The following is a 107,177-nucleotide window of genomic DNA, read 5'->3' as shown; positions in this document are numbered from 1 at the left end:
GGGCTGGGCGTGTACGGGCGGGGCCGTGCGTTGCGCTGCTGGGTCGCGGTGAGGTTCGGGCCGTAGCCGAGGTCGGCGAGGACCTGATCGATGTGGTTGGTCATGGGTCAGTGCTCCTTCGAGTTGAATGCGCGGTCGTAGAGGTTCTCCTCACCGTCGACGTCTCCGGCGTGACCGACCTGGTCGACGGGGACCAGGCCGGAGGGCAGGGCCTCGAGGTCTTCGAGGGTGCCGGGCTCGTCGATCTGCAGCGCCTTGAGCCAGCCTGCGCGGCGCGCGGGACCGAACTTGCCGGCCTTGATCGCGTCGTTGACCAAAGCCTCGTGCCTCTGCTTGCGCAGTTCGGCCTGCGCTTTGCGGCCAGCTTCGGCCTCGGCCCTCAGTTGGGCGGCTTCACCGCGGGCGGCGGCCAGGTCTGCGGAGTCCTTGCGGAGCTGGGCGAGGACATCGGAGTCGACGAGCTCGGCGCCGTCGGGGATGTTCCGGTGCTCCCTGCTGGTGGTGTCGGTCATGGTCAGTTCTCCTTGGAGGTGGGGCGGGTGAGGTGGTTGCGGAGGTCAGCGGGACTGAATCCAGCGGCGGTGATCGCCGCGTCGTCGGTGAAGTCCCGGATGGGTACCAGGTCCAGCACGTACGCGGCATCGAGCCACTTCTCGATGGGTGGGACTGCGGGCGGCGGGGTCGGGGCGGATGTCAGAGACGGCCGTACCGGGTTGCTGATGCCCCAGGAGTGGTGCGGGGCGTTGCGGCCTTCGGCGACTTCGAGCACTTCGGCCATCGCGATTCGCAGTCGGGTGATCCGTTCGAGGGTGTGGATCGCGTTGCTGGCCCGGAAGTCGGACCACAGTCGGATCTTGTCGGGGTCCATGTCGACGAGCTGCTCGGGCTTGACGGTCGCGGGGACTCCCGCATCTCGCACACGGCGGGCCTCGGCCACGGCCGTGTTCCAGACGGGGCGGAGGGCGTCGAGGTAGTCGTCGGCCTCAGCTGCCATCCGCTCGGCCATCTCCTGGTCGGCCCGCTTTCGCAGCTCGGCGAGGATGTTGCCGGTGCCGCTGCGGGCGGCCTGGTGCGTGGCGACGAGCTGCGCGTGTTCGATGATTCCCGTCGGGGTCATGTCGAGCACCGATGCGGGTGCGGGCACGCCGTGGTCGCGGGCTGCGTGGAGCTCTCGGTAGTGCGCGGCGCCGGTGACCGTCACGCCTTCCGCCTCGAGCGCGGTGACGAGTCCGAGCACGTCGTGGTGGTGAATGGTCGGCAGGTGACGCTTCACGAGGCGGACGGGCTGGTCGGGCTCGGCGTAGGTGCGGGCCGGTGCGGCCGGGGCATCGATCGGCACCATGATCTTCTCGACCAGGCCGACGGCGACGAGGTGGTCGAGGTTTCCGTACCGCTCGGGGTGGGGGATCGGCCGGCCGACAGGGGCGTCGAGCTTCTCCTCGCGGATGGTGCTGCCCTTCCCGTCTGCGACGGCGGGGCCCTTCAGTAGCACGCCTTCGCGCTTGACGATGTAGACGGGGCGGTGAGTGGTGGTCATGCTGTTTCCTTTCGGTGGTCCTCGGCGGATGCCGGGGAGTTCTTGGCCGCTTCGAGCTGGTGCTCGAGCGCGGTGATGACGACGCCGCGGACGCGGGCGAGGTTCCGCCACTCGGCGAGGGTGCGGTGGTTCCCGTCGGGGTCGCGCTCTCGCCGCAGCGTCACGGCGTGGTCTTGGAGCTCGCGGATGACGTGGTGCAGGTGCTTGTCGGCGATGAACACGGAGTGCGGTCCGACGCGGAGGCGGACGCCTCGGGCGAGGCCGGGCCCCCACGTGTCGAGCTCGGTGCTGGGGTAGCGGGGTGTCCTCACCGGGTCGCCGCCTTCCTGGTCTTCGGGGTGGGCTTCTTGCGGGTGTGCTTCTTCTTGGTGGTGGCCTTCCTGGTGGGTTTCGGTGTGCGGTCTGAGGGGGTGAGTCCGCCCCATGTGCCGGTCCGTTCGCCGGCGGTGAGGGCGTAGGCGGCGCAGGCGACCATGGCGGGGCAGTCGAGGCATCGGGCCGCGGCTTGCTGCTGCTGGGTTGCGGTGCCGGTCCAGTGGTCGCGGTCGGGGCCGGCGCAGGGGGGTGGTTCCTGGTGGGCGGCGAGGGTGTCGTGCAGCTGCTCCCACTCGTCGCGGGCATGGTCGGGAACGCCGATGGTGAGGGTCATCGGTTCCCCCGTCGGGTGCGGCGGGCTGCAGCGCGACGCTCGGCACGGTTCCGGGCCCGCCTGGCGAGGACGGGGCAGCCGCGGTCGTGGGCGATGCGGAGCGTGGTCACGGCCTTGTGGTCGGGGTCGGGGTGGATCGTGTAGTCGGCGTTGCAGGACGGGCAGGCGCGGCCAGCGGAGGCGAGCTGCTCGAGGATGTACACGGTCGGGTTCAAAGGGGTGGTCATGCGACACCGCCTTCGCAGCTGGTGTGGACCGTGGCGGTGGTGTCGGTGAGGGGGTCTCCACAGCTCTCGCAGAGGGTGGGTGACCCTCTTCCCTGCGAGGGTGACCCGACCGGCTCCCCTATAGGGAGGGGGGAGCCGGGGTCACGTGGGGCCGATACTTGGGTGACCCGGGGTGACCCCGAGGGTGGGGTCACCGTGTGGCCTGGTATTTCGGTGGAGGTGACCCGGGGTGCGGGGTCACCCTGTGGAGGTGACCCCGAGGGGGTGGTTTCAGGGGTGCCGGGGTCACCTTCGGGGTCACCCTGCCGGGCCTTGCGTCGGCGGAGAGCTTCGCGCAGCAGATCGTTCCTGAAACCGCCGTGTCCGTTGTCGCGCAGCAGGGGGCCGGCGAGCTTGAATCCGATGCCGGGATCGGCTCCGAGCTCGTCGAGTTTCCGGATGATGTGGGAGACGGGATCGGCCGCAGGATCGAGGGGGGATGCGGGTTCGTGGCGCAGCGGGGCGGTGAGGATGTTCAGGACGAGCCGGTCGGGGCCGTTGCCGGTCCGGGTCAGTTTCCGCACGAGGGTGCGGGTCTGTCGGCGTTCGTCGTAGGTGAGTTGCCATGAGGCGTCCACGTCGCCGTTCTTGGCGCTGCTGCCGCGTTCGCCGCGGTCGGCGTCTTTACCGGCGTGGTCGAGTCGGATCACGGCGACTTCGCGGGCTTTGAGGGGTGCCAGGGCGAGGCGGTAGATGTTCAGCCAGGTGTCGGCGTCGTTCTCGGGGCCGTCGATGTACCGGGAGACGGTGTCGATGATGACGAGGTCGGGGTGGTGCTGGTCGACGAGTGCGAGCAGTTCGGCGGCGCCGCGGGTGGTGTCCAGGGGGGCGAGGGGTGGGAAGGACAGGTAGATCAGGTCGTGGAGCTGGTCGGGGTCGGCGTCCATGTCGTGCAGTCGCTTCCGCAGGTCCTTCCGGGTGTTCTCGGCGTCGAGGTAGAGCACCCGGATCGGTGGTGCCGGGGGTCCTCCGAGGGTGCGGTGGCCGGTGGTGGCGCGGGTGAGCAGGTCGAGGATCAGCAGGGATTTCCCGGCCTTGGGGGCTGAGTAGAGGGACACGGATTGGCCGCGTTCGGCGAGGGGCCACAGCACCCATTCCTCGGCTGGTGGGGGCCCGTCGAGTACGTCTGTCCAGTCGAGGGGTGCGAACCGGTCGAGGGTCGGCGTTGGGCGCTGGTCCGAGTCACCGGGGGTCCCCGGTGAGTAGGAGCCTGGTCGGGATCGTTTCGGGGGTGATGCCGAACTCTGCTGCGAGGGATTGGGGGCGAGGTTCGGGGCGCGTGGCGGGCCGGTCCCCGACCTGTTGCACCGCGCTGTCCCAGTGGTGAGCGAACCGGGTTTCGTGGCCGGCGGGGGCGGCGGCGAGGTAGTCGGCTCGGGCCTGCGCACGCGGGTAGATGCCGGGGTCTGTGTTGGACAGCTCGAGCAGCCTGCAGGCGCGTGCGTGCAGCGCGCCGGTTTCCCACGTGTTGCCGTGCCGGTCGACGGCACCTTCAGGCATGGTCGCGGTGTCGGTGAGGTCCTGCAGGGCCCCGGTGATCGCGGCGGTGAGCCACGGGTCATCGCCTGTCGGCGGCGCGGGGGGAGTTACGGCTGTGGGCTCGGCTTGCTGTGCCCGCGGGGCGGTGAGGTAGGCGTGGAGTGCCGGCGGGACGGGGGCGGGCGCCCGGTCGTCGACGACCGTGTAGACCGTCCCGGTGGCGGCGTGGATGCTGCCGGGGCCGACGACGTAGCCGGCGCCGCGCACGTCGACGTCGAGGCCGTCGGCTCGGAACGGGGAGGCGTTGCCGTAGCGGTGGTCGCCGGCGTCGTAGTAGAGGTGGCGACCCTTCCCGGTGGTGACGGTGAACGTCGGCGGGAGCGGCCCGTGCTGTGCTTCCCACCGGTCGAGCGTGCCGGGGGTGTCCTCGTCGAGGATGAGCAGCCCGGATGCGTCTGCGACGATGCCGTAGTTCGGTGAGGCGTCGCCGGTCCACCATTGCGTGATCGTGGCGGTGTCGTGGGTGTCGCGGCCGCGCCAGGGGCCTGCGGGGGTCTTCCCGGCGGGCTCGAGGCGGATGAGGCGCCATCCTCGGCGGGCGGCTTCGAGTGCTCCCGCAAGGGGTGTAAGCGTCGGCGTAATCGTCATCGCGCACCCCCGTTCTCGAGGGTGCTGGTGGGGATGAGGCGGACGAACTCGAGGCTGGCGGCGTGGCCGCGCGCTTCGGCGCGCTGGGCGGCTTTCGCGGCCGCGTCGAGGGTGAGGTAGACACGGCGGCTGATGCGGCCGTGCCCGGTCTTGAGGATGAGGACGTAGGCGGGGAGCGCGTCGAGCACCTCGGTGCGGGTGAGATGCGGTGTCCGGAGGTGCCCGGTATCCTGGGGGTGCGTCGCCACAACGCTTTCGGGAGCCGTCTCAGCCGCCGGGCTGGGGCGGTTTTCTCGTGCCTGGGTCACGCGGCGTCACCGCCTCGGCGGCGGGCCTGTGCGGACTTCAGGGCGAGGCGCTTGTAGTGGGCGCGGCGCAGGTTCTCGGCGCGGGCGGGGTCGCCGTCGGCTTCGGCGAGGAACTTCGCGTCGAGTGCTGCCCGTGCGGGCGCGGTTCGCTTGGCACGGTCGGGGGTGTTCGCCCAGGACTGGTGGGCGGCGATGGAGCCGATGAGCTTGCGCTCTGCAGGGGTGGCGGTCATCGGCGCTCACCACCGGTGGTGGCGCTGATGGGCCGTGCAGACGCTTGGAGGTCTCGCACGTCAATGCGGACGGCGCGGGGACCGATTCGGTAGGCGCGCAGTTCGCCGCGGCGGATTCGCCGGCGGATGGTCTCGGGGTGAACGTGGAGGTAGTCAGCGGCCTCGGCTGGGGTCAGCAGGGTTTGTGGTGCATCGGTGCGCACGGGGAGCTCCTGGCAGATACTTGCTCTGCCGCGGCTCCGTGGGTCGAGGACTGGTCCGGTCCCGGCCTTCCCACGTGATGCGGTTGGATGCCTTCAGATTCGCTGGGCTTTCGTTTCCCCCGCTTAGCGGCCGGACTCGGCTACGGGGCTACCTTCGGTTCCAGACTACACGGGTGCTGTTGCATTGCGTAGCCCTGAATCGTGGTGTGTGGTCAGAACTCGCCCAGGTTGAGGCGGCGGGCTTCGTCGGCTGCTCGCGCTTCGGATTGGGCCTTCGTATAGCGCACCAGCATGTCGGGGCGGGTCCAGCCGGCCCCAGCCATGAGTCCGTTCTCGGAACCGCCGGCGGCGAGCCAGCGATGAGCGGCGGTGTGGCGCAACAGGTGCGGGTGGAACCGGTCGATCCCGGCGGCGACGGCGCGCTCGCGCAGGGCCTTGTGGAGTCCGTCGTAGGAGAACGGCTTGCCGCGGTCTCCGAGCCATAGCGCGTCGGTGTCTGCGAGGCGATGGGTGCGGCGGGTGCGGACGTACCTGTCGATGGCCTGGCCGGTGTTCGGGCCGAACGGGACGGTGCGGCCCTTGCCGCCCTTGCCGCGGACGATGACGGCGCGGCCTTCGATCAGGTCCACGCCGGAGACGGTCAGGGCGGCGGTCTCCCCCGCCCTGGCGCCGGTCTCGAGCATGAACCGGACGATGGCGGTATCGCGGCGGGCGCGGAACTGGTCACCGGTCGCGCAGGACTTCAGTAGTGCCCGTATCTCGTCCTCGGTGAGCGGTTCGACCACCTTGGAGTCGAGCTTGGCGGACTTGAGCCCGATCAAGCGGTCCTCGGGTATCTCGCCCTCGTCGGCCAGCCATGCGGAGTACCGCTTCAGGGACAGCTGCCGGGCACGGACGGTGGCGGGTTCGCGGCCGAGGTCGAGCAGGTGGGCGGAGAACGCGTTGACGGTGGCGCGGTCCAGGTGCGGGGGGACGCCGGTGTCTTCGGCCCAGTCGGCGAACTGTCGCAGCCCATCGGTGTACTGCTTGATCGTCGCCGGAGACTTCCGAGCGGCGCGCAGCGCGACGATCCACGAGTCGATGAGGCTCATGGTCTCGTACGGGTCGGGCGTCGTCATGCCCTGATCCTACCCCGACACACCGACATTGATATCTGGACTAGGAGCGCTGTGCTGTGCGATACTGAGCGGGCCAGGCACCAAATACAGTGCCTGACCTGCTCAAACGCTAGACCCGCTCCGAAACCTCAGTCGAGGTAGTCGCGCAGCACCTGCGAGCGCGAGGGGTGGCGCAGCTTGGACATGGTCTTGGACTCGATCTGGCGGATCCGCTCCCGGGTCACGCCGTAGACCTTGCCGATCTCGTCCAGGGTCTTGGGCTGGCCGTCCTCGAGGCCGAAGCGCATGGAGACCACGCCTGCCTCCCGCTCGGACAGGGTGTCCAGCACGGAGTGCAGCTGCTCCTGCAGCAGGGTGAAGCTCACCGCGTCAGCCGGGACGACGGCCTCGGAGTCCTCGATGAGGTCGCCGAACTCGCTGTCGCCGTCCTCACCCAGCGGGGTGTGCAGGGAGATCGGCTCGCGGCCGTACTTCTGGACCTCGACGACCTTCTCGGGGGTCATGTCGAGCTCCTTGGCGAGCTCCTCCGGGGTGGGTTCCCGGCCCAGGTCCTGCAGCATTTGCCGCTGCACACGGGCCAGCTTGTTGATGACCTCGACCATGTGCACGGGGATGCGGATGGTGCGGGCCTGGTCCGCCATGGCGCGGGTGATGGCCTGGCGGATCCACCACGTGGCGTAGGTGGAGAACTTGTAGCCCTTGGTGTAGTCGAACTTCTCGACAGCGCGGATCAGACCCAGGTTGCCCTCCTGGATCAGGTCCAGGAACAGCATGCCGCGGCCGGTGTAGCGCTTGGCCAGGGACACCACCAGGCGCAGGTTCGCCTCCAGCAGGTGGTCCTTGGCGGCGCGGCCGTCCTCGGCGATGATCGTCATCTCACGGCCAGCCTTCGTGAGGCGGCCGTCCCTGCCCGTGAGGGACTCGTCGTTCTTCAGCTTCTGCTCCGCGTAGAGGCCCGCCTCGATGCGCTCGGCCAGCTCCACCTCCTGCGCGGCGTTCAACAGTGCGACCTTGCCGATCTGCTTGAGGTAGTCCTTGACCGGATCGGCCGTGGCGCCGGCGGTGACGACCTGCTGGGCCGGGGAGTCGTCCTCCGCAGCGGAGAACACGAAACCGCCGGACTCCTCGACCGACTCGTCACCGGAGGCGGCGTCCTTCTCGGCCTCGGCGTCCTCACCCTCGGTGGCCGGGTCCTCGCCCTCGATTTTCTCCTCGTCCTTGTCCTCCTTGGCCGCGGCCGTCTTCTTCCTGGCGGCGGTCCGGGACTTGGCGGGGGCCTTCTTGGCCGGGGCCTCGGTCTCTGCGGGGGCGTCGGAGCCGTCCTCGGTGCCTTCGGCGACGTCGGCTGCGGTCTCCTCGGCGGCCTTCCCCTTGGCGGCCCTGGAGCTCCGACGGCTGGCGGTGGCCGCCTTCGCGGTGCCGCCGGTGGACTTCTTGGATGCCGACGTGCGGGCACGGGTGCCCGCGGCCGCCTTCTCGGTCTCGTCGATCGGGGCGTCAGCGGTCTCAGCGGTCTTGGAGGAGGTCACAGAGTTCCTTCTTCCGATGGCGCACCCAGTGGTGCGCCGTTCAGCTCGGGCGATCAGTCGTCTCAGCGCGGCCTGCGGATGCCGCGCCCGTGCCGCGTTCCCGGATCCTTTTCCGGTTTCACGGCGCGCAAAGGCGCGATGCCGTCAAGCCATGGAAGTATAACGCCTCGTGAGCGGCGTTATTCCCGGATGTCCGCGGCAGCTGTCGGATCGTCCTTGACCGCGAGAACCGGACAGGAGGCCCCCAGGACGACGCGACGTGCGGAGGCTCCCAGGTTGAGCTTGCCGATCGGTGACTTGCGGTGCAGCCCGATCACCACCAGCGTGGCCTCGATCTCTGCGGAGAGATCCAGCAGGAACTCACCGACGTCCCTCGTGTCACAGCTGCGCACGGTGATCTCCGGCAGGTCGAGGCCCGTGGCGCGGCAGTCCGCGAGCACGGTCTGCTCAGAGGCGACTGCCGGTCCCGTCTCCGGATCGTTGTACAGGTGAGAGGCGACCACCAGGTCCTCGCCGACCCGCACCGCATGTCTGAGAGCGGCGTGGAGCGCCGCTCTGCCCTGGCCGGACGGTGAGTACCCGACGACGATGGTCATTGTGCCCCTCCTCGCCGTGGCGCCAGGCGGCCACGGGCTGCGACGTATCGGGTCAGACTAACGGGCCAGCAGTTCGACGATCCACCGATCCAGGTGCGGGTGTGCCAGAAGGAACGCGTCATGGCCGATCGGTGAGGAGGCGCAGTGCATGACCGCCCCGTCGATGTGCTGGGCGGTCTCGGCGACGAGTGGTCGGGGGAACAGCCGGTCCGTCGTGATCGCGACCACCAGGGTGCGGGCACGCACCCGGCCGAGCGCCTTCGCCAGTCCCCCGCGGCCCCTGCCCACGTCGTGGGTGTTCATGGAGCGCACGAGGGTCAGATAGGAGTTCGCATCGAAGCGTCGCGCCAGCTTGGTCGCGTGATGGTCCAGGTAGCTGGTGACCTGATGGCGGCCGTCGCCGTGCAGGGGGTCCTCCTCCCCCTGGGCGCGGTTCGCGAAGCGTGCTTCCAGCTCCTCGGCGGTGCGGTAGATGGTGTGGGCGATGCGGCGTGCGATCCCGAGGCCACGATGGGGGCCTTCACCCGGGCCCAGGTGGTAGTAGTCCCCGCCGTGGAAGCCGGGGTCCGCTTCGATGGCGGCGATCTGGGCGCTGTTCCAGGCGATCTGGTCGGCGCTGGCCCGGGCGGCGCTGGCGATCACGGCGAGCCGCTGGACCTCCTGCGGATGGCAGACCGCCCATTCCAGTGCACGCATCCCGCCCATGGAACCGCCGATGACCAGCGCCCAGCGGTCGATGCCGAGCTGGTCGCGCAGGGCGCGCTCGGCCGAGACCTGGTCCCGCACGGTCACCCGGGGGAAGCGCGAGCCCCAGGGGCGACCATCGGCAGCATCTGAACTGGGTCCCGTGCTCCCTTGGCACCCGCCCAGCACGTTCGGGGCGATGACGAAGTAGCGATCGGTGTCGATCGGGCGGCCGGGCCCGACCATCTGTTCCCACCAGCCCCCGCTGGGATGCCCTGGACCGACCGCGCCGCGGACGTGGGAGTCACCGGTCAGGGCGTGCAGGACCAGCACCGCATTGCTGCCGTCGGCGTCGAGCTGCCCCCAGGTCTCGTACGCCATCTGCACGTCATCCAGCAGCGCGCCGCTCTCCAGGCGGAGCGGGCCGACGGAGGCGAACCGCCGATCCCCGGCCCCGTGCTCGGGCCGCCAGGCCCCGCTGGCGGGGAGGAGGACTGCGGCCGCGTCCGCCTGCTCGTGGGAGGGCTGGGGCCGAGTGCGAGGGGACAGGGCGCTGAGTGCGGTCATCGGCGTGGGCTCCTCCCTCTGGGCTCACTCCTCCGGCCACCACGCCGGGGGAATCGGGGTGTCGATCATCGTTGCGAGCAAGGGTGCCAGAGTCGATGCCGGATCGCGCCGCAGCAGATCGTCCACCAGGTCCCCGGCGGCGGCGAAGCGGTGGTTCCACCACGACAGTAGGGTCAGCACTGCCGTGATGCCCCGCCACGCGTCCCGCGCCACCGCGGCGCTGGCGGGATCGGCCCCGTCCATCGCGCCCGTGGCCGCATCACGCAGTAGTTCGAGGCTGTGATACCAGTCCCCACCTGCGCAGACGTCTGCATGCGGTCGACGCGACGGGTCACTGGTGAGCTCCTGCAGCAGCTCCTCCCGATCGACAGATCGGCGCGAGCCCCGATCCACGCACACGGCGAGGAGCTCCCAATGGACGGCGTCAACGGCGAGCGCCGAGAGCATCGCGCAGAGCTGTTCACAGTCCGTCACGAAGCGGCCGCTCCCGGTGCCACCGGCCTGCCCGGCTGCCGCCAGCCGAGACACCGACTCCCGGGCCCGGGCGAACAGATCGGCGGCCTCGGCCGGCTCACCGCTGGCCGGGTGCAGTGCCAGCTGCGCGCCCAGGGCGCGAAGGGCCTCACGCTCGGCTCGTCCTCGGCGGAGGTTGCGACCCTCCAGCACGGCCTCCATCGCTGCTCGGGTGCGATCGAAGGGCAGCAGCTCTTCGGCGGGCGAGACCCAGACCTCCCCGGGGGCATCACCCTCACCCGCAACGAGCAGTACCTGGCGGACGCTGCCGTCACCCAGCACCCACATCGGGTGCACGGGGAACGGATCAGGCAGCATCCGCGCAGCGACGTCCAGGACCATCGGTGCCAGGACCCCCGCCCAGTCGTCGATCTCGTGGGCATCCACCGGTTCGGTGCCGTCACCGGCGATCAGCAGGGCCAGCGCGCCGGTGCATCCCCGCTCCCTCATCAGGGTGAGGTGGTTCTCGAGGTGCTCCCGGCCGGCCGGCTCGCTCATCTCGCGCACGGGTGAGCAGGTCAGGACGGGGCGGGTGCCGTGCCCGGCATGGCCCACCATCAGCAGGCAGTCACGAGGAACGGCGCCGAAGCTGAGCCGCGCGGCGGCCAGCAGCTCAGCGGGGTCATCGGCGCGGATGACCCGTGGTGACTCGGGGCAGGACGGGGTCTCGGTCGTCATGCCTGAAGCCTCCCGAGGACCACGAACCGCGGCCACCGCCCTTGCGTTCCTGGGGACATCCGGACGATGGGGAGGAACCTGGCGCCGTAGGAGCGCCGTAGGAGCCTCGCACCCGCGGCACAGGCAGCTCGTGACAGGATCGGGGATCAGCGAAGGAAGGACCCCCATGACTGCTCCTGCCCGTTCCGGCTCCACCCCCGACCTGCACGCTCTCGACCAACGCCTGGTCCAGGAGGTGCAGGCGGTGCACCGCGCGCTGATCCGGGATCGGCGCGGGGAGCTCGGCAGGATCGCCCCGGAGGCGCTGACGCTGGTGGACTCGCTGGAGCGCTACCTGGCCGGCGGGAAGATGCTGCGGCCCCGCTTCTGCTTCTTCGGCGGGCTGGCGGCGCTGCCCGAGCCGCCCACCGACGAACAGGTCGCGGGCCTCGCCCTCAGCGGCGCCGCCATCGAACTGGTGCAGGCGGCCGCCCTCATGCACGACGACGTGATCGACCACTCCCCCACCCGTCGCGGCAGACCGGCCCTGCACGTCGAGCAGTCCGCAGCTCATCGGCACCGGTCCCTGGCCGGCTCCTCCGACGAGTTCGGGGTGGCGGTCGCGATCGTGCTCGGCGATCTCACCCTCAGCTGGGCCGAGCAGCTGTTCTCGCAGGCCCTCGACTCGAGCGAGGCCGCCGGGCGCGCCCGCGCGGAGTTCGACGCGCTGCGCACCGAGGTGATGTGCGGCCAGTACCTGGACATCCTGCACCAGGCCGGGGGGCTGGGCACCGGAAGGGGGACGACGGGCACCGGGCAGGCCGGGGTCGATGCCGTGGCGGACCGGGAGGAATCGGGCCCGGAGGCGGCGGCGCTGGAGGTGATCCGGTGGAAGACGGTCCCGTACACGGTGCTGCGCCCCGTGCGGATGGGAGCTGCGCTGATGGGGGCCGATGATCAGCTGCTGGGCCTGCTCTCCCGCTGGTCCATCGAGGTGGGGACCGCGTTCCAGCTGCGGGACGACCTGCTGAGCGTGGTCGGGGACGAGGATCAGACCGGCAAGCCCACCGGCGGGGACATCGTCGAGGGCAAGCGGACCGTGCTGCTGGCCCGCACCGTTGCGCATGCCGACGAGGACGAGCTCGCACTGCTCGAGCGCACCATCGGGAACCCTGCCGCGCACCCGGAAGACGTCCGGGCCGTGCACGCACTGATGGTGGACAGCGGGGCGGTCGCCTCGGTTGCGCAGGACGTGCGGCAGCGGGCCGGTGCCGCCAGGGCCCTGCTCGAGGGCACCGACGCCCTCGGGGAACTGGGACGGGCCGGCCTGCTCACCCTGGCCGCGCAGGCCACCGACACCGACTCGCTGCCGCGCTGAGCCTCGATCAGGAGGCGCGGCCCACCGGCGTCAGAAGGCCATCGCCTGGGCTCGCCGGCGCACTTCCCCGCGCTGGCCGCGCCGGAGATGGTCGATGGGTCGACCCGGCAGGGTGTCGTCCTCGGTGAAGAGCCACCGCAGCAGCTCCTCGTCCTCGAATCCGCCGTCGCGCAGAACGGTGATGGTTCCGGCGAGGTGCGGGGCCACTTGGCCGTCGAGCAGCATGTCGGCCGGCACCGAGCGGACCACGGGGTCGCCGCGGCGCACGGCCACCAGTTCGCCGTCGTCGATCAGGCGGCGCACTTTGGACACCTCGATGTCGAGGATGCGGGCGACGTCCGGCAGGGAGAGCCATTCAGGGATCAGGTCATCGAGCTCGTTCACGCCCCCAGGGTGCCATGCCCGTGCCGCATCGTGCGCGCGGGAGCCGTCGCGCGTGCGGGAGCCGCTGTGTCCGGGTCGACTCGCGCGCGCGTGTGTCGCTGCTCCGTTACCACAGACCTGCGCCCTACAGTGACAGCGTGAGTGCGCCGACTTCCCCCGGCCTCGACCTGCTCCTGGACGGACGCTACCGGGTCGAGGACCTCATCGCGCGCGGTGGCATGGCGACCGTGCACCGCGGGCACGATCAGCGACTGGACCGCGTGGTCGCGCTGAAGATCATGCACCCCCACCTCGCGATGGACGAGGACTTCCGCCGCCGGTTCGCCCGCGAGGCCCGTGCAGCCGCGCGCCTGGCGCATCGCAACGTGGTCGGCGTCTTCGACCAGGGCGAGGACGGAGACCGCATCTACCTGGCGATGGAGCTGGTGGAGGGACAGACTCCGCGCGCCCGTCTGGGGCGGCCGGAGGGGATGAGCGTGCGCGAGACCCTCGATGTGACCGCGCAGGTGCTGGAGGCCCTGGCCGCCGCTCACGAAGCAGGGATCGTTCACCGCGACATCAAGCCCGAGAACGTGCTGATCGACCCCGAGGGCGTGGTGAAGGTGGCCGACTTCGGCCTGGCCCGCGCGGTGGGCACCGCTCAGTCCTCCGCCAGCGCCACCCTGCTGGGCACCGTCGCCTACATCAGTCCTGAGGTGGTCACCCGCGGCCACTGCGATGAGCGCAGCGATCTGTACTCCCTCGGGGTGATGGTGTTCGAGATGCTGACGGGGCTGCAGCCCTTCCGCGGTGAGCAGCCCGTGCACATCGCCTTCCAGCACGTCCACGAGGACATCCCGGCTCCCTCATCGCTGGCTACCGCGATCCCCTCCGCACTCGACTCCCTCGTCACCTGGGCTGCCGCCCGCAACGTGCAGCAGCGCCCGGCCGCGGCCGGGGACCTCCTGCGAGCGGTGCGCGAGCTGCAGCGCACGCTGCCCCCCGGGGTCCTCGACGCCCGCCCGGAGCCGCGGGAGCTCGACTCCACCGGGGAGGTTCCCCGGCTGACGGTCCCGCTCACGGACGTCGTCTCCCAGATCAGCTCCGAGGCGCGCAGCTTCCCCAGCGAGATGCGCACGCAGCCGACGAGCGAGCACGGCACAGCAGGGCATCCCGCTGATCCGGAGGGCACCGATGGGGCAGTCCCTGCTGAGCCACCCGGCCCGGGCGAAGGCACGGGCCCGGAGGATCTCCCTCCGCGCGTCGTCGCCCTTCCACTGCCGCGGACCCGCCGCGGACGGCACCTTCCCCACAGCACCCGCCGACGCTCCCGCCCGGTGACCGCACTGGCCTCGCTGCTGCTGGCGGGGGTCCTGGGATTGGGCGGCTGGGCAGGCGTGGACTGGTACGCCACCGACGGGCCGGGCGGGGACCGCTCCGTGCCGGTGCTGGCCGGCACCCAGCTCTCCGACGCGGAGGCTGCGCTGGCCTCGGCGGATCTCTCCACCCGCACCGAGGAGCGCTTCAGCGACACCGTGCCTGCCGGCCACGTGATCAGCTCCTCCCCCTCGACCGGCACCATCGTCAAGCGCGGCACCGATGTGCAGGTGATCGTCTCCAAGGGGCAGCAGACCTTCCCGGTCCCTTCTCTGGAGGGCATGGGGGTCGAGGAAGCACGCCAGGCCGTCGAGGAGCAGGGCCTCACGCTGGTGGAGGACGAGCCGTCCTACTCGGAGACCGTCCCCCAGGGCCACGTGATCTCTCAGTCCTCCGAGGCTGAGGCACTGCCTGCCGGTGGCGAGGTCCATGTGGTCCTCTCGCAGGGGCGCGAGCCGATCACGGTACCGGACCAGAGGGGCCGCGGCGGGTCCGATGCACGCGCCGCCCTGGAGGCCGCCGGGGTCGAGGTCTCCAGCGCCCAGGCGCACTCGGGGTCGGTGCCGAAGGGCGCCGTGATCTCCCAGGACCCGGCCTCGGGAACCCTGCACCGCGGTGACACGGTGCGGATCGTCACCTCGCTGGGGCCGGAGATGGTGACCGTGCCGGACGTCTTTCGCCAGAGCGAGGCCGATGCCAAGGCCACCCTGGAGGCAGCCGGCTTCACGGTCTCCGTGCAGCACGACCGCGGCGAACCCGTGTTCGGCCTGGTCTATGAGCAGTCCGCGGCCGCCGGCAGCGAACTCGCCAAGGGTTCCACCGTCACCATCACGGTGTTCTGACGCCCCGGCCCGTCCGGGGCCGGGGCGATGCCCCCCAGGGGGCAGACGGCATCAGCGGCGAGCCAGCATCTCTGCGACCAGGAACGCCAGCTCGAGGGACTGCTGGTGGTTCAGGCGCGGATCCACGAGGGTCTCGTAGCGGCGCTCCAGGCCGGCCTCGTCGATCTCACCGGTGCCGCCCAGGACCTCTGTGACGTCATCGCCCGTCAGCTCCATGTGGAGACCGGCCGGGACGGTGCCGGCGGCCTCGTGCACCTCGAAGAAGCCGACCACCTCGTCGAGGATGTCCTCGAAGCGCCGGGTCTTGTACCCGTTGGAGGAGGTGATGGTGTTGCCGTGCATCGGATCGGTGACCCAGGCCACCTGGGCACCGGAATTCCGCACTCCCTCCACGAGGGCGGGCAGGCGGTCCCGGATCTTCCCGGCCCCCATGCGGGTGATGAACGTGAGGCGGCCGGGCTCCCGCTCGGGATCGAGCTTGTCGATCAGCCGCAGGGCGTCGTCCACCGTCGCGGTGGGGCCCAGCTTCACGCCGATGGGGTTGCGCAGGCGGGACATGAAGTCCACATGGGCGCCGTCGATGTCTCGGGTGCGCTCGCCGATCCACAGGAAGTGGCCGGAGCAGCCGTAGATCTCGCCGGTGCGCGAGTCGATGCGCGAGAGCGCCTCCTCGTAGTCCAGCAGCAGCGCCTCGTGGGAGGCGTAGAACTCGACCACCTTGAGCGCGTCGAAGTCCGCGCCGATCGCGGCCATGAAGCGGATCGCCTTGTCGATCTGCGCGGCCAGGCGCTCGTAGCGGTCGTACCCGGGGCCCGAGGTGAACCCCTGGTTCCAGGAGTGCACCTCGCGGAGGTCCGCGAAGCCGCCGCCGGTGAAGGCACGCAGCAGGTTCAGCGTGGTCGCGCTGGAGGTGTACATCCTCCACAGGCGGTGGGGGTCCGGGCGCCGCGCCTCCGGGGTGAAGGCGTAGTCGTTGACGGCATCGCCGCGGTAGGTGGGCAGGGTGAGACCATCGCGCGTCTCGACGTCGGAGGAGCGGGGCTTGGCGAACTGCCCGGCCATCCGGCCCATCTTCACCACCGGCACGGAGGCCCCGTAGGTGAGCACAGCGGACATCTGCAGGATGGTGCGGATCTTGTTGCGGATCCTGTCGGCCGTGGAGTCGGCGAAGGTCTCGGCACAGTCCCCGCCGGCCAGCAGGAAGGCCTCCCCTCGGGCGGCCGAGGCGACCCGATCGCGCAGCACGTCCACCTCACCTGCGAACACCAGCGGGGGCGCGGAGCGCAGGGGGTCGAACACCTGCGCGCGCTCGGACTCCTCCGGCCACACCGGCTGTTGCACCCGCGGATACTCGCGCCACGCCCCGAGGGCCTCGAGACCGGCGTCGGCCGAGGACAGCGAGAAGGAGTGGGCGCGGGCAGGAGCGTCGGGGCTGAAGTGTCTCACCCGGCCAGGATAGGCGGTGACGGGGGGATTCCCGGACGCGTCCAGGGTGCGGGACCCCCCGACGGGCCGACCGGATCAGGTGGGGCGGTCGACCTCCGCTCTCAGGCGGCGCTTCACGTCGGAGGCGTACTCATCGACGTACTCCTGGCCCGAGAGCTCCTGGACCCGCTCCCGGATCACCTCGGTGACCGCGCGCAGCAGGCGTCCCTCCTCAAGGCCATCGAAGGCCTCGGCGAGTGCCGCCACGTCGATGGGCTCCCCCATCACCACCTTCATCTGCGGGCGGCGGTGGGGGAACATCTTCCTGCCGCGATGCGCCTCGAAGGTGTCCACCATCGCCACCGGCACCACCGGCGCCCCGGTCGCAAGGGCGAAGCGCGCGGTGCCGGTCTTGAACCTGTGGAGGCGTCCATCGGGGCTCCGGCTGCCCTCGGGATAGATGCCCAGCACCTTGCCCTCGCCGAGCACCGTCAGCCCGGCCTCGATCGCGGAGCGCGAGGCCGCGCCGCCGGAACGGTCCACCGGCATCACGTGCAGGCCCCGCAGCACCAGTGCGAACACCTGGTTCAGCGGTGACCCGCCCTTGAAGATGTCGGACTTGCCCAGGAAGTGCACCGCGCGGGAGACCTGCATCGGCATCACCACGGTGTCCGCGTAGGAGACATGGTTCGAGGCGAGGATCACCGGGCCCTTCCGCGGGATCCGCTCCTCGCCGGTGATGGTGGGATTCCAGATCAGCCTGACCAGGATCCCGACGACCACTTTGGCGAAGGCGTAGAACACGAGCTCTCCTGGGGGTGCGCTGTGACAGCGCTGGACGGTGATGTGCCTGGGCGGCGCTAGTGCGACCATGGAGCCATGGAGTTCAGCGAACTGTCTCGTCCATGGCGCGCGCGAGGTCACTCTAACCTGCGCGGCGCGCTGCTCCTCTGCCACGGCTTCACGGGCTCGCCGCAGTCCATGCGGCCCTGGGGCGAGGATCACGCCGGGCGCGGGTGGGAGGTGGAGCTGCCGCTGCTGCCCGGTCACGCCACCGACTGGCGGGAGCTGGCGCGGACACGGTGGCAGGACTGGTACGGACATGTCCGTGGCGTCGCCGAGGAGCTCTCCGCCGAGCACGGCCCCATCGCCGTGGGCGGTCTGAGCATGGGCGGCGCCCTCTCACTGCTGCTGGCCGCAGATCCCGGTCTGCGCGGCCGCATAGCCGCGCTGGTGCTGGTGAATCCGGGACTGAGCCTGCCGCCCGTGGCAGCGCTGTCCGGCCTGATCGCCCCGTTCGTGCCCACGCTGCCGGGGATCGCCTCGGACATCGCCGCCCCGGGGGTGAGCGAGGAGGGGTACGACAGGCTCCCGATGCGGGCCGTGGGCGAGCTGCGGGGACTTTTCTCCCAGGTCCGGCGCTCCTTGGACGCGGTCGACGTCCCGGTGCTCCTGGCCACCTCGCGGGAGGACCACACCGTGCCCGCACGGGACAGCCGCGCGATCGCCGCGGGCGTACGAGGCCCGGTGGAGCGGCTCCCCCTGCTGCGCAGCCACCACGTGGCCACTCTGGACCACGACGCCCCTCTGCTGTTCGACACCTCGGCACGATTCCTGGACCAGCACGTGCCCGAGCCGAAGGGACGGCCGGTATGAGCGGCGGCCCGCAGGACTCCCGCAGCGAGGATCCGCGCGACGTCGATCTGGAGTTCGCCCGCCTTCTCGAGGCCGAAGGCGTGCTGCTGCCGCCCGGGCAGGCACCGCGGGAGCCGGCGGCCCGCGGTGAGGACCGGCACCACCCCCACAGCCCCGACTCCCCCTCCGAGCCGCCCTCCGAGGATGACCGCGCCAAGGCCAGGGCTGCGCACCCCTCCCGCGGTCGAGGTCCGAGGCCGCCACGCGAGCTGGAGGACGAGGAGGACATCGACGCGCTCGCCCCGGACGCGTGGATGGGCGACTTCGTCCCTCCGGACCCGGACCTGCCGGAGCCGACACCACGCGCCCTGTGGTCCTGGACCGCCCTCATCGGTGGGCTCGTGGCCCTGCTGGTGGTGGCGGTGGTGCCGGCCCTGCCCCCATGGATCGGAGGTCTCGGTGGCCTGGTGGCCCTCGGCGGGGTGATCGCCCTGCTGCTGCGCGCGCCGACGCACCGCGAGGGCGACGGTATCCAGATCTAGCAGCTGCGGACCGAGCCCGCCTCGCCCCAGGCACCCCGGGAGGGCACAGGCGGCTCAGCGAGCGAGGTCGGCCGCCCCCACGATCCCGGCTCGATTGCCCATCCGGGCCTGCTCGAACGGTGCGACGGTGCGGTGCATCCGCGCGGTCAGGTTCGCCGCATAGGCCTCGCGGGCGGGGTCCAGCAGCAGGTCGCTGGCTGCGCTCACACCACCTCCGACGACGATCACCTCGGGATCCAGCAGCGCCGCGATCGAGGCCAGCCCCTCGCCCAGCCAGCCGCCGATCTCGGCGATCAGCTCCCGGGCACCGGGGTCCCCCTGCTGGGCCAGCCGGGTGATCAGGGGGCCGTCGATCTCCTTCTTCGCCCCGCCGGCCGCCTGCACGAGCGGCCCCATGAGCGGGTCACCGGTGGCGGCGCGCCGCTTCGCGGTGCGCACCAGGGCGGTGCCGGCCGTGTACTGCTCGAGGCAGCCGCGGCGACCGCAGCCGCACCACTGTCCCTGCGGCACAGCCGTCATGTGCGCGATCTCCCCGGCGAAGCCCCCACTGCCCCGCACCAGCTGCCCGTTCATGACGATCGCCCCGCCCAGGCCGGTCCCCACGGTGACCATCAGCATGTTCTCGGCCTCGGTGGCCGCACCGAAGCGGAACTCCGCCCAGCCGGCGGCGTTGGCATCGTTCTCCACCACCACCGGGAGCGAGACCAGGCGCTCGAGCTCCTCGGCCAGGCTCCGGTGCCTCCACGCCAGGTTGGCGGCGAACACGACGGTGCGACGATCCGCCCCGACGAAACCGGCAGCCCCCACGCCGATGCCCACCACATCGTGCTCGGAGCGCAGCTCGGCCACCGCATCAGCGACTCCGGCCTCGATCAGCTCGGGGTCGGTGGCGGGGGTGCTGCGAGTGGTCGCGGCGATGATGGTGCCGTCCTCGTCCACGACGCCCGCCGCGATCTTGGTGCCGCCGATGTCCACTCCGATGGAGAGCATGAATCCTCTTCCCCGACGCGCCGCGTCCCGGCACGTCCGATCCGTGTTGTCGGGGTCCATCGTAGGACGCACTGACGTAGACTTCCCCAGACCCCACCAGCGCTTCCGGGCGGGTGCCCGGCGCCCAGGAGCCGCGTCCGATCCGGATCGAAGGAGATTCGATGAAGCAGTTCGGCACCGCCGCCCAGCACACCAGCCGTGAGGACGAGAACACCACCGACCTCCTGCTCGGTCGACTGCAGTCCGATCCACGCACCCCGATCTTCGAACTCGCCGACGGCTCCGGCACCTACCGCCCTCTGTCCGTCGGTGACTTCGTGGCGGAGGTCAAGGCGGTGGCCAAGGGCCTGATCGCCTCCGGCGTCGGCTCCGGTGACGTGGTCGCGATCATGTCGCGCACCCGCTACGAGTGGGTGCTGGTGGACTGGGCGGTCTGGTTCGCCGGCGGCGTCAGCGTCCCCATCTACGAGACCTCCTCCCCCAGCCAGATCCAGTGGATCGCCTCGGATGCAGGGGCCCGCTTCGCCGTGGTGGAGGCCAGGCGCCACTGCGAGGACATGGAGTCCGTGCGCGGTGAGCTGCCCGCCCTGGAGCGCATCGGCGTGCTCGAGGACGGCATCATCGAGGAGCTCAAGCAGCGCGGGAAGGACGTCAGCGACGACGAGCTGGAGGCGCGCCGCACCTCCCGGCGCCTGGAGGACGTCGCGACCATCATCTACACCTCGGGCACCACCGGTCGCCCCAAGGGCGCCGAGCTCACCCACGCGAACTTCGTGGACACCGCCCGCAGCGCGCTGAACCTGCTGGGCGAGCACGTGCTGCCCCCCGGTTCACGAATGTTGATGTTCCTGCCGATCGCGCACGTGTTCGCTCGCCTGCTCGTGGTGGTGGCCGCCTCCTGGCCGGTCACCACTGCCTTCACCCCGGACACCAAGAACCTGATGGAGGACCTGGCGAAGTTCAAGCCCACCTTCCTGCTCGCGGTCCCCCGCGTGTTCGAGAAGGTCTACAACAGCGCCGAGGCCAAGGCCATCGCCGGCGGCAAGGGCAAGATCTTCTCCGCCGGTGCCGATACGGCGATCGCCTATTCCAAGGCCCTCTCCGCCGGGAAGGTCCCGCTGACCCTCAAGCTCAAGCATGCCGCTTTCGACAAGCTGCTGTACGCCAAGCTGCGCGGCGCCATGGGCGGGGACGTCTCCTGGTCCGTCTCGGGAGGAGCCCCGCTCGGGGCGCGTCTGGCGCACTTCTTCCGCGGCATCGGGGTGACCGTGCTGGAGGGCTACGGGCTCACCGAGACCACAGCTCCGGTGTGCGTGAACCTGCCGTGGTCGGTCAAGCCCGGCACCGTGGGCCCGCCCCTGCCCGGTTCCGCCGTGGCGATCGACGACGACGGTGAGATCCTGGTCAAGGGCGTGATGGTCTTCAAGGGCTACCACAACAACCCCGAGGGGACCGCGGAGGCCATGCGTGACGGCTGGTTCCGCACCGGTGACATCGGTTCCCTGGACGAGGACGGCTCACTGACCATCACCGGCCGCTCCAAGGAGGTCATCGTCACCGCGGGCGGCAAGAACGTCTCCCCCGCCCAGCTGGAGGACCAGCTGCGCTCCCACCCGCTGGTCAGCCAGTGCGTGGTGATCGGCGACCAGAAGCCCTTCGTCGCCGCGATCATCACGCTGGACCCGGAGATGCTGCCCACCTGGCTGAAGAACAACGGCCTGCCGGAGATGAGCATCGAGGAGGCCGGTCGCAACGAGAAGGTGCACGCCGAGCTGCAGCAGGTGGTGGACAAGGCCAACCAGTCGGTCTCGCGAGCGGAGTCGATCCGCACCTTCGAGATCATCGACACGGACTTCACCGAGGAGAACGGGTACCTCACCCCCTCGATGAAGCTCAAGCGCAATGTGGTGGTCAAGGACTTCGCCGATGTGATCGAGAAGATCTACTCCGGGCCCAAGCCCTCGAACTGAGCAGCGTCGCTTCGCCGCTGTCGCGCGAGGCCCCGCCACCCGTCTTCGGGTGTCGGGGCCTCGTCGTAGTCTGCAGGACATGTCCACCCGCCGTCCGCCGCGCCAGCAGCTGAGCTTCGACGATCTGGGCACCCCGCTGGCGGAGGCCACCTTGGTGGTGGTGGACCTGGAGACCACCGGGACGAACCCCACCGAGGACGCCATCACGGAGATCGGCGCGGTGAAGGTGCGCGGCGGCGAGGTGCTCGGTGAGTTCCGCACCTTCGTGGATCCGCAGCGACCGATCCCTGCCTACATCGCCTCGCTCACCGGCATCTCGGACGCCACCGTCGCCGGCGCCCCGCACATCGGTACGGTGCTGCCGATGTTCCTGGACTTCGTGGGGGACGCGGCGCTGGTGGCGCACAACGCCCGCTTCGACATCGGCTTCCTCGCAGCGCACGCCTCCCGGCACCACGTGCCCTGGCCGGGGCCGCCGGTGCTGGACACACTGGCGCTGGCGCGCACCGTGTACCGACGGGACGAGGTGCGCGACCACCGCCTGTCCACCCTGGCCGCCCACGTCGGCGCTGCCGTCCAGCCCGATCACCGGGCACTGTCCGATGCCCGCGCCACGGTGGACGTGCTGCACGCGATCATCGCCCGCCTCGGCGCCCAGGGAGCCACCACGCTGGAGGATCTGGCCTCTGCCCACAGGCGCGCCACCCCGGTCCAGCTGCGCAAGAAGCACCTGGCGGCCGCGGTGCCACCGGTGCCCGGGGTGTACGAGTTCCTGGACGCGCACGGCCAGGTGCTCTACGTGGGCACCTCCCGGAACCTGCGAAGCCGGGTGCGCACCTACTTCACCGCCGCCGAGACCCGCCGCCGGGTGCTGGACATGCTGCCCCGCGCGGAATCGATCCGCACCATCGAGTGCACGACCCCGACGGAGGCGGCGGTGCGGGAGCTGCGCATCATCGGCGCCACCAAGCCTCCGTCGAACCGCCGCGGGCTCACCCCCGAGAAGGCCCTGTGGTTGCGCCTCGGCTCCGGCAGGGAGGGCCTGCGCGCGGCACGCCTGGCCCGGGACGAGGCCGACGGATCCGCGCAGATCGGCCCGCTGGCCTCCCGTCACGACCTGGAGCCGCTCAAGGGCCTGCTCACCGATGCGGTGCTCGGACGGGCCGCGAGCTTCGAGGGATCGTCCCGGGACGCCGGCCTCAGCGACCAGGGGCACAGGGCGCGGATCCGACGCGCGATGCTGGAGGATCCCGGGGAGGTGCTCGACCACGCGGCGGTCCGCATGCGCACCCACGTCAACGCCGGGCGCTACGAGGACGCCGAGCGCATCCGCCAGCTCACCCTCGCCTATCTCCGGGCCGCCCGTCGGGCCTCCCGGCTGAGGGCGCTGGCCGCGGTGCCGCTGCTGATCGCCGCCCGGCCCGTCACCGAGGGAGTGATCGGGGGCAGGGGGTGGGAGCTGCTCGCGGTCAGGCATGGACGGTTCTCCGGCACCACCCTGGTCCCGCTGCGTGCCGATCCGCTGGCGGCGGCGCGCTCGTTGGCACTGACGGGTCTCGGGGAGGCGGAGCTGGCCGCTCCCCTGTGCCAGGGGCACCACCAGGAGGCCGAGATCCTGCTGGCCTGGCTCGAGGAGGAGGCGGTGCGAACGGTGCTGGTGGAGGGCACCTGGGGGGTGCCGGCCCGCGCCCGCTTCGACCCGGGGCATCTCACCGAGCGCTTCGCCCGGACCGCCGGCGCCTCGGGGGCATAGGCTCACCGGTGAACACCCACCGGCCCAGGTCCGCAGGAGGATCCATGATCACCGCCATCGCCTCGATCATCGTCGAGTCCCACCGCATCCCCGAGGGCGCCCAGGCCATCGTCGACATCGAAGGCGTGGAGCAGGTCTACTCGGTCACCGGGGACGTGGACCTGATCGTGGTGGTGCGGGTGCGCCGCCACGAGGACCTCGCCGAAGTCATCGCCGACCGCCTCAGCAAGGTGGAGGGCGTGCTGGACACCACCACCAACATCGCGTTCAAGACCTACTCCAAGCGCGACCTGGATGCGGCCTTCGACCTGGGCCTGGACGGCTGAGAGGGGCTCAGCTCCCCTGCGACACGGCCTGCGAGGCGCGGGCCCAGCGATCCAGCAGATCGGCCGGCCGGCCCGAGTCCAGCGCCTCCTGCACCTCCGCGAAGGAATCGCAGAAGCGCTCCTCGAACCCATCCGCGGCCGGCTGGTCGATCCCGTCGTAGGCCAGCACGCCCGCGGCGGCGTTCAGCAGCACCGCGTCGCGCACCGGTCCCATGCGGCCCGCCCGCGAGCCGGCGAAGAGGTCCCGCGCCACCTGAGCGTTCTCCTCCGCGGTGCCGCCGCGCAGGGAGTCATGGTCGGCGCGCTCCACACCCAGCAGGGCCTGCGGGTCCAGCACGTGCTCGCGCACCTGCCCACCACGCACCTCCCACACGTCCGAGGGCGCGGTGACGGTGAGCTCGTCCAGGCCGTCATGACCGCGGAACACCAGGGCGCTGGTGCCGCGCGAGGCGAACACTCCGGCCACCGTGGGTGCCACCGTGGCATCGGCCACGCCCACCGCGCTGGCGCGCGGCCGAGCGGGGTTGGTGATCGGGCCCAGGATGTTCATCACGGTGGGGATGCCCAGACCCTTGCGGGCCTCTGCGGCGAAGCGCATCGACGGATGGAACACCTGGGCGAACAGGAAGGTCATCCCGATGCTGCGCACCAGCTCCTCGACCACGGGCACAGGCAGGTCCAGGCGCACGCCGAGCGCCTCGAGCACGTCGGCGGAGCCCGAGCGCGAGGTCGATGCCCGGTTGCCGTGCTTGACCACGGTGCGCCCCGTCGAGGCGATGATCATCGAGGCCATCGTCGAGATGTTCACGGTCTGGGCGAGGTCGCCGCCCGTGCCGACGATGTCGATCGCACGCTCAGGGGCATCGACCGGGCGGGCATGGGATGTCATCGCATCGGCCAGAGCCCCCAGCTCGGTGCTGGTCACGCCCTTGGCCTGGAGCGCCACCAGGAAGCCGGCCAGCTGCACGGGCGAGGAGTCACCGCTCATGACCTCGTCCATCGCCCAGGTCGCCTCGGCGTGCGTGAGCTCCTCGCCCCGCACCAGGCGCGCGGTGATACGGGACCAGCTCGGGGTGCTCTCGTGGTTCATGGCCCGATCATCCCACCGTCGCGGTCAGGCGCGTCGGCCGGGATCACGGATCGGTCACGACGCTCACACAGGGCCACCACCTGCACATCAGTCGCGTGTCCAGGTTCGTGACGCGACGTCAGGGGAGCTATGCTGACATGGTTCGCCCGGGCGCCATGCCCCGCGGTGGGTCCGGAGGTCGTGAACCGGTCCCGCTGAATCTGACGACACGACATAATGGTGACGTGACTACTGCGACCCTGACTGAGCGCCCCGCCCCCGCCGCTCCGGCGGTGGGCCGCCCCAACCCGACCCAGATCGGGACGTTCGTCTGGCTCGCCAGCGAGCTGATGTTCTTCGGCGGCCTCTTCGCGATGTACTTCACACTCCGGTCGATGGTGCCGGACGTCTTCGCCGCCGGGCAGGCCAACTTCACACACGGCTTCGCCCTGCTGAACACCTCGATCCTGGTCGCCAGCTCCGTCACCTGCCAGATCGGCGTGTACATGGCCGAGGGCCGCCTGCCCAGCGGCCGGGTCTTCGAGCCCCGCAAGCGCCGCACCGGCTCGATCTTCAACATCGCCGGCTGGGGAATGATCGAGTGGTTCACCCTCACCTACATCATGGGCGCGATCTTCGTCTCCGGTCAGGCCTTCGAGTACGCAGAGCTGGTCCACCACGGCGTGACCATCTCGTCCTCCCCGTTCGGCTCGGTGTTCTACCTCGCCACCGGCTTCCACGGCATCCACGTCATCGGCGGTCTGATGGCCTTCCTGATGGTGCTGGCGCGCGCCTTCGCGGCGCAGCGATTCACCCAACACGAGCAGGTCTCCGCGATCTGCGTGTCCTACTACTGGCACTTCGTGGACGTGGTGTGGATCGTCCTGTTCGCGATCGTCTACCTGATCGACCCGATCATGTCGCGCATGCCCGGCCACGCCATCCCGGTCGACTTCAACTGGTCGATCTTCTGATCGAGCACCCGCTGCTCCCCGGTACGTCCCCCGTCCCCGCCCGCCCCTCCACGAATCGAGGTCCGAACCGTGAAGGCACTCGCCGCACGTCGCCATCACCCGATGGCATTGCTCGTGATACTGCTGCTGGCGCTGGTTGCCACGGGTGGGCTCTATGCCGCCTTCCAGCCGCGCGTCGCGCAGGCCGAGTCCTACTCGCAGGAGGACATCGCTGCGGGTGAGGCCCTGTTCCTGGCGAACTGCGCCACCTGCCACGGTCGCAATGCCGAGGGCCAGACGGATCCCGACGGTCAGACTGTCGGCCCCTCGCTGATCGGCGTGGGTGCCGCCGCCGTGGACTTCCAGGTGGGCACCGGTCGCATGCCGATGCAGCGCTCCGGTGCGCAGGCGGCCCGCAAGCCCCCGCAGATGAACGAGGAGCAGACCCGCCAGCTCGCCGCCTACGTGGCCTCCCTGGCCCCGGGCCCGAGCGTCCCGGCCGAGGAGTACCTCTCCGGCGGCGACCCGGTCAACGGCGGCGAGATCTTCCGCATCAACTGCGCCATGTGCCACAACGCGGCCGGTGCCGGTGGCGCCCTGACCCGTGGCAAGTACGCCCCGCCCGTGCTGGGCCTGGAACCCAAGCACGTGTACGAGGCGATGGAGACCGGCCCGCAGAACATGCCCGTCTTCAACGACGCCAGCCTGACCGCCGAGGACAAGCGCGACGTGATCGCCTACCTCGATCAGCTCGAGGATGTCGGCTCCCCCGGCGGCATCTCCCTGGGCTCACTCGGTCCGGTGACCGAGGGCCTGTACGCATGGACCATCATCCTCACCCTGCTGACCGGCTGTGCCGTGTGGCTGGGGGCGAAGGCGAAGTGAGCACGCACGTGAACGACAACATCGACGGAACCCGTCCTGCCCGCGGTGTCAGCGCCATCGCCCCGCGCGAAAACGGCGGGTTCCCCAACCCCGGCCTGCCCCCGCACCAGCACCGTCGCGCGGACGTGGACCCCAGGGCCGAGAAGCGCGCCGAGCGCCTGGTGGCGGTGATGTTCCTGCTGTCGGTGCTGGGCACCGCGCTGTTCATCGCGGCGTACTTCCTGGTCACACCGCAGCCCGACAGTCCGAACCTGTTCGCCGAGCCCGGTACCCCCCGCGCCCTGTGGTGGTCCAACCTGATGATCGGCCTTGGCCTGGCGATCGCCGTGTTCTTCATCGGCGCTGCTGCTGTGCACTGGGCCAAGACCCTGATGCCCGATGACGAGGTGGTCGAGGAGCGGCACCCGATCCGCAGCACCGACGAGTCCCGCGACGCCGCGGTGGGCATCATCCGCGATGGCCTGGACGAGTCCGGTATCGGCCGCCGTCCGCTGATCGTCACCTCGATGGTGGCGGCGCTGGCGGCCCTGCCGATCGCTGTGCTCGCCCCGCTGTCCACCCTGGGTCCGATGCCGGGAAACAAGCTGCACCACACCTTCTGGAAGTCGGGGATGCGCTTGGCCCGGGACCACGACGGCACCCCCATCAAGGCCTCGGACGTCGCGATGAACTCGATCTTCCACGTGATGCCGGAGGACCTCACCTCCGAGACCCCGCACTTCCTGGAGGAGCGCGCCAAGGCGGCCGCGGTCATCGTGCGCATCGACCCGAAGCTCGGCAAGAACGAGGAGAGCCTGGCGAACGGGTACGAGGGCATTCTCGCCTTCTCCAAGATCTGCACCCACGTGGGATGCCCGGTGGCGCTGTACGAGCAGCAGACGCACCACATGCTGTGCCCCTGCCACCAGTCCACCTTCGACGTCACCGACGCCGCCAAGGTCATCTTCGGCCCGGCCCACCGGCCGCTCCCCCAGCTCCCGATCGAGGTCGATGCCGAGGGCTACCTGGTGGCCCGCGGCGACTTCCCCGAGCCGATCGGTCCCAGTTTCTGGGACATCCACAAGGACAAGTGATCACGTGTCGACCACGACTCCCGCATCCCAGAAGCAGGCCCCGAAGCAGGGGCGCGCGATGAAGCTCGGTGCCGTCGGCGGTGACTGGCTGGACCAGCGCGTCTCCGGCGGCGGTTTCATCAAGTTCTTCGCCCGGAAGATCTTCCCCGACCACTGGTCGTTCATGTTCGGCGAGGTGGCTCTGTACAGCTTCGTCATCCTGCTGATCACCGGCACCTTCCTGACCATGTTCTTCGACCCCTCCATGGAGGAGGTTATCTACAACGGCCCGTACGAGGCGCTGCAGGGCGCGCACATGTCCCGCGCCTTCGAGTCCACGCTGGAGATCTCCTTCGAGGTCACCGGTGGTCTGCTGTTCCGGCAGATGCACCACTGGGCGGCCCTGGTGTTCATGGTCGCGATCTACGTGCACATGTTCCGCGTGTTCTTCACCGGGGCCTTCCGCAAGCCGCGTGAGCTGAACTGGCTGATCGGCTTCACCCTGATGATCCTCGGGATGGTGGCCGGGTTCTCCGGCTACTCCCTCCCGGATGACGTCTTGTCCGGGAACGGCCTGCGCATCGCGGACGGCCTGGCGAAGTCCATCCCGGTGATCGGCACCTACATCTCGTTCCTGCTGTTCGGAGGCGAGTTCCCCGGGACCGACATCATCCCGCGCCTGTACACCATCCACATCCTGCTGGTGCCCGCAGCCATCCTGGGACTGATCGCGATCCACTTGGTGCTGCTGGTGCTGCACAAGCACACCCAGTACCCCGGCCCGGGGCGCTCCGACCGCAACGTGGTGGGCTTCCCGCTGTTCCCGGTGTACACCGCGAAGGCCGGGGGCTTCTTCTTCCTGGTGTTCGGCGTTATCGCCCTGATCTCCGCCACCACCAGCATCAACGCTGTGTGGGTGTACGGACCGTACGATCCGTCCCCTGTCTCAGCCGGTTCGCAGCCCGACTGGTACATGCTGTTCACCGACGGTGGCCTGCGCCTGATCCCGGGTTGGGAGTCGACGATCTTCGGCTACGTGTTCTCCTGGAACATGCTGATCCCGATGATGTTCTACGGCGCGATGCTGGGCTTCCTGGCCCTGTACCCGTTCATCGAGGCATGGGTGACCGGTGATGACCGGGAGCACCACCTGCTGGACCTGCCGTACAACACCCCGGTGCGCACCGGCCTCGGCGTCGCCTGGATCACCGTTTACATCGTGCTCGTGCTCGCCGCGGCGAACGACCTGCTGGCGATCGCGTTGGACCTGTCGATCAACGACCTCACGTGGCTGTACCGGATCCTGTTCTTCGTGGCCCCGGTGCTCGCGTTCTGGATCACAAAGCGCCTGTGCCTGTCACTCCAGCGTCAGGCCCACCAGAAGGCGCTGCACGGCGTGGAGACCTCCCGCATCGTGCGCACCGAGACCGGCGACATGATCGAGATCCACGAGCCGCTGAACGAGTACGACCGCTGGGTGCTCGTGCAGCACGACGACTACCGTCCGCTCAAGGCCGGCAACGGCGTCTCATCGCTCCGCGCTGCGGCGACATCGTTCTTCTTCAAGGACAGCATTACCCCGGCCAGCCCCGCCGAGCTGCGGGAGGCCCTGGAGCACGCCGGCCACGAGAAGCACACGATCGATCAGCTCACTGGCGGCGACTACCGCACCCCTGCGGAGAAGGCCGTCCACTGAGTCGCTGATCCGCGGAAGGCACACCTGCCCCCGCGCGCTGAGCGCAGAAGGGCCCCGGAGCAGTCTCCGGGGCCCTTCTGCTGTGCCAAGAACGGGTGAGTGCGGGGACCGCCGCTCTCGAGGCGTCAGCGCGGACACGGCACTGCCCGTCAGTGCGGGCTGCCTCACTCCAGGAGCGGGCTTCGTGCACGACCCCGCCTCGTGGGCCGACCGGCGGCGGCATCGACGAGATAGCGGGCAGGGACCAGCCCCAGGCGCCGATCGGCGCGACGCAGTGCGCGGATGGCGCGCAGAGGATGAGCGGAGGGGTCGACGCCCTTGTCCATCAGCACACCGCGCGCCCAGTCCACGGCATGCGCGATCACGTCATCCCCCGCGAACAGTGCCTTGATCTCCTGCTCCGCGCGTGCCGCGGGATCTGCTGCTCCGCCGATCATCATCTGTGGCCTCCTGGGGGCGCCCTGGGCCCGGATCTCCCACCGGGCGATCAGTCCACACGCTAGCAGGAGCACGCATGGCCATGGCGGCCCCGCAGGCGGTGCGGGCGGCCCCACAGGCGGTGCGGGCGGGGCCCAGCAGGCGGTTGCGGGAGGGGCCCCGTATACGCGGCGCGGGCGGCCCGCAGGCGGTGCGAGGGGGGGCCGCGCGGTCGGGGCACCCGTGCTGCCCCCGGGCTCACGACGTCGGGTCTGCCCCCGTCCTGGTACTGCAGGGGCGGGTTCACAACCCGGTCACGCGACGGCGGTTCTGCAGATCACCTGCGGCGAGGCTGTGGCCGGCCGTTGATGGCCGCGAGTGCATCGAGGTGTGCAGAACGAAGGCCCCGCACCGGGAGGAACCGGTGCGGGGCCTTCGATGCGGCGAGGTCAGTGCCTGTACTGGCCGGTGGAGAACTCCATCACCCAGCCGATCACGCCGGAGATCGAGACGATGATGCCCAGGGCGAAGATCCACCAACCCGCAGCAACCCCCAGGAACACCAGGGCGGCACCGAGGGACGCCCACAGGGGCCACCAGCTGTAGGGCGCGAAGCTGCCCTGCACACCGGCCTCGTCCTCGACCTCCGCGTCCAGACGGTCCTCCGGACGGGTCCCGAACTTGCGGTTGTTGAGCGTGAGGTACGTGCCGATCATGGCTGCCAGTCCGGACAGCGCCAGGATGGCCGGGAACCCGACGGGCTCGATGCCGAGAGGCTCGTACAAACCGGTGAGAAGGCCGTACATGATCGCCACGATCAGGAAGAAGACCGCGAGGATCCAGAAGATGCGCGCTGATGCTCTCATGTCAGTTGGTGTCCCTGTTCTGTGCCGGCTCCTGATTCAGCATGTGGTCCTGCGCGCTGACCTCCGGGTGGTGGAGGTCGAAGGCGGGACGCTCGGAGCGGATGCGCGGCAGCGAATGGAAGTTGTGACGCGGCGGCGGGCAGGAGGTGGCCCACTCGAGCGAGGCGCCGTAGCCCCACGGGTCGTCCACGAAGACCTTCTCGCGCTTGATGTGGGTGAGCACCACGTTGAGGATGAACGGCAACGTGGAGGCACCCAGGATGAACGCCCCCACGGTGGAGAGCTGGTTCATCCAGCCGAAGCCGTCCTCGGCGAGGTAGTTCACATAGCGACGGGGAGCACCCATGACGCCCAGCCAGTGCTGCACCAGGAACGTCATGTGGAAGCCGATCATCAGCATCCAGAAGTGGATCTTGCCGATCTTCTCGCTGAGCTTGTAGCCGAACATCTTCGGCCACCAGAAGTAGAAGCCGGCGAACATCTCGAAGGCGACGGTCCCGAAGATCACGTAGTGGAAGTGGGCCACCACGAAGTAGGTGTCGGAGATGTGGAAGTCGAGCACCGGGCTGGACAGGATCACGCCGGTGAGCCCACCGAAGAGGAACGTGGTGAGGAAGCCGAGGGTGAACAGCATCGGGGTCTCGAAGGTGATCGACCCCCTCCACATGGTGCCCACCCAGTTGAAGAACTTCACGCCCGTGGGCACGGCGATCAGCATCGTCATGAAGGCGAAGAAGTCCAGCATGACTGCGCCCGTGGTGTACATGTGGTGGGCCCACACGGTCACGGACAGGGCGGCGATCGAGATGGTGGCGCCCACCAGCGTCTTGTAGCCGAAGATCGGCTTGCGGCTGAAGGCCGGGATGATCTCCGAGGCGATGCCGAAGAACGGCAGGGCGAGCACGTACACCTCGGGGTGGCCGAAGAACCAGAACAGGTGCTGCCACAGCACCGGGCCACCGTTCTCAGGGTTGAAGATCTGCGCCTCGAAGCGACGGTCAGCGCCGAGCGCCAGCAGCGCGGAGGCCAGCGGCGGGAACGCCATCAGCACCAGAACGCCCGTGATCAGCACGTTCCAGGTGAAGACCGGCATGCGGAACATCGTCATGCCGGGCATGCGCATGCAGATGATCGTGGTGATGAAGTTGACCGAGCCCAGGATGGTTCCGAAGCCCTGCAACGCCAGTCCGAAGACCCACAGATCACCGCCCAGGCCGGGGCTGAACGTGGTGTCGGCCAGGGGCGCGTAGGCGAACCAGCCGAACGAGGCCGCGCCCTGCGGGGTGAGGAAGCCGCCCACGGCGATCAGCGAACCGAACAGGGTGAGCCAGAAGGCGAACATGTTCAGTCGCGGGAACGCCATGTCGACGGCGCCGATCTGCAGGGGCACCAGGTAGTTCGCGAAGCCGTTGAACAGCGGGGTGCCGAACATCAGCAGCATGATCGTGCCATGCATGGTGAACAGCTGGTTGTACTGGTCCTTGGAGACCACGACCTGAAGGCCGGGCTCCCACAGCTCGGCGCGGATCATCAGCGCCAGCACACCGCCGAAGCAGAAGAAGGCGAAGGCCATGCCCATGTAGAGCAGACCGATGAGCTTGTGGTCCGTGGTGGTCAGCAGATCGAAGATCTTGTTCCCGCGCTTGTGCTCACCGCGCTGCTCGAAGCGTGCGGGCACCTGACGGGTGGTGGTGGTGGGGGCGCTCACTGGTCGTTCTCCTCAGCAGGCGGGGTGGTGGTGCGCTCGGCGTTGCGGGGGTGTGCCTCGTCGTAGCGCTCGCGCATCGACCAGTCCTCCTCGTTGCGGTTCAGGTCCACACCGAGCTGGCCGGTGTAACCCTGCTCCTCGAGCTCCTGCATGCGCTGGTCGAACTCCTCCTGGGAGACCACGTGCACGTTGAAGAGCATGTCCGAGTGGTACTCGCCGCACAGCTCGGCGCACTTGCCCGCGTAGACGCCCTCACGTGTGGGAGTGATCTGGAAGCTCGTGGTGTGGCCGGGGAACATGTCCTTCTTGTAGAGGAAGTCCACAACCCAGAAGGAATGGATCACGTCGCGGGAGTCGAGCTGGAACTCGACCGTCTGGCCGACGGGGAGGTACAGCACGGGCAGGGCCTCGGCTGCGCCCTCCTGGCCGGTCTGGAAGGACTGCACGCCAGCGGGCTCGTGCACATCGTGCTCGACGTAGTTGAAGTCCCAGCTCCACTGCTTGGCCACCACGTTGACGGTCAGGTCGGGCTCGGCCACGTGGTGCTCGATCTCGCGCACGTCGCGCTGGGTGAAGTAGAAGAGGGTCATGATCATGACCACGGGCAGCAGGGTGAACATCAGCTCCAGCGGCACGTGGTAGCGGAGCTGGATCGGGTAGCCGACGTCGTCCTTGCGGCGACGGTAGGCGATGGCGCACCAGATGGTCAGTCCCCACACCAGCAGGCCGACCAGGACCAGCACGGACCAGGAGCCCACCCACATCTCGGTGATGCGCTCGGTGTGGTTGGTGACCTGGCCGTCGTTGTAGCCGGGGAGGTACCCGCGCAGCTGCTCGTCGGTGCAACCGGTGAGCAGCAGCGCCGCGAGGGCCGCGCCTGCTGCCGCCGCGCGGCGTCGACGCCGCGGACGCTGTGTGGCCTGGGGGATCACTGAGGATGACCTTCCGCTCGTTCCGTGGGCCCCTGGGGAGGGGAGCCGGTGCTCGGTGGGCTGCCGCCCGCGGTGCCGTTCCCTCGCGGGAAGGCCAGGACCAGGACTTTCTGCGGCCCCGACACTTGACGGCACCCCGTCATCATACGCGTTCTGCGAGCGTCCGGGACCAAAGGCACGCTGGGCGGACGGCCCTGGACGCGCACTGTGAGGTGCGGCTCAGGCGAAGGAGTCGCCGCAGGCGCAGGAGCTCTGCGCGTTGGGATTGTCGATCGTGAAGCCCTGCTTCTCGATGCTGTCGGCGAAGTCGATCACGGCACCGGTGAGGTACGGGTTGCTCATCTTGTCCACCACCACCTCGACGCCATCGAAGTCGACGGTGAGATCGCCGTCCATCAGGCGCTCGTCGAAGTAGAGCTGGTAGATGAGACCGGAGCAGCCGCCCGGCTGCACCGCGATTCGCAGGCGGAGGTCATCGCGCCCCTCCTGCTCGAGCAGAGAGTTCACCTTCGCGACGGCGACGGGCGTGAGGGTCACGCCGTGGGCGGCGGACGGGCGCTCGGTGGCGATGGTCATGGAGGTCCTCCTCGGAGAGCTGATGTGTCACAAGCCTACGCCGCTCGATCGGGCGGTGGCCGGGGCGCGGGGGCGATGCGGCTCACCCTCGCGGTGCTGCGGCTGCTGTCAGAGCGCCCCGCGGAACGTGGCCAGCAGCAGCACTCCCCCGTAGCCCAGTACGGTGCCGAGGATCAGCGCGGTGGCGGCATCCCGCTCCCGGCCGGAGACGACGGCGGCGAACGCCCCCATCACCACGGCGATGACCACCAGCGCCCCCCACCACACGAGGAAGTACCCGGCGAGGAAGCCGAGCACGAGCCCGCCGAACAGGGCGGGCACCGTCAGGATCGAGACGGTGGGGCTGGCTCCCGGCTCTCGCCCGCTGCGGTCGTGGGGATGGGTCACGAGGCCCTGCCCAGAGCACCCGCGCCGCGCAGCAGCAGCGCCTCGGCCAGGCACACGCGGGCGAACTCCCCCAGGTGGAGCGATTCGTCGATGCCGTGTGCCCGCGATTGCGGATCCTCCACCCCCGTCACCAGCACCTCCACGTCGGGGAAGACCTCCAGCAGATCGGCGATGAAGGGGATGGAGCCGCCCAGCCCGGTGTCCACGGCCTCGGTGCCCCAGGCGGTGCCGAGCGCCGCTCGCGCGAGGGCGGTGGCGGGGGTGTCCTGCTTCGCCTGGTAGGGCTTGCCCTCCTCGCCCTGGTTGATGGTCACCTGTGCGGTGGGCGGCGTGTGCGCCTCCAGATGCCTCGCCAGGGCCTCCATGGCGGCGGCGGGCTCCTGGCCGGGCGGGATGCGCAGGGAGATCTTCGCCCGAGCCGCGGGGATCAGGGTGTTGGAGGCCTCCTTGACGGCGGGTGCATCGATCCCGATCACGGACAGTGCGGGCCTGGTCCACAGCCGGGCGGCGATACCACCGGTCCCGGACAGGGCGAGGCCGGCGGGGACCCCTGCATCTCGCCTGTAGTCGGCCTCTCGCATCTCGACGGCGGGGTCCGCGGCGCGGACCAGGCCCTCGACGGCGACCTCGCCGTTCCCGTCGTGCAGGGTGGCGATCAGGCGGGAGAGCTGGGTGAGGGCGTCCAGGACGGGTCCACCGAACAGCCCGGAGTGCACGGCGTGCTCGAGCACCCGCACCTCGACGGTCAGGTCCACCACACCGCGCAGGCTGGTGGTCAGGGCGGGGGTGCCCACGTCCCAGTTGGCCGAATCCGCCACGATGATCAGATCGGCGGCGAGCTGCTCGCGGTAGGCCTCGATGAACGGGCGGAAGGTGGGCGAGCCGCACTCCTCCTCCCCCTCCACGAAGACGGTCACCCCGATGCCGTCGGCGGCCAGCTGCTCCCCGACCAGGCGCAGGGCGGTCACGTGCGCCATGACGCCGGCCTTGTCGTCGGCGGCCCCGCGGCCGAACAGCCGATCGCCCCGGCGGGTCGGTTCGAACGGGGCGCTGGACCACGCCTCGACATCCCCGGTGGGCTGCACGTCGTGATGGGCGTACAGCATCACGGTGGGCATGCCCTCCCGGGCAGGGGTGCGGGCGATCACCGCCGGTGCACCGTCCCCCACGGACTCGATCGAGACCTCCTGCAGGCCGGCATCGCGCAGCAGGTCCGCCACAGCCTCGGCGCTGCGGTGCACGGGCTGGCGGTCGTAGCCGGGGAACGCGATCGAGGGGATGCGCACGAGGTCCTCGAGATCCGCGATCGCCTGGGGCAGGAGCTGCTGGAGCTGCGCCTCCAGCGCGGAAGGATCGGTGTCAGGGCCCCACGGTGCCGTGCCGCTTCCGGCATCGCTCCGGGGACGGGACGGGATGTGATCGTCAACTCCGTTCATGCCTGCCACCGTACCGCCCGGACGCGTCCCAGGTGACCCCGCCTAGAATGCCCCGGTGATCTTCCGCAAGTCCCAGCCCCCCGCCCAGCCCGAGCCGGAGCCGCAGCCCGTCAGGCCCGGTTCGAAGGGTCGGCCCACCCGCAGCCGCCGCGAGGCCGAAGCCGCCCGGCGCCGTCCGCTGGTGGTCACCGACCGCAAGGAGGCGCGCCGGCGGGACCGGGAGCGTTCCCAGCGGGAGCGGATGAACGCCCAGCAGGCGCTGATGACCGGCGACGAGAAGAACATGCCGATCCAGCACCGCGGGCCCGAGCGTCGCCTGGTGCGCGATGTCGTCGACTCCCGGCGCAATCTCGCCGAGATCTTCTTCCCGGTCGCCCTGGCCTTCATGCTGGTGGCACTGGTGCTGCCGCTGGTCAGGCCTGACCTGTACATGGTGATGAGCACCGGCATGATCATCGTGCTGTGGGGCGGGATCATCGCCTGCGTGGTGGACTCGGTGTTCCTGCGCAAGCGCCTGCGCGCCGTGCTCACCGAGCGCTTCGGTGACGTGGAGAGGGGACTGGTGGGATACGGCATCATGCGCTCGATCCAGATCCGCCGCTGGCGACTGCCCCGGCCCATGATCAAGCACGGTGAGGCTCCGCGCGGCTGACGCGCACCGCCCGTCGGCACGAAGCCCGCCCGGATCACCGGGCGGGCTTCGTCGTGCTCGGGGTCGCTGCGAGCTCAGGCCTGCTGGTCGCCGCCCGTCGGGCCCGCCTCGGCGCTGTCCTTCGCCTCCTTCTTCCTCGCGGGAGCTGCGGGCTTCGCGTCGATGCCGGCCTCCTTGCGCTGCTGCGGGGTGATCGGTGCCGGGGCCTGCGTGAGCGGGTCGTAGCCGCCGCCGGACTTCGGGTACGCGATCACCTCGCGGATCGACTCCACACCGGACAGCAGTGCCACCACGCGGTCCCAGCCGAAGGCGATGCCGCCGTGGGGCGGGGCACCGTAGGCGAAGGCGTCCAGCAGGAACCCGAACTTCTCCTGGGCCTCCTCGGGGCTCAGTCCCATCACCGCGAACACGCGCTCCTGCACGTCGCGGCGATGGATGCGGATCGAGCCGCCGCCGATCTCGTTGCCGTTGCACACCAGGTCGTAGGCGTCGGTGAGGGCGGCGCCCGGGTCGGTGTCGAAGGTGTCGAGGTACTCGGGCTTGGGTGCGGTGAAGGCGTGGTGCACAGCGGTCCAGGCACCGGAGCCGACGGCGACGTCGCCCGCGGCGACAGCGTCACCGGCGGGCTCGAACATGGGGGCGTCCACCACCCACACGAAGGAGAAGGCGTCGTGGTCGATCAGGCCCAGTCGCTCGGCGATCTCTGCCCGCGCGGCCCCCAGCAGGGCGCGGGAAGGCTTGGGCTCGCCGGCGGCGAAGAACACACAGTCGCCGGGCTCGGCGCCGACCTTCTGCGCGAGCCCCTCCTTCTCCTGCTCGGAGAGGTTCTTGGCGACCGGCCCGCCGAGGGTGCCGTCCTCCTGCACCAGCACGTAGGCCAGACCCTTGGCGCCGCGCTGCTTGGCCCACTCCTGCCAGGCGTCGAGCTGGCGGCGCGGCTGGGAGGCACCTCTGGCCATCACCACGGCACCGACGTAGGGCGCCTGGAACACCCTGAAGGGGGTGCTCGCGAAGTACTCGGTCATCTCCGTGATCTCGAGGTCGAAGCGCAGGTCGGGCTTGTCCGAGCCGTAGCGGCGCATCGACTCCTCATAGGTGATCCGCGGGATGGGGGTGCTGATCTCGTGCCCGGCCAGCGCCCACACGCTCTTCACGACGCCCTCGGCCATCGTGATCACGTCCTCCTGGTCCACGAAGCTCATCTCGATGTCGAGCTGGGTGAACTCGGGCTGGCGGTCCGCGCGGAAGTCCTCGTCGCGGTAGCAGCGGGCCAGCTGGAAGTACTTCTCCACGCCGCCCACCATCAGCAGCTGCTTGAACAGCTGCGGGGACTGCGGCAGCGCGTACCAGGAGCCGGGGGCCAGGCGCGCGGGGACCAGGAAGTCCCGGGCGCCCTCGGGGGTGGACCGGGTGAGGGTCGGCGTCTCCACCTCGACGAAGCCGTCGTCCAGGAGGGTCTCGCGCGCGGCGCGGTTGGCGTCCGAGCGCAGGCGCAGGATGCGAGCCGGGCCGGGCCTGCGCATGTCCAGGTACCGGTAGCGCAGACGGGTCTCCTCCCCGACCTCCGTGTGCTCGTCGAGCTGGAAGGGCAGCGGGGCAGAGGCGTTGAGCACCTCGACCTCGGTCGCGGTGACCTCGATGTCGCCGGTGGCCAGCTGCGGGTTCTCGTTGCCCTCGGGGCGGCGATCGACCGTGCCGATGACCTTCAGCACGTATTCGTTGCGCAGATGCATGGCCTCGTCCTCGCGCACCACCACCTGGGCCACCCCGGAGGCGTCGCGCAGGTCCAGGAAGGTCACGCCGCCGTGATCACGGCGGCGACCGATCCATCCGGTGAGGGTGACGGTCTGTCCGATGTGCTCCGGGCGGAGCTCGCCGGCGAGATGGGTGCGCAGCACGAGAAGTCCTTCATCACTAGGGGCGGGTACCGCGGATCCGGTGCGACCGGGCATCCGGGTCCGCGAGGCGGCACGGGCCGCCGGGGCCCAGCGTACCGCGCAGGGTGAGCGACATCGCCGGACGCACCCCTATCCCGGGGGCAGCCCCGCCCGTAGACTGTCACCTCGTCCGACCTGCGGTAGTGCGGGTCCACCCGCCCGTCGCCGTACGAGCACCGCCCTGCGCGACTCGCCGGGCTCCACCCCCACCGCCGAAGGACTTCATGACCGACGCTGCCCCTGCCCCCGAGTCGACCGACGACACACCCTCCCCCGCCCAGACCGGTTTCGACGACCTGGGGCTCTCGGCTCCTCTGCGCCGCGCCGTCGCCGAGCTCGGCTTCGAGCGGCCCTCCCCCATCCAGGTGCAGACGATCCCCGCGCTGCTCAGCGGGCGCGACGTCATCGGCGTCGCCCAGACCGGCACCGGGAAGACGGCCGCCTTCGGACTGCCGCTGCTGTCCGCCATGGATCCGGCGGAGAAGTCCGTCCAGGCGATCGTGCTGACCCCCACCCGCGAGCTCGCGATGCAGGTGGCCGATGCGATCACGTCCTTCGCCACCTCGATCGACGGTCTGGACGTGGTCGCCGTCTACGGCGGCTCCCCCTACGGCCCGCAGGAGAAGGCACTGCGCCGCGGCGTGCAGGTGGTCGTCGGCACTCCCGGGCGCGTGATGGATCACATGAAGCGCAGCACGCTGCGCCTGGACGGCGTGCGCTTCGCCGTCCTCGACGAGGCCGACGAGATGCTCCGCATGGGATTCGCCGAGGACGTGGAGGAAATCCTGTCCCACTCCCCCGCCACCCGCCAGGTGGCGCTGTTCTCGGCCACCATGCCTCCAGCCATCCAGAAGGTGGCCTCCGAGCACATGGACGACCCGGTCCGGGTGAGCGTCTCCCCGCAGTCCTCCACCGTGGACAGCGTGCACCAGAGCTACGCCGTGGTGCCGTTCCGGCATCGCACCGGTGCCCTGGCCCGGGTGCTGGCCACCACCGATGCGGAGGCCGCGATCGTGTTCGTGCGCACCCGCGCCGCTGCCGAGGAGGTGGGCTCCGAGCTGGTCTCCCGCGGCCTGGTCGCCGCGAGCATCAGCGGCGACGTCCCCCAGAAGGAGCGCGAGAAGATCGTCGAGCGCCTGCGCGACGGCTCCCTGAAGGTGCTGGTGGCCACCGACGTCGCCGCGCGCGGTCTGGACGTGGAGAAGATCGGCCTGGTCGTCAACTTCGACGTCCCGCGGGAGCCGGAGGCCTACGTGCACCGCATCGGCCGCACCGGTCGTGCCGGCCGCAGCGGTCAGGCAATCACCTTCATCGGTCCTCACGAGAGGCGCGCCCTGCGGGCGATCGAGAAGGCCACCCGTCAGACTCTCGAGGAAGCGCAGGTCCCCTCCCCGCGGGACGTGTCCAAGCATCGGCTGCAGGCCCTGCTGGGCAAGGCACCCGAGCGCCTGGAGCGGGGCCGCCTGGAGCTCTACCGCGAACTGATCGGCGAGTTCCTGGCCGAGAAGGAGCTCGATGCCGTGGAGCTGGCGGTCGCGCTGGCGGCAATGGGTGTGGGCGACGACGGCCCCGGCACCGTCACCGAGGACGAGGAGTTCACCGGCGCCACCCTCACCGGCCGCGATCGCGGCCGTGACCGCGGTGAGGACGAGCGGCGGCCCGCACCGCGCACCGAGAAGGGCTACACCGCCTACCGCATCGGTGTGGGCCACACCCACGGGGCGCGCCCGCCGGCCATCGTCGGGGCGATCACCGGCGAGGGGAACGTGAACGGGAAGGACGTCGGCAAGATCTCGATCTTCGGCAGCTTCTCCCTGGTGGAGATCCGCGGTGGGCTCAGCTCGCAGCAGCTGGCCGCGATCGGCTCGGCGAAGGTGGGCGGCCGTGAGCTGCGCATCGCCGCGGACCCCGGACCCCGTCGCGACCGCCGCCCGGCCGGCGACCGTCCGTTCCGCCGCGACGGCGACCGCTCCTTCACGAGGGACGGCGACCGCGGGTTCCGCCGGGAGGCAGATCGGTCGCTGCGACGCGACGGTGCCAAGCCGTGGCACCGCGAGGGCGGGGGCTCCCGCTTCGACTCCAAGCGCCGCTCCGGTTCGTTCCGTCGGCACGAGGGCAACGGGGACTGACGGCCCACCACGGGCCGCTGCGAGCGTCGCAGCTCGCAACCGGCCCCGGAGACGCGCCGAGGCCCGCATGCGATCGGATGCGGGCCTCGTGTCTCGTGGAGGAGCGGGGCTCGTCAGCCCTCCTGCTGCTCCTGCGCCTCGGCGTAGGCCTTGCGCACCTGGTCCATGTCCAGGTTCTTCACCTGGCCGATGAGGTCCTCCAGTGCCGACTGCGGCAGGGCCCCGGCCTGCGAGAACACCGGGATGCCCTCGCGGTAGGCGACCAGCGTGGGGATGGAGGTGACGCCGTAGCGCATGGCCAGCTGCTGCTGGTCCTCCGTGTCCACCTTCGCGAAGGTGACGTCGGTGTGCTCCTCGGCGGCCTTCTCGAAGATCGGGGCGAAGCGCTGGCAGGGAACGCACCAGCCCGCCCAGAAGTCGATCAGGACGATGCCGTCCTCGACGGTCGTGTCGTGGTTCTCAGCGGTCAGGGTGACTGTAGCCATGCCAGGACGAACGACGGGCGGGGCCGGCAGATTCCTTACCCGCACGCCGCGTGAGCCAGTTCACATCGGTCAGGCCCCGTCGGCCGGGACGATCCGCACGGTGCGGTCCTTCGCCGGCGGCTGCCAGGTGGCGACGTCGGCGGAGGACTGCTCACCGCTGCGGATGTCCTTGACCTCGTGCTCGCCGTCAGCGGAGGGGAACCACACGAAGGGGATCCCCCGTCGGTCGGCGTAGCGGATCTGCTTGCCGAGCTTCGCGGCAGTGGGGGCCACCTCGCACGGGATGCCGCGGGAGCGCAGCGCGCGGGCGACGGCGTCGCTGTCCGAGCGGGAGCCCTCGTCGGCCACCGACACCAGCACGCAGGTGGGGACAGGCCGGGTGGCGCGCACCATCTGCGCCGAGAGCATCCGCGCCACCAGGCGGGAGAGCCCGATGGACAGCCCCACCCCGGGGTAGCTGTGGCGGTTGTCGGTGGCCAGGGAGTCGTAGCGACCGCCCGAGCAGATCGAGCCCAGTCCCTCGTGCCCCTCGACGAAGCTCTCGAAGACGGTGCCCGTGTAGTAGTCGAGGCCGCGGGCGATCGAGAGGTCCGCCAGGATGACACCCGGGACGGCTGCCTCCACCCGTTCCACCACAGCGGTGAGCTCCTCGATGCCCTCCTCGACCATCTCGCCGCGGCCGCCGAGCTCGCGCACCTGCTCGGCGAAGGAGGCGTCACGGGTGCGGATCTGGGCGAAGGCGAGGCACGCGTCGGCCTGCTCGATGCTGGCGCCCGCCTCCCCCAGCAGCAGGTCGCGCACGGCCTCCTCGCCGATCTTGGGGAGCTTGTCGAGAGCGCGCAGAACGGCGGTGTGGTCCTCCAGGCCGATCGAGCGGAAGAAGCCCTCGGACAGCTTCCGGGTGTTGGCGTGGATGGTGACCGCGGGCAGGGGCAGGCGGGCCAGGATCTCGGCCATCACCACGGCCACCTCGGCCTCGATGTGGCCGGGCAGGGTGTCCTGCCCGATCACGTCGAGATCTGCCTGGTAGAACTCTCGGAATCGGCCGTCCTGGGGGCGCTCGCCGCGCCACACCTTCTGCACCTGGTACCGGCGCAGCGGGAAGGCGAGGTCGTTCTGGTGCTCGAGGACGTACCGGGCCAGGGGCACGGTGAGGTCGAAGTGCAGGCCCAGGGTGCGCGCCGGGTCGGATCCCGCCCCGGCGGCCGAGGCGTCCTCGTCCTCGGCGTGCAGGCGGCGCAGCACGTACACCTCCTTGTCGATCTCCCCCTTGCGCAGCAGCTGCTCGAGCGGCTCGACCGCGCGGGTCTCGATGCCGGAGAACCCGTGCAGCTCGGCGACCTCGCGGAACACGTCGATGACGTGCTGCTCGACAAGGCGCTCGGAGGGCAGCCATTCGGGGAATCCGGACAGGGCGGAGATCTTCGCCACGGGATGCACTTCCTTCACGGGAGGCGGTCTTGGACGGGCCCGACCATTATGGCCCCGGCGAGGAGACGGATGCGGAGCGGATCACCTGCCGAATCGCTGTAGAGTTCCTCTCGTGGCGCTCCCCTTCCGGAGCGCCGCGACAGCCCCGCCGTCCCGGTGACGGCCCGTCCCGCCCCGCAGCGGATCAGATCGAAGGAGCTCAGTCGTGAGCGAGTCCGAGACCCCGTCCCCCGCAGGCCGCACCATCGGCGAGCCCGAAGCCCCGAGCGGTCCCCGCCCTCACCTCGACCGGGCGCGCCCTCCCTGCCGCTCTGGCCGGCAAGAAGCCCTCGGCTCCCCTGCTCCCCGCGGTCCCCCCGCCCGCGCAGTACGACGAGGCGGCGATCGCTGCGGCGCGGGAGTTCGGCTCCGTGGCCGAGGACGGCACGGTGACCGTGCAGGACGGGACGCAGGTGCGCACGATCGGCACCACCGCCGAGGCCGACCGCGACAAGGCGCTGGAGCCCTTCGCTCGGGCATACCTGGACCTGGTGGCCTTCCTCGATCTCACCGAGAAGAGGCTCGCCGCACCGGAGCACACCCAGAACGATCTGAACCGTCTGCTGGAGAACCTTCGCAAGAACATGAAGGAGCCTCAGGTGGTCGGTGACATCCCGGCCCTGCGGGCGCGGGCACACGATCTGCGCGAGAACGCGAAGTCGAAGATCCAGGCCCTGGAGGCGGAGCGGGTGGCCGCTCGGGAGGAGGCCACGGCGCGCCGCACCGAGTTCGTCGAGTCCATCGAGGCGCTGGTGGCGACCGATCCCTCGCAGATCTCCTGGAAGAGCGCCGGGGAGACCATGCGTCAGATGGTCCCCACGTGGAAGACGATGCAGTCCGAGGGCGTGTCGCTGGACCGCCCCACCGAGGAGGCGCTGTGGAAGCGGCTGTCCTCGGCCCGGGCCTCCTTCGACCGCATGCGCAAGCAGTTCTTCTCGCAGCTCGATGAGAAGCACGGCGAGGCCGCGCAGGTCAAGGAGCAGCTCATCGCCGAGGCGGAGTCGATGAAGGACTCCACCGACTGGGGGCCGACCGTCCGCGCCTACAAGGACCTGATGGACCGGTGGCGCAGGGCTCCCCGGGGCAGCCGCAAGAAGGACGACGCCCAGTGGGCCCGCTTCAAGGCCGCCCAGGATCACTTCTTCGCCGCCCGCAACGAGGACCTCAAGGCCACCGAGGGCGAGCAGAAGGAGAACCTGAAGGTCAAGGAAGCACTGCTGGCCGAGGCACAGGCCATCGACCCGAAGCGGGACCTGGAGGGCGCCAAGTCCGCGCTGCGCTCCATCCAGGACCGCTGGGAGGAGGCCGGGAAGGTGCCGCGCTCGGACATGCACCGCATCGAGGACGGCCTGCGGGCCGTCGAGCGCGCGGTGCGCAAGGCCGAGGAGGACGAGTGGCGCCGAACCGACCCGCGCACCAAGGCGCGTGTCGAGGGTGCGTCCTCTCAGCTGCATGCGGCCATCTCCGGCTACGAGGAGGCGCTGGAGAAGGCAAGGGCGTCCGGTGACCCGAAGCGGATCGCAGAGGCCGAGGCCGCCCTCGAGGCCCGCAAGGAGTGGCTGGCGGTCATCGAGCGCTCGGCTCGCGACCTCGGCTGAGCGAGGATCCTCCCCACCGCATCCCGTCCACAATCGGCCGGTCCCCATTGTCGGGGCCGGCCGGTTGCGTCATCGTCGGTGCATGGACCCCCTCGGCGACGACGCTCCCTGTGCGGCATGGTCGCAGCATGCGGCGGAGCTCGCCGTCCCGCTCGCCGCCGAGCTGCAGGCCTGGCCGGAGTCCCCCACCATGGACTCCCTGGTCGCCGACGGCTACCTGCAGCGCATCGTGCCGGGCGTGTTCGTCCCGCCCGATGTCCTGAGCAGTGCCCTCCGGCGCGCTCTGCTGCTGGGTGCTGCCATCGGGCCACAGCTGCGCTCCCACCACGTGATCGCCGGTGAATCCGCTGCGTGGGTGATCCTGGGCGGGACGCCACCGGCGCCGGCCCGGCTGCTGACGCCGGCGCACCGCAGCCGCGTGGCGGGGGTCCGGGTCGCGCACGCCTCGTTCAGCTCCGGTGACGTCGAGACCGTCGGCGGCGCGCCGGTGACCTCGCCGGTGCGCACAGCCCTGGATCTGCTGCGCTTCGCCGATGCCACGACCGCCGCTCGCTGTGTGCGGGCCCTGCTGGAGTCCGGCCACGTCACCGAGGCGGAGGTCGAGGGTCAGCTGCACTCCCTCGGCCACCACTACCTCACCCGGACCGCGCATCGACGGCTGGAGGCCCTGCTGACCGGGACAGCTTCCCTCGCGCCGCCCGCGCCCGCTCAGGAGGCTGAGAGCGGGGCGGCCGCGGAGACCGGCTTGCCGTCGGCCGTGACCCGGTAGACGTCGTACACGCCCTCGACCCGCCGCACCTGCGCCAGCACCGACTGCAGATGCGCCGGATCCGCGAGCTCGAAGGAGAAGTACCCGGTGGCCAGGCGATCGTCGTGGGACTGGGCGGAGGCTGACTGCAGGTTCACCTGCTGCTCGGAGATCACCAGGGCCAGATCGGTCAGCAGGCGGGAGCGGTCCAGCGCTTCCACCTTGATGTGCACCAGGTAGGCCGATCCCATCCGGCCGGACCAGTGCACGTCCACCAGGCGGTCGGGCTGGTTCTGGCGCAGCTGCTCCGCATTGCCGCAGCTGGTGTGGTGCACGGAGATGCCGGAACCCCGGGTGACGAAGCCGATGATCGGATCACCCGGCACGGGAGCGCAGCACTTGGCCAGCTTGACCCACAGGTCAGTCTGTCCGTCCACCACCACGCCCTGGTCGGTGTCGGAGACGTGCCGCTGCGCCCGGGAGGGTCGCGAGCGGGCCTTCGATGGCAGCGCCATCTCGGCCACGTCCTCGGCGGCGCCGTCGGACCCTCCGAAAGTGGCCCGCAGCTTCTCCACCACGTTCTGCGTGCCCACATGGCCCTCGCCGATCGCGGTGTACAGGGCATCGACCGAGCCGAGGTTGAGATCCGAGGCCACCGTGGCGAGGGTCTCGTGGGTGAGCAGTCGCCGCATCGGCAGGTCCTGCCGGCGCAGCGCCTTGGCGAGATCCTCCTTGCCCTTGTCCAGGGCGCCCTCGCGGCGCTCCTTGGAGAACCACTGGCGGATCTTGGTGCGCGCGCGGGCGGACTTCACGAAGCCGAGCCAGTCCTGGCTGGGGCCCGCACCGGGTGCCTTGGAGGTGAACACCTCGACCACGTCGCCCGTGTTCAGCGTGGACTCCAGCGACACCAGCCGACCGTTGACCCGCGCCCCCATGGTGCGGTGCCCCACCTCGGTGTGCACCGAGTAGGCGAAGTCCACCGGGGTGGATCCCTGGGGGAGGGCCAGCACGTCCCCCTTGGGGGTGAAGACGTAGACCTCCTGGGTGTTGATCTCGAAGCGAAGGGAGTCGAGGAACTCCCCGGAGTCGGTCGTGTCCTTCTGCCATTCCATCAGCTGACGCAGCCACGTGGCCTCGTCGCTGATGGCGCGGGGCGAGGAGCTGCTGCCGGCCATCGCCTTGTACTTCCAGTGGGCCGCGACGCCGTACTCCGCTCGTCGATGCATCTCCCAGGTGCGGATCTGGATCTCCACCGGCTTCCCGGTGGGCCCGATCACCGTGGTGTGCAGCGACTGGTACAGGTTGAACTTGGGCAGCGCGATGTAGTCCTTGAACCGCCCCGGAACGGGCGACCACCGCGCGTGCAGGATCCCCAGCACGCCGTAGCAGTCCCGCACCGTGTCCACCAGCACGCGCACGCCCACCAGGTCGTAGATGTCGGCGAAGTCCCTGCCGCGCACGATCATCTTCTGGTAGATCGAGTAGTAGTGCTTGGGACGGCCCGTGACCTCCGCCTTGATCTTCGCCTTGCGCACGTCCTCCCGGATCTGCCGTGAGACTGCGGAGAGGTGCTGCTCCCGCGCCGGGGCGTGCTGGGCCACCAGCGCCACGATCTCCTCGTACACCTTGGGGTACAGCGCCTGGAAGGAGAGGTCCTCCAGCTCCCACTTCATCGTGTTCAGGCCCAGCCGGTGCGCCAGCGGGGCGTAGATCTCCAGGGTCTCCTTGGCCTTGCGCTCCGCGGAGGCCGCCGGGACGTACTTCCAGGTGCGCGCGTTGTGGACGCGGTCGGCCAGCTTGATCAGCAGCACCCGCACGTCGCGACTCATCGCCACGATCATCTTGCGCACCGTCTCGGCCTGGGCGGCCTCCCCGTAGGTGACCTTGTCCAGCTTGGTGACGCCGTCCACCAGCACGGCGATCACCTCACCGAAGTCCTCACGGAGCTGGTCCAGGGAGTAGTCGGTGTCCTCGACGGTGTCATGCAGCAGGGCGGCGGCGATCACCTCGGCGGGAGAGCTCAGCTCGGCGAGGATGGTGGCGACCGAGACCGGGTGGGTGATGTACGGGTCGCCGCTCTTGCGCATCTGCCCGCGGTGGGCGCGCTCGGCCACGGTGAAGGCGCGCTGGATCAGCGCCAGCTCCTCCTTGGAGCGGCCAGGTGCGAAGGTCTCGAGCAGCGGGACCAGCAACGGGGAGGTGCTGGAGGCAGGCCGGGAGCCGAAGAAGGACAGCCGGGAGCGGCCGCGCCGCGGGGGGACGGCCGGGCCTTCAGAAGCAGAAGCAGGGCTCGAGGGCGAGGAGGCAGGGCTCAAGGGCGACCTCTCGGAGGCCCGCCCCACGGCGCCCTCGGGTACGGTGCGGTCCTGCACTGCTCACCTCCTGCCTGAGACGGTCAGTCTACGCTCGCAGCGGTGCAGGTCGGACCCGAGTCCGCGGGCAGCCGGGTCTCAGTTCGGGATCGACCAGACCGTGGTGATCGGGACGTCCGGGAGCCGTTCGCGGCCCTGCAGCCCCTCCAGCTCGATCAGGAACGAGGCACCCAGCAGCTCCACACCGAAGGTGCGCGTGAGCTCCACCGTCGCGGCCGCGGTGCCGCCGGTGGCGAGCAGGTCGTCGACCACCAGGGTGCGGGCCCCCGCGGGCAGGGCGTCCTTCTGGATCTGCACCTCCGCCGAGCCGTACTCGAGGTCATAGCGCAGGGAGGCAGGGGCGCCGGGGAGCTTGCCGGCCTTGCGCACGGGCACGAATCCGGCTCCGAGCTCGTAGGCCAGCGGCGCACCGAGCACGAACCCGCGGGCCTCGGTGCCCACGATGTACTCGATGTTCTCCGGGAGCATGCCCACCCAGTACTCGATGACCGTGCGCAGCGCCTTCGCGTCGCGCAGCAGCGGCGTGATGTCCCGGAACAGCACTCCGGGCTCCGGGAAGTCGGGGTACTCGGCTATATGGGTGCCGAGCAGGTCGGCGACCTGCTGGGCGAGGCGGTGGTCGGCGGTCATGGCTGTCCTCGTCGTGGTGCGTTCCGACGCCGACGTGAGGTGCGGCGCGGCTGGTATCGGGTGCGGTCGGCGGCTGTGGAGTGCGGCGCATCATCCGATCGGTCCTCGGTCGGCGCGGCGTCCGTGCGCTCGGCGACCTCGGTGTCCACGTCATCCGGGTCCCGGTCGGCGGCCTGTTCGACATCGCGCTCACCGGTGTCGGCCTCGACGTGGGCCGGGTCCTCGGCTCCCGGGTCCTCGGCGTCATACCCGCCGCGGACGCGGCGCGTGTGGGCGACGATCTCCGGCTCCCGGCGCCGGAGGTCCACCAGGAGCCCGGGGGCCAGCAGGATCGAGGAGTAGGTGCCGGCCAGCATGCCGACGAACAGCGCCAGGGAGATGTCCTTCAGCGTGCCGGCCCCCAGCACGAAGGCGCCGATCGCCAGGATCGCGCCGACGGGGAGCAGGGCGACCACCGAGGTGTTGATCGAGCGCACCAGGGTCTGGTTCGCGGCACGCTCCACCTGTTCGGCGAAGGTGAAGCGGTGCTGGGAGGTGAGGTCCTCGGTGTTCTCGCGCACCTTGTCGAACACGACGATCGTGTCGTACAGGGAGTAGCCGAGGATGGTCAGGAAGCCGATCACGGTGGCCGGGGTGATCTCGAAGCCCACCACCAGGTACACGGCGATGGTGAGCGCCATGTCGTGCAGTAGCGCCAGCATCGCGGCGATCGAGGCCTTGAGGTTGCGGAAGTACAGCGCCATCGTCAGGGCCACCAGCGCCAGGAACACGGCGACGCTCCGCAGCATCTTCTGAGTGATGTCGCCGCTCCACACCGGTCCCACGAAGGAGGTCGAGACGTTCGAGGTCTCCACCCCGTACCCCTCGGCGAGCTCCTGGGCCAGGGTGCTGGTCTCGGCGGGATCCAGCTGCTCGGTCTGCACCCGCAGGGTGTCCTGGCCGAGCACCGAGATCTTGGGCTCGTTGGTGGGCACGTGCTCGCGCACGATGTCGCGGGCCACGGCCTGATCGGCATCGCCCACACCGGCGATCTGGAACTCCGATCCCCCGGTGAACTCGATTCCCAGGGCCGGGCCGCGCAGGGCCCCGATGGTGCCCAGCACCAGCAGCACCACGGCGCTGAGCAGGTACCAGGTGCGGCGTCGACGCACGAAGGGGAAGGAGCGGGTCCCGTCGTGCAGGGAGTTGCCGAAGGAGGACAGTGCGGTGGTCATCGGTTCTCCTCCCCGGTCGGATCTGAACCTCTGCTGGGCGGATCCTCCTGCGCGCTCTCCTGGGCACGCAGTGCCTTGCGCTCGGCCAGGGTGAGCCGCGGCTCCGGCTCGACGGCCCGGGAGCTGCGCCCGCGGGGCCGGGTCTCGCTCAGCGTGCGCACCCGCCCTCGGCCGGCGTAGGCGGGCACGCTGCGGCCCAGCATCGCGGGGTCCAGGCCGCTCATCGGGTGCCCCTTGCCGAAGAACCGGGTGCGCACGAGGGTCTGCAGCAGGGGGTGGGTGAACAGGAACACCACCACAAGGTCCAGGATCGTCGTGATGCCCAGCACGAAGGCGAATCCGCGCACACCGCCGGTGGACAGCGCGTACAGCACCACCGCGGCAATCAGGTTCACCGCGTCGGAGGCAAGGATGGTCTGGCGCGCACGGGCCCAGCCGTGATCGACGGCGGAGACGATCCCGCGGCCGTCGCGGATCTCGTCCCTGACCCTCTCGAAGTACACGATGAAGGAGTCGGCGGTGAAGGCGATCGAGACGATCAGGCCCACCACTCCCGCCAAGGAGAGCCGGTAGCCGATCTCGGGGATGTTGGAGAGCACCGTGAGGATGCCGTAGGCGAGCGTCCCCGTCACGATCAGGCTGCCTGTGGTGACCACCGCCAGGGCCCGGTACTGACCGATCGCGTAGAGCACCACCAGCGCCAGCCCGATGAGGCCGGCGATCAGGCCCTTCTCCAGCTGGTCCGAGCCGAGCGTGGCGGAGATCTGCTGCTCGGAGGCGACCTCGAACTCCAACGGCAGCGCGCCGAAGCGCAGCTGGTCCGCGAGCTGGGAGGCCTGCTCCTGGGTGAAGTTGCCGGAGATGGAGGCCTCACCGCCCGGGGAGGGCTCCTCCACGGTGGGGGCGGAGATGACCAGGCCGTCCAGGACGATGGCGAAGGCCGTGGTGGCGCCCTCGCCGCCGTAGAGCGCCTGCGTCATGTGGGAGAAGGACTGCGCGGCGTCGTCCTGGAAGCGGATGTTGGTGACGAAGAAGCCGGTGGGCTGCCCGGTGGGGGTCATGTCGGAGCCCACGCTGGCATCGCGCACGGCAGAGCCGGCCACCACCTGGGGGCCGAGCACGAACTTCTGGGTGCCGTCGGGGTCGCAGGCCACGACCGGTTCATCCGGTGCGGCCTGGGAGACCCGCTCCTGCTGGGCGGCCGGGTCGGTGCAGTCGACCGTCATCAGCTCGTTCTGGATCTCGGCGGTGAGCCAGTCCATGGACCACGCGGGGTACGGCAGGTCGTCCTGACCGGGAGCGGTGGGCGTGGGTGCCATCGAGGGATCAGTGCCCACCAGGGGGTCGAACTGCAGGGCGCTGGGATCGGCGGGCGGCTGGGAGGTCTCGCCGCTGCCAGCGTCGCCACCGGCATCGGAGGCGCCCGCGTCCGAGCCGCCGCCGTCGGAGGGAAGCGCCTCCCCGGTACCCTCGGGTGCGACCACGCCCAGCACCGGGCGGAAGCCCATGGCGGCCGTCTGCCGCAGGGCCTCGGAGGTGGCCTGGTCCATCGTGCCCGGTACGTCGATGACGATGTTGGTGCCGCCCTGCACGGTGATCTCGGTCTCTGCCACACCCATGGCGTTCACGCGCTGGGCGATGATCTGCCGGGCCTGCTCCATGGCGTCCCGGTCGATCGGCGAGCCGTCACGGGAGGTGGCCTGCAGGATCACCTGCGTACCACCGGCCAGATCGAGGGACAGGGCCGGTGCCGGGTGCCAACCGCCCCACTTCGTGCCGGCGGCGATACCACCGCCCAACAGCAGGATGAGCACCGCGAGTGCGGCAAGAGCTAGACGGCGCAGGGGCATGGAGCGCGGTTCCTCAGGACGACGGGCAGGTCAATGCGATGGGCAGGGCAGCGGGAGGCGCCGGGAGACGGCTGATCAGGCGATGATCAGCGCTGGCGGCGATCCTGTTCGTACCCGTCGCTCTCCGAGGTCCCGGCCGGGTCCTCGCGACGAACGCTGTCATCGTACGGCGTGGAGAGATCGTCCGAGACCGCCGAGGGAGCGGGGTCGACGCGCTCCTGGTCCTCCAGCGCGGGGTCCAGCCGATCGGCCTCGGCGCCATCGGCGGTCGCGGCCTCCGCGGCCGGGCCGGTGGGCTGGGCGAGACCGGAGATCGCGCGGCGGTCCCACTTCATCTGGGCCCCGTTCTCCGTCTCCAGGATCACCTGGTCGCCGAACTCCTCGACGATGATGCCGTAGAAGCCCGAATGGGTGCGCACCTCGTCGCCGATGCCCAGCTGGGACACCGCCTCCATCTGCTGCTGCTGCATCTTGCGCTGACGGCTGGAGAGCCAGACCATCGGCAGCATCAGCAGGGCGAACATGAACAGGAGCGGGAGCAGGGATTCCACAGGGTTCCTTCCGACGGGCGGCCCGGGAGCAGTGGTCAGGGGGCGAAGGGCACAGCGGTGCCCGGGTCGGGCCGCCCCACTCTACCGCTCCGGGATCAGAAGCGACCCAGCGGCGGCGTGGTGCCGGTCTGCGGCTCCGGGGGTGCAAGCCCCAGATGGCTCCACGCCGAGGGTGCCGCGGTGCGTCCTCGCGGTGTGCGCACCAGGAAGCCCTCCCGCACCAGGTAGGGCTCGACCATGGTCTCCACCGTCTCGGTCTCCTCCCCCACGGCGACGGCGAGGGTGGACAGCCCCACCGGTCCCCCGGCGAACCGTGTGCACAGGGCACTGAGGACGGCGCGGTCCAGCCGGTCCAGCCCGCGCTCGTCGACCTCGTACACCCGCAGGGCCTCGCGGGCCGCCTCCAGGTCCAGGGTGCCGGTGCCGCGCACCTGCGCCCAGTCCCTGACCCGCCTCAGCAGACGGTTGGCGATGCGGGGGGTGCCGCGGGAGCGGGAGGCGATCTCGGCGGCGGCCTCGTCCTCCAGCTCCACCTCCAGTCGCACCGCGGAGCGCCGTACCACCTCGCGCAGCTCTCCGGACCCGTAGTAGTCCAGGTGCCCCACGAAGCCGAACCGGTCGCGCAGCGGAGCGGGCAGCAGGCCTGCCCGGGTGGTGGCACCCACCACGGTGAACGGGGGCAGGTCCAGCGGGATCGCAGTGGCGCCCACCCCCTTGCCCACCACCACGTCCACCCGGAAGTCCTCCATGGCGATGTACAGCATCTCCTCGGCGGGCCGTGCCAGGCGATGCACCTCGTCGATGAACAGCACCTCGCCCTCGTCCAGGGAGGAGAGGATCGCGGCGAGGTCCCCGGCGTGCTGCACGGCCGGCCCGGAGGTGATGCGCAGGGGCGCGGACAGCTCGGCGGCGATGATCATCGCCAGGGGGGGCTTGCCCAGGCCCGGAGGGCCGGACAGCAGCACGTGCTCCGGGGTGCGGCCGCGGCCGGTGGCGGCCTCCAGCACCAGCGAGAGCTGATCGCGGACCACCTGCTGGCCCACGAACTCCTCGAGCCGACGAGGTCGCAGCGCCGCCTCGGCGGCACGTTCGGGGGCGACGGCATCGGGGTCGGTGAGGTGCCCGGGATGCTGGTCCTCGGCGCCCTCCTCGAACCTCTCGCTCACCCCCGCGCCCCCCTTAGCGCTCAGGCCCTGGTCCTTGCTCGCGCTCATCGGGCGCTCGCCAGTCCGCGCAGGGCGCTGCGCAGCAGGGACGCGGCATCCAGGTCGGAGCCCTCGCCCTCGCGGGCGGTGGCGACAGCGCCGGCGGCGGCCTTCTCCGGCCAGCCCAGGCCCACCAGGGCCTCGATCACATCGGCGTCGATCCCGCCTCCGCCGGCGGCGGCCGGCGACCCTGCCGGGGCGGTGGTGCTCGCCGGCGCCCCGCTGGGGGTGGCGAGCTTGCCGCTCAGCTCGAGGATCATCCGCCCGGCGACCTTCGGCCCGATGCCTGGTGTGCGGGTGATGGTCCGGACGTCCTCCTCGGCCACGGCCCGGCGCAGCTCCTCCGGCTCCAGCACCGCCAGCACCGCCAGGGCGATGCGGGGACCGATCCCGGAGACCGACTGGACGATGCGGAAGATCTCCGTCTCCTCGGGGTGGGGGAATCCGTACAGGGTCAGCGAGTCCTCGCGCACCACCAGCTCGGTGTGGAGGGTGAGCTCGGCACCGTGGCGGGTGGAGGCCAGGGCCTGCGGCGTGGTGCGCACCAGATAGCCGATGCCGCCCACCTCCAGCACCAGCGCGTCCAACTCGATGCGGGCCACGCGCCCGGTCAATGAAGCGATCACGCGGCCACCCTAGAACGAGTGTTCGATCAGAAGCGGGAGGTGGAGGAGTCCCGGGCGCGTCGGGCCGCGCGCTCCGCCTCCGCCCAGCGCGCCTGGGCGCTGGTGCGCGCCCCGCCGGTGGAGTCCAGCCGCACCGGCCCGGGCCCCCGCCACAGCTGGGTGAGCGCGATCGCGACTGCGTCAGCGGCATCGGCGGGCTTGGGCGGGGCGTCCAGGCCCAGCAGCTTCACCAGTACGGCCTGGATCTGCTTCTTGTCGGCGCGGCCGTACCCGGTGACCGCGGCCTTGACCTCCGAGGGCGTGTGCATGGCGATCGGGATGCGCCGCTCGGCGGCGAGCAGGATCGCGATCCCGGACACCTGAGCGGTGCCCATCACGGTGGGGGTGTTGTTCTGACTGAACACGCGCTCGACAGCGACCACGTCCGGGGCGTGCTCCTCGATCGACGCGCGCAGCCCGCGGGAGATGGCCAGCAGGCGCTGGTCGATCGGGTCCTCGCTCGAGGAGCGCACCACCCCGGCGGCCACCAGCGTGGCACGTCGACCCCCGGCGGAATCCAGCACGCCGATGCCGCAGCGGGTCAGCCCGGGGTCCACCCCCAGCACACGCAGCGACATCGGCGTGCGGACCTCAGTCCTCGTCCTCGAGCTGTGCGGCGACCTCGGCGGGGATGTCCACGTTGGAGTAGACCTCCTGCACGTCGTCGCTGTCCTCGAGCGCGTCGATCAGCTGCAGCACCTTCTTCGCACCGTCCAGTTCTACGGGGGTGCGCATGGTGGGCACGAACTGGGCCTCGGCGCTGTCGTAGTCGATGCCCGCCTCCTGGAGCGCGGTGCGCACCGCCACCACATCGGTGGCGGCGGAGTGGATCTCGAAGGTCTCCCCCTCCTCGAGGATCTCCTCCGCACCGGCGTCCAGCACCACCTCCAGCAGGTTCTCCTCGCTGAGCTCGCCCCGAGGCACGGTGACGACGCCCTTGCGCTCGAAGAGGTAGGAGACCGAGCCGGAGTCCGCCATGTTGCCGCCGTTGCGGCTGAAGGCCAGACGCACCTCGGAGACCGCGCGGTTCTTGTTGTCGGTGAGGCACTCCACCAGGACGGCCACCCCACCGGGGGCGTAGCCCTCGTACATGAGGGTCTCGTAGTTGACGCCGCCGCCGTCGAGCCCGCCGCCCCGCTTGACGGCACGGTCGATGTTGTCATTGGGGACGGAGGTCTTCTTGGCCTTCTGGATGGCGTCGAACAGGGTGGGGTTGCCGGCCGGGTCGGGGCCGCCCATCCGGGCTGCCACCTCGATGTTCTTCACCAGCTTGGCGAACAGCTTGCCCCGCTTGGCGTCCAGAGCGGCCTTCTTGTGCTTGGTGGTCGCCCACTTGGAATGCCCGGCCATCGTTCTCCTCCCGATCACGTGCGTCCTGTCGGCGGCCCATTCTACGGGGCGGCCCTCGACCTCGGCCGCCAGCGGTTCCTTGCATACGCCGTGGACCGCCGCTCGCGCGGGGATGACCTCAGGCGCAGACGGCGGAGGCAGCCCGACCCGCAGGAGCTGCGGCCCCATCGGCAGCCGGCCGGGTCACCTCGCGCACGACGGGCGCGGTGAGGGCGCCGATCAGGCGACGATCCGCGGTGATGATCTCCAGCAGCTCGCGCTCGCGCATGCGGGATCGTCGAGTGGGTCTGCCGAACAGGACGCTGTGGCGGTCCAGAGCCAGCTCGACCGCGGCGCGGATGAGATCGCGCATGCCCATGCGCGCCAGAGCCCCGTGGCGACCCGCCCACTTCTCCGCCTTCCGGCGCCGCCGCATCGACAGCAGCATGGTCACCTCGTCGGGCGAGAACCATCCCGCCCTGCCGTACTCGCTGAGCTGGCGGCGCAGGATGCGGCGCTCGCGCACCCGCAGCCAGATGGCGATGGCGGCCAGCAGCACGAAGATGGGCACCTGGACGGTGAGGTAGTAGCGCAGGAACCCGGCGAGCGGGTCCGCGGGGTCGACCTCGATGAAGAAGGCCGAGCCGTTCCACAGGGCGTGCAGCACCATGCCCAGCGAGAGCCCGCCGATGCCGAGGCCGAAGTACAGCATCAGCGACCGGCGCTCCGCCGCGATCCCCAGCCCCAGGCCGCACAGCGCGGTGAAGGACACATGGGCGAAGGGCGAGAGCAGGCCGCGCAGGTAGAAGGTCTGCCAGAACACGGCCACCTCCCCCATCGCCTGGGCCTGGTGGAAGGATTGCCCGAAGTACAGGATGTTCTCGGTGAAGGCGAAGCCCCCCGCGATCAGCGCCGCATAGACCACGCCGTCGATCGGGCCGCCGATGAAGCGCCGCCCCCAGCACAGCAGAGCGATCAGGCCCAGGGACTTGGTGAACTCCTCGACCACGGGGGCCTGGATCACCGCACCCAGGAACTCGGCGGTGATGGCCTCGGGCTCGGGGGGGCTGATCCAGGCGGTGAAGAAGCCGCCGAAGAAAAGGGTCAGGCCCACGGACCCGGCAGCGCCCCAGATGAACGCATAGACCAGGGTGAGGCGGGGCTGGGGGGTGTAGCGGTCGAGCCACCAGATCGCCAGCAGCACGATCGTGACCGGCACCAGGGCAGCGGTGAACGCCACCAGCGAGGTGCCGAAGCCGAGCGGCCTGATCGCGAAGAGGTAGACACCCGCGGCCACCAGCAGCAGCCCCAGGATGGAGCCTCCCCATACGAGCCACTGCAGCCAGGCGCGCCGCCTGCGCACCCGTGGCGTCCGTGCATCGCCGAGCCTGACCGGGCCGCGGGGATCGACGCGATCGACGTCGTAGCCGTAGCCGTCGTTGCGGGGGTCTGGACCCGGCGGGCCCTGACCGTCGCGCCGAACCGGCCCGGGTGCTCCTCGCGGTGGCAGCGGACCGGGCTGTTGCCCGGGGGCCCCGGCGGGGGTGCGCGCGGGAGCGTCAGTGCGGTTCATCCTGTGCTCCCCTCCCCCGAGTGATCGCCGTGGCACCTGGCGCGCGGTGACCTGGGCCGCGGCCATGGTAGCTCAGCGCCGTGCCCCGGCAGATCAGCGCCATGCCTCGGCATAGAGCCGCCGGGTGTCCGCCAGCATGATCGGCACGGCCTTGGTGCGACCCACGATGGGCAGGAAGTTCGCATCCCCCATCCAGCGCGGGACCACGTGCTGATGCAGATGGGCGGCGATGCCGGCCCCTGCCACTGGCCCCTGGTTCATGCCCAGGTTGAAGCCTGCGGGGTTCGAGACCTCGCGGATCACCCGCATCGCGGTGCGGGCGATCTCGGCGACCTCGAGCACCTCGTCCTGGGTGAGCTCCGTGTAGTCCGCGACGTGCCGATAGGGGCACACCAGCAGGTGCCCGGAGTTGTACGGGTACAGGTTCAGGATCGCGTAGGCGCTCTGACCGCGGTGCACGATCAAGGCGTCCTCGTCCGAGCGCTGCGGGGCGGTGCAGAACGGGCACTGACGGCCGTCGTCCGGGTCCTCGGGCTTGTTCTCGCCGCCGATGTAGGCCATCCGGTGCGGGGTCCACAAGCGCTGGGTGTCGTCGGGGACGCCCGCGAAGTCACGGGCGTCCTCGACGACGGGCTCGGGTGTGCGCCCCGGGTCCTGCTCGGCAGCGCGCGGCTGCTCGCTCACACCTGCGCCTTGTCCCTGATCGAGGCGACGATCCGCTCCACCGCCTCGTCGACGGGGATGCCGTTGTCCTGGCTGCCGTCGCGCATGCGGAAGGAGACCGCACCCTTGTCCTGGTCCTCGCCACCGGCGATCAGCAGGTAGGGCACCTTCTCCTTGGTGTGGGTGCGGATCTTCTTCTGCATCCGGTCGTCGGAGGCATCCACCTGGACCCGTACGCCGTGGGCGCGCAGCTTCTGCGCCACCTGCTCCAGGTAGGGCACGTACTCGGCGGCCACCGGTATGCCCATCACCTGCACCGGGGCCAGCCAGACCGGGAACGCTCCCGCGTAGTGCTCCACCAGCACGCCGAAGAACCGCTCGATCGAGCCGAACAGGGCGCGGTGGATCATCACCGGGCGCTGGCGGGATCCGTCAGGGGCGGTGTACTCCAGCTCGAAGCGCTCGGGCAGGTTGAAGTCCAGCTGGATGGTGGACATCTGCCAGGTGCGGCCGATGGCGTCCTTGGCCTGCACGGAGATCTTGGGGCCGTAGAAGGCGGCACCGCCGGGATCGGGCACCAGGTCCAGCCCGGAGGCGGTGGCCACCTCCTCCAGGGTGCGGGTGGCCTCCTCCCAGGTGGCGTCGTCGCCCACGAACTTCTCGGGGTTCTTGGTGGACAGCTCGAGGTAGAAGTCCTCCAGCCCGTAGTCCTTCAGCAGGTCCAGCACGAAGGTGAGCAGCGTGGTGAGCTCATCGCGCATCTGCTCGCGGGTGCAGTAGATGTGGGCGTCGTCCTGGGTGAAGCCGCGGGCACGGGTGAGGCCGTGCACCACACCGGACTTCTCGTGGCGGTAGACGGTGCCGAACTCGAACAGCCGCACCGGCAGCTCCCGGTAGGAGCGGCCCCGGGAGCGGAACACCAGGTTGTGCATGGGGCAGTTCATGGGCTTGAGGTAGTAGTCCTGGCCCTGCTTGGTGATGGCGCCCTCGGCGTCGCGCTCCTCGTCCATGTGCATGGCGGGGTACATGCCCTCGGCGTACCAGTCCAGGTGCCCGGAGGTCTGGAACAGCTGGCCCTTGGTGATGTGGGGGGTGTTCACGAAGGAGTACCCGGCCTCGACGTGGCGGCGGCGCGAGTAGTCCTCCATCTCCATGCGCACCATGGCGCCCTTGGGGTGGAACACCGGCAGCCCCGAGCCGATCTCGTCGGGGAAGGAGAACAGGTCCAGCTCGCTGCCCAGGCGGCGGTGGTCGCGGCGCTCGGCCTCCGCGATCCGCTCCTGGTAGGCGCGCAGCTCCTCCTTGGAGGGCCAGGCGGTGCCGTAGATGCGCTGCAGCATCGGGTTCTTCTCGCTGCCGCGCCAGTAGGCGGCCGCCGAGCGGGTGAGGGCGAACCCGTTGCCGATCAGCTTGGTGGTGGGCAGGTGCGGGCCGCGGCACAGGTCCGTCCAGACCACCTCGCCGCGGCGGTTCACGTTGTCGTACATGGTCAGCCCGCCCTCGCCCACCTCGACGGCGGCGCCCTCGGCGGCCTCCCCGGCGTTGGACTTCAGGCCGATCAGCTCGAGCTTGTACGGCTCGTCGGCCTCCTCCGAGCGGGCGTCGTCGTCGGAGATGTCACGGCGCACGAAGCGCTGCCCCTCCTTGACGATCCGGTTCATCTCCTTCTCCAGGGCCTTGAGGGACTCCGGGGTGAAGGGCTCGGCGACGTCGAAGTCGTAGTAGAAGCCGTCGGTGATGGGCGGGCCGATGCCCAGTTTGGCGTCGGGGTTCACCTTCTGCACGGCCTGGGCGAGCACGTGGGCGGCGCTGTGGCGCAGGATCGACAGCCCGTCCTCGCTGGAGATCTCCACGGCCTCGACCACCTGGCCTGCGGCCAGCGGGGTGTAGAGGTCACGCAGCTCGCCGTCGATGCGCAGGGCGATGATCTCGGTGCGGCCCTGGAAGAGCTCGGTGCCGGTCGTGCCCTCCTCGACCAGATGGGGACTGCCGTCGAGGGTGATGTCGAACTGGGCCACGGTGATGCTCCTTGCATTGAGGGGTCGCGATCCGGCCTACGGTGCCGGCTCCACGGGCCATCGTAGACGGGCGCGAGAGTGCCCCGCACCGGCCGTGCGCACTCGCTTCCCGCCGTCCACCGCCACCCTGGGCCACCCGCCCCGCACCGGGCTGGTGGCTCAGAGCCCGCGCGCCAGCTCCCGCACCCTGTCGTGAGCCTCCTGCAGGATCTGCTCGGCACGGTCGGGCTCATGGTCCATGCCCTCCGCGGCCACCGTGTGCACCTCGCACCCCAGGAACGAGAACATTCCCCTGATGTAGAGGCAGGCCGGGTCCTGCTGGTCGAAATGGCCGCCACTGGCCTGCAGGTGGACCACCGTCTTGCCCTTGACCAGGCCTTCCGCGGCGCCGTCCTCCGTGTACCGGAAGGTGACCCCGGCCCGGCTGATGGTGTCGATCCAGGCCTTCAGGCGGGTGGGCACTGACAGGTTCCACAGGGGGTTGGCGATCACCACCAGATCGGCCGCCTGGAACTGCTTGGTGTACTGGTCGAACAGGGCGAGCTTGTTCTGCTGGGGCCCGGTCAGGTGGGAGAAGTGCTCACCGTCTGCCAGGCGCTCCCAGCCGGTCATCATGTCCAGGTCGATCTCGGGCACGGCGGTCTCGTACAGGCGCACGTCGTCGACGGAAGCGTCGGGGTGCGAGGACAGCAGCTCCTCGAGGAACACGTCGGCCATGGCCATGGACCGGGACTTGCTGGAGTCGAGGGGGTGGGCACGGATGACCAGTACACGCATGGGTGGGCTCCTTGTGGGGTGTCGTAGGCATCAGCGGCCGGGGGTCTGATGCGAGATGCGTCACTTCCGACCCTAGCAACGGGAACGAGCCCTGGTGGCTCGTGGCGTGGGCTGTTCTCGGTGTGGCCACGGGCACCGTCGCGATGCTCCGACGGGACGTGGACGGCGGATGACCGGTCTCTCAGCCACCCGCCGTCGGTCCAGCGGCGGGCAGGCTCAGGGGGAGCGTGGATCCCTCCCCGTGCCAGGAGTCCAGGCGCGCCGTCCCGCCGTGGCGCTCGACGATGGCGCGGACCATCGGCAGGCCCAGGCCGGAGCCCTCGACGGAGCGAGCCTCCTGGGCCCGCCCCAGCTCCTCCCACACCAGGTCCAGCTCCTCGGGCGCGATGCCGCGTCCGGTGTCGGCGATCTCCAACACCACCACGTCCTCGGCGGCGCGGCCCCGCACCTCGATGGCGTCCCCCGGGGCGGAGTACTTCACGGCGTTGGTCAGCACGTTCACCAGTGCCAGGAAAAGCAGGTCCTCATCCCCCACGATCGGCGGGAGCGGACGCGGAGCGGTGGGCAGCGACACGGCGATGCGTCGTTCGCCGGCGCCGGGAGCCTCGGTGATGGTGGCGACGGCCTCCTCGACGAGGGCTGCCGGATCGATGGTGGTGAGCTCGAGCGCGGTGTGCTCCACCTCGCCGATCTTGCGCAGATCCCCGAGGAGACTGGTCAGGCGCTGTGACTGGGCGTCGATGCTGGCGCGCTGCCGCTCCGAGGGCTCGTCGGCGAGCGCGGCACGGATCCCCTGGATGGGGTTCTTGATCTCGTGGTCCAGTCGCGCGAGCAGTCGGCGCCTGCTGGCCGTCTGCTCCTGGACGGTGCGGCGGCGCACCTGCTCGACGTGACGGTGCATCGCGATCAGGGTCACCAGCGCCGGCAGCAGCAGGGCACTGATCAGTAGGCCCACGGCGAACGGCAGCCATGGCAGGGACACCGTCATGTAGAACGTCCCGTCACCACCGGCGGCCCACCAGATCACCGAGAGCGCCAGGCCCAGCACGGCGGGGACGATCACCGCGCCGGCCAGGATCCTCAGATCCTCCTGCGTCCTCGCGCTCATCCGCGCTCCACCGGATGCACGAAGCGGTAGCCGAGCCCCGGCACGGTCTCCACGTACGAGGCGGCCGCGGCGTCCTCGCCGAGGACCCGGCGGATCTCCGCCACCCGGTGGTCCACGGCACGGCTGGTGACGATGGCGTCGAACCCCCACACCGTCTGCAGCAGGCGTTCGCGGCCGAACACCTCGTCCGGATGGGACATGAGGAACTCCAGCAGGGCGAACGCCCGGGGGGTGAGCTGCTTCTCGATATCGCCGAGGAACACCCGCCGCGCCGGGCGGTCGATCCGCAGCGCCCCGGCCCTCAGCGCCTGGGCGGCGCTGAGGGGGACGGAGCCCCGGCTGCTGCGGCGCAGCACGGCCCTGATCCGAGCCAGCAGCTCCTGCGGGTCGAAGGGCTTGTTGAGGTAGTCGTCTGCCCCTTCGTCCAGGGCTGCGGCACGCTCGAAGCTCTCCCCCACCTGTGTGAGCAGGATGACCGGCAGCCAGTCGTGACCCGCCCGGATGCGGCGCAGGGCCTCCCGGCCGTCCATCACCGGCATCATCACGTCCAGGATCACCAGGTCCGGGGTGCTCGCCTCGATGCTGCGAAGGGCCTGGGCGCCATCGGCCGCCGGCTCGACGTCCAGGCCGCTGCGCTCGAGCACCCCGGTGAGGTGCTCGCGGATGGTGGCGTCGTCATCCACCAGCAGGATGCGGGGACGATCAGCCGTCATAGCGGATCTCGACGCGGCGGTTCTCGGCGCGGCCCTCCGGGTTGTCCTCCCCGCCCTTGCTGTTGGGGGCGACGGGATCGGTGTCGCCGTGACCGGTGACCGTGAGGTCCAGATCTGGCCTGGCGGCGGCGATCGCATCGGCCACCGCTTGGGCGCGCTCCTGGGAGAGCACGTCGTTGCCGCGGTGGTACGGGACGTCGTCGGTGTGGCCGTCGACGGAGACGGCTCCGCCCTCGGGGATCTCCCCCACCAGCTCACCGATCTTCTTCTGCGCTGCCTCGCTCAGCTCGGCCGAGCCGAAGTCGAACAGGACGTCCGACTCGAGGGTGATGGTGGTGGTGCCCCCTTCGGTGACCCGGTCGTCGATCGGGGTGACGTTGCGGTCCATCGCGGTGATGTTGGCATCCAGGGAGATGACGTCATCGGCCCGCGCGGCCCCCGCGCCGATCAGCAGTGCCGCGCACAGCGCGGCGACGCCGAGGGGTCTCGTTCCCGTGCGCCTCATCGGATCTCCACCCCCGTGGCCATCGGTGCACCGTCGACCATCATCACGTCCATGGCGGTGACGTCCTCCGGCGGGGCGGCGAAGGAGGCGTAGGCGTAGAAGGTCTGACCGGGCTTGAAGCGCATGCTCTGGTAGTCCGTCTGGCCGACCTTGGCCCCGCCCAGCACACCGTGCTTGTTGAGGTTCACGGTGTCGATGGCGTACGGGTGCCATCCGGTGTTGCCGAGGAAGTGGTAGAGCTGTCGCGCGTCCTGGGAGCCGGTGTCGCTGTTGACGGTGAAGGCGAAGGTGGCCACCACCGTGTCGTCGCGCCGCTCCAGGCCGAACAGCTCCACGGTCATGGTCGCCTCGTCATTGCCCTCGACGGTGGCAGGGATCTCTGCCGTGGCCGCCGGTTCCCCGAGGCCGCTCAGGTCCACGCCTGCCGCAGCGGCGTCGTCGTCCACCACCGCGTCCTCCTCATCGGAGCCCGCCGTGCCGTCGCCGCCCCCCTCGCTCCCGCCGTCGGAGGCCTGGGGATCCTGCTGATCCGTCTCGGAGCCGTCGCCTGCGGGGTCCTTGCCCTGCTCGACGGCGGGATCGGAGCCGCCCGTCGGCTGCTCGTCCTCCCCGATGCCGAACTGGCACCCGGCCGCCAGTGCGGTGATCAGGCTCGCGGCGGCCAGGCCGCGGACGATGCGGGATGTGCTGCGTGCTGTGGCATTCATGATGCGCCTCCTCGGGCGATAGTGGACGGCCCCCTGCCGTCCGCTTGCTCTCGACGCTATCGGCGCGGTGTGGCAGCGCTGTCGCACCGCCGTCGCCGTGCCGCGATCCTATGTCGCCATCTCGCGACAGGCAGGCGGCGGGGCCGATCACGCCGCGGTATCGCGCCAGTGGCCACGGGGCAGAAGGGGCCCAGGAGCCGCCGGAGAACAAGGAGCCGTGAGAACCCGAGCCATGACAAGGGGCCGCAAGAGCCTGAACCCATGGGCAGCCATGGATCAGTCGGCTCCAGAACCGCGCCGTCGGGGAATGCAGAACAGCCCCGGCCGGAGCCGGGGCTGTTCTCATGGGTGGGCGATACTGGGATCGAACCAGTGACCTCTTCCGTGTCAGGGAAGCGCGCTACCGCTGCGCCAATCGCCCGTGCACCCGAGGGTGCTGGGGAGATGGAGCGGACGACGGGACTCGAACCCGCGACCCTCACCTTGGCAAGGTGATGCTCTACCAACTGAGCCACGTCCGCGCATCGGCCAAGCCGACGAAGGAACACCCTAGTGCTCCCGCGGTTCAGTGCGCAAACGCATGCGGCCCCTCGTGGCAGAGGTCACCGGGCGGCGCGGCCATCGGCACGCCTGTCGCGGCCGCCGGCACACCCGTCATAGAAGGACCCCCACCGTGCAGGGTCAGCACCCACGAGCCGAGTCGACTGCCGACGGGGCGTAGCTCACACCCCCAGATGCACGGGTCACCGCCAGAAGCGTGTAATATTCTGGAGGTCCGCCTGAGAGGGCGGGCACCGAGGGTGGAAACACCAGCGGGCGATTGGCGCAGCGGTAGCGCGCTTCCTTCACACGGAAGAGGTCACTGGTTCGATCCCAGTATCGCCCACGGCGAGGTTCACGCAGTCCCTCCGGGGAAACCGTGGACAACGCATTGCGGACGTGGCTCAGTTGGTAGAGCATCACCTTGCCAAGGTGAGGGTCGCGGGTTCGAGTCCCGTCGTCCGCTCCGGGAGCGGCGCACCCGACATCACTGTCGGGAGCGCCTTTTCCATAAGATGCGCAAGCATCGTGGTGGGTTGGCCGAGAGGCGAGGCAACGGCCTGCAAAGCCGTGTACACGGGTTCGAATCCCGTACCCACCTCCACCGTCGCCTCCGGGCGCGGCAGGGTGGGACCACTGGTCCCACCCCGCGGGCGATTGGCGCAGCGGTAGCGCGCTTCCCTGACACGGAAGAGGTCACTGGTTCGATCCCAGTATCGCCCACCAGATGGTTCGGCGCCATGACGCATCGATGGAGATGATCGCCCGATGAGCCACCCCGATCACGCAAGATCCATCCTCGAGAGCGCTCGCAGTGCATTGCGCGACGGCCGGGCCCACACCCTGGTCGAGATCCTCGAGACGCTTCCCTTCGCCGCACGACACAGGATCGGCCGGTCCCTGACACCCTCGGCACGCGCAATCCTTTCTGCCCCGGGAGGAGCGGAGGATCCTGACCACTGGAACGGGGAGCTCGACAGCCACCATGACGCCGCCGACGTGGTCCGGCTGATCGCCGCGTCAGGTCCGGCTGCCGCCGCAAAGGTGAACCCCCTGAATCTCCGCGTCACCCGGGACATGGTCCCCCGCCTGTTCCCCCGCGACCTGCCGGTGTTCGTCGAGGAGTGGTCGGCCCGGTTCGCTCGGCGACCCAGGGCCGTGGATGCCAACCTCGGCATCGAGGCAATGTTCGACTGGGCGCACCGGGGGCTTACCCCTCCCCCGGCCCAGCAGGGGGCCGTGCTGGCGCTGATCTCGTCGGCGCCGCAGTCCTCCGGGTCACACTTGCTGCGCTACCTCGAGGCCCGCCCCGTGTTGATCCGCACCACTCTTCCGTTGCTGTTCCAGGTGCCGGGCGTCAAGGGCGCCTCGGCTGCGCAGATCGACGAGACGAACACGGACCGCCACGGACACGGGCTGCGCACGCTCGTCATCCCTGCCCTCCTCAGGCAGGGGCACTGGAGCGGCGAGGAGCTCGCGCTCTGGTGCGAGGACGCGCTGCGGGTTCCTCGTTCCGAGTACGAGTACCGGTGGTTCCGCGCCCTGCGGGACGACCTCGCGCACCTCCCCGGAGCTCCCTGAGAGTCGGGCTCGGTGCGAGCGGGCATCCAAGCAGGACCTCTTCCCGCACACCACCTGGCGCCTGGTGGATCACGCCCGGGAGGAGATCTTGCGCTCGTCCGGGCCCGTAGGACGGTCACCGGGGCGATCCCCCAGCGACCGCCGGTTACTCTGACCCCATGCAGATCTGGACCGGACAGTCCTACCCGTTGGGTGCAACCTTCGACGGGTCAGGCACCAATTTCGCCCTCTTCTCCGAGGCCGCCGAGCGCGTCGAGCTGTGCCTGTTCGACGAGGACGGCACGGAGCGCCGCATCGAGGTGACCGAGGTGGACGCATACGTGTGGCACATCTCCCTCCCATCGGTGCAGCCAGGGCAGCGGTACGGCTACCGCGTGCACGGCCCCTTCGATCCCGCCAATGGGCAGCGCTGCGATCCCAGCAAGCTGCTGCTGGACCCGTACGCCAAGGCGATCGCCGGGATGGCCACCAATCACCCCTCGCTGTACAGCTACGACTTCGAGGACCCGACACAGCGCAACACCGAGGACTCGGCCGCGCACACCATGCATTCCGTGGTGGTCTCCCCCTACTTCGACTGGGGCACCGACCACCCGCCGGCCCACGATTACCACGACACCGTCATCTACGAGGCCCACGTCAAGGGCCTGACCATGCAGCACCCGGACATCGACGAGTCGATCCGCGGCACCTACGTGGCGATGGGCCACCCCGCGATCATCGAGCACCTGAAGTCCCTCGGCGTCACCGCCGTGGAGCTGATGCCGGTGCACCAGTTCGTCCAGGACGGCCACCTGGTGGAGAAGGGCCTGCGCAACTACTGGGGCTACAACACCATCGGCTTCTTCGCCCCCCACAACGAGTACTCCTACGCCGGTGACACCGGTCAGCAGGTCCAGGAGTTCAAGCAGATGGTGAAGACCCTGCACGAGGCGGACATCGAGGTGATCCTCGACGTGGTCTACAACCACACCGCCGAGGGCAACCACATGGGCCCCACCCTGTGCTTCCGCGGCATCGACAACTCCGCCTACTACCGCCTGGTGGAGGAGGACAAGGCCCACTACTACGACACCACCGGCACTGGCAACTCACTGCTGATGCGCACCCCGCACGTGCTGCAGCTGATCATGGACTCGCTGCGCTACTGGGTCACCGAGATGCACGTGGACGGCTTCCGCTTCGATCTGGCCTCCACCCTGGCCCGCGAGCTGCATGAGGTGGACCGCCTCTCGGCGTTCTTCGACATCATCCAGCAGGACCCGGTCATCTCCCAGGTGAAGCTGATCGCCGAGCCGTGGGCCCTGGGCGAGGGCGGCTACCAGGTGGGCGGTTTCCCGCCTCTGTGGTCCGAGTGGAACGGCAGCTACCGCGACACCGTGCGCGACTTCCACCGCTCCGAGCCCGGCGTGCTGGGCGAGTTCAGCTCCCGCCTGGCGGGCAGCTCGGACCTGTACCAGCACACCGGTCGCACCCCGATCGCGTCGATCAACTTCGTGACTGCGCACGACGGCTTCACCCTGCACGACCTGGTCTCCTACAACGAGCGCCACAACGAGGCCAACGGTGAGGGCGGCAACGACGGGGAGAGCCACAACCGCTCCTGGAACTCCGGCGCGGAGGGCCCCACCGACGACGAGGACGTGCTGACCCTGCGGGAGCGCCGGGCCAAGAACCTCATGGCCACGCTGCTGCTCAGCCAGGGCGTGCCGATGATCCTGCACGGCGACGAGATGGGCCGCACCCAGCAGGGCAACAACAACACCTACTGCCAGGACGACGAGCTGTCGTGGATGGACTGGAACCTGGACCGCACCCAGCAGGAGATGCTGCGGTTCACCCGCGAGATGATCGCGCTGCGCCGCGAGCACGCCATCTTCCGTCGTCGCCGCTTCCTCCAGGGCGTGGTGCGTGAGGACGTCGACTCGAACCTGCCGGACGTGGAATGGCTGCGCACCGATGGAACACCCATGACCCCCGAGGACTGGGACCAGCCGCAGAACAAGTGCCTGACCGTGTTCCTCAACGGCTCCGCCATCCCTGAGCCCAACGAGCGCGGCGAGCAGATCGTGGATGACTCCGCCCTGATCCTGTTCAACGCCTCGGGCAATGACGTGATCTTCACGCTGCCGGGCAAGGACCACGGCGAGGTGTGGACCGTGGAGGTGGGCACCGGCGGCACCCTCGAGGTGGGCGCCGAGATCGCCGCCGGCGAGTCCATCACCCGTCCCTCGCACTCCTTCCTGGTGCTGCTGCGCCCCCCGGCCGGCAGCGACCCCGAGGAGACCGCGATCGAGGACCTCGAGAAGCCCGAGCTGGCCTGAGTTCGCCGACTCGACGCGCGGCCGGTCCGTCCCCGCGGATGAGCCGGCCGCGCCCCGCCTGACCACCTCCCAGGAGGAGACCGCGTGACCCACCCCTCCCAGTCCACCGTCCCGACCTCCACCTACCGGCTGCAGCTGCACGCCGGCTTCACGGCCGATGACGGCGCCGACCTGGTGCCGTACCTGGCACGCCTGGGCGTGGGGCACATCTTCTGCTCGCCCGTGCTGCAGGCCGCACCGGGTTCCGTGCACGGCTACGACGTGGTGGACCACACCCGCATCAGCGAGGAGATCGGCGGTGAGGCGGCCCTGCGTCGCCTCGCCGATGCCGCCCACGCACATGGCATGGGGCTGATCGTCGACGTGGTCCCCAACCACATGGCCATCCCCACGCCGATCTGGCACAACCGCGCCCTGTGGTCGGTGCTGAAGGAGGGGCCAGCCTCCCCCTACGCGGACTGGTTCGACCTCGACGCCTCCGCGGAGCTGTCGGTGCTGGTGCCCGTGCTGGGCCGCCCCATCGGCGCCGTGCTGGCCGATGGCGAGATCACCGTGGGCACCGCCGAGATCCCCCAGCCCGATGGCACCGTTCTCCAGGAGCAGGTGGTCCAGTACTACGACAACGTGCTCCCGGTCGCGGCGGGCACCGAGCACCTGGGGCTCGCGGATCTGCTGGATCGCCAGTGGTACCGCCTGGCCTACTGGAAGGTCTCCGACGAGGAGCTGAACTATCGGCGGTTCTTCGACGTGAACACGCTCGCCGCGGTGCGGGTGGAGCTGCCGGAGGTGTTCGAGGCGACCCACGCCACCCTGCTGCGCCTGCAGTCCGAAGGCATCATCGATGGCTACCGCATCGACCACCCTGACGGCCTGGCCGATCCTCGGGGGTACCTGCGGGATCTGGACCGCGCCACCGGTGGGGCGTGGACCGTGGTGGAGAAGATCCTGGAGGGCGAGGAGCAGCTGCCCGGGGACTTCCCCTGCGCGGGCACCACCGGCTATGACGCCCTGTGGCGGGTGGGCGGCCTGTTCCACGAGCCGCACGGGGCTCTCGGGCTCACTCATCTGTGGCAGCGCCGCACCGGTGACCAGCGACCCTTCGAGGAGGTGGCCGAGGAGTCCACCGAGCTGATCGTCACCACCAGCCTGTGGGCGGAGATCGAGCGCCTGACCGCGCTGATCCACCGAATCTGCCAGGAGGACATCCGCCTGCGCGACACCACGCGGCGCAACATCCAGCGCGTGGTGGTGGCGCTGCTGAGCTCGATGGACCGGTACCGGGCGTACATCGTCCCGGGCGAGTCCGCCCCGGGCTCGGAGCGGGCGGTCATCGAGCAGGCCGCTGCCCGGGCGCGCCACGCCCTGGGCGAGGACGAGGACGTGGTGGCCACCCTGGAGATCGTGGTGGCGCTGGTGTGCGGTGACGAGATCGGCAGTGCCGGTCGCACCGCGAGCAGCGACCGGGCCGAGGTGATCGTGCGCTTCGCCCAGACCTGCGGCCCGGTCCACGCCAAGGCGCTCGAGGACACCGCCTTCTACCGCTTCACCCGCTTCGCTGCCGTCAACGAGGTGGGCTCGGACCCGGATCGGATCGGGGTGGAGCCCGATGCGGTCCACGACCACGCCGCCACCATGCTGCGCACCCGCCCCGATGCGATGACCACCCTGTCCACGCACGACACCAAGCGCAGTGAGGACGTCCGGGCGCGCCTGGCCGTGCTCACCGAGCTCCCCCTGGAGTGGGCGCTCACGGTGCAGGCGCTGGACCAGGCCACGGCCGAGCACCGCGGCGACCGCGTCGACGGTGCGATGGAGCTGCTGCTGTGGCAGACCCTCGCGGGCTGCTGGGACCTGCCCGGCTCCGGCGCGGAACGCATCACCGTCGAGCGCCTGGACGGGTACCTGGAGAAGGCGATGCGCGAGGCGAAGGTGCACACCACCTGGACCGAGCAGGACGGCGACTACGAGAACCAGGTGCTCGAACTGGGCCGCGCCGCGCTGGCCAGCGACGAGGTCGATGCGATCCTCACCGACTGGACACGCCGCACCCTGCCCTCCCAGCGCTCCGCGATCCTTGGGCAGAAGCTGATCCAGCTGACCATGCCCGGCGTGCCGGACGTGTACCAGGGCAACGAGACGATCGACCTATCCCTGGTGGACCCCGACAACCGCCGCCCCGTGGACCATGCCCTGCACCAGCAGCGGCTGGAGCGGATGATCGACGGGGCCGGCCCCGACGGCATCGGCGACGAGAAGCTCTGGCTCACCCACCGCGCGCTCACCCTGCGCCGGGAGCGGCCCGAGCTGTTCCGGGGACGCGAGGCGAGCTATCGGCCGCTGCCCACCACCACCGGGCACGCCTTCGCCTTCGGCCGCGCCCACGGGGACGGCCCACTGGAGGCGGTGACCGTGGCGACCAGGCTCGCACACGCACTGTCCCAGCGGGGTGGCTGGGGCGATGCCTGGATCGCTCTGCCCGAGGGGCGCTGGCGCGATGCCCTCTCCGGCGTCGAGCACGAGGGCGGACAGCTGCTGCTGTCCCAGCTGCTGGGCGACTGGCCCGTGGCGCTGCTGGTGCGCAGCGGCGAGCAGCCCGCGACCACCGGTACCGCCGATGACGAGCAGGACGACCCCGAGAGGACGGCATGACGCCCACCGACAGCGACCGCCCCCATCCTGAGAGCCCCGTGGCCCCCAGGCGACACGACCGCTACGAGGTGTGGGCCCCGTCGGCCTCCCGCGTGCAGATCCGCATCGACGGCACCGAGCACGCGATGGAAGCCGCACCCGGCGGGTGGCACCGCCTGCCGGGCGTGCCCGCCTCCCCTGGCGCCCGCTACGCGTTCCGCCTGGACGGTGAGGGCCCCTGGCTGCCGGACCCGCGTTCGCTGTCCCAGCCGGACGGGGTGCACGCCGACAGCGAGGTGATCGACCCCGCGCTGCTGCAACGGGAGACCGACTGGAGCGGCCGCAGCCTGCGCGGCGCCGTGCTCTACGAAATGCACGTGGGCACGTTCACGCCCGGCCCGGACGGTCGCGGCGGCACCTTCGACTCGGCGATCGAGCGGCTCGACGAGCTGGTGGAGCTGGGGGTGGACGCGGTCGAGCTGATGCCCGTGGCCGCATTCCCCGGTGACCGCGGCTGGGGCTACGACGGAGTGGGGCTGTACGCCACCCACGCCTCCTACGGGGGCCCCGCAGGCCTGGCCCGCTTCGTGCAGGCCGCCCATCGGCGCGGTCTCGCGGTGGTGCTGGACGTGGTGCACAACCACCTGGGGCCGGCCGGCAACTACCTGGGCATGTTCGGTCCGTACTTCACCGACGCCTACCAGACCCCGTGGGGCCCGGCGGTGAACCTGGACCAGGAGTCCGCCCGCGAGGTGAGGGACTTCCTGCTGGGATCGGCGCGGCACTGGCTGGTGGACATGGGACTGGACGGCCTGCGCCTGGACGCCGTGCACGAGCTGCGCGACCGATCCTCCCGGCACTTCCTGGCCGAGCTCTCCGACACCGTGGACGCGTGGTCGCAGGAGATGGGACGCGAGCTGACGCTGATCGCGGAATCGGACCGGAACCAACCGGCCACCGTCACCCCCACCTCCGCCTCCGGTCTCGGCATGGACATGCAGTGGGCCGACGACGTGCACCACGGCGTGCACGCCTGGTTCACGGGCGAGCAGCGCGGCTACTACGCGGACTTCGGCAGCTCCGAGGTGCTCACGCGCGTGCTCACCGGCATGTTCCGGCACACGGGCACCTGGTCCTCGTTCCGCGGCAGGCAGTGGGGTGCGCCGGTGGACCCGGCCTCACCGCACTACGACGGACACTCCTTCGTCACGTTCCTGCAGGACCACGACCAGGTGGGCAACCGGGCCCGCGGAGACCGCATCCACCACGGCCTGGACCCCGCCCGGCATGCCGCGGCGATCGCCCTGGTGCTGCTGGGCCCGGGCACCCCGATGCTGTTCCAGGGCGAGGAGTGGGCGGCCTCCACGCCGTTCGCGTACTTCACCGATCACGACGAGGAGCTGGGTGCGCTGGTCAGCGCGGGCCGCGCCGAGGAATTCGCGGCGATGGGCTGGGCGGACCAGGTGTTCGACCCGCAGGACCGCGGTACCTTCGAGCAGTCGATGCTGCAGTGGCAAGAGCGCACCGAGGGCGACCACGCCCGCATGCTCACCTGGTACCGCGCCCTGATCGCACTGCGTCGCGAGCACCCCGAGCTGCGGGACCCCGATCTGCAGCGTGTCGAGGCGGAGGTGCTCTCCGAGGACGCGGTGCTGCTGCGTCGCGGGAGCATCGAGATCCTCGCCCATCGCGGCGACGGCGGGCTGGAGACGGGCTCCGCGCCCCGTGAGGTGCTGGCCGCCTTCGGTCAGGTGGCGGTCGACCAGACGGCCGGCCTGCACCTGGACGGGCCCGGCGTGGTGGTGACCCGCAGCTGATGGCGGGATGACCCGGGCCTGCCCGCCCACGCATCCCGAGCTGCCGGCTGATCCCCATGGTGCGGCTCCGCAGCCGTGTGAGCCGGCGGCACTGCGCTGCGGGCACGCGCCGCGCAGCGGACGCTCAGGAAGGGTCGCCCCCGGCTTCCACCAGGGCGGCCCCGTCGGTGGCCAGGGACGCCAGGCGCGAGAGGGAGCGGTAGTACTTCTTGCGGTACCCGCTGCCCAGCAGATCCTCGGAGTACAGGTGCTCGAGGACATCACCGCCGTCGGCCGCGGAGACGAGCACCGGCACCTTCCGGTCGTACAGCCGGTCCACCAGCACCACCAGGCGCAGGGCGTCGTTGTGCGAATCCACCCGACGGACCCCTGTCAGGTGCGCACAGGTGACGTCGTCGATCATCGCGCCGTAGCGTGAGGGATGGACCCGGGCCAGATGCGCGAGCAGCTCGTCGAAGGAGTCCAGGGTGGCGCCGGACCCGGTCCGGGCGTGGGCTGCGACCGCAGCCTGCGGGAGGGCGCGGATGTTGACGGCGCCGTCGCGGCGACGGTAGTCCTCGCCGTCGATGCGCATCACCTCGAAGCGCTCGGCCATCGACTGGATCTCCCGCAGGAAGTCCTGGGCGGCGAAACGGCCCTCCCCCAGCGCCTCGGGGAGCGTGTTGGAGGTCGCGGCCACCGCGACGCCCTGGTCCGACAGCTCGCGGATCAGGCGGGTCATCAGCAGGGTGTCCCCGGGATCGTCGAGCTCGAACTCGTCGATGCACACCAGCTGCGACTGCGCCAGCTGGTCCAGCGCCTTCTGGAAGCCCAGGGCCCCCACCAGGTTGGTGTACTCCACGAAGGTGCCGTACACGCGCTTGCCGGGCACCGCATGGAACAGGGAGGTGAGCAGGTGGGTCTTTCCCACCCCGAAGCCGCCGTCCAGGTAGATGCCGCGCGCGGCCTCCGCACGGCGCTTGCCGCCCAGCCCCAGTCGGTCCAGCAGACCGCCCTTCTTCTCACCGCCGATCTGTGCGGCGAAGGCGCTGATGCGCTCCTTCGCCTCCGCCTGGGAGGGGTGCGCGGGATCGGGCTCATAGGTGGCCAGGCGGGCATCGGCGAACCGCGGTGGGGGCACCAGGTCCGCCAGCAGGCGCTCCAGGGTGGGCTCGGGTCTGCGGTCGGCGAGCGCGGGGGTCACGCGGGCCAGTGTAGGTGCGCCGGCGGCGCGGCCGGGTGGTAGTCCCGCAGGAAGCTCGTAGGGTGTGCGCATGCCCACTGACTCCCCCCTGCACCTGCTGTGGCGCGAGGGTGCGCCGATGCCCGAGCCCCGCCCCGTGCCGCAGGATGCGGCCGGTGCCGCGCTGCTGGCCGAGCTGTACGCCGTGCCCGCCGACCGGGTCACGGTGCGGGCGATGATGAACACCACCGTGGACGGAGCGGTCGCCGGGGCCGACGGCACCAGCGGATCGCTGCGCAATCCGGACGACTCGTTCCTGTTCGGGGTGCTGCGGGCCCTGGCCGACGTGGTGGTGGTGGGCTCGCAGACCGTGCGCTGCGAGGACTACCGGCGCCCCCGGGGCCGCTCGGACCTGCTGGAGCCCTCGCTGCGTCCCGCGGGAGCGCCACGACCGGCCCTGGCCATCTGGACCACCAGCGGTGACCTGCCCGCCACCATCGAGGCGGACTGGCCCACCTACCTGCTGTGCCCGCCCTCCCGCAGGGAGCAGGTGCAGGAGCGCTCCGGCATGCCCCCGGAGCACGTGATCGCCGTGGCCGATGAGCGCGAGGCGCTGGCAGCCCTGGTCGCGCGCGGCTTCCGCGGGATCCAGGCGGAGGGAGGGCCCAGCGCACTGGGGCGGCTCGCCTCACGGGGCCTGCTGGACGAGCTGTGCTTCTCCGTCAGCCACCGCACCGTGGGCGGGCCCTCCCCGCGGGTGATCGACGGTCCCGCCCATGAGCAGCACTGGCTGCTCGAATCGCTGCTGGTGGGCACCGCAGCGACGCTCACGCGCTACCGACGGGCGACCTGAGCCCTCCCCGGTGCTCTCACACCCTCTCACCGGTGGAGCCCGGCAGGGGCGGGGCCGCGGGGTCCCGCACCGGCAGTTCGAGGGTGTCGACGTCCACCTGGAGCTCGAGGGTGCGCGCCAGGTGGCGCGCCACGATCCGCTCGTACCGCGCCGGGTCGAGGTTCCACTCCCGGGTGTGGGAGGCGCCCTCGACGGGGACGAACTGCACGAGGTCGGGCCTCATGGACGCAAGGGTGCGGCTGGGGCCGGGCGGTACGGTCGCGTCGTCCATGGCGTGCAGCAGCAGGGTGGGGTGGGTGAGGTTCTCCCCGTAGTACTCGGGCCGCATCTCGTGCAGCGCGAGGGGCTCACGCAGGCGCACGGCGCGCGCCCCTATCGGTGAGGTGATCATCCACATGGCCAGGCGGCGCATCGGGATCGGTGCTCGCACCGAAGCGGCGTGGTACCCGAGGATGTCGTGCCAGTCCACCGCCGGGGAGTCCAGCACCAGGGTGGCGATCCGCTCGCGGTGCGCAGAGCGCACGGACGTGCGCAGCGCGATGCCCCCGCCCATCGACCAGCCCACCAGCACGATCCGCTGCGCTCCGTGCGCCAGGGCGTACTCGACCGCGGCCTCGGCATCCTCCCATTCGTCGCTGCCCAGGTGGTGCATGCGGTCCGCGGAGGGCGGGGCACCGGTGTCGTTGCGGTAGGTGATCGCCAGGCTGGTCAGGCCCAGGGTGCGCAGCAGCGGCAGCAGGCGCAGCGTCTCGCCGCGCGTGGCGCCGTGGCCGTGGACGAGGATCGCCCAGGTCTCCGGCTCCGGTGGCCCTCCCGCTGCCCGACCGGCCCGCGCGGAGTCCGGCCGCACCAGCCAGGCGGGCATGCGCCCCACCGGCGAGTCGACCTCCACCTCCTCGGTGGGGAATCCGTGGGCGGTGCGCGGGGAGCCGGACCAGTAGAAGCCGTTGACGGAGGCGGGATCGGCCCGCAGGGGCTCCTCGCCGTCCGAGGCCAGCAGGGGCCGGGCGACCGTGGTGGGGGTGGGACGGGAGGTCACCGGGCCCAGGCGCACGTGCGCGGCACCTCCGGCCTGCCGCAGGGCCAGGTAGCCGTCGCGGGTGGCCTCCCCGACGGCGTCCAGGTGCACGCGGTCGGCGTGGACGGCGCGCACGGGGATGGCCCGGCGCTGACGGATGCTCTGCTGCGGCACCAGCGGCAGCCTGGCCATGATCCGTGCTCCCAGGGTGAGCAGACCGCCGCTGAGGGTGAACATGCCGGCGGCCATCATGCCGCCGACCAGCAGGGTCCCGCCCCAGCGGTCCTGCTCTGCGACCGGTTCCTGGGCGCGGCGGAGCGGCAGCGGGAGCGCACGGGAGTGTGGGCCTGACCACGGGAGGGGCATGGTTCCCACTGTAGTGGGATGCCGGGAGTGGGAGGCCGGGAGCAGGAGGCATAGGATCGATGGCATGAGCAGTTCGTTCGTGGTCCTCTCCGAGGTGCCGATCGCACCTGCGGATGCCATGCGGGCCCTGGAGTACCTGGGCCTGGGTCCCGGCTCGGAGCCCGCCGTCGACGCACCCGCCCCCGGTGACGTCGGGACGCCGGGCGCGCTCAGCGTCAACGTGGTGATCCCCGCGCGGCTCACCCGCCCCATGATGGTCGAGGTGATCGACCGCCTGGGCCTGCTGGACCTGCAGGGCGCCTGGGACGCCGTCGCCGAGCGGGTGCATCCCGAGTCATCCCAGCGGCCGACCGCCGAGGAGGTCCTGGCCTCGGTGTCCAAGGCGTTCACCGCCGCGGGCTGTGCGGTCGAGGGTCGGACCGCGGCCGAGGCCCCTCTCGAGGTGGTCTCCGCGCATCTCGCCGAGGGCTGCGAGACCCAGACGGTGGTCGTCTTCAGCGATCCGCAGCTGCTGGAGGAGACATTCGCCCAGGACTGGGCGCACCGCCTGGAGGACCACCTCAGCGCGACCGTGCTGCACCTGTACCCCGGCTCCCCACAGATCGGAACCTCCTGACATGTCCCACGACCCCATCGGCTCCCGCCCCTACCCGATCACGCTCAACGAGCAGGAGTGGCGCGCGAAGCTCAGCCCCGAGGAGTACCAGGTGCTGCGACAGGGCGGCACCGAGCGACCCTTCACCGGGGAGTACGAGGAGGTGCGGCCCGCCGGCACCTACGCCTGCCGCGCCTGCGGAGCGGAGCTGTTCACCGCCGATACCCAGTTCGACGCCCACTGCGGGTGGCCCGCGTTCTACGCCCCCACCGACTCCGAGGCGGTCGAGCTGCTGGAGGACACCTCCCTGGGCATGCACCGCATCGAGGTGCGCTGCGCGAACTGCGGCTCCCACCTGGGCCACGTGTTCGAGGGCGAGGGCTTCCCCACGCCCACCGACCAGCGCTACTGCATCAACTCCATCAGCCTGCGGCACACGGACGGCTGACGGGCCCATGGCCGGCCGCTGACCTGGCGCACCGGGCCTTTCCGGCGCGCCTGCCCGGGCAGCGCAGGGTGCGCCGATACGCTCCCAGGGTGTCCGTCCATCGAATCCGCTCCGGCGACGACACGTTTCGCGCCGCCGTCTCCGCCATGACCGCAGCCCCGCTGCGCCCAGAAGTGGAGTGGCGGGAGATCCCCGCTCCCTCCAGGATGGCGCCCTCCACCTGGGCCGCCACCGCGGAGATCGTGATGGAGGACGAGGAGCTGGCCAGTGGTCGCCTGGTGATCCTGCACGACCCCGCGGGCCAGGAGTCCTGGGACGGCACCTGGCGCATGGTGGTGCTGGTGCAGGCACGCCTGGAGCCGGAGTTCGCGGTGGAGTCGATGCTGGGCGATGTCGCCTGGTCGTGGGTGACCGAGTCGCTCGAGCTGCACGACGCCTCGGCGCGGGAGCTGGGCTGCACCGCCACCCGTGTGGTCTCCCAGTCCTACGGGGCCCTCGCGGACCGTCCCTCCACGGTGGATGTGGAGATGCGGATCTCCTGGACCCCGGAATGCGGGAGCACCGAGGACGGCTGCGTGGACCTGGCGCCGCACTTCGCCGCCTGGGCGGCCATGCTCGCTGCCGCCGGCGGGCTTCCTCCGGCACCGCCCAGGGTGGCGCCGCTGGTGCCCTCCCATCGGGCCCGCGCCCCGCACGACTGCGAGGACCCGCGGTGAGCGAGGTCCAGCCCGAGCACAGCACCACCGCCACCCCGCTGACCAGTCCTCGCGAGGGCCTGGTCCCGGTGATCGACCGCATCCAGCCGCTTCTGGCCTGGTGCGAGCGGGCCGCCGGGGACGACGACCCGATCGCGGTGGACGCCGAACGGGCCTCCAGCTACCGGTACTCCAATCGGGCCTATCTGATCCAGCTGCGCTCGCGCAGCGCGGGCACCGCCCTGATCGACCCGATCGCCTTCACGGTGCCGCCCACCCTGCAGGCCCTGATGGGTGAGCGGGAATGGGTGCTGCATGCCGCTGGCCAGGATCTGCCCAGCCTGGCAGAGCTGGGACTCCACCCCCGGCGCCTGTTCGACACCGAGCTGGCCGCCAGGCTGCTGGGCATGGAGCGGGTGGGGCTCTCCGCCGTGGTGGAGGACACCCTGTCCCTCGCCCTGGCCAAGGAGCACTCCGCCGCGGACTGGTCCAAGCGGCCCCTGCCGGAGAGCTGGCTCACCTACGCGGCCCTGGACGTGGAGGTGCTGCTGGAGGTGCGGGACATCCTGGCCGGGCGGCTGCGCGAGGCAGGCAAGGACGAGTGGGCCCGGCAGGAGTTCGAGCACGAGCGCACCCGCGAGCAGCCCGCCTCCCGGCAGGGCCGCTGGCGCGCAATGCACGGGCTGGGCGCTCTGCGCTCCCCCCGGCAGCTGGCAGCCGCACGGGCCATGTGGGAGCGACGCGATGCGATCGCCCAGCGGGAGGACCTCTCCCCGCACCGGGTAATCCGCGATCGCGAGATCGTGGCCGCTGCCAAGGAGGCCCCCCGCGGGCCCGACAGCTTCACCAGGGCCCTGCCGGCCCGGCTGCGGAAGAAGGACACCTGGTGGCAGGCGGCGCGCTCGGGCCTGGAACTGCCGGCCGCCCATCTGCCCCAGCGCAACGAGCCCAGCTATCCCCCGCCGCACAAGCTGTGGTCCAAGAAGCACCCGGAGGCCTGGGAGCGCTACCGGGCGGCACGCGAGCACGTCGCCGCCCTGTCCGAGCGGGTGCAGGTCCCCCCCGAGAACCTGCTGCAGCCGGCGGCGCTGCGGCAATGGGTGTTCGAGAACGAGCAGGCAGGCTCGCAGTCCGAGGTGATGGACCAGCTGACCGCGCTGGGCGCTCGCCCCTGGCAGGCGGAGCTCACCGCTCCGGTCCTGGTGGAAGCGCTGCGGTCGGTGCCGGTCAGTCCCGACCCGGTCGCGTGAGGAAGGGCGCCTCGGCCGGGCGCAGCCGGCCCAGCGGATCCGCGCCCTGCCGATCCTGGGAGGTGCGCACGGACTGCAGGGCGAGCAGCGCACTGACCGTCGTCCCGTTGGTGATGCGGCCCTCGAGCACGGCGGCCACGGCTTCGCTGAGCGGGACCCAGCGGGTGACCAGCTCGGCCTCCTCATCGGTGCGCTCGAAGTCGTCCTGGGTCTCCCGCACCTCGGTGGCGAGGTAGACGCGGATCACCTCGTCGTTCCCGCCGGGACTGGGGCGCAGGTCCACCAGGGTGTGCAGCTGCCCGGCCTCGTAACCGGTCTCCTCGGTGAGCTCACGGGCCGCCGCCACGTGGGGGGGCTCCCCGTCGAGGTCGAGCAGACCGGCGGGGATCTCCCACAGCGAGTGCCCCACCGGGTGGCGGTACTGGCGGATCAGCAGGACGCGGTCCTGCCCGTCCACGGCGAGCACGGCGACCGCGCCGGTGTGCCACACGTACTCGCGGTCGAACCGCACCCCGGGGGCGAAGTCCACGGTGTCGCGCACCAGGTCCCACACCATGCCGCGGTGCAGAACCTCGCGGTGGGCGAGCTGGCGGGGATCGGGCTCGTCCCGCAGCTGCTGCGGCACTGTTCGCTCCCGCTGTGCATCTTCGGCGCTCATGCGATCTCCTCGGCGGGGGTCGAGGGTGCGGGCTCCACCTCGAGCAGGCGGGTCGCGCGCTGGGCGTCCAGGGCGGCGCCGATCAGCCCGGCGAACAGGGGTGGGCGCGGGTGGGCCGCGACTTCATCTCGGGGTGGGCCTGGGTGCCGATGTAGTACGGGTGCTGTTCGGTGGGCAGCTCCACGAACTCCACCAGGGTGCGCCCCTCGGCCACCTCGGAGGTGCCGGAGATCCGCAGGCCGGATTCCTGGAGCTGATCCCGGTAGGCGTTGTTGACCTCGTAGCGGTGGCGGTGGCGCTCGGAGACCCGGGTGGTGCCGTACACCTGGGCGGCCAGGGAGCCTTCGGCCAGCTGATGGTCGTAGGCACCCAGGCGCATGGTGCCGCCCAGGTCACCCTCACCCGCCACGATGCCCACCTGCTCGGTCATGGTGGCGATCACCGGATGCTCGGTGGCCGGATCGAACTCGGTGGACTGCGCATCGGCCCAGCCCAGCTGGTTGCGCGCGTGCTCGATCACCATGCACTGCATGCCCAGGCAGATGCCCAGGGCCGGCAGCCCCCGCTCGCGGGCGTGGCGCAGAGCGCCCACCTTCCCGTCCACACCGCGCACCCCGAAGCCGCCGGGCACCACGATCGCGTCCACGTCCCGCAGCTGCTCCTGGGCACCCTCGGCGGTGGTGCAGGTGTCGGACTCGATCCAGCGGATCGTGACCTTGGCGCTGTGGTGGAAGCCGCCGGCCCGCAGCGCCTCGGTGACGGACAGGTAGGCGTCGGGCAGATCGATGTACTTGCCCACCAGGCCCACGGTGACCTCGTGGGTCGGCTGGTGGACACGCTGCAGCAGCTGGTTCCACACGCTCCAGTCGGCGTCGTGGCTGAGCAGGTCCAGCCTCCGGATGGCGTAGGCGTCCAGTCCCTCGGAGTGCAGGACCCGGGGGATGTCGTAGATGGAGGGCGCATCGGGGCAGGTGACCACCGCGTCGATGTCCACATCGCACATCGAGGCGATCTTGGCCTTGATGGAGGCGGGCAGCTCGCGGTCGGCGCGCAGCACGATCGCGTCGGGCTGGATGCCGATGGAGCGCAGCGCGGCGACCGAGTGCTGGGTGGGCTTGGTCTTGAGCTCCTGGGACGGACCGATGAACGGCACCAGGGACACGTGCACGAAGAACACGTCGTCTCGGCCCAGGTCCTGGCGCACCTGGCGGGCCGCCTCCAGGAAGGGCTGGGACTCGATGTCCCCCACGGTGCCGCCGATCTCCGTGATCACCACATCGACGTCCTCGGCGGCCTGGGAGCGCATGGACTCCTTGATGGCGTTGGTGATGTGGGGGATCACCTGCACGGTGTCGCCCAGGTACTCGCCGCGGCGCTCCTTGGCGATGACGCCGGCGTACACCTGGCCGGTGGTCACGTTGGCATCGGCGGTGAGGTCCTCGTCCAGGAACCGCTCGTAGTGACCGATGTCCAGGTCGGTCTCGGCACCGTCCTCGGTGACGAACACCTCGCCGTGCTGGAAGGGGTTCATGGTGCCGGGGTCCACGTTGAGGTACGGATCCAGCTTCTGCATGGTCACCCGGAGCCCGCGCGAGCGCAGCAGCATGCCCAGGCTGGAGGCCGTCAACCCCTTGCCGAGGCTGGAGACCACGCCGCCGGTGACGAAGATGTGGCGGGTGGTGCCGGGGTTGCGGAAGGGCTTGCTGGAGGGGCCGCCGCCGATGCCCGGGATGGGGCCCGTGGTGGGCGGGACACCGCTCAGGGGATCCGTGGTGCCCTCGACAGGAGGGGTGTCGCGGGGATCGGTGCCGGGGGCCTGGATGTTCGGCCGCTCAGTGCTCGCGCTGGTATCTGCCACGGACTCTCACCCTACCCCGGCCGGTCCGCTCCCGCGAGCACATCCACCAGCTGGCGCTTCAGGTCCTGCTCGGTGGGCAGCTGGGCTGCGCGCAGCCGGGATGCCTGTTCGGCGGCGTGCCGCACCCGGGGATCCCGGTGCCGCTGCACCGCAGCTGCCAGAGCGGCGGCGTCACCGACGGGCACCAGCTGGGCGGCATCACCGGTGACCCAGCGGGTCCCGCCGGCGTCGGTCGCCACGATCGCGCGGCCTGCCCGCAGGGCTTCCTGCAGCGCCACGGGCTGTCCTTCCCACACCGCCGCCGAGACCACCAGGTCCGCGGCCGCCAGCAGAGCGGGCACGTCCGAGCGATGGCCCAGCAGTTCGACCGGGAGGCGCTCCTGGCGGATCCGGGACTCCAGCGGCGCCCGCAGCGGTCCCTCACCGGCGATGCGGATGCGGACCGCGCCCCCTGCCCTCCCTGAGGTCAGCAGTGCGGCGGCATCGAGCACAGTGTCCAGCCCCTTCTGCGGGGCCAGCCTCGCGAGCACCAGCACATCGAGGCGGGCAGGATCGGCCTCGGGCAGGACTGGTGTCTCCTCAGACACCGGTAGTGCCCCGGCTACGGGGTCGGGGTCCCCTTCGCCTGCGGCGGGGTGTTCCGGGGCCGGCACCACCGCGTACCTCACGTCCGCGGCACCGGCGGCTCGGGCGTCCTCGAGCAGATCCGGGGAGACGCACAGGATCGTGTCCGCCCGGCGCGCGATGATCCGCAGCAGGGCCCTTCCGATCAGACGCACTCCACGTGAGCCCAGGGTGCGGTTGTGCAGGGTGACCACCAGGCGCCCTCTGCCGGGCAGTGCCAGGGCGGCCAGTGCGCCGGCTCGCAGCCCATGGGCGTGCACTGCATCGGGGCGGTGGGCGCGGGCCTCGCGCCTCAGTGTGCGCACGGTCCGCAGATCCGTGGCGGGGTGCGGTCGCGCGGGGATCTGCACGGTGGATTCGTGCACCGTGAGTCCCGCGGCTCGCAGCAGGCGCAGCTCATGGTCGACGTGCGCGGCCAGGCCCCCGGTGGCGAGGGGGCGCACCAGGAGCACTGCGAGGTCTCCTCCAGGCCCTCGCTTCCCGGCCGCGGCCCCGTCGGTCGCCGTCATGACGCGGTGCTCCCGCGCGCCGGGGCTGGCGCCTGCTGTCGTCCCCTGCGCAGCATGGAGGGCAGGCGGTGCAGCAGCGGCAGATCGGTCACTGCCAGCACCGCACCGCTGAGCACCGCGGCGAGCAGTCCCGCGCCGATGCCGGCCAGCACGGATCCGGTGATGCCGGTGGTGGAGGTGACCAGCCATTTGGCGAGCAGCAGGCCGGGGACGGCTCCGGCGATCAGCGCCACGGGGCCCATCAGGGAGGTGCGCCGCAGCAGGTGGGCGTCTCCCCCGGGGTCGACCACGTCTGCGATCCGCCCCAGCCCCACCAGGGCCGACAGCGACATCCCGATGGCGATGCAGATGCCGAAGGCGGTGGCGGCCTCGGCTGCTGAGCGCCCCGGGCTGGGCAGGGTGACCACCAGGATCAGCACGGCTGCCGCTCCCCAGCCCACGGACCCCACCAGCAGCGCATCCCGCGCGCGGAGCGCTGCCGAGAGCACCCTCGTGCACTGGGTGGTCACGGCGTAGCCGGCCAGTCCCAGGGCCAGCGCCGCAGAGGTGGAGCCCACGCCGGCCGCGCCGGAGCGGTCGACCAGCCGGAAGAACTGCTCCACGGCGGGTGCCCCGGCGATCAGCATGGCCGAACCTGCGACCGCCACCAGGATCACCGTGCGCACGGAGGCGGAGGACACCCGGGCAAAGGCCACCGGGTCGCCCACCAGCCGCAGTTCGGCCAGATGGGGGAACACCGCGGTGGTCAGCGGCACCACCAGCACGGCGAAGGGCAGCAGGTACACGGCCTGGGCGTACTGGAACACGGGCAGGGTGCCGGTGCCTCCGGCGCCCATGGCCAGCAGCAGCACCAGGCCCAGCACGGCCTGCTGAGCTCCCACGGCACCGATCCCGGCGGCGCCCAGGGCCAGGGCCTGGCGGCCCACCCCGGCGGGCATCCGCAGCGTCGGACGCAGCCGCAGGCCTGCGTGCAGGGAGGCGATCAGCACCGGGAGCCCCATGACGGCCACGCCGGCGGTGGTGCCCCAGCCGAGCCATCCCACGGCAGGCGGATCGATCGTCGAAGCGGTCGCCACCGGCGGCACCATCGCGGCGTACACGCGGTAGGAGGCCATCACCAGCAGTGAGGACAGCAGCGGCATCAGTGCGGGCCACACGAACCGCTTGCGCGCCTGCAGGTAGGCGCCCAGGATCACGGCGATGCCGTACAGAGGCAGCTGCAGGGCGAAGATGCGCAGCAGGCGAGCACCCAGGTCGATGCCCGGGCCGGCCATGTCCTCGCTGCCCAGCAGCAGTTCGGTCAGCGGCTGTGCGAGCACGATCACGACGGCGGCCAGGGCTGCGGTGATCAGCAGGGTCCAGGTGAGCAGGGCGGAGATGATGCGGTCGGCGCGATCGCGCCCATCGGCCACGTCGGCGGCACCCGGGGTGGGGGTCTCCGTGCCGTGCACGGGCAGCTGCTGGCCGTCGCGGTCCTGCCGTTCGGGGACCAGACCGGCGACCAGGGGCACGACCACAGCGGCCAGGGCGCCCCCGGCCACCACCTCGAACAGGACGTTGGGGAGGAGGTTGGCGGTGGAGTAGGCGGTGCCGACGTCCCCGGCGCCCACGCTGGCACCGAACACCAGGTACCTCACGAAGCCCGCGATCCGCGCCACCACGGTGATGACCAGGATGATCCCTGCGCCGCGCAGGACGGCGCGGGCGGTGCCGCCCAGGGGCGAGGGATCCGTGGCGGGGGACTGCTCGGTGCCGCTCATGCGTCAGGGTCCTCTGCCGACCCGCTGGGTGTGTGCCGTCGGCCCCAGCTGTCCACGGCTCTCAGCGCCGGGATGCGATCGATCACAGCGCTGAAGCTCACGCGCTCGCTGGCGAGGGTGAGGGCCACCACCAGGCCGGTCAGGCCGAGTCGCACCGGCCGCGGGGCACGGCGGGTGGCGGCGAGGCCGACAGCGGCCCCGAGGGCGTTGGCTCCGGCGTCCCCGAGCATGCCGTGCTCCCGCAGGTCCGGCAGCAGTGCAGCTGCAGCCGGCACCAGGGCGGCGATCGCGAGTGCCCGCCCGCTGGCGTCGCGGTCGCCGCAGGGATGCCCCTGCCCCGCGTCCCTCCTACCACGGGCCGGTGCCGATGCCGATGGGACCGCGAGTGCGGCGGCAGCGGGGATCACCGCCTTGAGCGCGCGCCCCGGGCGCAGGTCCAGCAGGTTCGCCAGGTTGGCGCAGCCGGCCACCAGGATCGCGTCGGCCGCCACCATAGCGCCGTGTCGTGGACGGGGTGCCGCTGCCGCGCCCAGCAGGGCCAGGGCCGGGATGCCGAGGGCCTTGGCGCCCCCGGTGGTGAGTCGCCCGCTGCACAGGGCGCCGAGATGGCCGCGCAGTCCCTTGGCCACCGGTCGTCCCGCGCGGCGCTGGCGCGGTTCGAGCAGGTCGTCGGCCAGGCCCAGCGCTCCCACCGCCCCCAGCACGAGGGCGTCTCGCCTGCTGCCGGCGAGCGCTGTGCCCGTGGCGAGCAGTGCGGACACCGCAGCGCCCTCAGCGAGGGTGACGGGGCGCCCGGCGTAGTTGGTGCGGCGCAGCTCGCTGCGCAGCGCGGGCCAGTTCACTCCGCTCCCCCTCCGTCCGAGGGCGCGGGCTCCCGCGAGCCGGGGTCGGTGTCCCCTGGGCCGGCACCGGTGCCCTCGGTCCCGGTGGTCTCCTCGATCTGCTCGTCGATCAGGGTGGCCTCCGGCAGGCCCGGCACCCGGGCATCGGCGTCGGCGGTGGTGCCGTAGTCCCCTGCCCCTCCACGCACCTGCTCGATCAGGGCGAGCACCGCCAGGACCGGCCCGTCGGCGGACTGCAGCCGATCGGTGGTGGACAGCTCGGAGAAGGTGCTGTCCCCGCGGACGCTGCGCAGGATGCCCACGGTGCCGTCGTTGTGCGGGGTGGCCACGGACAGCACGGTCGGCGTTCGCGTCTGCGCCAGGGTGGCCAGCAGTCGGGACTGCACGGTCAGCAGCTGCTGGGCCCGTTCGGCTGCCGTCGGATCGTCGTCGCTGTCCACGGTGAACTGGGACGGCTCCGCGGCCGCGTACACCACCGCCGAGGCCCGCGGGGGGATGTCCCCGTCGACTGTGACCAGCTGGTTGTCGATCAGGACCTGCCACACCTGCGAGCGCAGCTCCGGGGTGACCTCGGCGGAGGAGTCCTGGGTGAGCAGGGTGACGATCAGGGCGGGTACCTGCTCGTCGTCCTCCAGGCCGCGATCCAGCAGCACCGGGGCGATGCCGGCCACGGAGTCCACGGCGTCGGAGCGGCGCTGCTCGGCCGCGGGATCCCACAGGGCCGGCTGCAGGGAGATCCGGGGTACGGAGCGGGCGCCGGCGTGCTCCAGCAGGCTGGTGAGGTGCTGCACTGCCTGGCGCGTGGAGTTGTGGTCACTGATGACCACCACGTCGTTGTCCTCGAGGGTCCCGGCCACCAGCTCCGGCCCGATCTCGTTGATGAACCCTGCCAGCTGGTCGTTCTGGGTGCGCAGGTCCTCGGCCTCGGCGCGCAGGTCGTCCTGCTCGGTGCGCAGCTGCTCCACCTGTCCGGCGAGCTGGGCGCCCAGGCTCTCGCGCAGCGGACCGGCGCCCAGCACGATGCCGACGGCCAGCGCCAGGAACACCGAGATCAGGGAGACCAGGTGGTATCGGAAATCGATCACGGAGCGGATCCCTCCTACCCGCCGGGGAGGCGGGGCGCGAACAGGGTGGTGAACCAGGACAGCATGCCATCGAGACGGGCACCGAGGATCTGCATCAGGGCCTGCCCGCCCGGGGTGGCCCACAGTGCGACGGTCAGGGCCAGCAGTCCGGCCACCGCCAGCAGCACCAGCTGGAAGTTGGAGATCCGCTGCCGGTACAGCCGCGAGACCCCTTTGGCGTCCACCAGCTTCGAGCCAATCCGCAGGCGGGTCAGGAACGTGGAGCTCATGCCGGCGCGTCCCTTGTCCAGGAACTCCTCGAGCGTCCCGTGGGTGCCCACGGCCACGATCACCGCGGCGCCCTTCTCGTCCGCCAGCAGCATGGCGATGTCCTCACTGGTGCCGGAGGCGGGGAACAGCACAGCTCCCTTCCCGACCCCGAGCTCCTCCAGGCGGGCCATGCCGGGGGCGCGTCCGTCCCGATAGGCGTGGACCACGAGCTCGGCACCGCTGGCCAGGGCCCGGTCGGAGACGGAGTCCATGTCGCCGATGATCATGTCGGGACGGAACCCGGCCTCCATCACGGCATCGGCACCGCCGTCCACCCCGATGATCACGGGGCGGGACTCCCGCAGGAAGGGACGCAGCGTGAGCAGGTCCTCCTTGTAGTGGTAGCCGCGCACCACGATCAGCACCGGCCGTCCGGCCATGACGGTGCGCACCTCGGGGGCGCCGATCCCGTCCAGCAGCAGGTCCCGCTCACGCAGCATGTACTCCATGGTGTTCTGCGCGAACATCTCCAGCTGCTCGGAGAGCCCCTCACGGGCGGCCTCCTGGGCGGCGGCCACCGTGACCCCGTCCTGCACGGTGCCCTCGGCGATCAGCGTGTCCCCTGCCAGCACGGCGGAGCCGCGCAGGGTGATCTCCTGGCCCTCGTGCAGCTGCTCGAACACCGCCTGCCCGAGCCCGTCGATCAGCGGGATGCCGGCATCGACCAGGATGCGTGGGCCGGCATTGGGGTACCGGCCGGAGGTGGACGCGGCGGCGTTGAGCACCGCGGCGGGGCGCCGCTCCACCAGGGCCTCGGCGGCGACCCGGTCGATGTCCTCGTGGTCGATCACCGCGACGTCCCCGGGCCCCAGGCGCTTGGTGAGGTCCTTGGTGCGCTTGCCCAACCTGGCGGTGCCGGCGACCAGGGGCTGCTCGACGATGCTCACGGCCGGCCCTCCCCCACGGCTGTGGCCTCCTCCAGCAGTTCTCGGGCGTGGGCGAGGGCGACATCGGAGTGGTCGTCACCGGCGAGCATGCGGGAGAGCTCGCGGATGCGCTCTTCGCCGTCGAGGGCGTCGATGCGGGAACTGGTGGAGCCGTCGGTGCTGGTCTTCTCGATGCGCAGGTGGGTGCCGGCGTGCGCGGCGACCTGCGGCAGATGGGTGACCACGATGACCTGGGCGTGGCGGGCGAGCCGGGCCAGGCGCTGGCCCACGGCGAGGGCTGCCCGCCCGCCGATGCCGGCGTCGATCTCATCGAACACGAACACCGGGGCAGCGCTGCGGTCCTTGCGGTGGGAGGCCAGCGCCACCTCGAGGGCCAGCATCACGCGGCTGAGCTCGCCGCCGGAGGCCGCCTGGGCGACGGGCAGGTGATCGGCTCCCGGGTGGGGGGCCAGGAGGATCGCGATGGCGTCCCGCCCGTGGCGGCGATGGGGCTGGGAGCCCACCTCCACGGTGATGGCGGCATCGGGCATCTCCAGGTGCCGCAGCTCCTCCTGCACCGCACCGGAGAGTTCCTCAGCGGCCCGTGCACGGGCCTCGGTCAGGGCGGTGGCGGCGCCGTCCAGCTCCTGCTCCAGGGAGTCCAGCTGCGCGCAGGCCTGCTCCCGCTCCTCCTCGGCGCCGTCGTAGCGGTCCAGGGCCTCGGCGGCGCCCCGGGAGCTCTCCAGCAGGTCGGTGACGTCCTCGGCGGGGCCGTCCGGCCCGGGCAGCACGGGGCCCAGGTCGCGGACCAGGGTGGTGAGCTCGTGCAGGCGCTCGTTGGCCGCATCGAGCCTGCCCGGCGAGGCGTCGATGCCGTCGGCGTACCGCGACAGCTCCGCCGCGAGGTCCGACAGCTCCAGGCGTGCGGCCTCTATCCGCTCCCCCAGCGGGACGAGCTGGGGATCGGTGCGGGCTGCGCGATGCACCGCCTCGGCCGCGATGTCCAGCAGCGCGGCGGCGGCCGGGCCGTCGTCCCCCACCAGTGCGGTCGCGGCCTGGTCGGCATCGGTGCGCAGCTGCTCGGCGTTGCCCAGCCGCTCCAGCTCCTCACGCAGCGCCTGGTCCTCCCCGGGGACGGGATCGACGCTCTCGAGACGCTCCAGTGCCTCGCGCAGGCGCGCGCCCTCCAGGTCGCGACGCCGCAGCAGGTGGTCGAGCTCCTCGATGCGCGCCCGCAGCTGTTCGCGCCGGTCCCACAGCTGCTGATGCTGCTCCAGCAGGCCGGCCACCTCGTGCTGCGCGAAGCGATCCAGGGCCTCGCGCTGGGCGTCGGGCTCCCGCAGGCGCTGCTGGTCGGACTGCCCGTGCACGGTCACCGCAGTGCCGACCAGGGCGGCGAGCGTCCCGATCGGGACCGGGACGCCGCCGATGTGGGCGCGGGAGCGGCCTTCGCGGGTCACCCGGCGCACCACCAGCACCTCGCCGTCCTCCTCCTCGGCGCCCAGCTCGTCGATCGCCTGGGCGAGGCCGTCGTGCCCGGCCAGGGTGAGGGTGCCGTCCACGGTGGCGGCAGTGCCGGTGCGACCGCGGTCCAGACGTGCGCCCAGCAGCATCGTCAACCCGGTGACCACCATGGTCTTGCCGGCACCGGTCTCACCCGTCAGGGCGGTGAAGCCGGGACCGAACTCGAGGGTGGCGTCCTCGATCACGCCTATGGAGCGGATGCGCAGGGTGGAGAGCATGGGGGCGGCCCCGCTCAGCGCGGATGGGTGCCGCGGCTGCGACCGCGCCACCCGACCACGGGCAGCTGGAACTTCTCCACCAGACGGTCGGCGAACGGGGTGGAGGACATCCGCACCAGACGCACCGAGTCCGGGGAGAGGCGGGCCTCGACGCGCATCCCGCGGGTGAGGTCCACGGTGCGGCGGCCGTCCAGTGTCAGCACGCCCTCGTCCCGGTTGTCCATCGTCATCTCCACCGCGGCCACGGAGGAGCGCCCCAGCACCAGGGGCCGGGAGAACAGGGCGTGGGCGGCGAGCGGCACCAGCAGCATGGCGTCCACCTCGGGCCAGATCACGGGGCCGCCTGCGCTGAAGGCATAGGCGGTGGAGCCGGTGGGGGTGGACAGCAGCACGCCGTCGCATCCGAAGGAGGAGACGGGGCGGCCGTCGATCTCGATCGCGACGTACACCATCCGCTGGCGGTCGGCCTTCTCCAGCGACGCCTCGTTCATCGCCCAGTGCTGGGCCACCACCTGGTCGTCGTGATCGAGCACCGTGATGTGCAGGGCGCTGCGGCTCTCGATCTCGTACTCGCCCTCCAGCAGCCGCGACACGGTCGCGGAGAGGCCCTCGACCTCGCTCTCGGCGAGGAAGCCCACATGCCCCAGGTTCACGCCGTGGACGGGGATGTCGGCATCACGCACGGTCTCCAGGGCGCGCAGGATGGTGCCGTCGCCCCCCAGCACGATGCCCAGCTCGACGCGGTCCCCGGCCTCGATGACGCCCCGGGCGTCGACCCGCTGTGGGTCCAGCGCCTGCAGGAGCCCGTCGGGGACGTCCTCGGCGGGCAGGGCGCGGATCTCCGCGACCTGATCGGCCATCAGCACCGCTTCGACCTGGCGGTCCGCCAGCTCCTCCAGCACGGCGAGCATGGCGTCCAGGGCAGCGCGGCGTCCCGTGTGGACGTACAGGAGGAACCGCCTCATCATGCTCTGCCCTCCCCCTCGGTGATCTGTCGGCTCGGACCGGGCGCGTGGCGCTCGTTCAGGACGGAACCGATCATGTCACAGGCGCGGTCCGAGAGCTCGGCGGCGTGGCCGGTGGGCCGCAGGTGGAGGAAGTACTCACGATTGCCGTCCTGCCCTGGCAAGGTGCTGGCCCCGACACCGGTCAGCAGCAGTCCCTCTCGGGCCGCGGTCCGTGCCACCTCGGTCACAGCGCGCACACGCTGGGCGGGGTCGGTGACCACGCCGCTGCGGGGAAGCGCCTGGCGCCCCACCTCGAACTGGGGCTTGACCATCAGCAGCAGGTCTCCCCCGGTGCGCACCACGCAGGCCAGCGGCGCCATCACGGTGCGCAGGGAGATGAAGGAGAGGTCGGCTACCAGCAGATCCACCGTGCCGCCGATCAGCTCAGGATCGAGGTCGCGCACGCTGGTGCCGTCGCGCACGGTCACGCGGGGGTCCTCGCGCAGGTGCGCGGCCAGCTGGGCGTGACCGATGTCCACGGCGATCACGGAGGCGGCGCCGTGGCGCAGCAGCACATCGGTGAAGCCACCCGTGGATGCCCCGGCGTCCAGGCAGTGCGTCCCGGGCACCGGCAGGTCGAGCTGCTCGAGGGCCCCCTGCAGCTTGTGGGCGGCACGGGAGGCGTACTCGATCCCGTCGGGGACGTCCACCACCGCCAGCTGGGCCCCCTCGGGAACGGGCGCGCTGGCTCGGGTGGCGACGCGGCCGTCGATGCGTGCGCGGCCCTCGTCGATGATCCGCTGGGCGTGGGTGCGTGAGCGGGCGAGCCCAGCCGCCGCCAGTGCGACGTCGAGCCGGGGCGGGCTCACGTGGCCGCGGCCTCGATCAGCTCGTCCCCGCGACCTCGCAGGCGTCCGGTCCACGGCTCCTCGGCCGCGTGACGGCGCAGCAGGGCCATTGCCGCCCGCAGGATGCGCGGGTCCTGCAGTTCGCCGTCCAGGACGATGTCACCGTCCTCCCAGGTCGCGCTCACGGCGCCGCAGCGCGCGCAGGAGCCGGTGACCACCGGGAGGGGACAGGGATCCCCCAGGTGGGAGAGGTCCGGAAGGATGTGGGTGGGACGGCGCACGGGGTCGGCGCGCAGCGCGGTCTCGATGCCGTCCACACCGGTCAGCACCAGCAACGAGTCCATCCCGGCGCGGTTCGCCCCCTCGATGTCGGTGTCCAGGCGATCACCGATCACCAGCGGGCGGCGGGAGCCGATGTCGGTGGCGGCCACGGTGAACATGCCGGGCTCGGGCTTGCCCGCCACATCGGGCTCAGCACCGGTGGCGTGCCGCAGAGCAGCCACCATGGACCCGTTGCCGGGGGCGAGGCCGCGCTCCGTGGGCAGGGTCGCATCGACATTGGTGGCCATCCAGCTCGCGCCGTGCCGGATCGCGTAGGCGCCCTCGGCCAGTCGCGACCAGTCCAGGTCGGGTGCCCAGCCCTGGACCACGGCCACGACCTGATCGGAGTCCTCGGTCACCGGGTCAAGACCGACCTCGCGGATCTCATGCGCCAGGCTGGGCCCACCCACCACCAGGACCGTGGAGCCGGGCTCGAGGCGCTCGGCGAGCAGTCGCGCCGCCACCTGGGGCGAGGTGATGAACTCCTCCGGATCGGCAGCCACGCCCACGGTCGCCAGGTGCTGGGCGGCCTGCTGCGGTGTGCGGGACGCGTTGTTGGTGGCGAACACCAGGCGCAGTCCGCGTGCGCGTGCCGTCGCGACGGCCTCGGCCGCGTGGACGATGGGCTGGGTGCCGTGCATCAGCGTGCCATCGAGGTCCAGCAGCAGGGCGTCGTGCAGGTCGAGCAGCGATGGCTCAGGGCGGCGGATCACCGCAGCTCCTCCCCCAAGGAGTCCGGGGTGGGCGCCAGGACGCGCTCCTCGGACTGAGCGGTCTCCCCGGCGCCGTCCGATGGTTCGCCGACCTCGGGGGTCTCGACGCCGTCCGACGGTTCGCCGACCTCGGGGGTCTCGGGCTCCTGCTCCTCCTCGAACGCGTCGACGACGAGGATCTCCTCATCGTCCTCCCACGACGGTTCGGCGGCAGGCTCCGGAGCGGGTCGCCCCAGCCGCTCAGCAGCATCGGTGAGGCCATCGGTGTCGGTATCAGCGGCCAGGGTCAGCCATCGACGGGCCTCATCGGCGCGATCTGCACGTTCAAGCAGGTCGGCGTAGGCGACCCACAGACGCACCTGCCAGCGCCCGTCGACCTTGTGCCGCAGAGCGGGGATCTCGAGAGTGCGTAGCGCGGTCTGGATGTCACCGGTGTCGGCGTAGGCGCCGGCCACCACGATCATCAGCTCGATGGCGGCATCCGCCCCCATCCCGGAGGCGTCCTCGGAGGCAGCGATGTCCAGCGCGCGCTCCGGCCGCCCCAGCCCGCGCTCGGAGTCCGCGATCAGAGGAAGCACGTCACAGCGCCCGGTGATGCGCAGTGCGGTACGCAGCTCACGCACGGCTGTGCGGTAGTCCCCGGCCCGGTAGGCCAGGATCCCGTAGGTCTCGCGCACCACGCCGATGCGCCCGCCGATGCGGGCGGCGAACTTGGCGTGAGCCTGCGAGGTCTCGGGGTCCTCCTCCTCGAGGGCGAAGGCGGCGACCAGGTGCTTGGCGACCCTCTCCGCGGTCTCGCGGCTCAGGCCGCGCAGTTCGTCGAGAGCGTCGACATCGAGCTCCTTGCCGGTGATCCCCTCGGGGATCCGAGGCTCGAAGGGGCGGTTGGAGCGCTCCTCCTCACCGGGACGGTAGGAGCGAGGATCACGCTCCGAGCGATGGTCCTCACGACGGCGGTCATCCCGGCCACGGTCCTCACGACGGCGGTCATCCCGGCCGCGGTCCTCACGACGGCGGTCATCCCGGCCGCGGTCCTCACGTCGACGGTCATCCCGGCCACGGTCCTCGCGTCGACGGTCATCCCGGCCACGGTCCTCACGTCGACGGTCGTCCCGGCGGCGGTCGTCCCGGCCCCAGCCCCGCGCCCGATCATCCCGACGCTCGGGGTGAGGACCCCCTCCGCCCTCACGTCGCGGCGGCCTGCCCTCGTACCGACGATCGGAGCGTTGCTGCCCCCCGTCCCGACGCGGTCGCGACCTCTCGGTGGGCTGATAGTCGCGGTGGCGGGCCGCCCCCGGATGCTCGCCCACGGAGCGCGGGCGGGCCTCACGGGCTGATCGCGGGGTCCAGTCACCGGGCCCGCCCCCCTGGCGCCGTTCGCCGTACTGCTTGCGCTCGCCGTACTGCCTGCGTTCGCCCTGCGCGCGGTCGGCGGACGATGTCCGCTCCCCGTACCGCTTGCGGTCGCCACGCTGCTGTCCGCCCTGCTGGGAGCGGGAACGATCGACGGAGCGCGCAGCGGATCGGCCCTGCGCACGGCGGTCCCCGCCGCCGCCCTGGCCACTCTCGCTCTTGCTGTTCTCAGCCACGTCGCACATCCGTCGTCTCTATGGGTGGTATCGATCGTCAACTTTAGGCGACCCCCCGGCATTAACCCGCCGGTAACCCCCCGTCGCGTGACTGCACTCACGGCCTGCTGTGGGCCGGTGCACAGCGGATCATCAGCTTCCGGCGATAGCCACGGTCCCGGCACCCGGTCGATGTGCCCGTCCCTGCACGGACGGGTGAGCATCGAGGGACGGCACGGGATCGACGTGGCTCCCGCCTCTGGCCGCTTCAGCGCCGTGGTGGCGAGCTCGGGCTCCGCATGGCCCGCGGGTCGTGAACGACATCGGGAGAGGCAGGGCTGGACCGGTCCCGGTGGCCTCAGCGCATTCATCGCAGCTTTCGGGTACCCCCACGAAGGAGAACCCGGCATGACATCCGCTCTGCCCGGAGGCCGCCACCTCATCGCCGCGGCCGATGGTTTCACCACCGACCCGAACCCGGCCGCCCCCACCCTCAGCACCCGTAACTTGGTGGCGTTCGAGGACGAGCTCGCAGCCCGGCTGAGCGAGAACGCCGACCCGGGATCGGTGGACCGCGCTTTCGAGGCAGCGTGGGGCGCTGCCACCGACCAGGTCGACGGCCTCGGCGGATCGACACTCACGGCCGCGCTGATCGACGGTGCCCGGATCCACGTGATGCACATCGGGGACACCTGTGCACTGCACCACCAGGGAAAGCGCTGGGAAGCGGTGACCAGCGATCACACCCATGTGCAGTCGTTGGTCGCAGAAGGGCGACTCACATCGGAGGAAGCGACGTCCCATCCGGAGCGTGCGACCTTGAACCGTGCGCTGGCGGCAGGCGCGCCCACCGAGGCGGACTACATCGTCCGCACGGTGACCAGCGATGCGCGTCTGGTGCTGCTTTCGGACGGCATACATGGTCCGGTACGGCCGGCGGAGATCGTCAGGATCGTCCAGAGCGCAGCTGCCCCTGTCGATGCATGCGAGCATCTGGTCAACGCGGCCCTCGTTGCGGGAGGCCCTGACAACATCGCGGTCGCCGTCGCAGACAGCGGCCTGTGACAACGGGACAGCAGTGCTCGGTACGACCGGTACGACCCGCCGAATGGATGCGCTCGAAGGCTCTCGGCGCACCGGCTCGTCACAGGGCATGAAAAAGGGGAAGGGATGAAGGAGGAGCACACACTCATCACCAGTGATGCTACAACCCCTTCATCCCTTCCCGAATGAAGATGTCCGGCGGCGACCTACTCTCCCACACCCTCCCGAGTGCAGTACCATCGGCGCAATCGAGCTTAGCTTCCGGGTTCGGAATGGAACCGGGCGTTTCCTCGACGCTATGACCGCCGTAACACGACGAGACCCAACCAGCCCCCACACCCCCAACACAGGGACGCAGTGGTTGTTCCTCAAGAACCACACAGTGGACGCGAACACACACGCAAACAACACAATCAGTGACAGTGTTTGAGTAAGTCATCAGCCATTAGTACCAGTCAGCTCCACACGTTACCGCGCTTCCACATCTGGCCTATCAACCCAGTCATCTACTGGGGGCCTCCCACACCACAAGGGTGCACGGATATCTAATCTTGAAGCAGGCTTCCCGCTTAGATGCTTTCAGCGGTTATCCCTTCCCGACGTAGCCAACCAGCCATGCCCTTGGCAGAACAACTGGCACACCAGAGGTCAGTCCATCCCGGTCCTCTCGTACTAGGGACAGGCCTTCTCAAATATCCAACGCGCGCAGCGGATAGGGACCGAACTGTCTCACGACGTTCTAAACCCAGCTCGCGTACCGCTTTAATAGGCGAACAGCCTAACCCTTGGGACCAACTCCAGCCCCAGGATGCGACGAGCCGACATCGAGGTGCCAAACCATGCCGTCGATATGAGCTCTTGGGCAAGATCAGCCTGTTATCCCCGGGGTACCTTTTATCCGTTGAGCGACACCCATTCCACAATGAGGTGCCGGATCACTAGTTCCTGCTTTCGCCCCTGCCCGACATGTCTGTCTCGCAGTCAAGCTCCCTTGTGCACTTACCCTCAACACCTGATTGCCAACCAGGCTGAGGGAACCTTTGAGCGCCTCCGTTACTCTTTAGGAGGCAACCGCCCCAGTTAAACTACCCATCAGGCACTGTCCCTGATCCGGATCACGGACCGAGGTTAGGAATCCAGAACGACCAGAGTGGTATTTCAACAGCGACTCCACACTCACTGGCGTGAATGCTTCCCAGTCTCCCACCTATCCTACACAAGCCGTCCCGAACACCAATACCAAACTATAGTAAAGGTCCCGGGGTCTTTCCGTCCTGCTGCGCGTAACGAGCATCTTTACTCGTAATGCAATTTCGCCGAGTTCGCGGTTGAGACAGTGGAGAAGTCGTTACGCCATTCGTGCAGGTCGGAACTTACCCGACAAGGAATTTCGCTACCTTAGGATGGTTATAGTTACCACCGCCGTTTACTGGGGCTTAAATTCTGAGCTTCGCTCCGAAGAGCTGACCCGTCCTCTTAACCTTCCAGCACCGGGCAGGCGTCAGTCCGTATACAGCGTCTTACGACTTCGCACGGACCTGTGTTTTTAGTAAACAGTCGCTTCTCCCTGGTCTCTGCGGCCCTCGAGGCTCTCACCTCTCAGGCCCCCCTTCTCCCGAAGTTACGGGGGCATTTTGCCGAGTTCCTTAACCACGATTCTCTCGAACGCCTCGGTATTCTCTACCTGATCACCTGAGTCGGTTTAGGGTACGGGCGACCGTATTCGTCACGCTGGAACTTTTCTCGGCAGTACAGGATCACTCACCTACGCCCATACGGGATCCCCATCACGTCTCACCCACATGGCCACGCATTACCGTGACCGGGCTGCTCGCTTAGACGGACTATTCCATTAAGTCCGCGGAAGCTACCTCTCTGCGTCATCCCTCGCGCTGACCTACTACACCCTTGGTTCCCAGCCTCACTCACGCACGCACCCCGAAGGGCACGAGGCAAGCTCGGGTGGTTAGCATCAGATGCCTCGGTATGGGTCCTCCTACGATCGGTTCGGGAATATCAACCCGATGTCCATCGACTACGCCTGTCGGCCTCGCCTTAGGTCCCGACTAACCCAGGGCGGATTAACCTGGCCCTGGAACCCTTGATCAATCGGCGGACGGGTTTCTCACCCGTCTTTCGCTACTCATGCCTGCATTCTCACTCGTGCAGCCTCCACCACTGGGTCACCCCGCGGCTTCGCAGTCTGCACGACGCTCCCCTACCCACCCCACACAACGTGGAGTGACACAGCTTCGGCGGTGTACTTGAGCCCCGCTACATTGTCGGCGCAGAATCACTTGACCAGTGAGCTATTACGCACTCTTTCAAGGGTGGCTGCTTCTAAGCCAACCTCCTGGTTGTCTCAGCAACTCCACATCCTTTTCCACTTAGCACACGCTTAGGGGCCTTAGCTGATGTTCTGGGCTGTTTCCCTCTCGACTATGAAGCTTATCCCCCACAGTCTCACTGCTGCGCTCTCACGTACCGGCATTCGGAGTTTGGCTAAGGTCAGTAACCCGGTGGGGCCCATCGCCTATCCAGTGCTCTACCTCCGGCACGAAACACGCAACGCTGCACCTAAATGCATTTCGGGGAGAACCAGCTATCACGAAGTTTGATTGGCCTTTCACCCCTATCCACAGGTCATCCCCTCCATTTTCAACTGAAGTGGGTTCGCGCCTCCACGCGGTCTTACCCGCGCTTCACACTGCCCATGGATAGATCACTTCGCTTCGGGTCTAGAGCCGGCGACTGAACGCCCCGTTCAGACTCGCTTTCGCTACGGCTACCCCACACGGGTTAACCTCGCCACCGACCACTAACTCGCAGGCTCATTCTTCAAAAGGCACGCCGTCACCCCGTAAGGCTCCGACGGATTGTAAGCGCACGGTTTCAGGTACTATTTCACTCCCCTCCCGGGGTGCTTTTCACCTTTCCCTCACGGTACTTGTCCGCTATCGGTCACGAGGTAGTATTCAGGCTTACCAGGTGGTCCTGGCAGATTCACACCGGATTTCACGGGCCCGGTGCTACTCGGGAACAGCATCACGCCGCACAACAGTTTCGTCTACGGGGGTCACACCCTCTACGCCGTCGCACTCACCACGACTTCGACTACCAATGCACGTCCACGTCGGGCTGCCGGCAGACAACCCAGATACGTCCCACAACCCCCGCCCTGCAACCCCTGCCGGGTATCACACAGAACAGGTTTAGCCACCTCCGCTTTCGCTCGCCACTACTCACGGAATCACTATTAGTTTTCTCTTCCTGCGGGTACTGAGATGTTTCACTTCCCCGCGTTCCCTCCACACCACCTATACATTCAGTGGCAGGTACCGCGACATGACTCGCGGTGGGTTTCCCCATTCGGACATCCTCGGATCACAGGTCGGTTGTCACCTCCCCGAGGCTTATCGCAGACTCCTACGTCCTTCATCGGCTCCTCGTGCCCAGGCATCCACCGTACGCCCTTAAAGACTTGGCAAACACTACAAAGACACTAAAATAAATTGCTTACAAGATGCTCGCGTCCACTATGCAGTTCTCAAGAAACAACCCCACACCAGCACCTCCACCACAACCGCAGCAGAAGAACCAGGGAGGACCAGCCACACACCCCCGAGCGAACCCAGGGGCCGCGTGCAGCCTCACAACCCAATAGCGTGTCTCCACCTCGAACCACCAGGCAACCCACGTTCCACGCCCCGAAGGACCGTACTAGCGAGCAGCACCCGATGATGAAGCGCCCATCCGTTGATGTTCCACCCATGAGCAACCACCCCCACCACACGCGGGCAGGCAGATGGCCACCATTAATGGTGATGCTCCTTAGAAAGGAGGTGATCCAGCCGCACCTTCCGGTACGGCTACCTTGTTACGACTTAGTCCCAATCGCCAATCCCACCTTCGACAGCTCCCTCACGAGGATGGGCCACTGGCTTCGGGTGTTACCGACTTTCGTGACTTGACGGGCGGTGTGTACAAGGCCCGGGAACGTATTCACCGCAGCGTTGCTGATCTGCGATTACTAGCGACTCCGACTTCATGGGGTCGAGTTGCAGACCCCAATCCGAACTGAGACCGGCTTTTTGGGATTCGCTCCACCTCACAGTTTCGCAACCCATTGTACCGACCATTGTAGCATGCGTGAAGCCCAAGACATAAGGGGCATGATGATTTGACGTCGTCCCCACCTTCCTCCGAGTTGACCCCGGCAGTCTCCCATGAGTCCCCGCCATAACGCGCTGGCAACATGGAACGAGGGTTGCGCTCGTTGCGGGACTTAACCCAACATCTCACGACACGAGCTGACGACAACCATGCACCACCTGTGCACCAGTCCGAAGAAAACCCCATCTCTGGAGTCGTCCGGTGCATGTCAAGCCTTGGTAAGGTTCTTCGCGTTGCATCGAATTAATCCGCATGCTCCGCCGCTTGTGCGGGCCCCCGTCAATTCCTTTGAGTTTTAGCCTTGCGGCCGTACTCCCCAGGCGGGGCACTTAATGCGTTAGCTACGGCGCGGAAAACGTGGAATGTTCCCCACACCTAGTGCCCAACGTTTACGGCATGGACTACCAGGGTATCTAATCCTGTTCGCTCCCCATGCTTTCGCTTCTCAGTGTCAGTAATGGCCCAGAGACCTGCCTTCGCCATCGGTGTTCTTCCTGATATCTGCGCATATCACCGCTACACCAGGAGTTCCAGTCTCCCCTACCACACTCTAGCCTGCCCGTACCCACCGCACGCCCGAGGTTGAGCCTCGGGTTTTCACGGCAGACGCGACAAGCCACCTACAAGCTCTTTACGCCCAATAATTCCGGACAACGCTTGCGCCCTACGTATTACCGCGGCTGCTGGCACGTAGTTAGCCGGCGCTTCTTCTGCAGGTACCGTCACTCTCGCTTCTTCCCTGCTGAAAGAGGTTTACAACCCGAAGGCCGTCATCCCCCACGCGGCGTCGCTGCATCAGGCTTTCGCCCATTGTGCAATATTCCCCACTGCTGCCTCCCGTAGGAGTCTGGGCCGTGTCTCAGTCCCAGTGTGGCCGGTCGCCCTCTCAGGCCGGCTACCCGTCATCGCCTTGGTGAGCCATTACCTCACCAACAAACTGATAGGCCGCGAGTCCATCCCCCACCGAAAAACTTTCCACAACACACCATGCGGTGCGAAGTCATATCCGGTATTAGCCCCGATTTCCCGAGGTTATCCCGAAGAGGGGGGCAGGTTACTCACGTGTTACTCACCCGTTCGCCACTAATCAGACAAGGCAAGCCCTGTCGTCATCGTTCGACTTGCATGTGTTAAGCACGCCGCCAGCGTTCGTCCTGAGCCAGGATCAAACTCTCCATGAAAACATAGAAAATCCCAGCATTCAAACAAACAACCAGCAAAAATAATTCTGCTAATCATCCGAAAAATGCCAATCAAAATATTGGCATCAACAAACAGACACGCTATTGAGATATCAAGCAACACGCGCACTCGGACTACCGAACCCTCTGGGCTCTTCCGTTCCGGGGCAACCCCTATAACTTAGGGGATCGGCTCCTCCATGTCAACTCGGTGCGGTGTGATCCGCGCCGCGCTGGCCCTGGAGGTGGGCCGTTGTGCCTGGTGGTGAGCGGTTCGGCGGGTGATCCACTGCTGGTCTCTCGCCGTGCCGTTCGGCCGGGCACGAGGAAAAACATTACGGGCCGGCAGCGCGGCCGTCAAGCTGAAACGGCGTTTTTCAGAGGTGTCCTCGGCCACATTGCTTCACCTGCTCGTCCATCGCCCGTCTGACCTGCAGGTTCAGTCGCCCGGGACGTATCCACGATGCAGCGCGACGATCCCGCCGGAGAGGTTCCGGTACTGGCAGTGCTCGAGTCCCAGCTCGAGGAACCAGGAGCGAAGCTCGGTCTGGCCCGGCCAGTCCAGGATCGACTCGGCCAGATAGTCGTAGGCGTCTGAGTTGGAGGACAGCCCACGTGCGGCTGCCGGGAGTGCGCGCAGCAGGTAGCGCTCGTACACGGTGCGGAACAGTGAATTCGTGGGTGTGGAGAACTCGCACACGACCACCGTTCCCCCGGGCCGCACCACCCGCACCATCTCCTGCAGCCCCATGCGGGGATCGTGGACATTGCGCAGTCCGAAGCTGATGACCGCGGCATCGAAGGAGTCGTCTAGGAAGGGAAGGTGCTGGGCGTCGGCTCCGACGAAGGGCACGGGTGCTCCACGACGCCGGCCCTCCGTCATCATGCCCAGGGAGAAGTCGGCCGCCACCACGCGGGCTCCGGCCCTGGCCAGCGCGGCGGAGGAGGTGCCCGTGCCTGCTGCCAGGTCGAGCACGGTGTCACCCTCGGAGACCGCCAGGGACTCCACCATCTGGTCGCGCCACATGCTCACCTGTCCCATCGCTGCGACATCGTTCATCAGGTCGTAGCGGCGAGCGACGGCATCGAACATCCCGGCGACGTCGTACGGCTTCTTGTCCAGATCGGCACGGCTCATGCCCCCGATCCTGCCAGAGATGTGCTCATCTGCCGGACCGTGGCGTGGCGGCCACCGCGTGACTGGCACGATGCTGGGGTCACCGGTACGGACCGGCCCCGGGATCACGAGGAGGACACGATGTCCGATCACAGCAACGATCGCTCCGCTCGCATCCGCGGGCTGACGATTCCCCGCAGCCTTCTGCCCGCCGACGGTCGTTTCGGCTCCGGTCCGTCACGGGTGCGGTCCGCCCAGGTCGATGCACTGGTGGCGGCATCCGGGTCCGTGCTGGGGACCTCGCACCGTCAGGCCCCGGTGAAGAACGTGGTGAAGCGTGTCCGGACGGGCCTGGCCGAGCTGTTCTCCCTCCCCGAGGGCTACGAGGTGGTGCTCGGCAACGGCGGCTCGACTGCCTTCTGGGACGTGGCGGCCCTGGGCCTGATCGAGCGGCGCTCCCAGCACCTGGTGTGCGGCGAGTTCTCCCAGAAGTTCGCCACCGAGGTGCGCGACGCACCCCACCTGGAGGATCCCGAGGTCATCCGGGCAGAGCCCGGCGCGCTCCCCTCCCCCGTCAGCAGTCCCGACGTCGATGCCTACGCCTGGGCTCAGAACGAGACCTCCACCGGGGTGATGGCACCGGTGCGCCGCCCCGAGGGGGCCGGCACCGAGCAGCTGGTGCTGATCGATGCGACCTCCGCCGCCGGTGGCGTGATGGTCGATCCCACCCAGGCCGACGCCTACTACTTCGCCCCGCAGAAGGCCTTCGCCTCCGACGGCGGTCTGTGGCTGGCGGTCCTCTCCCCTGCCGCGATCGAGCGCGCCGAGCGCATCGCGGCCCAGGGGGCGCACTGGATCCCCTCGATCCTCTCGCTGACCACAGCGATCGAGAACTCCCGCAAGGACCAGACGCTCAACACGCCGGCGGTGTCGACGCTGGTGCTGATGGCGGAGCAGATCGAGTGGATGAACGAGCAGGGCGGTCTGGCCTGGGCCGACTCCCGCACCCGCGAGACCAGCGGACTGCTGTACGAGTGGGCCGCCCGCCGTGAGGAGGTCACCCCCTTCGTGGACGATCCCTCGGCACGCTCGCAGGTGGTGGCCACCCTCGACATCAGCGAGGAGATCGACGCCACGGCGATCACCTCCGTGCTGCGCGCCCACGGCGTGGTGGACATCGAGCCCTACCGGAAGCTGGGCCGCAACCAGGTGCGCATCGCCACATTCCCCGCGGTGCCCCCGGAGGACGTCAGGGCTCTGATCGCCGTGCTCGACCACGTGCTGGACGCCTCGGCCTGACATCGCGGGCCCCGGGCCACGAAGCCGAGCAGCGGCTGGGCGATGGCCCAGGCGCTCCCGGACACGCCGACCAGCACCTGGGGCAGGGCGAGGGAGAGCACACCGATGGTGGCGACCATCAGCACCACCAGCACCGGCGCCTGGGAGTCACCGGGCAGCACGCTGCTCGTGAGCGGTGAGCACCCGTTGCAGCGCCCGGTGAGCAGGCTGTACCGCACCGGGGGGCGACCTCCGGCGCGGACGTGCCGGGAATTGCCACACAGTGTCGGGATTGCGAGGGCTCGGCTGCGTCAGAGCAGCAGGCTCTCGATGCCGCCTCGGAGGAAGTAGACGACGAACAGCACCGCAACCAGGTACATCAGCCAGTGGACGTCCTTGGCGCGGCCACGGATCACGCGGATCAGCACGAACATGATGAAGCCGGCCCCCATGCCCACGGTGATGGAGTACGCGAACGGCATCAGGATGATGGTGAGGAACGCCGGCACTGCGATCTCCACGTCGGTGAAGTCGATGTCCGTGACCTGGGTCATCATCAGGAAGCCCACCATCACCAGGGCCGGGGTGGCCGCCTCGTACGGCACCAGTGCGACCAGGGGCGACAGGAAGGTGGTCAACAGGAAAGCGACGCCCACGACCACCGAGGACAGGCCCGTGCGGGCACCCTCGGCCACCCCGGAGGTGGACTCCACGAAGCTGGTGTTGGAGGAGACACCGCCGAGGCCACCGGCGATGGCGCCCACCGAGTCCACCACCAGGATGCGCTGGGAGCGGGGGATGTCGCCGGTCTCGTCGACCAGCCCGGCCCCGGAGGCCACGCCCACCATCGTGCCCATGGTGTCGAAGAAGTCCGCCAGCAGCAGGGAGAAGACGATGACGGTCGCCCCGATCGCGCCCGCCGCGGTGATCCCGCCGATCGGATCCACGGTGAACAGTGTGGCGAAGTCCGGCGCCTGGATCGGGAACTCGCTGATGGAGGGCACGTTCATGGCCCAGCCACCGGGGTTGCCCTCCCCCTCGGGCCCGGCGGGGGCGAAGGCGCCGAGCTTCATCACGCTCTCGAGCACGATGGCCAGGACGGTCGCGAACACGATCGAGATCAGGATGGCGCCGGGGACCTTGCGCACCCACAGCACGAACATCAGCAGCAGACCGGTGACGAACACGAAGGTGGGCCAGCCGGTGAGGGAGCCGTCGTTGCCCAACTGCACCGGGGTGCCGGTGGCGGTGGTGACGAACTTGGCGTTGTACAGGCCCAGGAACGCGATGAACAGACCGATGCCGACGGCGATCGCCGTCTTGAGGAACGGCGGGACGGCATCGAACACGGCCTTGCGGAATCCGGTGAGCACCAGCAGCAGGATGATCACGCCCTCCAGCAGCACCAGGCCCATGGCCCCGCCCCAGGTCATGCCCGGCAGGGGCACCACCGAGTAGGCGACGTAGGCGTTGAGGCCGAGCCCCGCGGCCAGCGCCAGGGGGAACTTCGCCCAGGTGCCCATGACGATGCTGAGCAGGCCGGCGATCAGTGCGGTGCCGGCGGCGACCGCCGGCAGATTGGGCTCCGCCCCGCCGCCCAGATACTGGCCGGTGGAGTCGGGGACGGTGCCGATGATCAGCGGGTTCAGCACCACGATGTAGCACATCGAGAAGAACGTGACCAGGCCGCCGCGGATCTCTCGCGAGACGCTCGAGCCGCGGTCGCTGATGCCGAAGAAGCGGTCCAGACCGCCGCGAGGGGCGGTGGCGGTCGCTGTGGAGGCCGCGCGTGCCACCTCGCGATCAGCGGGGCCGGAGCCGACGGCCGCGGCGGCGGGCCGTGCATCGGAGGGGACGAGGAGGGGGACGGGGATGAGGGGATGAGGAGATCAGACTGCATGGGGGCGATCGTATCGGCCTGCGGGCCCAGGAACCGTCGTCGTCCGCGCTCAGCTGCGTGAGGTGAGCGACTCCTCCTGGGCCACCCGGCGCATGTGCCGGTAGTAGTCGGTCAGCTCGAGCTGGGAGGCGGCGGCCTCGTCGACCACCACGGTCACGGCGGGGTGCAGCTGGAGGCAGCTCGCGGGCCAGCGGGCGCTGATCGGGCCCTCGACCATCTGCGCGATCGCCCGGGCCTTGTTCTCACCGGTGGCGGTGAGCACGATCTCCTTCGCTTCGCGGATCGTGCCGAGGCCCTGCGAGAGGGCCAGGGTCGGCACGTCCTCGCGGGAGTCGAAGAAGCGGGCGTTGTCGGCGATGGTCGACTCGGTCAGCACCACGGGACGGGTGCGGGAGGCCAGGGAGCTGCCGGGCTCGTTGAAGGCGATGTGGCCGTTGGAGCCGATGCCCAGGATCTGCAGGTCCACTCCCCCGGCCTCCGCGATCGAGCGGTCGTAGCGATCGGCCTCGGCGATCGGGTCGGCAGCCTGCCCTTGGGGTGAGAGCACAGCGGCGTCGTCGATGTCGATGTGCCAGGTGAGGTTCTCGCGGATGAACCGGTGGTAGCTCTGCTCGTGATCGGAGGGCAGACCCACGTACTCGTCCAGCAGGAAAGCGCGGGCGGAGGCGAAGGACAGCCCCTCCTCCCGGTGGCGGCGGATCAGTTCCCGGTAGCCGGCCAGCGGGGAGGAACCGGTGGCCAGGCCCAGCACGACGGCACCTGCATCACGCAGCACTCGCTCGAAGACGTCGGCGACCTCGCGTGCACCTTCGGCGGCGTCAGAAACGATGATGACCTGCATTGATGGTGTTCCTCCTGCGCGCGGACACGGACCACCGATGCCCACTCATTGGCCGTTTGCGCTCGACTGCGCGTGGAGTCGAGCACGTTCGGTCACATCCTACCGCGGGCGCACCGTGTGGCGGCCGCCAGACGCAGCGCGCCCTCGCTCCGGGGAGCAAGGGCGCGTGCGTCAGCGGCGGGATCCACGAGCGCGGGTCGTGGATCCGCGCGGCATCACTGGGGCTTGGAGGAGGTGTTGGCCGCCAGCTCGAAGGCGGCGCGCGGCGTGGTCTGCTCCGGGATGCCGATGATGTCGCGGCGGGAGATCAGGTTGGTGACCCAGCCGGCGACCACAGCGGCCTTTCGGCCGATCGTGGGCATGGCGTACACGTGGTACGCGCGAGCAGCGGCCCAGGCGGGCAGGCCGCGCAGGTCGAACTCCTTGTCGCCCACGTGCAGGCGACCGACGCCCTTGTACATGCCCAGGGTGGCCATGGTGCCGAGGTTCTTGTGGTAGTAGTCCACCAGCGGGCGGCCCTGAACGGAGCGCGCGATGTTGTCGGCGATCCGCTTGCCCTGGCGCACCGCGTGCTGCGCGTTGGGCGGGCAGAACTTGCCCTCGCCCGCGGCCAGGTCCGGCACGGCGGCGCAGTCGCCGGCGGCGAACACGTTGTCGATCGGGCCGTCGGCGCCGTTGACGCGCAGGTCGGCGAGGGTGTCGACCTTGCCCATCAGGGGGCCGCGCTCGGTGATGACGGGGAGGTCCGAGACCCCCTCCTCCAGCAGGATCGGGCTGGGCTTGACGCCCGCGTTCCACACCAGCAGGTCGGTCTCGAACTCGTCGCCGTCGCTGGTCTTGACCACGCCGTCCTCAGCGGAGTTCAGGAAGGTCTCCAGCTTCACCTCGATGCCGCGCTCGCGCAGCTGGTTCAGCACGTAGGCGCGCTGGTCCTCGGTCAGCTCGGGGAAGATGAACGGAGCGGCGTCGATCAGCACGAAGCGGATGTCCGAGGCGTGCAGGTCGGGGTAGTAGCGCAGGGCGTCGCGGACCATGTCCTCGGTCTCGGCGATGGCCTCACCGCCGGCGAAGCCGCCGCCCACGAAGGTGAAGGTGAGCAGGCGCTTGCGGATCTTCGGATCCTTGGTGGAGGCGGCCTCGGCGAGATTGGCGAGGACGCGGTCGCGCACGGCCACGGCCTCCTCGACCCACTTGAAGCCGATCGCGGCCTCGGCCAGGCCCGGGATGGGCAGCAGGCGCGGCACGGCACCCAGACCCACCACCAGGTAGTCGTAGGAGATCTCGAGCTGGACGTCGTCCTCGGTGTCGACCACCACGAGGTTGTCGGCACTGCGGATGGAGGTCACGGTGCCGGTGACGACCTTGGTGCCGGCGAGGATCTTGCGCAGCGGGGCCAGCACGTTGCGCGGATCGATGGAGCCGGCGCCGACCTCGGGGAGGAAGGGCTGGTACGTCATGTAGGGGCGGGAGTCGACGACCGTGATCGCGACCTCGGTCCCGAGGGACTTGCGGAGGTCCGCCGCAGTGGTGAGTCCGACGGACCCGCCGCCGAGGATCAGGACGTGAGGCTTGCCGCCATGAGAGTTGTTCATGGGTACAGCGTAGGGCGCTCCGAGAGACCGCACAAAAGGCGGCCCCCGCAATCAACATCACACAGGAAGCAGGCTGAGGGCGATCCCGTCGAGGATGTCATGCTCGCTGGTGCGGGAGACCTGCAGGTCGGCGGTGCTCTGCAGTCGCCGTGCCACGCGGGACCAGATGAGCGCGCCCGCTCCGATCACATCGATGCGGCCGGGGTGGATCGCCGAGAGCTCGGCGCGCTCGGCGCGAGGCATGGCCAGCAGACGCTCGCACAGCTCGACGGTCTCGTCGATGTCCAGCCGGGCTCCGTGGGTGACATCGGGCCTGTACTCGGTGACACCCATTGCCAGCGCCGTCAGCGTGGTGACCGTGCCGGCCACACCCACCAGCACGGAGGTGGACTCCAACGGCACCTGCTGGGCGGCCCGGTCCAACAGGGAGTCGACGTCGGCCGCAGCGGCCGCGATCTCCGCTGCGGTGGGCGGGTCGGAGGCCAGGTGGCGCTCCGTCATCCGCACCGACCCCATGTCCAGGCTCACGCGGTGGCTGGGCGCGTCGGTGCCCAGCACGAGCTCGGTGGAGCCGCCACCGATGTCGACCACCAGGCGGGGCCCCTCGGGCAGGTCCTCAAGGGTGGTGACCGCGCCCCGGTAGGAGAGCTCGGCCTCCTCCTCGCCGCTGATCACCTCGGGCTCCACCCCCAGGATCTCGCGGATGCCGGAGATGAACAGGTCGCGGTTGGAGGCGTCGCGCGTGGCGGAGGTGGCCGTGAATCGCAGGCGGTGCGCACCGTGGTGCTCGATCAGCCGCCCGTAGCGACGGGCCGCATCCAGGGTGCGCTCCACGGCGGCCGGGTCGAACCGGCCCGTGCGGTCGACTCCCTGGCCCAGGCGCACGATCTCCATGTGCCGCTCGAGATCCACCAGACCGGGACCGGAGGGGTCGGCTCGCGCGATCAGCAGGCGGATGGAGTTGGTGCCGCAGTCGATCGCCGCGACGGGCGGATCCTGATGCTCGCGCGCGCTCATCGCTGCTCCCCCTCGTGCCGCTCGCAGCGGCACACCAGCTCCGGCCAGGCGCCGTCGATGCCGACCAGCACCTTTTCGGCCACGGGATTGATGCCGGGCCCCTCGGCCAGGGCCTGCCCGGCCAGGGCGTGGAGGCACTTGACCCGTTCGGGCATGCCTCCGGCGCTGGTCCCGCTGATCTCGGGGACATCGCCCAGCTCTGCGCGGCGCTGCAGGTAGCGCTGGTGAGCGCCGCGGTAGGCCTCGGCCAGGGCCGGATCCTCCCCCAGACGGGCGGTGAGCTCGGCCATGGCGCCGGTGGCCTCGACCCGGGAGATCTCCAGCACCAGCCAGGGAAGGGTCAGGTACAGGGAGGTGGGGAACGGGGTGCCGTCCTCGAGGCGGGGAGCGGTGCGCACCACGGCCGGCCGGCCGCAGGAGCAGCGGCGGGCGATGGAGATCACGCCCCGCATCTCACGGCCCAGCCCGTCTCTTATAAACATCTCCGAGCCCACGAGACGGAGAGGGAAATCGGATGCCGGCTTTTGCTTGGACAAAAAAAAAAAAAAGAAGACAAAAGAGACAACAACGAAAGTCGTTTAATACGTGAAACAACAACGTACTAGAGCACTGTACACACGGTATGCTAGAGCTCCTGTGATAA

At 70.1% G+C, this 107,177-nt stretch carries 91 protein-coding genes, 6 tRNA genes, 3 rRNA genes and 2 pseudogenes; 30 read left to right on the top strand and 72 right to left on the bottom strand.

Annotation, left to right across the window (positions count from 1 at the left end):
• Window positions 1-107: 107 nt before the first annotated feature.
• The 15 genes and pseudogenes from IOE58_RS10040 to IOE58_RS09970 all read right to left on the bottom strand — a co-directional run bounded on the left by IOE58_RS10040 (window position 108) and on the right by IOE58_RS09970 (window position 11,008).
• On the bottom strand, window positions 108-512 hold the full coding sequence (locus IOE58_RS10040) for a hypothetical protein (RefSeq protein WP_193866247.1): 405 nt from the start codon (window positions 510-512) through the stop codon (window positions 108-110).
• 2 nt (window positions 513-514) lie between these two features.
• Window positions 515-1,537 (bottom strand): hypothetical protein, encoded by a 1,023-nt coding sequence (locus IOE58_RS10035; protein WP_193866246.1) that lies wholly within the window; start codon window positions 1,535-1,537, stop codon window positions 515-517.
• Window positions 1,534-1,848: a hypothetical protein gene (locus IOE58_RS10030; RefSeq protein ID WP_193866245.1), complete on the bottom strand. Its 315-nt coding sequence runs from the start codon at window positions 1,846-1,848 to the stop codon at window positions 1,534-1,536. Before IOE58_RS10030 ends, IOE58_RS10035 begins: the two co-directional genes overlap by 4 nt.
• Window positions 1,845-2,186, bottom strand: coding sequence for a WhiB family transcriptional regulator (locus IOE58_RS10025; RefSeq protein WP_193866244.1), 342 nt, complete (start codon window positions 2,184-2,186; stop codon window positions 1,845-1,847). The genes IOE58_RS10030 and IOE58_RS10025 overlap by 4 nt, the downstream gene beginning before the upstream one ends.
• Window positions 2,183-2,413, bottom strand: coding sequence for a hypothetical protein (locus IOE58_RS10020; RefSeq protein WP_193866243.1), 231 nt, complete (start codon window positions 2,411-2,413; stop codon window positions 2,183-2,185). The genes IOE58_RS10025 and IOE58_RS10020 overlap by 4 nt, the downstream gene beginning before the upstream one ends.
• Window positions 2,410-3,591, bottom strand: a pseudogene (locus IOE58_RS10015) (AAA family ATPase); the annotation flags it as partial. The pseudogene IOE58_RS10015 and the gene IOE58_RS10020, both read right to left, overlap by 4 nt.
• Before the next feature lie 43 nt (window positions 3,592-3,634).
• Window positions 3,635-4,579 carry a bifunctional DNA primase/polymerase gene (locus IOE58_RS10010; RefSeq protein WP_193866242.1) on the bottom strand — a complete coding sequence of 315 codons (945 nt, stop codon included), beginning with the start codon at window positions 4,577-4,579 and terminating at the stop codon, window positions 3,635-3,637.
• Complete coding sequence (locus IOE58_RS10005; protein ID WP_193866241.1) at window positions 4,576-4,767, bottom strand: hypothetical protein; 192 nt, start codon at window positions 4,765-4,767, stop codon at window positions 4,576-4,578. Before IOE58_RS10005 ends, IOE58_RS10010 begins: the two co-directional genes overlap by 4 nt.
• 116 nt (window positions 4,768-4,883) lie before the next feature.
• On the bottom strand, window positions 4,884-5,120 hold the full coding sequence (locus IOE58_RS10000) for a hypothetical protein (protein ID WP_193866240.1): 237 nt from the start codon (window positions 5,118-5,120) through the stop codon (window positions 4,884-4,886).
• A complete protein-coding gene (locus IOE58_RS09995; protein WP_259891049.1) occupies window positions 5,117-5,323 on the bottom strand; it encodes a helix-turn-helix domain-containing protein in 207 nt (68 codons plus the stop codon). The genes IOE58_RS10000 and IOE58_RS09995 overlap by 4 nt, the downstream gene beginning before the upstream one ends.
• A gap of 212 nt (window positions 5,324-5,535) precedes the next feature.
• Window positions 5,536-6,441 (bottom strand): tyrosine-type recombinase/integrase, encoded by a 906-nt coding sequence (locus tag IOE58_RS09990; protein ID WP_228019577.1) that lies wholly within the window; start codon window positions 6,439-6,441, stop codon window positions 5,536-5,538.
• 128 nt (window positions 6,442-6,569) lie between these two features.
• Window positions 6,570-8,036 carry an RNA polymerase sigma factor gene (locus tag IOE58_RS09985; protein WP_250647038.1) on the bottom strand — a complete coding sequence of 489 codons (1,467 nt, stop codon included), beginning with the start codon at window positions 8,034-8,036 and terminating at the stop codon, window positions 6,570-6,572.
• A 113-nt stretch (window positions 8,037-8,149) separates the two neighbouring features.
• Window positions 8,150-8,566 carry a universal stress protein gene (locus tag IOE58_RS09980; protein ID WP_193866238.1) on the bottom strand — a complete coding sequence of 139 codons (417 nt, stop codon included), beginning with the start codon at window positions 8,564-8,566 and terminating at the stop codon, window positions 8,150-8,152.
• A gap of 57 nt (window positions 8,567-8,623) precedes the next feature.
• Window positions 8,624-9,817: a homoserine O-acetyltransferase MetX gene (gene metX / locus IOE58_RS09975; RefSeq protein WP_193866237.1), complete on the bottom strand. Its 1,194-nt coding sequence runs from the start codon at window positions 9,815-9,817 to the stop codon at window positions 8,624-8,626.
• A 24-nt stretch (window positions 9,818-9,841) separates the two neighbouring features.
• Window positions 9,842-11,008 carry a hypothetical protein gene (locus IOE58_RS09970; RefSeq protein WP_193866236.1) on the bottom strand — a complete coding sequence of 389 codons (1,167 nt, stop codon included), beginning with the start codon at window positions 11,006-11,008 and terminating at the stop codon, window positions 9,842-9,844.
• Between the two features lie 166 nt (window positions 11,009-11,174).
• Between IOE58_RS09970 and IOE58_RS09965 the strand changes: the two genes are divergently transcribed.
• The gene (locus IOE58_RS09965) at window positions 11,175-12,365 is read left to right on the top strand and encodes a polyprenyl synthetase family protein (protein ID WP_193866235.1); all 1,191 of its coding nucleotides are present in this window, start codon (window positions 11,175-11,177) and stop codon (window positions 12,363-12,365) included.
• A 30-nt stretch (window positions 12,366-12,395) separates the two neighbouring features.
• Here the strand turns inward: IOE58_RS09965 and IOE58_RS09960 are convergent, their stop codons facing one another.
• Entirely contained in the window at window positions 12,396-12,749 is a 354-nt protein-coding gene (locus IOE58_RS09960) for an Rv2175c family DNA-binding protein (RefSeq protein WP_193866234.1), read from the bottom strand.
• Between the two features lie 137 nt (window positions 12,750-12,886).
• Between IOE58_RS09960 and pknB the strand changes: the two genes are divergently transcribed.
• On the top strand, window positions 12,887-14,947 hold the full coding sequence (gene pknB / locus IOE58_RS09955) for a Stk1 family PASTA domain-containing Ser/Thr kinase (protein WP_348981942.1): 2,061 nt from the start codon (window positions 12,887-12,889) through the stop codon (window positions 14,945-14,947).
• Window positions 14,948-14,998: 51 nt separating this feature from the next.
• Here pknB and IOE58_RS09950 read toward each other — a convergent pair whose 3' ends face one another.
• A complete protein-coding gene (locus IOE58_RS09950; RefSeq protein ID WP_193866232.1) occupies window positions 14,999-16,393 on the bottom strand; it encodes a class II 3-deoxy-7-phosphoheptulonate synthase in 1,395 nt (464 codons plus the stop codon).
• Window positions 16,394-16,468: 75 nt separating this feature from the next.
• A complete protein-coding gene (locus IOE58_RS09945) occupies window positions 16,469-17,176 on the bottom strand; it encodes a lysophospholipid acyltransferase family protein (protein WP_259891039.1) in 708 nt (235 codons plus the stop codon).
• 75 nt (window positions 17,177-17,251) lie between these two features.
• On the opposite strand from IOE58_RS09945, the gene IOE58_RS09940 reads away from it, so the two are divergent.
• Window positions 17,252-18,028, top strand: coding sequence for an alpha/beta hydrolase (locus IOE58_RS09940; protein ID WP_193866230.1), 777 nt, complete (start codon window positions 17,252-17,254; stop codon window positions 18,026-18,028).
• Window positions 18,025-18,549, top strand: a complete 525-nt coding sequence (locus tag IOE58_RS09935) for a hypothetical protein (RefSeq protein ID WP_193866229.1) — start codon at window positions 18,025-18,027, stop codon at window positions 18,547-18,549. The genes IOE58_RS09940 and IOE58_RS09935 overlap by 4 nt, the downstream gene beginning before the upstream one ends.
• Before the next feature lie 54 nt (window positions 18,550-18,603).
• On the opposite strand, the gene IOE58_RS09930 is transcribed toward IOE58_RS09935, so the two are convergent.
• Window positions 18,604-19,539: an ROK family protein gene (locus IOE58_RS09930; protein ID WP_193866228.1), complete on the bottom strand. Its 936-nt coding sequence runs from the start codon at window positions 19,537-19,539 to the stop codon at window positions 18,604-18,606.
• Window positions 19,540-19,700: 161 nt separating this feature from the next.
• Between IOE58_RS09930 and IOE58_RS09925 the strand changes: the two genes are divergently transcribed.
• The 3 genes from IOE58_RS09925 to IOE58_RS09915 all read left to right on the top strand — a co-directional run bounded on the left by IOE58_RS09925 (window position 19,701) and on the right by IOE58_RS09915 (window position 23,588).
• Entirely contained in the window at window positions 19,701-21,509 is a 1,809-nt protein-coding gene (locus IOE58_RS09925; RefSeq protein WP_193866227.1) for an AMP-dependent synthetase/ligase, read from the top strand.
• 79 nt (window positions 21,510-21,588) lie between these two features.
• A complete protein-coding gene (locus IOE58_RS09920) occupies window positions 21,589-23,262 on the top strand; it encodes a DEDD exonuclease domain-containing protein (RefSeq protein WP_193866226.1) in 1,674 nt (557 codons plus the stop codon).
• Window positions 23,263-23,306: 44 nt separating this feature from the next.
• Complete coding sequence (locus IOE58_RS09915; protein WP_193866225.1) at window positions 23,307-23,588, top strand: Lrp/AsnC family transcriptional regulator; 282 nt, start codon at window positions 23,307-23,309, stop codon at window positions 23,586-23,588.
• A 7-nt stretch (window positions 23,589-23,595) separates the two neighbouring features.
• Here IOE58_RS09915 and trpD read toward each other — a convergent pair whose 3' ends face one another.
• Complete coding sequence (trpD, locus tag IOE58_RS09910) at window positions 23,596-24,678, bottom strand: anthranilate phosphoribosyltransferase (RefSeq protein WP_193866224.1); 1,083 nt, start codon at window positions 24,676-24,678, stop codon at window positions 23,596-23,598.
• Between the two features lie 224 nt (window positions 24,679-24,902).
• Here trpD and ctaE point away from each other — a divergent pair, with 224 nt between their 5' ends.
• The 4 genes from ctaE (at window position 24,903) to qcrB (ending at window position 29,243) form a co-directional block, all read left to right on the top strand.
• Window positions 24,903-25,631, top strand: coding sequence for an aa3-type cytochrome oxidase subunit III (gene ctaE / locus IOE58_RS09905; protein WP_193866223.1), 729 nt, complete (start codon window positions 24,903-24,905; stop codon window positions 25,629-25,631).
• 69 nt (window positions 25,632-25,700) lie between these two features.
• A complete protein-coding gene (gene qcrC, locus IOE58_RS09900; RefSeq protein ID WP_193866222.1) occupies window positions 25,701-26,495 on the top strand; it encodes a cytochrome bc1 complex diheme cytochrome c subunit in 795 nt (264 codons plus the stop codon).
• 8 nt (window positions 26,496-26,503) lie between these two features.
• Window positions 26,504-27,568 carry a cytochrome bc1 complex Rieske iron-sulfur subunit gene (gene qcrA, locus IOE58_RS09895; protein WP_193866252.1) on the top strand — a complete coding sequence of 355 codons (1,065 nt, stop codon included), beginning with the start codon at window positions 26,504-26,506 and terminating at the stop codon, window positions 27,566-27,568.
• 4 nt (window positions 27,569-27,572) lie between these two features.
• A complete protein-coding gene (gene qcrB / locus IOE58_RS09890; RefSeq protein WP_193866221.1) occupies window positions 27,573-29,243 on the top strand; it encodes a cytochrome bc1 complex cytochrome b subunit in 1,671 nt (556 codons plus the stop codon).
• Window positions 29,244-29,407: 164 nt separating this feature from the next.
• Here qcrB and IOE58_RS09885 read toward each other — a convergent pair whose 3' ends face one another.
• The 7 genes from IOE58_RS09885 to IOE58_RS09855 all read right to left on the bottom strand — a co-directional run bounded on the left by IOE58_RS09885 (window position 29,408) and on the right by IOE58_RS09855 (window position 35,565).
• Complete coding sequence (locus IOE58_RS09885; protein WP_193866220.1) at window positions 29,408-29,683, bottom strand: hypothetical protein; 276 nt, start codon at window positions 29,681-29,683, stop codon at window positions 29,408-29,410.
• 426 nt (window positions 29,684-30,109) lie between these two features.
• Window positions 30,110-30,526 (bottom strand): cytochrome c oxidase subunit 4, encoded by a 417-nt coding sequence (locus tag IOE58_RS09880; RefSeq protein ID WP_193866219.1) that lies wholly within the window; start codon window positions 30,524-30,526, stop codon window positions 30,110-30,112.
• A gap of 1 nt (window position 30,527) precedes the next feature.
• The gene (gene ctaD / locus IOE58_RS09875) at window positions 30,528-32,234 is read right to left on the bottom strand and encodes an aa3-type cytochrome oxidase subunit I (protein WP_193866218.1); all 1,707 of its coding nucleotides are present in this window, start codon (window positions 32,232-32,234) and stop codon (window positions 30,528-30,530) included.
• Window positions 32,231-33,166, bottom strand: a complete 936-nt coding sequence (gene ctaC / locus IOE58_RS09870) for an aa3-type cytochrome oxidase subunit II (protein ID WP_193866217.1) — start codon at window positions 33,164-33,166, stop codon at window positions 32,231-32,233. Before ctaC ends, ctaD begins: the two co-directional genes overlap by 4 nt.
• Before the next feature lie 219 nt (window positions 33,167-33,385).
• Window positions 33,386-33,742 carry an iron-sulfur cluster insertion protein ErpA gene (gene erpA, locus IOE58_RS09865; protein WP_193866216.1) on the bottom strand — a complete coding sequence of 119 codons (357 nt, stop codon included), beginning with the start codon at window positions 33,740-33,742 and terminating at the stop codon, window positions 33,386-33,388.
• Window positions 33,743-33,850: 108 nt separating this feature from the next.
• Window positions 33,851-34,129: a hypothetical protein gene (locus IOE58_RS09860; RefSeq protein WP_193866215.1), complete on the bottom strand. Its 279-nt coding sequence runs from the start codon at window positions 34,127-34,129 to the stop codon at window positions 33,851-33,853.
• Window positions 34,126-35,565 carry a dipeptidase gene (locus IOE58_RS09855; RefSeq protein ID WP_193866214.1) on the bottom strand — a complete coding sequence of 480 codons (1,440 nt, stop codon included), beginning with the start codon at window positions 35,563-35,565 and terminating at the stop codon, window positions 34,126-34,128. The genes IOE58_RS09860 and IOE58_RS09855 overlap by 4 nt, the downstream gene beginning before the upstream one ends.
• Before the next feature lie 55 nt (window positions 35,566-35,620).
• Here IOE58_RS09855 and IOE58_RS09850 point away from each other — a divergent pair, with 55 nt between their 5' ends.
• Window positions 35,621-36,217 carry a DUF3043 domain-containing protein gene (locus IOE58_RS09850; RefSeq protein WP_193866213.1) on the top strand — a complete coding sequence of 199 codons (597 nt, stop codon included), beginning with the start codon at window positions 35,621-35,623 and terminating at the stop codon, window positions 36,215-36,217.
• Window positions 36,218-36,291: 74 nt separating this feature from the next.
• On the opposite strand, the gene aspS is transcribed toward IOE58_RS09850, so the two are convergent.
• Window positions 36,292-38,115 (bottom strand): aspartate--tRNA ligase, encoded by a 1,824-nt coding sequence (gene aspS / locus IOE58_RS09845; protein WP_193866212.1) that lies wholly within the window; start codon window positions 38,113-38,115, stop codon window positions 36,292-36,294.
• 263 nt (window positions 38,116-38,378) lie between these two features.
• Between aspS and IOE58_RS09840 the strand changes: the two genes are divergently transcribed.
• Window positions 38,379-40,283 (top strand): DEAD/DEAH box helicase, encoded by a 1,905-nt coding sequence (locus IOE58_RS09840; RefSeq protein WP_193866211.1) that lies wholly within the window; start codon window positions 38,379-38,381, stop codon window positions 40,281-40,283.
• Between the two features lie 113 nt (window positions 40,284-40,396).
• Here the strand turns inward: IOE58_RS09840 and trxA are convergent, their stop codons facing one another.
• Together trxA and hisS are read right to left on the bottom strand one after the other, a co-directional pair.
• Window positions 40,397-40,768: a thioredoxin gene (trxA, locus tag IOE58_RS09835; protein ID WP_193866210.1), complete on the bottom strand. Its 372-nt coding sequence runs from the start codon at window positions 40,766-40,768 to the stop codon at window positions 40,397-40,399.
• 69 nt (window positions 40,769-40,837) lie between these two features.
• Window positions 40,838-42,199, bottom strand: a complete 1,362-nt coding sequence (gene hisS, locus IOE58_RS09830; RefSeq protein ID WP_193866209.1) for a histidine--tRNA ligase — start codon at window positions 42,197-42,199, stop codon at window positions 40,838-40,840.
• A gap of 410 nt (window positions 42,200-42,609) precedes the next feature.
• Between hisS and IOE58_RS09825 the strand changes: the two genes are divergently transcribed.
• Both IOE58_RS09825 and IOE58_RS09820 read left to right on the top strand, forming a co-directional pair.
• Entirely contained in the window at window positions 42,610-43,836 is a 1,227-nt protein-coding gene (locus IOE58_RS09825) for a DUF349 domain-containing protein (RefSeq protein ID WP_348981940.1), read from the top strand.
• 82 nt (window positions 43,837-43,918) lie between these two features.
• Window positions 43,919-44,605: a hypothetical protein gene (locus tag IOE58_RS09820; RefSeq protein ID WP_193866208.1), complete on the top strand. Its 687-nt coding sequence runs from the start codon at window positions 43,919-43,921 to the stop codon at window positions 44,603-44,605.
• Here IOE58_RS09820 and IOE58_RS09815 read toward each other — a convergent pair.
• The 19 genes from IOE58_RS09815 to IOE58_RS09725 all read right to left on the bottom strand — a co-directional run bounded on the left by IOE58_RS09815 (window position 44,545) and on the right by IOE58_RS09725 (window position 62,985).
• Complete coding sequence (locus tag IOE58_RS09815) at window positions 44,545-46,956, bottom strand: RelA/SpoT family protein (protein WP_193866207.1); 2,412 nt, start codon at window positions 46,954-46,956, stop codon at window positions 44,545-44,547. The genes IOE58_RS09820 and IOE58_RS09815 overlap by 61 nt on opposite strands.
• A gap of 78 nt (window positions 46,957-47,034) precedes the next feature.
• On the bottom strand, window positions 47,035-47,586 hold the full coding sequence (locus tag IOE58_RS09810) for an adenine phosphoribosyltransferase (RefSeq protein ID WP_193866206.1): 552 nt from the start codon (window positions 47,584-47,586) through the stop codon (window positions 47,035-47,037).
• Window positions 47,583-48,800: a protein translocase subunit SecF gene (gene secF / locus IOE58_RS09805; protein WP_193866205.1), complete on the bottom strand. Its 1,218-nt coding sequence runs from the start codon at window positions 48,798-48,800 to the stop codon at window positions 47,583-47,585. The genes IOE58_RS09810 and secF overlap by 4 nt, the downstream gene beginning before the upstream one ends.
• Window positions 48,797-50,650 (bottom strand): protein translocase subunit SecD, encoded by a 1,854-nt coding sequence (gene secD / locus IOE58_RS09800; RefSeq protein WP_193866204.1) that lies wholly within the window; start codon window positions 50,648-50,650, stop codon window positions 48,797-48,799. Before secD ends, secF begins: the two co-directional genes overlap by 4 nt.
• 86 nt (window positions 50,651-50,736) lie before the next feature.
• Window positions 50,737-51,201, bottom strand: coding sequence for a preprotein translocase subunit YajC (locus tag IOE58_RS09795; RefSeq protein ID WP_259891326.1), 465 nt, complete (start codon window positions 51,199-51,201; stop codon window positions 50,737-50,739).
• Between the two features lie 95 nt (window positions 51,202-51,296).
• Window positions 51,297-52,415: a Holliday junction branch migration DNA helicase RuvB gene (gene ruvB, locus IOE58_RS09790; protein ID WP_228019572.1), complete on the bottom strand. Its 1,119-nt coding sequence runs from the start codon at window positions 52,413-52,415 to the stop codon at window positions 51,297-51,299.
• Window positions 52,412-53,032: a Holliday junction branch migration protein RuvA gene (gene ruvA, locus IOE58_RS09785; protein ID WP_193866202.1), complete on the bottom strand. Its 621-nt coding sequence runs from the start codon at window positions 53,030-53,032 to the stop codon at window positions 52,412-52,414. Before ruvA ends, ruvB begins: the two co-directional genes overlap by 4 nt.
• Window positions 53,033-53,058: 26 nt before the next feature.
• On the bottom strand, window positions 53,059-53,649 hold the full coding sequence (gene ruvC, locus IOE58_RS09780) for a crossover junction endodeoxyribonuclease RuvC (protein WP_193866201.1): 591 nt from the start codon (window positions 53,647-53,649) through the stop codon (window positions 53,059-53,061).
• A gap of 13 nt (window positions 53,650-53,662) precedes the next feature.
• Window positions 53,663-54,421, bottom strand: coding sequence for a YebC/PmpR family DNA-binding transcriptional regulator (locus IOE58_RS09775; protein WP_193866200.1), 759 nt, complete (start codon window positions 54,419-54,421; stop codon window positions 53,663-53,665).
• 118 nt (window positions 54,422-54,539) lie between these two features.
• Window positions 54,540-55,973, bottom strand: a complete 1,434-nt coding sequence (locus tag IOE58_RS09770; RefSeq protein WP_193866199.1) for a PrsW family intramembrane metalloprotease — start codon at window positions 55,971-55,973, stop codon at window positions 54,540-54,542.
• 93 nt (window positions 55,974-56,066) lie between these two features.
• Window positions 56,067-56,657 (bottom strand): HIT domain-containing protein, encoded by a 591-nt coding sequence (locus IOE58_RS09765; protein ID WP_193866198.1) that lies wholly within the window; start codon window positions 56,655-56,657, stop codon window positions 56,067-56,069.
• Window positions 56,654-58,654 (bottom strand): threonine--tRNA ligase, encoded by a 2,001-nt coding sequence (gene thrS, locus IOE58_RS09760; RefSeq protein WP_193866197.1) that lies wholly within the window; start codon window positions 58,652-58,654, stop codon window positions 56,654-56,656. The genes IOE58_RS09765 and thrS overlap by 4 nt, the downstream gene beginning before the upstream one ends.
• A gap of 159 nt (window positions 58,655-58,813) precedes the next feature.
• Window positions 58,814-59,431 carry an FMN-dependent NADH-azoreductase gene (locus IOE58_RS09755; RefSeq protein WP_193866196.1) on the bottom strand — a complete coding sequence of 206 codons (618 nt, stop codon included), beginning with the start codon at window positions 59,429-59,431 and terminating at the stop codon, window positions 58,814-58,816.
• Window positions 59,432-59,612: 181 nt separating this feature from the next.
• Window positions 59,613-60,539, bottom strand: a complete 927-nt coding sequence (locus IOE58_RS09750) for a sensor histidine kinase (protein WP_193866195.1) — start codon at window positions 60,537-60,539, stop codon at window positions 59,613-59,615.
• Entirely contained in the window at window positions 60,536-61,252 is a 717-nt protein-coding gene (locus IOE58_RS09745) for a response regulator transcription factor (protein WP_193866194.1), read from the bottom strand. The genes IOE58_RS09750 and IOE58_RS09745 overlap by 4 nt, the downstream gene beginning before the upstream one ends.
• Complete coding sequence (locus IOE58_RS09740; protein ID WP_193866193.1) at window positions 61,242-61,757, bottom strand: OmpA/MotB family protein; 516 nt, start codon at window positions 61,755-61,757, stop codon at window positions 61,242-61,244. Before IOE58_RS09740 ends, IOE58_RS09745 begins: the two co-directional genes overlap by 11 nt.
• Complete coding sequence (locus IOE58_RS09735; protein WP_193866192.1) at window positions 61,754-62,464, bottom strand: hypothetical protein; 711 nt, start codon at window positions 62,462-62,464, stop codon at window positions 61,754-61,756. The genes IOE58_RS09740 and IOE58_RS09735 overlap by 4 nt, the downstream gene beginning before the upstream one ends.
• Window positions 62,465-62,813: 349 nt before the next feature.
• Window positions 62,814-62,885 (bottom strand) — tRNA-Val (locus IOE58_RS09730).
• A 24-nt stretch (window positions 62,886-62,909) separates the two neighbouring features.
• A tRNA-Gly gene (locus IOE58_RS09725) sits at window positions 62,910-62,985 on the bottom strand.
• 293 nt (window positions 62,986-63,278) lie between these two features.
• Between IOE58_RS09725 and IOE58_RS09720 the strand changes: the two genes are divergently transcribed.
• The 8 genes from IOE58_RS09720 (at window position 63,279) to treZ (ending at window position 71,354) form a co-directional block, all read left to right on the top strand.
• A tRNA-Val gene (locus IOE58_RS09720) sits at window positions 63,279-63,350 on the top strand.
• A 47-nt stretch (window positions 63,351-63,397) separates the two neighbouring features.
• Window positions 63,398-63,470, top strand: a tRNA-Gly gene (locus IOE58_RS09715).
• A 64-nt stretch (window positions 63,471-63,534) separates the two neighbouring features.
• Window positions 63,535-63,608, top strand: a tRNA-Cys gene (locus tag IOE58_RS09710).
• A gap of 47 nt (window positions 63,609-63,655) precedes the next feature.
• A tRNA-Val gene (locus tag IOE58_RS09705) sits at window positions 63,656-63,730 on the top strand.
• Between the two features lie 42 nt (window positions 63,731-63,772).
• The gene (locus IOE58_RS09700; RefSeq protein ID WP_193866191.1) at window positions 63,773-64,585 is read left to right on the top strand and encodes a hypothetical protein; all 813 of its coding nucleotides are present in this window, start codon (window positions 63,773-63,775) and stop codon (window positions 64,583-64,585) included.
• Window positions 64,586-64,743: 158 nt separating this feature from the next.
• Window positions 64,744-66,909 (top strand): glycogen debranching protein GlgX, encoded by a 2,166-nt coding sequence (glgX, locus tag IOE58_RS09695; RefSeq protein WP_193866190.1) that lies wholly within the window; start codon window positions 64,744-64,746, stop codon window positions 66,907-66,909.
• An 84-nt stretch (window positions 66,910-66,993) separates the two neighbouring features.
• Window positions 66,994-69,558, top strand: coding sequence for a malto-oligosyltrehalose synthase (gene treY, locus IOE58_RS09690; RefSeq protein WP_193866189.1), 2,565 nt, complete (start codon window positions 66,994-66,996; stop codon window positions 69,556-69,558).
• Window positions 69,555-71,354: a malto-oligosyltrehalose trehalohydrolase gene (treZ, locus tag IOE58_RS09685; protein WP_193866188.1), complete on the top strand. Its 1,800-nt coding sequence runs from the start codon at window positions 69,555-69,557 to the stop codon at window positions 71,352-71,354. The genes treY and treZ overlap by 4 nt, the downstream gene beginning before the upstream one ends.
• Window positions 71,355-71,478: 124 nt before the next feature.
• Here the strand turns inward: treZ and zapE are convergent, their stop codons facing one another.
• On the bottom strand, window positions 71,479-72,537 hold the full coding sequence (gene zapE, locus IOE58_RS09680; RefSeq protein WP_193866187.1) for a cell division protein ZapE: 1,059 nt from the start codon (window positions 72,535-72,537) through the stop codon (window positions 71,479-71,481).
• A 70-nt stretch (window positions 72,538-72,607) separates the two neighbouring features.
• Between zapE and IOE58_RS09675 the strand changes: the two genes are divergently transcribed.
• Window positions 72,608-73,369 carry a dihydrofolate reductase family protein gene (locus IOE58_RS09675; RefSeq protein WP_228019569.1) on the top strand — a complete coding sequence of 254 codons (762 nt, stop codon included), beginning with the start codon at window positions 72,608-72,610 and terminating at the stop codon, window positions 73,367-73,369.
• Between the two features lie 16 nt (window positions 73,370-73,385).
• Here the strand turns inward: IOE58_RS09675 and IOE58_RS09670 are convergent, their stop codons facing one another.
• Entirely contained in the window at window positions 73,386-74,753 is a 1,368-nt protein-coding gene (locus tag IOE58_RS09670) for an alpha/beta hydrolase family protein (protein WP_193866186.1), read from the bottom strand.
• Window positions 74,754-74,817: 64 nt separating this feature from the next.
• On the opposite strand from IOE58_RS09670, the gene IOE58_RS09665 reads away from it, so the two are divergent.
• From IOE58_RS09665 to IOE58_RS09650, 4 genes are all read left to right on the top strand, one after another.
• Window positions 74,818-75,369 (top strand): hypothetical protein, encoded by a 552-nt coding sequence (locus IOE58_RS09665; protein ID WP_193866185.1) that lies wholly within the window; start codon window positions 74,818-74,820, stop codon window positions 75,367-75,369.
• Window position 75,370: 1 nt separating this feature from the next.
• Window positions 75,371-75,796, top strand: coding sequence for a peptide-methionine (R)-S-oxide reductase MsrB (gene msrB, locus IOE58_RS09660; protein WP_193866184.1), 426 nt, complete (start codon window positions 75,371-75,373; stop codon window positions 75,794-75,796).
• 89 nt (window positions 75,797-75,885) lie between these two features.
• A complete protein-coding gene (locus IOE58_RS09655; RefSeq protein WP_193866183.1) occupies window positions 75,886-76,512 on the top strand; it encodes a DUF3000 domain-containing protein in 627 nt (208 codons plus the stop codon).
• Window positions 76,509-77,741 (top strand): HRDC domain-containing protein, encoded by a 1,233-nt coding sequence (locus tag IOE58_RS09650; RefSeq protein WP_259890951.1) that lies wholly within the window; start codon window positions 76,509-76,511, stop codon window positions 77,739-77,741. Before IOE58_RS09655 ends, IOE58_RS09650 begins: the two co-directional genes overlap by 4 nt.
• On the opposite strand, the gene IOE58_RS09645 is transcribed toward IOE58_RS09650, so the two are convergent.
• From IOE58_RS09645 to IOE58_RS14375, 12 genes and pseudogenes are all read right to left on the bottom strand, one after another.
• Window positions 77,719-78,399 carry an NUDIX domain-containing protein gene (locus IOE58_RS09645; protein ID WP_193866182.1) on the bottom strand — a complete coding sequence of 227 codons (681 nt, stop codon included), beginning with the start codon at window positions 78,397-78,399 and terminating at the stop codon, window positions 77,719-77,721. The genes IOE58_RS09650 and IOE58_RS09645 overlap by 23 nt on opposite strands.
• Window positions 78,396-80,122 (bottom strand): annotated as a pseudogene (locus tag IOE58_RS09640) (CTP synthase). The gene IOE58_RS09645 and the pseudogene IOE58_RS09640 overlap by 4 nt, the downstream one beginning before the upstream one ends.
• 146 nt (window positions 80,123-80,268) lie before the next feature.
• On the bottom strand, window positions 80,269-81,390 hold the full coding sequence (locus IOE58_RS09635; RefSeq protein WP_193866181.1) for a glycosyltransferase: 1,122 nt from the start codon (window positions 81,388-81,390) through the stop codon (window positions 80,269-80,271).
• Complete coding sequence (murJ, locus tag IOE58_RS09630; RefSeq protein ID WP_193866180.1) at window positions 81,387-83,150, bottom strand: murein biosynthesis integral membrane protein MurJ; 1,764 nt, start codon at window positions 83,148-83,150, stop codon at window positions 81,387-81,389. Before murJ ends, IOE58_RS09635 begins: the two co-directional genes overlap by 4 nt.
• The gene (locus tag IOE58_RS09625) at window positions 83,147-83,992 is read right to left on the bottom strand and encodes a hypothetical protein (protein WP_193866179.1); all 846 of its coding nucleotides are present in this window, start codon (window positions 83,990-83,992) and stop codon (window positions 83,147-83,149) included. The genes murJ and IOE58_RS09625 overlap by 4 nt, the downstream gene beginning before the upstream one ends.
• On the bottom strand, window positions 83,989-85,077 hold the full coding sequence (locus tag IOE58_RS09620) for a copper transporter (protein WP_193866178.1): 1,089 nt from the start codon (window positions 85,075-85,077) through the stop codon (window positions 83,989-83,991). The genes IOE58_RS09625 and IOE58_RS09620 overlap by 4 nt, the downstream gene beginning before the upstream one ends.
• Window positions 85,078-85,091: 14 nt before the next feature.
• Complete coding sequence (gene steA, locus IOE58_RS09615) at window positions 85,092-86,273, bottom strand: putative cytokinetic ring protein SteA (protein WP_193866177.1); 1,182 nt, start codon at window positions 86,271-86,273, stop codon at window positions 85,092-85,094.
• Window positions 86,270-87,994, bottom strand: coding sequence for a DNA repair protein RecN (gene recN / locus IOE58_RS09610; protein ID WP_193866176.1), 1,725 nt, complete (start codon window positions 87,992-87,994; stop codon window positions 86,270-86,272). Before recN ends, steA begins: the two co-directional genes overlap by 4 nt.
• 14 nt (window positions 87,995-88,008) lie before the next feature.
• Window positions 88,009-88,959, bottom strand: coding sequence for an NAD kinase (locus IOE58_RS09605; RefSeq protein WP_193866175.1), 951 nt, complete (start codon window positions 88,957-88,959; stop codon window positions 88,009-88,011).
• Window positions 88,959-89,810 carry a TlyA family RNA methyltransferase gene (locus IOE58_RS09600; protein ID WP_193866174.1) on the bottom strand — a complete coding sequence of 284 codons (852 nt, stop codon included), beginning with the start codon at window positions 89,808-89,810 and terminating at the stop codon, window positions 88,959-88,961. Before IOE58_RS09600 ends, IOE58_RS09605 begins: the two co-directional genes overlap by 1 nt.
• Window positions 89,807-90,823, bottom strand: coding sequence for an HAD-IIA family hydrolase (locus IOE58_RS09595; protein WP_193866173.1), 1,017 nt, complete (start codon window positions 90,821-90,823; stop codon window positions 89,807-89,809). The genes IOE58_RS09600 and IOE58_RS09595 overlap by 4 nt, the downstream gene beginning before the upstream one ends.
• Window positions 90,820-92,412 carry a hypothetical protein gene (locus IOE58_RS14375; RefSeq protein ID WP_228019566.1) on the bottom strand — a complete coding sequence of 531 codons (1,593 nt, stop codon included), beginning with the start codon at window positions 92,410-92,412 and terminating at the stop codon, window positions 90,820-90,822. Before IOE58_RS14375 ends, IOE58_RS09595 begins: the two co-directional genes overlap by 4 nt.
• Before the next feature lie 387 nt (window positions 92,413-92,799).
• Between IOE58_RS14375 and IOE58_RS09585 the strand changes: the two genes are divergently transcribed.
• The gene (locus tag IOE58_RS09585) at window positions 92,800-93,456 is read left to right on the top strand and encodes a PP2C family protein-serine/threonine phosphatase (RefSeq protein WP_193866172.1); all 657 of its coding nucleotides are present in this window, start codon (window positions 92,800-92,802) and stop codon (window positions 93,454-93,456) included.
• A gap of 172 nt (window positions 93,457-93,628) precedes the next feature.
• Here the strand turns inward: IOE58_RS09585 and rrf are convergent.
• The 4 genes from rrf to IOE58_RS09565 all read right to left on the bottom strand — a co-directional run bounded on the left by rrf (window position 93,629) and on the right by IOE58_RS09565 (window position 99,927).
• A 5S ribosomal RNA gene (rrf, locus tag IOE58_RS09580) occupies window positions 93,629-93,745 on the bottom strand.
• 116 nt (window positions 93,746-93,861) lie between these two features.
• Window positions 93,862-96,922, bottom strand: a 23S ribosomal RNA gene (locus IOE58_RS09575).
• A gap of 348 nt (window positions 96,923-97,270) precedes the next feature.
• Window positions 97,271-98,789, bottom strand: a 16S ribosomal RNA gene (locus IOE58_RS09570).
• The 16S, 23S and 5S rRNA genes sit together here, the layout of an rRNA operon.
• Window positions 98,790-99,228: 439 nt before the next feature.
• Window positions 99,229-99,927, bottom strand: a complete 699-nt coding sequence (locus IOE58_RS09565; RefSeq protein ID WP_193866171.1) for a demethylmenaquinone methyltransferase — start codon at window positions 99,925-99,927, stop codon at window positions 99,229-99,231.
• 120 nt (window positions 99,928-100,047) lie between these two features.
• Here IOE58_RS09565 and serC point away from each other — a divergent pair, with 120 nt between their 5' ends.
• Window positions 100,048-101,205: a phosphoserine transaminase gene (serC, locus tag IOE58_RS09560; RefSeq protein WP_193866170.1), complete on the top strand. Its 1,158-nt coding sequence runs from the start codon at window positions 100,048-100,050 to the stop codon at window positions 101,203-101,205.
• Between the two features lie 290 nt (window positions 101,206-101,495).
• Here the strand turns inward: serC and IOE58_RS09555 are convergent, their stop codons facing one another.
• From IOE58_RS09555 to IOE58_RS09535, 5 genes are all read right to left on the bottom strand, one after another.
• On the bottom strand, window positions 101,496-102,980 hold the full coding sequence (locus IOE58_RS09555; RefSeq protein ID WP_193866169.1) for a solute carrier family 23 protein: 1,485 nt from the start codon (window positions 102,978-102,980) through the stop codon (window positions 101,496-101,498).
• A 153-nt stretch (window positions 102,981-103,133) separates the two neighbouring features.
• Window positions 103,134-103,925, bottom strand: coding sequence for a glucosamine-6-phosphate deaminase (nagB, locus tag IOE58_RS09550; protein WP_193866168.1), 792 nt, complete (start codon window positions 103,923-103,925; stop codon window positions 103,134-103,136).
• A 215-nt stretch (window positions 103,926-104,140) separates the two neighbouring features.
• Window positions 104,141-105,517, bottom strand: a complete 1,377-nt coding sequence (locus IOE58_RS09545; protein WP_193866167.1) for an NAD(P)/FAD-dependent oxidoreductase — start codon at window positions 105,515-105,517, stop codon at window positions 104,141-104,143.
• 57 nt (window positions 105,518-105,574) lie between these two features.
• Window positions 105,575-106,534 (bottom strand): Ppx/GppA phosphatase family protein, encoded by a 960-nt coding sequence (locus IOE58_RS09540; RefSeq protein ID WP_193866166.1) that lies wholly within the window; start codon window positions 106,532-106,534, stop codon window positions 105,575-105,577.
• Entirely contained in the window at window positions 106,531-107,016 is a 486-nt protein-coding gene (locus IOE58_RS09535) for a DUF501 domain-containing protein (protein WP_193866248.1), read from the bottom strand. Before IOE58_RS09535 ends, IOE58_RS09540 begins: the two co-directional genes overlap by 4 nt.
• Between the last annotated feature and the right edge of the window lie 161 nt (window positions 107,017-107,177).

The sequence above is a fragment of the Brachybacterium epidermidis genome (assembly GCF_015209585.1).
GTDB lineage: Bacteria > Actinomycetota > Actinomycetes > Actinomycetales > Dermabacteraceae > Brachybacterium > Brachybacterium epidermidis.
This window is presented reverse-complemented; position numbering and strand designations above follow the sequence as displayed.

Coding starts and splice junctions, on each gene's coding strand:
- IOE58_RS09545 (WP_193866167.1), bottom strand. CDS start 105,517: ATGAACAACTCTCATGGCGGCAAGCCTCACGTCCTGATCCTCGGCGGC.
- msrB (WP_193866184.1), top strand. CDS start 75,371: ATGTCCCACGACCCCATCGGCTCCCGCCCCTACCCGATCACGCTCAAC.
- erpA (WP_193866216.1), bottom strand. CDS start 33,742: ATGACCATCGCCACCGAGCGCCCGTCCGCCGCCCACGGCGTGACCCTC.
- IOE58_RS09745 (WP_193866194.1), bottom strand. CDS start 61,252: ATGACGGCTGATCGTCCCCGCATCCTGCTGGTGGATGACGACGCCACC.
- IOE58_RS09965 (WP_193866235.1), top strand. CDS start 11,175: ATGACTGCTCCTGCCCGTTCCGGCTCCACCCCCGACCTGCACGCTCTC.
- IOE58_RS09915 (WP_193866225.1), top strand. CDS start 23,307: ATGATCACCGCCATCGCCTCGATCATCGTCGAGTCCCACCGCATCCCC.
- IOE58_RS09675 (WP_228019569.1), top strand. CDS start 72,608: ATGCCCACTGACTCCCCCCTGCACCTGCTGTGGCGCGAGGGTGCGCCG.
- IOE58_RS09885 (WP_193866220.1), bottom strand. CDS start 29,683: ATGATGATCGGCGGAGCAGCAGATCCCGCGGCACGCGCGGAGCAGGAG.
- glgX (WP_193866190.1), top strand. CDS start 64,744: ATGCAGATCTGGACCGGACAGTCCTACCCGTTGGGTGCAACCTTCGAC.
- IOE58_RS09920 (WP_193866226.1), top strand. CDS start 21,589: ATGTCCACCCGCCGTCCGCCGCGCCAGCAGCTGAGCTTCGACGATCTG.
- IOE58_RS10035 (WP_193866246.1), bottom strand. CDS start 1,537: ATGACCACCACTCACCGCCCCGTCTACATCGTCAAGCGCGAAGGCGTG.
- secD (WP_193866204.1), bottom strand. CDS start 50,650: ATGCCCCTGCGCCGTCTAGCTCTTGCCGCACTCGCGGTGCTCATCCTG.
- trpD (WP_193866224.1), bottom strand. CDS start 24,678: ATGAACCACGAGAGCACCCCGAGCTGGTCCCGTATCACCGCGCGCCTG.
- IOE58_RS09855 (WP_193866214.1), bottom strand. CDS start 35,565: ATGAACGGAGTTGACGATCACATCCCGTCCCGTCCCCGGAGCGATGCC.
- IOE58_RS09740 (WP_193866193.1), bottom strand. CDS start 61,757: ATGAGGCGCACGGGAACGAGACCCCTCGGCGTCGCCGCGCTGTGCGCG.
- IOE58_RS09585 (WP_193866172.1), top strand. CDS start 92,800: ATGACATCCGCTCTGCCCGGAGGCCGCCACCTCATCGCCGCGGCCGAT.
- recN (WP_193866176.1), bottom strand. CDS start 87,994: ATGCTCTCCACCCTGCGCATCCGCTCCATAGGCGTGATCGAGGACGCC.
- IOE58_RS09925 (WP_193866227.1), top strand. CDS start 19,701: ATGAAGCAGTTCGGCACCGCCGCCCAGCACACCAGCCGTGAGGACGAG.
- murJ (WP_193866180.1), bottom strand. CDS start 83,150: ATGAGCGGCACCGAGCAGTCCCCCGCCACGGATCCCTCGCCCCTGGGC.
- ruvC (WP_193866201.1), bottom strand. CDS start 53,649: ATGTCGCTGCGTGTGCTGGGGGTGGACCCCGGGCTGACCCGCTGCGGC.
- IOE58_RS09880 (WP_193866219.1), bottom strand. CDS start 30,526: ATGAGAGCATCAGCGCGCATCTTCTGGATCCTCGCGGTCTTCTTCCTG.
- treZ (WP_193866188.1), top strand. CDS start 69,555: ATGACGCCCACCGACAGCGACCGCCCCCATCCTGAGAGCCCCGTGGCC.
- ruvB (WP_228019572.1), bottom strand. CDS start 52,415: ATGAGCGCGAGCAAGGACCAGGGCCTGAGCGCTAAGGGGGGCGCGGGG.
- IOE58_RS09700 (WP_193866191.1), top strand. CDS start 63,773: ATGAGCCACCCCGATCACGCAAGATCCATCCTCGAGAGCGCTCGCAGT.
- secF (WP_193866205.1), bottom strand. CDS start 48,800: ATGACCACCGCACTGTCCTCCTTCGGCAACTCCCTGCACGACGGGACC.
- IOE58_RS09540 (WP_193866166.1), bottom strand. CDS start 106,534: ATGAGCGCGCGCGAGCATCAGGATCCGCCCGTCGCGGCGATCGACTGC.
- IOE58_RS09935 (WP_193866229.1), top strand. CDS start 18,025: ATGAGCGGCGGCCCGCAGGACTCCCGCAGCGAGGATCCGCGCGACGTC.
- nagB (WP_193866168.1), bottom strand. CDS start 103,925: ATGCAGGTCATCATCGTTTCTGACGCCGCCGAAGGTGCACGCGAGGTC.
- IOE58_RS10025 (WP_193866244.1), bottom strand. CDS start 2,186: ATGACCCTCACCATCGGCGTTCCCGACCATGCCCGCGACGAGTGGGAG.
- IOE58_RS09565 (WP_193866171.1), bottom strand. CDS start 99,927: ATGAGCCGTGCCGATCTGGACAAGAAGCCGTACGACGTCGCCGGGATG.
- IOE58_RS09820 (WP_193866208.1), top strand. CDS start 43,919: ATGGACCCCCTCGGCGACGACGCTCCCTGTGCGGCATGGTCGCAGCAT.
- IOE58_RS09670 (WP_193866186.1), bottom strand. CDS start 74,753: ATGCCCCTCCCGTGGTCAGGCCCACACTCCCGTGCGCTCCCGCTGCCG.
- IOE58_RS10000 (WP_193866240.1), bottom strand. CDS start 5,120: ATGACCGCCACCCCTGCAGAGCGCAAGCTCATCGGCTCCATCGCCGCC.
- IOE58_RS09645 (WP_193866182.1), bottom strand. CDS start 78,399: ATGAGCGCCGAAGATGCACAGCGGGAGCGAACAGTGCCGCAGCAGCTG.
- IOE58_RS10010 (WP_193866242.1), bottom strand. CDS start 4,579: ATGACGATTACGCCGACGCTTACACCCCTTGCGGGAGCACTCGAAGCC.
- IOE58_RS09970 (WP_193866236.1), bottom strand. CDS start 11,008: ATGACGACCGAGACCCCGTCCTGCCCCGAGTCACCACGGGTCATCCGC.
- IOE58_RS10040 (WP_193866247.1), bottom strand. CDS start 512: ATGACCGACACCACCAGCAGGGAGCACCGGAACATCCCCGACGGCGCC.
- IOE58_RS09750 (WP_193866195.1), bottom strand. CDS start 60,539: ATGAGCGCGAGGACGCAGGAGGATCTGAGGATCCTGGCCGGCGCGGTG.
- serC (WP_193866170.1), top strand. CDS start 100,048: ATGTCCGATCACAGCAACGATCGCTCCGCTCGCATCCGCGGGCTGACG.
- IOE58_RS09635 (WP_193866181.1), bottom strand. CDS start 81,390: ATGACGGCGACCGACGGGGCCGCGGCCGGGAAGCGAGGGCCTGGAGGA.
- IOE58_RS09810 (WP_193866206.1), bottom strand. CDS start 47,586: ATGACCGCCGACCACCGCCTCGCCCAGCAGGTCGCCGACCTGCTCGGC.
- IOE58_RS09980 (WP_193866238.1), bottom strand. CDS start 8,566: ATGACCATCGTCGTCGGGTACTCACCGTCCGGCCAGGGCAGAGCGGCG.
- trxA (WP_193866210.1), bottom strand. CDS start 40,768: ATGGCTACAGTCACCCTGACCGCTGAGAACCACGACACGACCGTCGAG.
- IOE58_RS09605 (WP_193866175.1), bottom strand. CDS start 88,959: ATGAGGCGGTTCCTCCTGTACGTCCACACGGGACGCCGCGCTGCCCTG.
- IOE58_RS09535 (WP_193866248.1), bottom strand. CDS start 107,016: ATGTTTATAAGAGACGGGCTGGGCCGTGAGATGCGGGGCGTGATCTCC.
- metX (WP_193866237.1), bottom strand. CDS start 9,817: ATGACCGCACTCAGCGCCCTGTCCCCTCGCACTCGGCCCCAGCCCTCC.
- IOE58_RS09665 (WP_193866185.1), top strand. CDS start 74,818: ATGAGCAGTTCGTTCGTGGTCCTCTCCGAGGTGCCGATCGCACCTGCG.
- IOE58_RS10020 (WP_193866243.1), bottom strand. CDS start 2,413: ATGACCACCCCTTTGAACCCGACCGTGTACATCCTCGAGCAGCTCGCC.
- IOE58_RS09990 (WP_228019577.1), bottom strand. CDS start 6,441: ATGACGACGCCCGACCCGTACGAGACCATGAGCCTCATCGACTCGTGG.
- IOE58_RS09840 (WP_193866211.1), top strand. CDS start 38,379: ATGACCGACGCTGCCCCTGCCCCCGAGTCGACCGACGACACACCCTCC.
- IOE58_RS09735 (WP_193866192.1), bottom strand. CDS start 62,464: ATGAATGCCACAGCACGCAGCACATCCCGCATCGTCCGCGGCCTGGCC.
- IOE58_RS09755 (WP_193866196.1), bottom strand. CDS start 59,431: ATGCGTGTACTGGTCATCCGTGCCCACCCCCTCGACTCCAGCAAGTCC.
- IOE58_RS09940 (WP_193866230.1), top strand. CDS start 17,252: ATGGAGTTCAGCGAACTGTCTCGTCCATGGCGCGCGCGAGGTCACTCT.
- IOE58_RS09930 (WP_193866228.1), bottom strand. CDS start 19,539: ATGCTCTCCATCGGAGTGGACATCGGCGGCACCAAGATCGCGGCGGGC.
- IOE58_RS09770 (WP_193866199.1), bottom strand. CDS start 55,973: ATGAACCGCACTGACGCTCCCGCGCGCACCCCCGCCGGGGCCCCCGGG.
- IOE58_RS09775 (WP_193866200.1), bottom strand. CDS start 54,421: ATGGCCGGGCATTCCAAGTGGGCGACCACCAAGCACAAGAAGGCCGCT.